The organism is Yoonia sediminilitoris, from assembly GCF_003058085.1.
GTDB lineage: Bacteria > Pseudomonadota > Alphaproteobacteria > Rhodobacterales > Rhodobacteraceae > Yoonia > Yoonia sediminilitoris.
The window spans coordinates 283,910-397,212 of sequence record NZ_QBUD01000001.1 but is presented as its reverse complement, the minus strand read 5'-3'; the positions used below and the strand labels follow the sequence as shown (position 1 = coordinate 397,212).

Here is a 113,303-nt window from a genome sequence, read left to right as displayed (position 1 = left end):
GTGCCTGCAAGGCGAATGAACGGGTCGCGTTCCTTCATCAGGCGCAGCAGGGACCGCACAACGATAATGGTGTAAAGCGCGATAATCAGCAGAACACAGATCAGGCCGTACTCCTCTGCCGCAACCGCAATGATGAAATCAGTGTGCGCATCAGGCAGCGACCATTTCACCTGCCCTTCGCCCACGCCAACACCAAAGAACCCGCCTTCCCGGATGGCGTTAGTAGCATATCCAAGCTGGGTATTGGGGTCCAGATCGGGCGACAGAAAACCATCAATCCGGCGCGCGAAATGCTCTGAATTGGAATAGGCGAACGTGCCGCCGACAATGACGAGCCCGGCCAGAACAATCAGCAACAACATCGGCGCACCAGCCACGAAATACATGACGCCCCACGCAAACAAAATTAGGGCTGCCTGCCCGAAATCGGGCTGCATGGCCAGCATCAGCACAATCACTGTGGCCAAAACAAAGGAATAACTTTTGCCGGGCGGGCCACCAATTTGCTGGCTGGCCGCCAACAGCCAGGCGACCATGACAACAAATCCGGGCTTGAGGAATTCAGAAGGCTGCACCGACGCAAAGCCCAGCGAATACCAGCGCGTCGCCCCCTTGCCAAAATCCGTTCCCAAAACCGGCAGGAAAGCCAGCGCAACAAACGCGGCCAGAAACCCGAGCACCGCAAGCCTGCGGACCAGCGTGGGCGACATCATCGACACCACGAACATGACAACCATCGCCATACCGCCAAAGACCGCCTGCCGGGTCACATAATGAAACGGCTCCAGCCCGTTCTTGGCGGCCAGCGGTGGCGAAGAGGCCAACCCCAGCAACAGCCCGATGCCGAACAGGACCAGAATGCAGGACAATGTCCATTTGTCGATTGTACGCCACCACCGTGGCAAAACCGGATCACCGGAATGTACCGGTGCCGCGCCATAGACCATTTCCGTCATGGATCACCGCCAAACTGCCTCAAACGCCCGGTTTTCCGGGTCTGGAATTACCATAGATGGCATTGGACGCTGATTCTACTAAAAATCGGCTCGCTTGTTCTTTTGGCCAGAAATATCCCCGCCGGAGGCACCTGCGCCCACAAAAGCTTGCACCGCGCGCAATTCCGCGCCACATCAGCGAGATGAACGTGAATACACTGATTATCGGGGCGGGCGCTGCGGGCATGATGTGCGCAGCCCACGCGGGGCCGGGCACGCTGGTTGTCGACCACGCCAAGGCGGCAGGGGAAAAGATACGGATTTCCGGCGGCGGGCGCTGCAACTTCACCAACCTGCACGCCAGTCCTGCCAATTTCATCAGCCAGAACCCGCATTTCTGCAAATCCGCGCTCAAGCGCTACAGCCAATGGGATTTCATGGCGCTCGTCGATCAGCACAACATCCCATGGCATGAAAAAACGCTGGGGCAGCTGTTCTGCGACACCTCTGCCAAGGATATCATTGCCATGTTGCGGGCGGAAATGGACAAGGTCGGCGCGCAGTTGTGGCTGCAATCAGACGTTGGCAAGATCGACCACGATGGCAGCAGCTTTCAGGTCCAGCTGACCAGGGACGGGCGCGAAACCGATATTCAAGCCCGAAATCTGGTGGTGGCCTGCGGCGGCAAATCCATTCCCAAGATGGGTGCGACCGGTCTGGGCTATCAGATCGCGGCCCGGTTTGATTTGCCGGTTGTTGCACCTCGTGCCGGTCTGGTGCCGCTGACCTTTGGGGATGATCGGTTCAAACCCTTGGCGGGCACCGCGACACCGGCACGGGTCAGTGCGGGGACCGCCAGCTTTGACGAAGCCATCCTCTTTACCCACCGGGGGCTGTCCGGGCCTGCGGTGCTACAAGCCTCTTCATATTGGCAAGAGGGTGACAGCATCACCCTGAACCTGACTCCACAAGGATCGCTTCTGTCGTTCCTGCAGGACCAGCGCCGCAGTCAGGGCCGCAAGGCGCTGACAACCGTGCTGGGGAATGTTCTGCCCGGTCGGCTGGTGGATTTCCTGCGCACCGATCTGGCGCTGACAGGGAATATCGCGGACCAAAGCGACGCACAGCTTGGCACGCTTTGCGAAAGCCTGCAAAATTGGACCCTGACACCGGGCGGATCAGAAGGCTACCGCACCGCAGAGGTCACTCTGGGCGGTGTGGATACGGATGCGCTTTCGTCAAAAACAATGGGGGCGAAATCCGTTGATGGCCTTTATTTCATTGGTGAATGCGTCGATGTGACGGGTTGGCTGGGCGGATATAATTTTCAGTGGGCATGGTCATCAGGCTGGGCCGCCGGAAGGGATATCGCACAACGGACCAGATAGGCCTTGCCGCCCTGAATGGCCCCGAAAATGACGAAACCCGCGACCTGAGACTGACCCTATAGCAGTTTTGCCTGCCGGTCCGCCAAGACAGGCAAGCGGCCATCGGAAAATTCAATCTCCAGCGTTGCCGCTTTGCTGGCGGCTGCCTTGCCGGTCACAACCGCGCCATCACCCCGCACCACAGCATAGCCGCGTTTCAACGTCTCGACATAACCAAGCGTTTCGCGCAACCGATCAAGGGCGTCGAGGCGGGCAATCCGCTCGGCCTGTTGCCGCGCAGCACGTTCCGACAACCGCCGCAAGAACACATCCAGACGTTCCGCCTGACGGTCAATACGATCCTGCAAAAGCTCTGGGCGCAACCCGCGCCCCGCCTGTTCAAGCGAGACAGTCCAATCACGTGACCTGCGTTTTAACGCAGGCCCCAAGCGACCAGACAAGGCCTCCAGCCGCCTGCGGTCTTCGCCAACACGGCGGGCCAAAATGCCCGGACGCAAGGCGGCCTCTGACAGTTGAAGCCGCTTCTTGGCAGCAGCCCCGGTCAGCGCCGCAGGCAGACGTTCGCCCAGATAATCCAGCCTCTGGCGCGGGCCATCGACCAATGTCTCCACCTGTGGCAGCGCACGCCCCAGATCGCGCAGGCGCTGCTGGCGTTGCTGGACGCCTGTGGTCAATGCACGACTCAACCGCGCGCCTTGCTGGTCGACCCATGCAAACAGCTCCATGCGCACAGGCACGGCCAGTTCCGCCGCCGCTGTCGGGGTCGGTGCGCGCTTGTCGGACACGAAATCAATCAATGTCGTATCCGTTTCATGTCCAACTGCAGAAATCAGCGGAATGTCCGACGCCGCCGCCGCGCGGGCGACGATTTCTTCGTTAAAACCCCACAAATCCTCCAGCGAGCCGCCGCCCCGGGCCACAATCAAAAGGTCCGGACGCGGCAAGGCACCGCCGGGGGTCAGGCGGTTGAAACCGGCGATCGCTGCGGCGACTTCGGGCGCGCATTTCTGGCCCTGGACAGCCACCGGCCACACCAGCACCTTGCGCGGGAACCGGTCACGCAACCGGTGCAAAATGTCACGGATCACTGCACCGGACGGCGAGGTGATGACACCAATCACATCTGGCAGGTAGGGCAAGGGGCGTTTGCGCTCCGAGGCAAACAAGCCTTCGCCCTGCAACAGGGCCTTGCGCTTTTCAAGCATCGCCATCAGGGCGCCCACACCGGCAGGTGCGATATCTTCGATGATGATCTGATATTTGGACTGGCCGGGGAATGTGGTCAGCTTGCCGGTGGCCACAACCTCCATGCCCTCTTCCGGGCGATGCGCCAACCCTTGGACACGGCCTTTCCAGATCACGCCAGCCAAGACGGCACGGTCATCCTTGAGATCCAGGTAAATGTGACCGGACGCAGGGCGCGACACCCGCCCCACTTCCCCCCGCACACGAACGTGGGAAAAGCCACCCTCGATCGCCTTCTTTACTGCTCCAGAAAGCTCTGTGACCGTAAATTCGGGGGTATTGTCGGCAGGGGCATCGTCAAAAAGATCGTTCATTCAGTCTCCGGGTGCAGGTTTTGCAATGGAAGTGATGAAAACTTCCAACGCAGGAACATGCTTCCCGTAATAACAAACGCCCCGAAAGCCGCAAATATAATCGACCCGATCAGCAAAGCGAGCGCAAAAGCGGTCAACCCGACAGACCACATCAGAAATGATGACAGGTTCACCGCACCCACGTCCGGGTCGGGCCAATATTGCACTTGCGCGCGTCCAAACTCGCGCGCGTAAAACTCCAGCGTGCGCTCATAGGCCGGGTCTTCTCCGATTGGCAGCGGATCAGCAGCGTAATGGATGGTGCGGCCAATCACGCGCGGGCAGAAATCCTGAAAATAGGCCTTTTCATCGCTGATATGCAGCCGCCAGACCAAGGCGACAATAGGCGACGGCGCAAGCGTTTCGCCCGTGCAGCCGACCAAATACATAAATCTGCGATATTCCTCGACCAATGTGTAACACACATCAATCGAATGGCCCGACTCTTCGTGAAGCCGATCAATCAAAGACCGCGTCAATGGGCGTTCGTGAAAGCTGTATCCTTCAAGCCGATGCCAAAGACGCCGGTCTCTTTTTTCCCGTCTCATAGCGGAGTACCCTCGTACAACGCCCCCAACGCAGAAGTTATTACGATTTTTTCGGGCAGGCCAAGCAAAAGCTGACGGGTCTTTGCAAAAATCAGGAGAGTGTGACTATCAAGCCTAAACCTTGACGTGCGCGGAGCTCGGGCGGGGTTCTCTATCTGGGTCCCTGCACGGTTGTTCACCCGCACAGGATCGTTTATCCGCACGGCAACATATTTTTGCAGGTCATCGAGGGCAGCCCATATGAATATATTGATTCTTGGCAGTGGAGGCCGCGAACATGCATTGGCATGGGCGATCCAGCAGAACCCGAAATGTGACCGTTTGATCGTCGCCCCCGGAAATGCAGGCATCGCGGCAATTGCCGATTGCGCAGATATCGACATTCTGGACGGCGGGGCGGTCGCCACGTTCGCAGAAGAAAATGCCGTTGATTTCATCGTTGTCGGGCCGGAAGCACCACTCGCCGCCGGGGTTGCAGACCGTCTGCGTGCGGCGGGCATGCTTGTCTTTGGCCCCAGTCAGGCGGCAGCCCAACTGGAGGCTTCCAAGTCCTTTACAAAGGCCATCTGCGACGCGTCCGGCGCGCCCACGGCCGCATATGCGCATTTCGACGATGCAGACGCCGCGCGGGCGTACATCCGCGCGCAAGGCGCACCGATCGTAGTAAAGGCCGATGGTCTGGCGGCTGGCAAAGGCGTCATCGTCGCGATGACAGAGGACGAGGCACTGGCAGCGATCGACGATATGTTTGATGGCAGTTTCGGCGACGCCGGGGCCGAAGTTGTGATCGAAGAATTCATGGACGGCGAAGAGGCGTCATTCTTTGTCCTGTCCGACGGAAAAACGATCCTGCCAGTTGGCACGGCACAGGATCACAAGCGGGCATTTGACGGCGACACCGGACCCAACACCGGCGGCATGGGTGCTTATGCTCCAGCCCCCGTCATGACCGACGCGATTACGCAAAAGGCGCTGGATGAAATCATTCAGCCCACCATCGACGAAATGGCAAAGCGCGGCACACCGTTTCAGGGGGTACTGTTTTGCGGGTTGATGATCCAGAACGGGCAGCCACGACTGGTGGAATATAATGTGCGCTTCGGCGATCCTGAATGCCAATGCCTGATGATGCGTTTGGGCGGGCAAATCCTTGATTTGCTACTCGCCTGCGCCGAGGAACGTCTGGACAGTATAAAGGCCGCCTGGGCTGATGACCACGCTTTGACAATTGTGATGGCAGCCAATGGCTATCCCGGTGCCTATCAAAAAGGAAGCGTGATCAAAGGGCTGGAGCGTCAACCCGAAGACAGTTTTCACATGGTGTTTCACGCGGGCACAAGCGCCAGTCAGGGGCAGATCACAGCCAACGGCGGACGGGTATTGAATATCACCGCCCGCGGGGCCAGTCTGGCCGAAGCCCATGAAAGGGCCTATGCCATGGCGCAAAGCATTGATTGGCCTGACGGTTTCTATCGGTCTGATATTGGCTGGCGGGCGCTATAGATTCGCACCACCATCCGGCAATGAAAAAGCCGCACCAGAAAGTACGGCTCTTTGTTTTGGTAAAGTCTGTCGCGAAACGATGTCGCTGCGTAATTAGGCAGCGCGGCTGACCAACACAGAGTCGATCTCGGCTGCGGCGGCATTTTCGTCGTTGCCCGCAACAGCGGCGATTTCGCGCGTCAGCCGCTCCAGCGCGGCCTCGTAAAGCTGGCGTTCCGAATAGCTTTGCTCGCGCTGGTCATCCTGACGATGCAGGTCGCGCACGACTTCCGCGATCGCGATCAGGTCGCCAGAGTTGATCTTTTGCTCATACTCTTGCGCGCGGCGCGACCACATCGCCTTTTTGACTTTCGCCTTGCCCCGCAAGGTTTTCATCGCATGGCTAACCACGTCTGGCGTCGCAAGCGCGCGCATCCCGACTTCCGTTGCCTTGTGGGTGGGTACCCGCAACGTCATCTTGTCTTTCTCAAAAGCAATCACAAAAAGTTCCAGTTCAAAGCCCGCAACTTCCTGTGTTTCCACCTTGATGATTTTCCCCACCCCATGTGCCGGATAAACGACAAACTGCTCTGGGCTGAATTCACTTTTCTTCTTGCTCATGGTCTTCCTTTCACCGCGATCCACCGGTACGCGCGACAAAAAACCGGCGGCAACATCACGTCACCGTCGGGCATCTCGCGCATAACTCTGGATCACTTTTTCCGCATCATTGACGATACTATATCACAAAAATGCACTTTTCGGAAGCGCCGCAAACCCTTAAAAACATGGTTTTTTAGGGAAAACCAGAAAGCGAATCAGCCGCCCTCGCCTGCGGCTTCGGAAAACAGGTCCATCTTGCCCTCTTTCCCGTCCATTTCATCAGCGGTCGGAAGCGGGTCTTTTTTGGTGATGATGACAGGCCACATCTCGGAATATTTACGATTGAACTCGACCCATTTTTCCATGTCCGGCTCTGTGTCAGGCCTGATCGCATCAGCCGGGCACTCTGGCTCGCAGACGCCGCAGTCGATGCACTCGTCAGGGTGGATGACAAGCATGTTCTCGCCTTCATAAAAGCAATCCACAGGGCAGACTTCGACGCAGTCCGTGTATTTGCAGGCGATACAATTGTCGTTGACGATGTAGGTCATTAAGGCATCCGAATAGCTATCTGTGCCTTGCTAGAATAGACAGCGGTGTCATTCAAGATGCATTGCCCGGCATAGATCATCATTTTGGGTTCACGAAACCGCTATCCGCAAAAAGCGCTTCAGCCAATACTGAAGCGCCTCATAGGTGCCGTTTGTTTCCGACAAGTCGGCGGTATTTATTGCGCCAGATAGGTCAAATCGATCGCCACAGTCATTGCACCGATGACTTCTGATGTGTCCGGGTCGACCATCGGGATCGAGACCTGCGATTGAACCGCTTGCGTTGACTGGTCCAATTCGACGTCGCCCAAATGGACGGCATCCGGGCCCATCGGGTAGGTTTGCGTGAATTTCGCCTCGTCACCTTGCCAGTAGTCGGATGTAACGGCGGATGCCGCAACATTCATGCCATGGGAATCCATGATGAATACCTCAGTAATGGCCCCAGCAGATGCAACGACCTGTTCTCGCAAGAAATTTGCCGCAGGATTGATGAGCACTTCTTCGATGTTTTCCGCACCTTCGATGTCGACCTGCGCGCGCCACAAAAGGTCCGCCTGATCAATCATGGCCTGATCGAAGTCAGCTGTTCTGACGTTCTGTTCGTTGATAGCCTCAACGAGGACGGGATTGGATGCCCATGCCCGAATATTTGTTTCAAGAAAGTTTTGCAGCGCGCCATGGTATTCATCGGCATGGGCCAAAGAACCGGAGCCCGCAAGGAATAGAAGCCCGAGAGTAGCTAGTCGCATTTTTGTCGCCTTTTGTTTGAACTGAAAATCATGGGCCACACGGTAGCCCCGTTTCGTTTCTGAAAGGTGAATAGGCGCACGATAAAAAGGCTGCCCTAGATGACGGCCATCTGACCGGAAAAGCGCGTTTGCGGCGGTCGCCGGGGTCAGGACCCTAGTCCAACCTCATATCACGTCGGTCTTTCTTGGTTGGCCGACCGCCGCCCTCATAGCGTGGGTTCGGCCCGCGCGCCTGCACCGGGCGGGGCTTGGTGGCAGGGGTCAGATCTTCATAAAGCGCTTGGGCTTCGGGGGCTGGTCCGCGCCGCTCTCCGCAGGCGAGGACTTTCACGACCCGTGCTGTGTCAGCCTGCACAAAGGTCAGCACATCTCCCGCCCCGACCGCACGCGCAGGTTTGCTGACGGGGGTACCATCAACGCGGACCTTGCCACCTGAAACAACCCCGGCGGCAAGGCTGCGCGATTTGAAGAACCGCGCATGCCATAACCACTTATCCAGCCGGATCGTTTGCCGGGGCGCGTTGGTCAATTTTTCTTGAACCCTGCCAAGGCTGCGGCAAAAGGATTGTCGGGATCAATCTGCTTTTCCTTCTTGGGTTTGGCCTGAAACCTTTGCGGCTTGTTGTTGCCACCAGCTCCCGGTTTGCCCTTGCCCTTGGGTTTGCCCTTGCCACGTGGTTTGTCGCCTTGCGGGCGTGCATTCTGACGGGCGCTGCGACCGCCCCACGTGAAGGTATAAAACACTTCGGTTTCCGGGCTGGCGACAGCAGCATCAGCCGCCACACCCACCGGTGTCTCATTCGCAGCCGTCTCGGGCACCGGCGCGCTGGCGGGCTGTTCGGCGGGCTCGGCAATGACAGGCGCTTCACCCTGATCGGGGATCTGGTCAACGGGCACATCTTGTGGCGTATCCACCGCATCAACAGCCGCCCCCTCATTGGGGGCATCGCGATCCATCACGGGTGTGCTGTCGGACACATCCTGCGCCGCACCGGGCACAACGGCAGTGACAGGCTTGACCTTTTCACGCTCGGCTTTTTCGGCCTTGTAACCCAAGCCTGTCATCAAGTCGGCAAACTGATCAAGTGTCATGCCCGTAATCGACAACATATCGGGGTTGGCCTCGAATCCGCCGCGGCTGTCCTGGGCGCGCAGCATGTCAGCCAGACGTTCCAGCATATCGATACGGATCGCACGTTCGCCAGCGGCGCGGTATCCGGCCATGGCGTAATAGCCCGGGACAGCGTCCTTGGCGGCCGGAACTGTAACAAGGCCCGGCGGCGGGCTTTCGGGGAATTCCGACAGGCCCTTGGTCAGGGACCAAAGGACCAGTCGCAAGCGCGTCGGGGCAGGTTTCAGCAACAGTGGCTGAAAGATCGTAAACTGGCCAAAACGCACACCATGCTTGCGCAGCGCGCCTCTGGCGTCCTGGTCAAGCGCCTTGACCTCATCGGCCACCTCGCCCCGCGGAATAATGCCGAACCCTTCGGCCATCCGGTAGGCAAAGCCTTTGGCCGCACCTTCAAGGGTGTCGTCGTTCTTGAGCGCCAGCAGGCCCTCGAACCCGGCCGCAATCTTGCGGTCGATGAAGTGCTGCAAACGGCGCTGGACCTTGGCGGCGACATCAGGGCCTGCCTCATCATCGACAAACTCCTCAACGCCTGGCTTGAAGGGATCGGCGCCGGCAACCAGCTTGCCCACGGCCTGATCACCCCACATCAGCCCACCCTGTTCGGTGAAATCAATTTCGGGATCAGGGGAATTGTAAAACCTGTCAGCCAGCAAATGAAATTGTGGCACAAGCGCCTGAACCGATGCAGCGCGCAGTGTCTTGGCCTCGTCCGGGCTGCCCGCCTTGTCCATGCGAAAGCGAAACCCTTCCAACCGTCCGACAAATTCGCCTTCTACGGTTACTTCACCCTTTTCGTTCACGTCAGCCAAAAGGCTCTCCTTCTGTTTGAGCCGGCGAAGCAGAATACTGGTCCGCCGGTCCACAAATCTTTGTGTCAATGCGCCATGCAGCGCGTCTGATAATCGGTCTTCTACAGCGCGAGTCTCTTCACGCCAATGTGATTCTTCCTTTAGCCAGCCATTGCGTTGGGCCACATAAGTCCAGGTGCGAATATAGGCCAGCCGCTTTGACAGCGTATCAATATCGCCATCCGTGCGGTCAATCCGGCGCACCTGCAACCCGAACCAATTGGCGGACACATGCCCAAGTTGGTGCAAATCGTTATATATATGGGTCAGGAGGCTAGCATGTTCTCCCGCAGAAATCCCGCGAAAATCGGGAATTCTGCAAACATCCCACAAAAGCCTGACGGATGGGCCGTCAGACGCGCGGGCGGCGACCTCCGGATCTGCAGCCAGCGCCTTGAGCGCACGCAGGTCATCGCTTTCACGGACACGGCTGAGCCAGATATCATCGGTGCGGGTCTCCAGATTGGCAATCAGACGCTTTATTGATCCGAATTGCAGATCGCCATTGCGCCATTGCAGCTTCTTGACCGGTTGAAAACGATGGTCGCAGATGGCTCCGGCCACGCCTTCATCCAAGGCCGGGGCCTCGCCTGTGACGCCAAATGTCCCGTTGTCGACATGACGACCGGCACGGCCTGCAATCTGGGCCAGCTCCTCTGGCATCAGATGGCGCATCCGGCGGCCATCGAATTTGGTAAGGGCAGAAAAGGCCACGTGACTGATATCAAGGTTCAGGCCCATCCCGATCGCATCAGTCGCGACCAGATAATCGACATCGCCGTTCTGGTACATCTCGACCTGCGCGTTGCGGGTGCGCGGGCTGAGCGCGCCCATGACCACCGCAGCGCCGCCCTTGGTCCGGCGCAGCAATTCTGCGATTGCATAGACGTTTTCAACCGAAAATCCGACGATCGCAGACCGCGCCGGCATGCGGCTGATCTTCTTTGAGCCTGTGTAACTGAGCTGCGACATGCGTTCGCGGCGCATGAACTGGGCATCGGGCACCATGGCTGCAATCGCCCCGCGCATCGTTTCGGCCCCCAGAAACAGTGTTTCATGCAGGCCGCGGGCGTGCAGCAACCGGTCGGTAAAGACATGGCCGCGTTCGGGATCGGCGCAAAGCTGGATTTCATCGACCGCCAGAAAATCGCATCCCATACCCTCGGGCATCGCCTCGACCGTGCAGACCCAGTATGCCGCGCGGGGTGGCACGATCCTTTCTTCCCCTGTGACCAGCGCCACAACAGAGGGGCCGCGCACTGCAACGATGCGGTCATAGACCTCGCGGGCCAACAGGCGCAGCGGCAGACCTATCACCCCGGTGCGATAGGACAGCATGCGCTCGATCGCATAGTGGGTCTTGCCCGTGTTGGTCGGGCCTAAAACAGCCGTGATCCGAGAGGAAATCATACGTGTTCCTGTCCACGGGAAGCGCGATTAGAGTGCGCGTCCCTCAAGCTCGACTTGCAGGGTATCGACAGCCTGTCTGGCCTCGGGCGATTGCGGGTTCAACTCCAGGATCAGGGCGTAGAGTTCAAGCGCATCATCAACCCGCTCCAGTTCGCGCATAATGTTTGCCAAACCGCGCATCGCCTCGAAATGACGCGGGTTGAGCCGCAGCGTGGTTTCGATATCGGACAATGCAGGGCCAATCAAACCCATCGCGTAATAGGATGTCGCCCGCCCGAAATACCCTTCCGAGAATTCCGGCGCATGATCAACGACCGCGCTGAAATGCTGAACGGCGACATCGGGATTGCCTTCTTGCAGCGCCTCTTGTCCGCGCCGCAGCAACAGGTCCATCGCCGGCGAGCCGCTTTTTTCCCACTGGGCAATGATCTGGCGTTCGATACGCGCGTAGCTATCTTCGTCGGCACCCAAAAGCTCTTGATAAAGCTGGTCCAACGGGGTCTGCTCGTCCTGCGCCGACACGGGAAGCGGTAAGGAAAACCCTACTCCCAGAAAAAGTGCCGCAACGATACATTTGAAGCGATGTGTTTGCGTGATCATAAGTCCAATGTAGCGCACCCAGCGGTCAACACCAGAGGGCGCGGGTAACAACATCAACATAGAGGACGAAAAAACATGAGCGACGTTGTAACAGAGGCGGTAGCCGCACTGACTGCGAAAATGGACGGTGCCGGCTTTGAAGGGTCCGCGAAGTTCGTTATCGAAGACGAAGGGGCAATCGTGATTGACGATGACGGGGTGCGCGCCGATGATGCGGAAACCGAGGTAACGCTGACCGCTGACACCGATACATTCAAAGCCATTCTGGATGGTGAATTAAACCCGACGACCGCTTTCATGACACAAAAGCTGTCAATTGACGGTGATATGGGCGTCGCCCTGAAGTTGGCTGGCGTCCTTGCTTGATTTCATGGACTGCGCCCCCTTTTTTGATGATATTGCTCACGGGCCGGACGGGGGCGCGGCACATTGGTTACATACCGCTGATGGGCTGCGCATTCGCGTGGCCCACTGGCCCAAGACAGATGCCAAAGGGACGGTGCTGATCTTTCCCGGACGCACCGAGTACGTTGAAAAATATGGACGGAGCGCGCAGGCACTGGCCGATCGGGGCTATGCCAGTCTGGCCGTTGACTGGCGCGGGCAAGGGATCGCTGACAGGATGATGGACAACAGGGCCATTGGCCATGTCGGACGCTTCTTTGATTACCAGAAAGACGTGGATGCGCTTGTCGCGCACGCAAAGACGCTTGATCTGCCCCGCCCGTTCTTTTTGATCGGGCATTCGATGGGGGGCTGCATTGGGCTGCGCGCCCTGATGAGAGGGCTGGATGTAAAGGCCGCGATGTTTTCCGCGCCGATGTGGGGGATACAAATGTCGCTGGCGCTGCGGCCCGTCGCATGGGGTCTGTCAACGATGAGCAAACCCCTGGGATTTGACGACGCGCTGGCGCCCGGCCAATTTGAACAGCCTTATATATTGCGTGCCGATTTTGCAGAAAACACGCTCACGGCAGATCGGGAGATGTTCAACACATTGCGGGATCAAGTGCGGGCACACGCCGATCTGGGGCTGGGGGGTCCGTCTTTGCGCTGGCTGAATAAGTCTCTGCGGGAAATGCACCGGCTAAGCCTGCGCCCGGCACCAGATGTACCCTGCATTACATTCCTCGGCAGCGAAGAGGCGATTGTTGATCCCGAACGCATACGCCGTCGGATGCATGATTGGCCCGGTGGTGCGTTGCATGTGATCGCGCGCGGGCGGCACGAAATGCTGATGGATGCCCCCAGACTGCGCGAGACGATGCTTGATCAGACGGCCGCACTTTTTGATGCGCACAGGTGAGATGGGTTAAAACCCATCTTACGGTCCTTCAACGTCGGCCAGACAATGCAGTGTAAGATGGATCTTGATCCGTCGCCCTCGTATAAACGCGCACTACATAGCGTTGCATGACAGACGTACTTACCTTTACCGACAGGGGCATCTACTGTCCCGCAGGCGACTTCTATATCGACCCATGGCAGCCGGTCGAAAAAGCGCTGATCACCCACGCGCATAGTGACCATGCGCGATCCGGCATGGGGCATTATCTCGCGACAGAACAGACCGCTCCCGTCATGCGCCACCGGCTGGGCCCCATCCGTCTGGAAACCCTCCCTTTCGGACAGGAACGCCAGATCGGCGCGGCCCACGTGTCCTTTCATCCGGCGGGCCATGTGCCGGGGTCCGCGCAAATCAGGGTTGCCGTCAAGGGTGAGGTCTGGGTCGCCTCGGGCGACTACAAGACGGTCGCAGACGGGCTGTCCGAACCTTTCGAGCCAGTGCCCTGCCATGCTTTCATCACAGAATGCACCTTTGGCTTGCCAATCTTTCAATGGACCCCGCAGGATATCCTTGCCCGGCAGATCAACGATTGGTGGGCTACAAATGCTGCAGCAGGCAAAGCATCGATTCTCGGGGCCTATGCCTTGGGCAAGGCGCAACGGCTGCTCAGCACTGTCAACCACGATATTGGCCCGATCCTGACGCACGGCGCTATCGAGAATACAAACGAAGTCCTGCGCAATCAGGGCGTAGTGCTGCCCAAAACCACCCGAATCACACCAGACCTGAACCCCAAAGACCACCCCGGCGCGTTGATCCTTGCCACGCCCAGCGCACTTGGCACCACATGGGCGCGCCGCTTTGGGCCTGCCTCGACCGCGTTTGCCAGCGGCTGGATGGCCCTGCGCGGGGTGCGTCGTCGCCGCGCCGCAGACCGGGGGTTCATCGTGTCAGACCACGCCGATTGGGAAGGGCTCAATGCCGCCGTCAAGGCGACGGGTGCTACCCGGATCTTTACCACCCACGGCTACACCTCTGCCTTTCAGCGTTGGCTGTCAGAGCAGGGCTATGACGCGCATATCGTCAGCACGGACTACCAGGGCGAGTCCCTCGATCAAACCGAGGAGGCCGAAGCATGAAGGACTTTGCCGCCCTCTTCACGCGCGTCGACGAAACCACAAAGACCACGGTCAAGACCGCCGCCCTTGCCGACTATTTCCGCACAGCATCACCACAAGACCGGCTATGGACAATTGCGCTATTTACCGGACGGCGGCCCAAACGGGTCATCACCGCTACAAAATTGCGTGAATGGGCAGCGCAGGTCGCAGGCCTGCCCGATTGGCTGTTTGAGGAAAGCTACGGCATCGCAGGCGATCTGGCCGAAACCATCGCGCTGGTCCTGCCAGAAGCAAAGCAGACAAACGACGCCTCCTTGTCCGACTGGATCGACTATATCAAATCGCTGGCCACACGCGACGATGATGCACGCAAAGCGGGGATTTTACAGGCATGGGATAGCCTTGAGCCCACGCAAAGGTTCCTTTTCACCAAACTGCTCACCGGGGGCTTTCGTATCGGTGTCAGCGCGAAATTGATCACCCGCGCATTGGCGCAGGCGACCGGCCAGCCAGAGGCCGAACTGACCCACAAACTGATGGGCAACTGGACCCCCGACAGCGTGACATGGGACACATTGATCGAGGCAGACGACCCAACGGCAGACCTGTCCCGCCCCTACCCGTTCTATCTGGCCTATCAGCTTGATGACCTTGGCGCACTTGGTCCGCCATCAAATTGGCACGCGGAACGCAAATGGGACGGGATCAGGGGGCAGTTGATCATCCGCGGGGGCACACACTACCTGTGGTCGCGGGGCGAGGATTTGATGACGGACCGCTTTCCCGAACTGGCCCAGTTGCAGGACTTTCTGCCTGATGGCACCGTGATTGACGGTGAAGTGCTGGCCTTTGCCGACGATAAGCCGCTGTCGTTCAATGCGCTGCAAAAACGGATCGGGCGCAAGACCGTGCCAAGAAAGCTTTTGACCGAGGCCCCGGTTATCATCATGGCCTATGACCTGCTGGAACACCAAGGGCAGGACGTGCGCAAACACCCCCTGCAAGCCCGGCGTGAACTGTTGGAAAGCACTATCGCAGAGTTGCCACAGGCTGCTCCGCTCAGGCTTTCCAAAGGGCTGGAATTTCAGAACTGGGATGATCTGGCGGCGGCACGCGACCAATCGCGGGCTGTCGGGGCCGAGGGACTGATGCTGAAACACCGCGACAGCCCCTATCTGTCAGGGCGCAAAAAAGGTGACTGGTGGAAATGGAAGATTGATCCGCTGACAATTGATGCGATCATGATCTACGCGCAGGCAGGCCATGGACGACGGGCGAACCTGTTCACCGATTACACCTTTGCCGTCCGTAATGGCGCTGATCTGGTCCCATTTACCAAGGCCTATTCCGGGCTGACCGACAAAGAATTTCGCGCAATCACGGCTTGGGTCCGCAAAAACACGCTTCAGCGTTTTGGACCGGTGCGGCAGGTGCCCCCAACCCATGTTTTCGAGATTGCTTTTGAAGGTATTCAAGCCAGCCCGCGGCACAAATCAGGCGTCGCCCTGCGGTTTCCGCGCATGCTGCGCTGGCGGCAGGACAAGCCGGTCGCCGAAGCCAATACATTGGACGACCTGAAAGAAATGCTCGACACGTACGGCTGAACAGCTTTTAACCTCGCGCGACAGAGACTATTTATCGTGAACACAGCCAAAATGAGGCGACAATGAGTTTTCAAACACCCGCAGATTTTCCCAAACCCTTATTTGATGCCAATGCCAGCGGCGGCGACGCCTTTGGCGATCTTCCCGAATGGGACCTGAGCGATCTTTACTCAGGCACCGACAGCCCCGAACTCGCCCGCGATCTGGACTGGCTGGAAGATGAGTGCGCTGATTTTGCCAAGTCATACGAGGGCAAGCTAGCAGGTCTTGATGCGGCCGGGCTTTTGAAGGCCGTGCAGCGCTATGAGCAGATCGACGTGATTGCCGGGCGCATCATGTCATTCGCCGGGCTGCGCTATTATCAAATCACCACCGACAGCGATCGGGCCAAATTCATGGCCGACTGTCAGGACAAGATCACCAATTTCACAACACCACTGGTCTTTTACGGTCTGGAATTCAACCGGCTTGACGATGCGCACCTGACCAGTCTGCTGGACGCAAACGCCGACCTTGCCCGTTACAAGCCGGTATTTGACCGGATGCGTGCAATGAAACCGCATCAACTGTCCGATGAGCTTGAGAAATTCCTGCACGATCAATCGACCGTCGGGGCCGCCGCATGGAACCGTCTGTTTGACGAAACGATGGCAGGTCTGGAATTTGAAGTAGATGGTGAAACGCTCAGCCTTGAGGCCACGCTTAACCTGCTGACAGAACAGGACAGGTCAAAGCGCGAAGCCGCGACACGCGCACTGACCGTCGTTTTCCGTGAAAACATCAAGATCTTTGCGCGCGTGCACAACACGCTGGCCAAGGAAAAAGAGATTGAAGATCGCTGGCGCAAGATGCCCACCCCGCAAACCGGACGACACCTCGCGAACCATGTGGAACCGGAAGTCGTACAGGCCCTGCGCGACGCGGTCGTGGCCGCCTACCCCCGCCTGTCGCACCGTTATTACGCGCTCAAGGCCAAATGGCTGGGGCTGGAGCGGATGCAGGTCTGGGACCGCAATGCCCCCTTGCCGATGGAGGACACCAAGGTCGTCAACTGGGACGAGGCGCGCGAAACGGTCCTGACCGCCTATGCAGAGTTCGACCCAAAGATGGCTGACATCGCCAAGCCCTTCTTTACCAAAGGTTGGATCGATGCCGGTGTAAAGCCGGGCAAGGCCCCGGGGGCCTTTGCCCACCCGACGGTGACACCGGTGCATCCTTATGTGATGCTGAATTATCTGGGTAAACCGCGCGATGTGATGACCCTTGCCCACGAGTTGGGACATGGGGTGCATCAGGTTCTGGCTGCCGAACAGGGCGAATTGCTGTCCTCAACCCCGCTGACACTGGCCGAAACCGCCTCTGTCTTCGGTGAAATGCTGACCTTTCGCAAATTGCTGGATGGGGCCAGAACCAAGCAAGAGCGCAAAATCCTTTTGGCTGGCAAAGTCGAGGATATGATCAACACCGTTGTCCGCCAGATCGCGTTCTACGACTTTGAATGCAAACTCCATGCTGCCCGCGCCAAGGGCGAATTGACCCCGGACGACATCAACGCGCTCTGGATGTCGGTACAGGCAGAAAGCCTTGGCCCGGTGTTTGACTTTGTGGACGGCTATGAAACCTTCTGGTCCTACATCCCGCATTTCGTACATTCACCGTTCTATGTCTATGCGTACGCATTTGGCGACGGTTTGGTGAACGCGCTCTACGCGGTCTATGAGGAGGGCGACCCCGACTTCCGCAACAAGTATTTCGACATGCTGCGCGCTGGCGGATCAAAGCACCACAAGGAACTATTGGCACCTTTCGGGCTGGATGCGTCTGACCCGAAATTCTGGGACAAAGGACTGTCAATGATCAGTGGCATGATTGATGAACTGGAAGCGATGGAAGACTGATCGCAGAGCCCGGTCCCGTTGGGGCCGGGCATGCGTTTGGTGGGGCGCTGGCGCCGACCGCGGTCAGTCCAGTTCAGTCCACGGCCACGGCTTCACTTCGCTGGCAGCAGTCTGGTAACGGGCGGCCTTGGCCATCCAGACCCCCATCGTGGTGCCCATTTCGGCCAGTTGTTCATTGGGTTCGCGGTTGCTGAGCAGCATGATCAGGAATTGCGCCACCATCATCAGCCCCAACAACGTGCTCGCCATGCTCATCAGCACTGCGATGATCACCATGTTCACAAGGCGAAGCCAGATATTCTCGAAATCCGCGTCGTGGTCTGGTGCGTCTTGATCCTTGGCCATAGTAGACCTCCTATTTTGCAGGCCCGCCTGCGGCGACAACCATCTCTATCATCTTTTGTGTTCCACGGGAAAATTCAAGAGGGCACGGGTACGCCGCACCACTCTGTGCGGATCTGCAAAAACTCTCGACCTGTAGAACATACTGGTTCACGCCGGGCCAACGCTCTGTCGTGACCCTATCGCCCTGCTCCAACACAAGCTGTGCCATATCATGCACGTTGGCATTGAACGGGCAGGTCAGTGTCAATACCCCACTATCACCGTGAAAGGTGATTTCCTGCCGTTTGGCCATGCGCATCGACACGATCGCACTGTAGGTGAAATCAGGAAAATTGGCTGCAACCTGTGCAAACACATCCACGTCGTTTTCATAGCGCAACTTGGCATAGGGCACTGCGGCGGGTTCCAGCCCTGTCACAAAACGGGCAGCGCCAAAGGTATAGACACCGATGTCGCGCAGACCACCACCGCCGGTTTCGGGGCGGTTGCGGATGTTATCGGTCGCCTCTGCGTTGTTGTAGCTAAAGACTGTATCCACATGCACCAGATTGCCAATGGCCCCTGCGGCAACCAGTTCACGGGCGCGCAGGAACTGCGGGTGATGCACGATCATATAGGCCTCTGCCGCCAGTTTGCCTGATGTATCGCGGGCCGCAATCAGCGCGTCAAATTCAGCGTCCTCCATGACCATCGGCTTTTCGCACAAGACATGCTTGCCCGCTTCCAGCGCCTTGAGCGTCCATGCCACGTGCAGGTGATTAGGCAGAGGGATGTAGACGGCATCAATATCAGGGGCCGCCAGCAACGCATCGTAGCTGTCGTAAATCTGGATATCAGGGGCAAAGGCCTGAAACCCCTCCGCCTTCTGCGGGTCGGACGTGGCCAATGCCGAAAACTGTGCGCCACGCGCGGCATGAATGGCCGGTGCCATGAAATTAAGGGCAAACTCAGCGGCGCCTAAAACGCCCCAACGGATGGGTTGCATGGGATTCTCCTTGTCTTGCGCGCGATGTTAGCGCCAACGCAAGGTCAAGGGAATGTCCCAACAGTTTTTTGCAGCCCTCAATGGGCAGAGGCCATTTGCCCCCCAAAGACCGCATCAGCCTGCCACAAGTGGCGCCGTGAAGGTGTACTGCCGGGATCGATGTCGACGGTGACGGCGCATCGGTTTTCAATCTGCTGGCGGGAGTCACGGATCAGTCCGACCAATTCGGTCAACCGCTCTTTTCTTGATGTTGTCACGCGCGGGTCTCACTTCATTACGCAATCAGCCACCACCCGCGATCTATCTGCGCATCGAAATGGACCTGCGATTGTCCAAAGGCTGGCAAGATTACGACCTTATCAAGGTGACAAAACTCAATTGTCTTGGCGTCGGGTTCAGAACGGCAATCGCGCGTTAAAAATGACCAACCTCGCAAATTATGGTGGTCCGCTGTGCGGGACGAAGTTGCGGTTGGCATTTCGCAGAACTCTGTCCATTTGGTACAACCGCCCGGCGCAGTCCGGGCATCGCCCGACCACCCCCCTGTGTCAGAATGGGCTCAAAACAGACAACAAGCGTTCACGCACATCAACAAAAAAAAAACGCGGCAGTTCCCCTGCCGCGCCCTGCAAAGTCTGTCTGTGCGTGGCTAGGCCGTCGCCAGCATGCCCTTTTCGCGGGCAAGGTCCTGCATCTTTTTCTGTAACTTTTCAAACGCGCGGACTTCGATTTGACGAATCCGCTCGCGGCTGACGTCATATTGCCCGCTAAGGTCTTCCAACGTGACCGTCGTCTCTGACAGGCGGCGCTGCACCAGAATGTCCTTTTCACGGTCGTTCAATACCTGCATGGCTTCGGCCAGCAATTCGCGGCGCGCGTCCAGTTCGTCGTGCGCTTCATAATCGGCGGCAGTGTTGGCGCTTTCGTCCTCAAGCCAGTCCTGCCACTGCATCGAACCTTCACCGTCAGAGCCAACCTGCGCATTCAGCGACGCATCACCACCCGACAAACGGCGGTTCATCGAGATGACCTCATCCTCGGTCACGCCCAGATCAGTCGCGATCCGTTTCACATTTTCAGGGCGCATGTCGCCATCTTCCAGCGCGCCAATTCGTGATTTGGCCTTGCGCAGATTGAAAAACAGCTTCTTTTGCGCCGACGTCGTGCCCAGTTTGACCAGCGACCATGACCGCAGAATATATTCCTGAATAGAAGCCCTGATCCACCACATGGCATATGTGGCCAAGCGGAACCCCTTTTCAGGGTCAAACCGTTTGACAGCCTGCATCAGGCCAACGTTGGCCTCTGAAATGACCTCGGCTTGTGGCAGACCGTAGCCGCGATAGCCCATGGCGATCTTGGCAGCCAGACGCAGGTGCGATGTCACCAACTGGTGCGCGGCGTCAGTGTCTTCATGATCAACCCAGCGCTTGGCAAGCATATATTCCTGCTCTGGCTCGAGCATGGGGAACTTGCGAATCTCTTGCATATAGCGGTTCAGCCCGCCTTCCGGTGTCGGTGCCGGTAAGTTTTTATAGTTACTCATCTGTCCTGCCCTCCCTTATGTATAAAGGCTTAACATTGATTTGGGGACACTAGCTCACCTTTTCAAGAGGTGGTTATGTGAATTTGGTAAACACAATATGAACTGATTGGTTCAGTTTCGTAAGGGGGATTTTCGTGCGCTCACGCACATGGGATGGAATGTTTCAGCCCTTAGGGTCAGGCCCCAAGCGCGCGCATCAAATCGCTCATATCTGCGGGTAAATCAGCGGAAAACTGCATCTGTTCGCCAGAAACCGGGTGGACAAACCCCAAAGTGGCGGCATGCAGCGCCTGCCGGGAAAAGGCGGCAGCCGCAGCGACGCCCGCTTCGCCCAATGCCTTGGGGGACAGTTTGCGCCTGCCGCCATAGACCGGATCACCCAGCAAAGCATGGCCGCAGTGGGCAAGATGTACGCGAATCTGGTGGGTGCGCCCGGTTTCAAGCCAGCATTCGATCAGGGCCGCGCTGACCGGACTGCCGTAGGTTTCGACAATACGGGCGCGGGTCACGGCATGCCGACCGGTCGTGAATGAAACGGCCTGCCGCTGGCGGTCCGTCTTGTGGCGGCCAAGGAAGGTCTGCACCTTCAGGATATTGCCCGGCTCGAACGATGTGCCCTTGATGCCGCGCAGGCGCGGGTCGTTGGCGTCCGGTGCACCGTAACAAATCGCCAGATAGCGGCGTTCGACTGTGTGGGCGGCAAACTGGTCGGCCAGATGCTGATGGGCACGGTCGGATTTCGCCGCGACCAGCAGACCGGTCGTGTCCTTGTCGATCCGGTGCACGATACCGGGGCGCTTCATGCCGCCAACACCCGACAGGCTGTCGCCGCAATGATATATCAACGCATTGACCAATGTACCGCCAGGTGTGCCGGGTGCAGGATGCACGACCATGCCCGCCGGCTTGTTGACGACAATCAGGTCATCATCTTCAAACACAACATCCAGCGGAATATTTTCGGGGCCGATATGGCTTTCTTCGGCGGCGGCCACCGACACAGCAACCCGCGCCCCTTCGGTAATGCGAAACCGCGGGTCGGTGATGACAACGCCACCAACCTGCACGGCACCGTCAGCGATCAGCTTGGCCAACCGGGACCGGCTGAGGGATGCATCATCGGGCACATCACGGCCAAGCGCCTTATCCAGCCGTGGCGGCGGATTTGGCCCGATTTCAAATTCAATGACAGTCACGCCCACGGGCCTACTCCAACGGATCATGGGAGGGAGGTGGTACCGCCTCCCCGGCTTGAACGGGGGACCCCTGGTTCCACAAACCAGTGCTCTAACCAACTGAGCTAAGGCGGCAACAATCGTCGTTTAGCTTTAGCGCGGCGCGATTGCAAGACCTTCAAAGGGTAATCTGCCACGTCTCTTCCACCAAATCACATCCAAAGGAATGTACGGGTTTGGCGGCGACGCGTTCAAAACCATTGCGCCGGTAGATGCGACCCGCGGCAACGTGGCTTTCGTGTGTCCACAAGGTCAACTGCGCATAACCGACCGAGCGGGCAAACCGCAGGCATTGATCCAGCAAGGCTTGGGCAACGCCCATCCCCCGTGCCTGATCCACCACGTAGAACAGGCGCAGCTTGCCGGTTTGCGCGTTGATCCGCACACAAAACATACTGCCCAACCGCACACCATCCGCCTGCGCGATCCAGCCCGCCTCTGTCCTTGGGTCAGCATCGGACAGGAAATCCTGAATGATCCCGGCCACAAGGGGGCCAAAACTGTCGTCAAACCCCTCGACCTGCGCGTAGTGATCCGCGTGCTGGGCCACCAGCCAATCGGCATCCGCTGCGGTAAAGGGGCGAAGGGTGAACTGCATGATGCGCAGATTTGCAGACCGGCCCTTGCCAATCAAGGGGGCAAAGCTGTAGTCACAATGCGCAGATGAGGGGAACCAGGATGGGTATCAATAGCGAACGCGATCTTGAAGCGAATATTCAAATCGGACCGACGGATGTCGGTATGGTTCGTATCTTTGTCGAGGCTGGCAGCACCGAGATTCCAATGGATTTCGACCCGGATGAAGCTGACGAAATTGCCGAAGAACTCAAAGCTGCAGCGATGGCTGCACGGGCGGTCAAAAAGCGGTAAGACTCTGCGATCTACGGTCTGTCGGCATTCATATCGCGATCTTCACCCAAAACCTTCCGCAAAACCCGGATCGCGGGCCGCCTGCGCACGCACCGCAGCATGGCGTGCGAACTTTTGCACCATGAGCTTGCGGCGGGCGGGTGCGAGTTTACTTTCAGGGCCCATGCGAATGATTTCAGCGTCATACCCGTCTGCCAAAATCAGGCCAGTATCATCAGGCAGCAGTTCTGCCGGGAAATCGCCATCGACCGCCCAGAAAAACCGGTCGCACCATTCCAGATAGCCCTGCCACTTCTGATCCGACTGGAAATCCACCCGGCTTGATTTGCATTCGATCACCCAGACTTCACCCTTGGGTCCAAGCGCCATCACATCGACGCGCAACCCGACGGTCGGCACCAGTTCTTCGACACTGACAAAATCATGACTGCGCAGATGCCGCCCAACGCCACGGGCCAGCAATTGGCCGGGCATGAGCGGTTTTATGACGTGATCTTCGGGCATGGGGCAAACATGAACAATAGGTGAACAAAAATCAATTCCAAATTTGTGACGGCGCTGACCGGACCCGCAACAGTGGTCAGTTGTCATAAAGCAGGCCGCGTTTGCACGAAGCGCCCGTTGGGCAATATTTGCCTCAGGCCGCGCGGTCATGGCATTTCTGCGAATCTGTTTTGGCCGCGCACCCAGAAAATGTCACGCGCCTTGGATCGGAAAAATCAGGGTTTTCCCCTTAAAACTGACCAGTTCACCACCTGCGACATTGTTTTTTGTTTTATTTCAATACATAAGCGGAAATCCGCCCATAAAATGCTTGCATAAGCAAGCGCGCAATATGGCGCGAATGGGGCAAGTGACTATGGGTCAAGCCTTTCTTTACCTTGCGTCCGTCACGTTTTAGTCAGGTTTGAGAGTCAAACATGTCGATAAGCAAAGTAAGGAGTTTACCAATGACATTGTTTACCGACATCACCTTTTTCGAAGTTTGTATGGCTCTTTTGACCGTTGGTCTGGCCGAACGTGCTTTGCTTGCCTACGCTCCCATTGAAATGGTTGGTCCAAACGGGTGGCTGATCAAAGGGAAAGTCGAAGAATAAAGGACACGCGGCGGCTTGTTCTTTCGCTCCCCCAGCCCTACCTTCTCTGATGGCGGGCTTCTGCTCTTCTCGTTGTAACGGGGTTACATTCCAGTGGCCTTAAGCAAATCCGAGGGAGCTGGCTCTGTCTGAGCCCTGGTTCAGTTATCTGGCGCCCACCTGTAAATACAGGTCCTCGGGAATAAATCCCATACGGTCGCTGCGGTTCCCGCCACCTGTCATCCAGCGCAAACAGATCACGATCTCGGCGGATGCTTCATGGCTGCAACGGCTTTGCGCTATCAGCCTTGACCCTCACAGGGGTCATGTGACCGCGGCGTGGTCCATTGTCCCCCTTGTCGATGTTCAGCATGATCGACACACCGAACTGCACACTGCCAAAAATGGTACCATGGAAGAACCAAAGCAAGAACACAGCCAGCCAGCCAATATCGGAGCCCATGATCAATGACCGCAGACCCGCGACGTCAAGCCAGAGCAGCAGGCCCACAAACAGGGCAGACAGGGCAAACCCGATAATGCAATGGCCGATATAGAAGCGCAAAAGATTTGGTTCTTTGGGCTGAGACATGGTATTTCCCCCGGTTCTTTCCAAAATAAGTGGGTTCGTGCCATCGTTCAAGACGTCGCGCACAGCCAAATGCTGGATATGCGACGGCTTCACCCTAACTCGTCGTAGATGAAGAAGTTATTTACAGTGTTCTTTGCGATCTGCCTGTCCGGGTCAGCCGCAGCGCAGGACATTATCGTGTCCTACCGGGATGGTGCACCCGCAGACACCTTTGTGATCGAAAACCAGTCCTGCGCACTGTTCAATGCGCAATTCGTCATTGATTTGCACACAAGTGTGGCTGGTGTCTTGATCGATACGGCCTACGGCGGGCCGGGATCATGGGACCCGTTGCCCGCAATCCTGACCGAAGGCGACGCCACGCTGGCACCCGTCAGTGACGGGGACCGCAGGTTGGAAATTCAGGTCAATGCGCTGCAACCCGACGGGCGCGTCGCCGTCACGCTGGACACAGACGACAGCGTCAGCGCGACCGAGGGTCAGCGGGTACATGTTTCCGGCAGCGAAATCGCGGGGGCAACGGTGCAAATGGTCGTGGGCGGGATCGGAACGCAAGCGGTTTTTGACACGCTCGGCGATGCGACATTGGTCAACCCGACCTGTCTTGCACCTAGCTCGTGAATTTATCGGGCTGGACTTCGCGGGCCATATAATCCAGCACCGCGTTGACGAACTTGGGTTCTTTTCCATCATGTGAAAAGGCATCAGCGATGTGCATAAATTCAACAATGACCACTTTGGGCGGGGTCTGCTTGCCGATCAGTTCTGCCCCGGCCGCCCGAAACAGGGCGCGCCATGTGGGGTCAATGCGCGCGATCGGCCATTTTGCGACCAGCGCACGATCTGTCATCTGGTCAAGTGCTGCCTGATTATCGACCGCCTTTTCCATCAATCCGCGAAACGTATCGATGTCACCCTCGGTCATCTCGCCCTCGTCATAGGTGGCACCAAAGCGGTGGTCCTCGAATTCACGCATCACCGCATCCACGGTCTGCCCAGAGGCTTCCATCTGGAACAATGCCTGCACGGCATAAAGCCGGGCGGCAGATTTCATCTTGCGGCGCTGATTGTTTGAAATGGTCATGTCGTTGATGTGCCGGGGTCGCCCGCCAGCAAGATTTCCCTTGTGAACCCGACCCCCTTGGAGGTCTCGCCCCACTTACGGGCGAGGGCGATCAGGTGCAAGGCCGCAGCCGCTGCACCGCCACCTTTGTTCATTTGTGCCGGATCAGCGCGCACCATGGCCTGATCATAATTCTCAACGGTCAAGATACCGTTGCCAATGCACACCCCCTGCAACCCAAGCAATTGCAAGGCGCGGCTGCTGTCGTTGCAGACGGTGTCATAGTGGGTCGTCTCACCGCGGATCACACAGCCCAGCGCGACATATCCGTCGAAATTGCTCATCCGTTCAGCGATGCCGATCGCCGTGGGGATTTCCAGCGCGCCGGGGACTTCGACGATGTCCCAACTGCCACCGGCCTTTTCAATCTCGGCCTTGGCGCCAGCAATCTGGTTGTCGGATATGTCCTTGTAATAAGGCGATGCGACGATCAGAATCTTCACCGGCTTGTCAAAAGCGGGCAGCGGCATGATGTAATGGGACGGTCCGGCCATCAGCCAATCTCCGAGATTTTGCGGGTACCGGTGATACGCAAGCCGTAGGCATCGAGCCCTACAACCTTGGGCTTGGGGGAATTGGTCAGCAGTTCAATGTCGTGCAGCCCCAAAGAGCTGAGAATCTGCGCGCCCAACCCATATTGGCGCAGCGTCTGCGGCGAGGATTCTTCGTCCATCTCCAGTTTCATATGCACATCGCGCAACAAGACAAGGACACCACGGCCCTCTTTTGCGATCAATTCCATCGCATCGCCAAATTCATTGCGGCGCCCGACAGGACCCGCGCCAACCACATCCAGCAATGGATCCATCGCATGCATGCGCACCAGAACCGGTTCGGGCGCGTCAAGATCGCCTTTGATCAAGGCGATATGTTCGGCACCCTGGGTTTCATCGCTGTAGATGCGCAGCTCCCATTCACCGCCGAATTCAGAATCTATCTTGCTGGTGTCGCGGACACGAACCAGATTATCATGGCGGCGACGATAGGCGATCAAATCGCTGATGGTGCCGATCTTCAGGCCATGCAGCTGGGCAAAGGCGATCAGGTCCGGCAGACGCGCCATTTCGCCGTCTTCTTTCATGATCTCGCAAATTACGCCGGATGGGTTCAGACCGGCAAGGCGGCTGATATCTGTTGCAGCTTCCGTATGCCCCGCCCGGACCAGCACACCGCCGTCACGGGCACGCAGGGGAAAGACATGGCCGGGGGTTGCGATGTCAGCCGCACCCTTGGACGCATCGATTGCCGTGGCAACGGTGAGGGCACGATCATGGGCAGAAATGCCTGTGCTGACCCCCTCGCGGGCTTCGATGCTGACGGTAAAGGCGGTTTCATGGCGCGATGAATTGTGTGAGGCCATGAGTGGCAGTCCCAACGCATCAATCCGCTCACCGGGGAGCGTCAGGCAAATCAGGCCACGACCATGCTTGGCCATGAAATTGATTGCGTCCGGGGTGGCCATCTGGGCGGGGATGACAAGGTCGCCCTCATTCTCGCGATCTTCATGATCGACAAGTACAAACATGCGGCCATTGCGGGCATCCTCGATGATGTCCTCGATGCGGCTGATGGCGTCGGACCAGTCCTGTTCGACGGGGCCGGGTGTTTCGAAATTCTGGTTCATGCGCGTCCTCGCTGGCCTACCCCGCCGCAGATAGCCCAGCGCATTTGATTTGGAAAGGGTGATGGATCAAGATCCATCTTACGACGCAACGCCTGACGTTCCACAAAAAGTGCCACAGCCAATGCAGCGTAAGATGGGTTTTAACCCATCCCCGGTGCAAAATACTCATCTGCCACCAGATAACCTGCCATAGCAGCCGCCTCACTCCACTCGCGTTCAAATGCGGTATCACCGACCACAACAAAACGATCAGCCGGGGCAGGAAGCTGGGATCTTATCGTTTCACGCATCGCAGACCAACTGTCCGTGAAACGCGGGGCAATGATGGCATCGTCAATTCCGGACATCAGCGCCAGTTGGGCAGGACGCAAAGGGGACTGCGCAGCCCCGACCCGGCGGACATCGCGCAGCATATGCATCTTGTCGGCGCGATCCTGCGGCATCTTCTGCCCTGCGCGCAGCACCCGCAGCGCATTGCTTGAAAACAAAAAGCCAATCAGATCATGACCGTTGCTTGCCCTGATCCCGGCATAGGTCCGATATGGCAAACCCAACTCTGCCGCGCGTTTGACCCGCCGCCGTACAATTTCAATCGGCAGCGTCGGCAACAGGTCCTTGCGGGCCTTGGTCCAGACATGCTTGCGCCAGCTTTGTCCCGGTTCATCCACCCGGCCAGAGTTATGTCCTATCCCTGCCATTGCGTTCCTAGCCCAGCTTTTCCACCTGCAGCATTGCGTGCCTGATCGGCGCTGTCAAATGGCGCTGCGGATCTTATCTGTACTCCTGCAAGCGCGCCACATAGCGCGCCATCGTATCGATCTCGAGGTTGATCCGGTCGCCGATAGCGACATTGCCCCATGTTGTTTCAGATTTGGTGTGCGGAATGAAGTTGATGCCGAAATCACGCCCGTTCACCTCGTTGACCGTCAATGATGTGCCGTTCAGCGCGACCGACCCTTTGGGCGCGATAAAACGTGCCAGCGCGTCAGGCGCACGGAATGTAACCCGCGTGCTGTCGCCCTCATCGGCCATGCCGACAACTTCAGCCAGCCCATCCACATGACCCGACACAATATGACCGCCCAATTCATCACCCACCTTCAGGGCCCGCTCCAGATTGACGATATGGCCGACCATCCAGTCGCCCAGATTGGTCGCCCCGACGGTTTCAGCGGAAATTTCCACGTCAAACCAATTCTGAGGCTCCGCACCCAATGCGACCACAGTCAAACACACCCCGTCACAAGCGATCGAGGCGCCAATGTCGATGCCCGCGATGTCATAGCCGGTCCCGATCCGCGCCCGCAGATCGCCGCGCTGCTCAAGCTCCAGCACCTTGCCCTGATCTGTGATGATCCCTGTAAACATACCACGCCTCTGCTATTTTGCTGCACCAGACCTAGCCCTTTGCATTGGGGCGGACAAGCCGCTCTGGGCAATGTAAAGCGCAGCAGGCAATCTGGCCTCTGTATCTGACCCGCTTGTGCTGTCATAATGTTGGGGAAATTATCACCGAGTCCCATTCCGCCGTGCCAGATCCGACCTCACGCCACTTCCTTTTTCTGCAAGGGCCGCATGGACCTTTTTTCTATCTATTGGGCAAGGCCATCATGCAGTCGGGCGCACAGGTCACGCGCATGGGTTTCAACGCGGGCGATCAGGCGTTCTGGTTTCGGGCGCATAACTTCATTCCATATGAAGGTAAGACCGAAGACTGGCCCGCAACCTTTGCCAACCTGATTGCGGCAAAAAACATCACCGACATCGTTCTTTATGGCGACATTCGGCCTGCCCATGCCCGCGCCATCAAGGTTGCCAAGACCGCCGGTATCCGCATCCATACTTTCGAAGAAGGATATATGCGCCCCTATTGGGTGACATATGAACGCGATGGCAGTAACGGCCATTCACGCCTGATGGACCTGAGCATTGATGAGATGTCGGTCGCCCTTGCCATTAATGATCACGATATGCACCCGCCGCCCGCCGTTTGGGGTGATATGCGACAGCACGTATTCTACGGAGCGCTCTATCATTGGTTTGTCCTTTTTGCGAACCGGCGATACCGGCAATTCAAACGGCACCGGCACCTGTCAGTCGGGCAAGAGGCGTGGCTTTATACCAAGCGGTTGTTCACCATGCCGATCATCGCTGCCCGCAGGTCCTTGTCGACCCGGCGCATCCGGCAGGCGGGCTATCCCTATCATCTGGTATTGTTGCAACTTGAACATGATGCCAGTTTCCAGGCCCACGCGCCCTTTACCCGGATGGAACAGTTCTTGCAGCTTGTCATTGACGGGTTCGCGAAAGGGGCACCCGTGCATCACCATCTGGTTTTCAAGGCACACCCGCTGGAGATCGGCCGTCTGCCATTCGCGAAAATCATTTCCGCAATGGCACGGGCGCACGGGATCAGCGACCGGGTTCACTTTGTGCCCGGCGGCAAACTGGCGCGGCTTCTTGATCAGGCGCGGTCGGCGGTGACTGTGAATTCAACGGCCGCCCAGCAAGCGCTTTGGCGGGGCATTCCGGTGAAGCTTTTTGGTGCGGCGGTCTATGACAAGCCGCAGTGTGTGTCAGCGCAACCTTTGCCCGACTTCTTTGCAGCCCCGCAACGGCCCGATGCGCAGGCGTACCGTACCTACAGGCGGTTTCTGCTGGCAACCAGTCAGGTGCCCGGCGGGTTCTATTCCGCGCGCGGTCGGCGGCAGTTGATCCGCGAAGTGACGGATATGTTGCTGGCAGAACAGGACCCCTATCAGATGTTGCTGGATGGTCCTGCGTCGGTGCGGCCAAACCTCAGAAGCCTGGGCTGATGCATGCCCCTAGCCCTGAAAAACGGATGCGGCTTTACGTCTATAACGGCGGTTTTCTGACGCAGACCCGCGTGCGCCGGATCATGGCCCTTGCGGGATATGACATTCGGGTCGGCGCCCCGGGGGATGGCGATGCGGTGGGCGTGTGGGGGCACAGCCCGACAGCGCCACGCGGTGAAGCCGTTGCCGCCAAGCAGGATGCGCCTGTGGTGCGGGTCGAAGATGCCTTTTTGCGCTCTGTTGGTCTGGGGCGTGATGGCGATGTGCCCATCGGTTTGCATATTGACCGCAGGGGCGTGCATTTTGACCCTGCAACGCTGTCTGAGCTTGAACTGATCCTGCAGGATGACCCGCTGGATGATACAGCCTTGCTGGACCGTGCCCGCGCAGGGATTGCGGCGATGAAAGCGGGCCATCTTTCCAAATACAACGCCTTTGACCCGGCTCTGCCGCCCCCTGCCCCGGGTTACGTGCTGGTGATTGACCAGACCCGCAAGGATGCGTCGGTCAAGGCCAGTGGCGCTGACAGCAACAGCTTTCGCGAGATGCTGTTTTATGCCCAGACCGAGCACCCGGGCGCGCGGATCATCATCAAGACCCATCCCGAAACGCTGGCAGGCCACCGCGAAGGGTATTTTTCCGCAAAGGATGCCACCGGCCAAATCAGCCTGTGTGACCAGCCTTTGTCGCCATGGGCGCTGCTGGAGGGGGCCATCGCCGTCTACACGGTTAGTTCGCAGCTAGGGTTCGAAGCAATATTGGCAGGCCATCGCCCAACAGTGTTCGGGCAACCGTTCTATGCAGGCTGGGGGCTGTCAGATGACCGCAAGCCGGTGCAACGCCGCCAGCGCAAGCTGACCCGCGCGCAATTGTTTGCAGCGGCGATGATCCTTTATCCGACATGGTATGATCCTTTTCATGATCGCCTGTGTTCCTTTGAGGAAGCGGCGGCGACGATGCAGGCACTCGCCGATGCGGCACGCGATGATTATCGCGGCTGGGTGGCCGCAGATATGCGGCTGTGGAAACGTGCGTCACTGCAAAGGATTTTCGGCAAGCCCCGCCCGGTGATCTTTGCCAGCGCAAAGGCTGCCGTCGCTAAAGCAACGGCCACGGACAGGCGTCTGATGCGATGGGCATCAACCGGCGCGCGGGATGCGGTGTTGGTCGAGGACGGGTTCTTGCGCTCGCGCGGTCTGGGCGCTGATCTGATCCCGCCGCTGAGCCTGGTGCTTGATGATCTGGGCATCTATTATGATGCAACCCGCCCCAGCAGGCTTGAACATTTGATCAACGCAGCCACTGACCTGCCGCAGGGTGCGCGAGACAGGGCAGCCGCCTTGATTGACCGGATCAACGATGCGCGCCTGTCAAAATACAATCCGGACGCCGCCGCCCCCCTGCCCGACATTCCCAAGGGCCGCCGCATTCTGGTGCCCGGTCAGGTCGAGGATGATGCATCAATCACATTGGGCAGCCCTGATGTGAAGACCAACCGCGCGTTGCTGGAAGCTGTCCGCACGGCCAACCCTGCCGCCGTTCTGATCTATAAACCGCACCCTGACGTGGCGGCAGACCTGCGCCCCGGCAAGGTCACAGGTGCAGACCAGATTGCCGATGTGATCCTGCCCGCCTGCGATCCGATTGCGGCCATTGATGCCGCCGATGAAATCTGGACCATGACATCGCTGCTTGGGTTCGAGGCCCTGTTGCGCAACAAGCAGGTCATCTGTCTTGGCACGCCCTTCTATGCTGGCTGGGGCCTGACCGATGATCGGGCCATGCCGGTCACAAGGCGCACCGCGCGCGTTGATTTGCCCGGTCTGGTCCATGCCGCATTGATTGCCTACCCCCGCTATTTCGATCCCGTGACTGGTATGGCCTGCCCGGTCGAGGTGATCGTCGACAGGCTGGAAAACAACGACATTCCCGTCCCCGGCAAATTGAACCGGATGACAGCCAAGTTACAGGGGCTTTTTGCCGGCTATGCCCACCTCTGGCGCTGATGCCCGCCTGACCCAGCGGTGTTGAATATCCGCCCCGATCCGGCGCACATCCTTCAGCGCAAAACCCGGCGCCGCGGCGAGACGGTCAACCCCCATGGGCCCTAGGGCGGGTGTGCCCTCTGCCCCGATGGCCAGACCGGCGGTAAAGACGACCAGTTCATCAACCAGATCAGCCGCAAGCAATGATGCCGCCAGCATTCCCCCGCCTTCGCAAAAGACCCGGGTGATCCCTTGATCCGCAAGCGCCCCCATCATGGAGACCGGATCAATCTCGCCGCTGCGCACCGCACATTCCAGCCCGCGTGCGCCCTGCGCTTCCCATGCGCTAATGTCCGCACCCGGCCCGTGGCAAAGCCAGACGGGCACGTCATTGGCACTTGCCGCCATCTGACCTGTGGCCGGTATCTGTGCCGTGCGCGATGCGACCACCCGCACAGGGTGCCGGGTGATCCCCAGCCCGCGCACGGTCAGTGACGGATCATCGGCCCGCACGGTGCCTGCCCCCACCAAAACCGCGTCATGGCGCGCGCGCATCATATGGACAGCACGCCGCGCCTCCGGCCCCGTGATCCACTGGCTTTCGCCGCTGGCTGTTGCGATCCGCCCGTCCAGCGTGCCCGCCAGTTTGAGTGTCAGAAACGGGCAGTTCCGGGTCACGCGCAGAAAAAAGCCTGCATGGTCTTGTTGCGCCTGCGTCTCCAGCACCCCGGTTTCGACCGTGATCCCTGCCTGCCTGAGCATGGCAATACCGCGACCGGCAACCCGCGGATCAGGGTCGGTTGTGGCGATGACCACGCGCGACACCTGTGCGGCGATCAGTGCATCGGCGCAAGGCGGGGTCTCGCCGTGATGGGCGCAGGGTTCCAACGTGACATAGACGTCCGCACCTCTTGCAGATGCGCCCGCCTGCGCCAGCGCGATCGGCTCGGCATGTGGCCTGCCGCCATCCGCCGTATATCCGCGCCCGACGATCGTCCCGTCTTTGACAATCACGCATCCGACAGCCGGGTTCGGCCAGACACGCCCCATGCCGCGCCGGCCCAAACCAAGCGCAAGCGCCATGAAGCGCGCATCAGTCGCCTGCGTCACCTATCTTCCGGAACGTCCGGGCGCAACTCACTGACAAACTTGTCGAAATCATCTGCGGCCTGAAAATTCTTGTAGACGCTGGCAAAGCGCACATAGGCAACCGTATCAATCCGGGCGAGGCTTTCCATCACGATCTCACCAATCGTGCCAGACGGAATATCGGTCTCTCCCATGCTTTCCAGACGGCGCACAATCCCGCTTATCATCTGGTCCATACGTTCGGGCTCAACCGGGCGCTTTTGCAGGGCGATCCGAATGGAGCGTTCCAGCTTGGGCCGGTCAAAATCCTCGCGGCGCCCGTTTGACTTGATCACCACAAGGTCGCGCAACTGGACCCGCTCATAGGTGGTAAAACGCCCGCCACAGGCAGGGCAAAAGCGACGGCGGCGGATCGCTACATGATCCTCGGCGGGTCGGCTGTCTTTTACTTGGGTATCAACATTTCCGCAAAAGGGGCAACGCATGTCTTGTCCTTGTCCTACCTGTCCCACGGCTAAGGGTTGTGTCCGGTCCGGGGTTATCCACAGGCACTATAGGAAGCCATGCAGGTTTTGGGTAGGGGGCAAATCAAGCCGCAAGATAGACCTTTTGCTGAGCGTTGCCAAAGTGACTCGGTCAGCCGTCAAACCCGTCCGGGTAGAAGCGAGCCAAATGCCGTTTGAGGGGATCAAGATGGGCATCATACCTGCGCCAGCGGTCAACCGACGTGCTGTAGACCGGCTGCCGGACCTGCCGGGCAGACAAGGTGCGGCTTTGCTGGCCTGCACTGTGATAATCAAGGCAGGCCGGGTCCCACGCCAAATTAAGGAAATCCACCATCCGCCGCGCCTGCCCTTCAAGATCGGCGATAACATCCTCATAGGCGACTTCAAGAACAGGGTTCGGCAGGACCTTGCGCCAATGGTCCATCAACTGCCGATAATGCACATAAGAATGGCCAAGCGTATCAAGATTTTGGGTATAGCGATGCCATGCCGACAGCGGCTGCATATAACAGGAGACACAGGTGTCCATCGGGTCGCGGGTCACATGAATGATCCGGGCCTTGGGCAACATGGCCCCAAACAGCCCGAGCAGTTCGAAATTATGCAGGTTCTTGTCAATGACACGGGGGGCGCCCTGCCCGTCAATGCCGGTCAGATAGCGCTGCGCCAGTTCCTGCAGCGCCTTGGCGGGCAATTGCTTGATCGCGCGAACCATTTCCGGGCCGTTGTGGCGCCGCAGTCTGGCCATTTGGGCGATTTCCGACAGGGCGGGGCTTTCGCCCAGACTGGCGACCTGAGCATGGCTTGCCAGAACCTGCTCGACAAGGGTGGAGCCACTGCGCGGCATCCCCACAATCAGCACCGGCCTGTCATCAGCCGTACCTTTGCCAAAGTAATCCGCCCGCGAGATATTCTGGCACAATTGCTGAACATAATTGCGATAGCCCGCTGCGTCATAGGTCATGGGTGCCATTGTCTTGGCTTTTGCAAAGGCATCAAAGGCCGCGTCATAGTCCCCTATATCATTGTACCCCTTGCCCAGCAGCTTGAGCAGATGCGACAGCGGCTTGCCACCAATGGTTTCATAGCGCGGCAAAAGATCATCGCGCATGGAGGCAAAGACGGGATCATCCTGCGTGATCCGCGCGGCATCCATGTAAAGCCCCAGCAGGTTGATATCATCGGGCCTGTCAGTCAGTAGCGCACACGCATGTGCGGCGGCTGCGGCGGCATCGCCGCCGCCCAACAAGGCCCAGCCTTTCTGCACCAGCAGCGGCCGGTGATCCGGGTCATGCGCCAACCCTTCATTGATATGGGTTAACGCGGCTTCAAAGTCGTTGCCCTGCAATGCAGCAAAGGACGCGGCATAGTGCACGTCGGGGTCCTGCGGCGCGACCTCCACTGCCTTGGCCGCGTGTTCCTTTGCTTTGGGCAGATTTCCCAGATGAGCAAAAGTTTCGGCCGCCAGCGCATGGCTTTGCGCATCGTCGGGGCGGGCCTTGAGCAGGGCCTGAACCGGCGGCAAGGCCTTTCGGAAATTGTGCGTATGGCGATTATGAAACAGAATTGCTGCCCGCAAAACCGGCGCTTTCACCCGCTTGTCAGCGAGCAATTTGTCATAAATCGCTTCTGCTTCGCGAAAACGGCCCGTCTTCGCAAGATCTTTTGCCTGTTTCAGCATGCGCCCATCCCATTTGCCTCGTTGGCGCAATTAACGGGAGCAACTGCAGGAAGTCAAAAGCAGATTACTGCAATAACCCGGTCACCTGCCGCTGATGTGGCCGATCACGGTGTTCGAACAGATAGATGCCCTGCCATGTGCCCAGCGCCATGCGCCCATCAATCACCGGGATCGACAGTGATGTGGGTAGCATCGGTGCCTTGATATGCGCGGGCATGTCGTCGGGCCCCTCATAGGTGTGGGTCAGATAAGACATGGACGGGTCGGTCGTGGGCGGGACAAGTCTTACAAAGAAATTTTGCAGGTCGGTCTGCACCTCGGGGTCGGCGTTTTCCTGTATCAACAGGCTGGCAGAGGTATGGCGGACGAACAAAGTAAGAAGACCGGTGCCGCGCACCCAACCGCTCACTTGGGTTGTGAACTCATAAAGACCGGGTCCGCCTGTCGCGATATCAAAGTTGGTATGCATAGCGACTTCTACCGCCATTCCTAGCCCGATGCACAGGCCAAAACCGGAGCCGTTTTCTGGCCATCCGCTGGCGGCAAGGCAAGCAGCGCGGCCAGTGTCTGTGGCAGGCGCGGCACGCAAACCCCGGTCAACGTCACAGTATGCGTCGCAGTGACCTTGGCATCTGTCACTGCATACGCGGGCTCTGTGCTGTATGCGTTTGCGGGAAGTGCGAAAGAAACAATCGTGAGTGTAGCCATTGATCGCAGAGTGAGGCGGGGCATGATGATTATCCTTTTTCTTTAAGACAAATGCGCCCATTACGCCGCCTGTTCAATCGGCTGACATGCGCAATCACGTGATCGTAAATGCACAGGAGTGGGGCGTGAGCCAAAAAAAGCACCTCAATGCAGCCATAGCACCCGCGCTACAAAACAAAACGGCAGGCCGGCGATGCCGGGCGAGACATCACTTCCAGTGAACAATGAATGATCGGCGGGATCTCGCGATCAACATTAAAGGTAATATTGCCGCGTTCGCTTTGGTGTGTAGACCAATAAAACCAGCCAACAAAAAAGCGCCCCGCGGGACGCTTTCTTTGGTATCTACTGGTCCAAGAAACTTCTCAGTTTCCGGCTCCGGCTGGGGTGCTTGAGCTTCCGCAGCGCCTTCGCCTCGATCTGACGAATACGCTCGCGGGTCACACTGAATTGCTGGCCCACTTCTTCGAGCGTGTGATCGGTGTTCATGCCGATGCCAAAGCGCATCCGCAGCACACGTTCTTCACGCGGCGTCAGCGATGCAAGCACACGTGTCGTGGTTTCCTTCAGGTTCTCCTGAATGGCAGAATCCAGCGGCAGAATCGCATTCTTGTCCTCGATGAAGTCGCCAAGCTGGCTGTCTTCCTCGTCGCCAATTGGCGTTTCCAGCGAAATCGGTTCCTTGGCGATCTTCATCACCTTACGGACCTTTTCCAAAGGCATTTGCAGCTTTTCTGCCAATTCCTCTGGCGTGGGTTCACGGCCGATTTCATGCAGCATCTGGCGGCCGGTACGGACCAGTTTGTTGATCGTCTCGATCATATGCACAGGAATACGGATCGTGCGCGCCTGATCGGCAATGGACCGGGTGATCGCCTGTCTGATCCACCATGTGGCGTAGGTCGAAAATTTATAGCCGCGCCGGTATTCGAATTTATCCACGGCCTTCATCAGGCCGATGTTCCCTTCCTGAATAAGATCAAGGAATTGCAGACCACGGTTCGTGTATTTCTTGGCGATGGAAATCACCAGACGCAGGTTGGCTTCGACCATTTCCTTCTTGGCCTGACGAGCTTCTTTTTCGCCCTTCTGGACCTGCTGCACGATACGACGGAATTCGGTAATATCGACACCGACATACTGGCCGACCTGCGCCATATCGTTGCGCAATTCTTCGATCTTGCCGGTCGATTTCTCGATCATCATCTGCCAGCCGCGTCCAGAGCGTTCTGACATTTCCTCAAGCCAGTTGGGGTCCAGTTCGCGGCCACGGTATGCGTCGATGAATTCGCGGCGGTTGATGCGGGCCTGATCGGCGAGTTTCACCATCGCACTGTCGATTGACATGATGCGGCGGTTGATCCCGTAAAGCTGGTCGATCAGCGCCTCGATCCGGTTGTTATGCAGGTGAAGTGAATTCACCAGTTCCACGATTTCAGAGCGCAACTGCTGGTACTTGCCTTCCTGCTTGTCCGAAAATGAGGAGTCCTCATTCAGGGTTGCAGACATCCGCGCGTCCTGCATATCGGACAGATCGGCAAAATCGCGGGCAATAATTTCAAGCGTTTCAAGCACGCGCGGCTTGAGCGCGGCTTCCATCGCAGCAAGCGACATATTGGCCTGATCTTCCTCATCATCGTCGTCTTCCTTGACGATGGGGTTGCCGTCGGCGTCAAGCTCCTGCGCGGCTTCTGCCTTTTCCGGTTTGTCGGCAGCAGGCCCGGCGCCGTTCGCCACGGGGGCGACAACTGTTTCTTCGCCGTCTTCATCAAGCTGATTGCCGAACGTGGTTTCAAGATCAATCACATCGCGCAGCAGAATGTCTTCTGACAGAAGTTCGTCGCGCCAGATCGTGATCGCCTGGAATGTCAGAGGGCTTTCGCACAGCCCAAGGATCATCGTGTTGCGGCCAGCCTCGATCCGTTTGGCGATGGCGATTTCGCCTTCGCGGGACAGCAATTCAACACTGCCCATTTCGCGCAGATACATGCGCACCGGATCATCCGTGCGGTCCAGCTTTTCCGCCTCTGCCCCGCCAAGCGTAACCTCGCGCGAGCCGGCGACAGTCGCAACGGCGGTGGTACCCTGATTTTCTTCGGTCTCTTCTGACTCTTCTTCTTCGGTGACCTGAATGCCCATTTCGGACAACATCGACATTACATCTTCGATCTGGTCTGACGATACCTGCTCTGGCGGCAGCACGGCGTTCAGCTGGTCATAAGTGATGTAGCCACGTTCACGCGCATCGGCGATCATCTTTTTGACTGCGGCCTGGCTCATATCAAGGCTGATATCGCCATCCTGGTCGTTGTCCTTGCGATCGTCGTTGTCTTTGGCAGCCATCAAATGGACCTTTCGCGCAAAATCTTCATCGTCGTCGAAGTGATTCGACTGATTCGTTTAAGTCGAATCAATCCTGCATTTGATTGATTCGCAAGTCGGGCACGCCGTGTTTCTAAAGGCTGTTGCTTTGACATTCACTTAGAACGTGCCGACCCTTTTTCAAAAGCGATTTGGTTCAAAAGCGAATCAAATGCGCTCCGCTCGTCTTTGTTCATCAGGGCCCCGTTTTCGCCGGTCTCGTATTCGGCCTTGTCTTCGTTGTCCCCCCGCCCGGCTTTATCCAGCGCGGCAGATGCCTGCGCCAAGCGCCACGTCACCCCTTCATCTGCTGTGCCGCTAAGATCTTCGACAGCATCTTCAATTTCGCGGGCGTGACCCTGACGGGCGGCCAGCTTGGCAAACTCTTCGGCAAGGCACAGCCGTGCTGTTTCCATATTTCCCGCCTTGCGCACTGCGGGGCTAATGGCGACATGGCTTTGGCCCAGCAGATTTTCAAGAGGTGCAGCCCCGATTTCGGCGATGATGGCTGACTTTAGGTCATCTGCGCCAAGGTGTCGCAGGATGCAGGCCTGCATCGCCTGATGTGTCTGGTCACGGCATTCCACCCGTTCCAACGCACTTTCAAAGTCAGGCGATACCGACGGATTGCAGATCAGCGTGGCAAGGATCACCGCCTCGCGCAGGTGGTCCTCGCTGGCGCCACCGGCCCCGAGGATAGAGTTCTTGCTGGTCGCCACCGGACTGATCTCGCGCCGCCACGGGTCTTTGTTGGCCATCCATGCCCGCTGAGCGCCATGTCTGGGAGCGGATTTGCGGGCAGAAAACAGTGCCCAGCGCAAATCCTTGATCGCCTGACCATAGTGCGACCTGATCGAAGGGTCCTGAATCAAAAGGACCTTTTCACGCAGGGCCTTGTCCAGCGCGGCCCGGCGTTCGGGACTGTCGAAGTTCCGGCCTTCGGTTTCGCGCTGCCACAAAAGCTGGACCATCGGAATGGCCGCATCAATCAGCTTTTGCATCGCACTCGCGCCTTGCTGCTTGATCAGATCGTCGGGGTCCAGCCCATCCGGCATCAGCGCAAAGCGCAGCGACTGGCCTGCTTGCAGCAACGGCAGTGCAATATCGATCACCCGCATGGCGGCACGCAATCCCGCTTTGTCACCATCCAGCGCGATGATCGGTTCGGCCGCGATCCGCCACAGCAGGCGCAACTGGTCCTCGGTAATTGCGGTCCCCAATGGGGCAACAGTTGCTGTAAAACCGGCCTCTGACAGGGCGATCACATCCATGTAGCCTTCGGCCACGATCAAAGGCTTGCCCTTGCCGGCGGCCTCGCGGGCGGGTCCGTGATTGAACAGGCTGCGGCCCTTGTCGAACAAGGCTGTTTCAGGGGAGTTATAGTATTTGGCGGGATGGTTCGGGTCCATGGCCCGCCCGCCAAAGCCGATGGCGCGCCCGCGCGCATCGCGGATCGGAAACATGATCCGGCCCCTGAACCGGTCATAGGGGGCACCGCCACGGTCACTTTCCGCTGCAAGCCCGGCCTCGATCACCAGCTTGGGATCAACGCCCTTGCCGGTCAGATGCGCCATAACGCCCCCATGCGCAGGGGCAAAGCCTATTTCCCAACGGGTCTGCGCGTCCGGCGACAGCCCGCGCCCGGCCAGATAATCACGCGCGGCGGCGGCCTGCCCGGTCTGCAATTGCAGGCGATGGTATTGCACCGCCTGCTCCATGATATCAATCAGTTGGGTGCGCTTGTCGGCCTTTTGCTGCGCGAGGGGATCTTGCTGCGGGATGGGCAGCCCGGCCTCGTCCGCAAGGATCTTGATCGCCTCCATAAAGCCCACATTTTCGGTGTCCTGTACAAACGAAATCGCGTCACCTTTGGCATGGCAGCCAAAACAGTAATAAAACCCTTTGCGGTCATCGACGTGAAAGCTGGCAGACTTTTCCTGATGAAACGGGCAAGATGCCCACAGATCACCCTTGCCCTGATTGGACTTGCGGCTGTCCCACATCACTTTGCGCCCGACAACTTGACCAAGGGACAAACGGGACCGCAATTCATCCAGGAAACCGGGTGGTAGACTCATATGCGCACTATCGGTGTTGTTCCGTCCAAAGTCGAGAAGCACAAAGCCGCGATCGGGGCAAATCTTAAAACGGTGGCAGGGATCGCGATGCCCACTGGCTGCGACAGAAGCCCGGAAACGTGAACTAGCGGCACGCTGCGACTATTCTATTTCGCGCCCCAAACCTCGGCCTGAATGGCGGCTTCGATCCCCGTTGCCAGCGGTTCATGCGATTCGGCGTCAAGATGGGCATCGGCGGAATATTGTTGATTGCCGTCGGCGGAATATTGCCGAAAAATGCATATTTCCCCAATAGTTATGCAAAACTGGCGGCAATGCCGCCCTGCACTTGTTTCCCGACGTTCGACAGTAAACCATTGTTTGACCTATTGACGCTATTCGTGTGGGGGTGTGCCGCAGAGGGTAACTTCGTTGCCCAATTAATGACACAGCCAAGTGATAAACTTTGCTTGGGCAAGTGCGCGTGCCAGACTGTAGGCACTGCGCGGGCGATCTGTAACGCTGCCGGAGATGAAATCGATGCTGAAGCGAAATTCCGCCGCAACCGGTGTGCGGAGCGAATTTAACGACAGACGCGCCGCTTTGCTGCGCCAGTTCGGTCGTGAAGAAGACGGCAGCATCATTGTCATGACGATCCTTCTGCTGGTCATCGGCGGTATGGCCGTTGACTTCATGCGCTTTGAATCGCGCCGCGCATTCCTCCAGAGTGTGGCAGACCGCGCGGTGCTCGCCGCCGCGGACCTTGACCAGCCCTTGGATCAAAAGGCGGTTGTCACCGTATATTTCCAGAAAGCAGGCTTTGACGGGGCAATTCAGGGTCAGCCAATTATCGATGACAATAACGGCAATGTCCTTGTGCCGGTGAACTCATCATTGGACATCGACACCTTCTATTTGCGGTTCATCGGGATTGACCAGTTGACCGCGCCCGCATCCTCGGAAGCGCGCGAAGGTGTTGGTCAGGTCGCAGTGTCGCTTGTGCTTGATATCTCCGGGTCAATGGACCAGATCGTCAGCGACGCAACGCTGCCCACGCCAAGCGCGCGCAGCTGTCCCGCGCCCGTGGGAAGCGGGTATCACAATGCAACCAACCTTGCGCGCGTGAGCCGGATCAAACTGCTCCGCGAAGCGGCATGTGGGTTCGTCTATGACCCGATCCCCTCCGAAACGGCCGGACAGGTGACATTGTTATTGGTCGCCTATACTTCGCAGGTCGCGCTAAGCGGCGAATTTTGTGACGCTTTAAGAACAACGGACCCATTGGTCGGCATCGGTGGCACCGCCGCAGAAATTCCCGAGACCGAGGAAGAAATCACAGTAGCATTGTCAGCCGCCACACTTTGGCGCAACCCGTCGCGGTGCGTCGAATTTGAAGATTCGGACTACGAAGGCGGGCGCGCGCCAAGAACTAAAGGCCAAACCGACGACGAAGAAGAATTCGGCACAACCTTGTACGCAACCAAGACATATACCCAAACCAGGTCGTTTCAGTACAACGTAGGCGGTTTGTAGGATCGTGGTGGCGTGGAAGACAACACAAGCGGTACAACGCGCTCAACCAAAGTCGATGGTCAGATGTGCCCGACCAAAGAATTTGAAGGTGTGTTGCCCATCAGCGAAGATGAAGACGAACTGCGGCTCCGGATTTCCCTGCTTGAGCCACGCGGCGGTACGGCGATCTTTACTGGTGCGAAATGGGGTATTTCATTGCTGGACCCAAGCATTCGACCAGTCATCCAGAATGTTGACACAGTCGCGGCAATCCATCGGGAGACCCGCCCACTCGACTATCCGGACGCGACGGCCGAAGCCGAAGCAAAGGCACCTTCCTATACGTTTATGGTGCTTATGACCGACAGCCAGAAAAGCAATGTCGCTGGAAACAGCCCCCGTTACGACGAGGGATCAGAGATGCGTCGATTGTTCGACAGCGACCCGACACAACATCTCACCTGGATACGGAATCGGTCCGATGACCGCCTGACCTCGTCACAACGTCAGTTCAAATATTATCTCAGAGAACTCGCCCCCCACGGCCCAAGTAATGCGGACCCCTTCTCCGGCGGTGGCGCCTTCTTCAATGTGATCAACACCAATGTTCAGGATGAGACAGAGGCTGACCGCCTGTCGAAGGGGATGTGCCGCACGGCAAAAGCACGCGACATCGTGGTCTACGGGATTGCCGCCGGTGCCACCTCAAACGGCGAAACGCTCATGAATTGCTGCGCTTCCGAACTTAAAGGCATCTATTACAAACAAACAAGCGGTGCTGATCTGGACAACATCCATGCTGCTGTTGCAGAACAGCTTATAGACTTGAGGTTGACCCATTAATGACCAATATCACGCAGAAAGTGCGGTACTGGGCCGCGAAGTTCGTCAAGGACGAAGCAGGTGCGACGTCGATTGAGTTTGTGATCGTGTTTCCGGTTTTCATGCTTTTCTTCGGCATGATCTACGAAAGCGGCATGGTTTCGGCGCGGCATGTGATGCTTGAACGCGGCGTTGATATCGCCGTGCGTGATGTCCGCATCGGCGTCATTACCGACCCGACACCCGACCGTCTGCGCGCCCGGATTTGCGAAGTCGCCTTGTTGATCCCCAACTGTGACACGCAGCTCAAGCTGGATATGGTCACGCGCAGCCTGCGCGACTGGACCCCGATTCCAACTGACGTTTTGTGCGCGAACCGGGGTGATCCCGCCGCACCAAAGGTCCGCTATACCAATGGTGGTAACAATGAATTGGTCTATCTTCGCGTGTGCGCCCGGTTTGACCCGGTGATGCCCACCACCGGACTGGGGAAAGCGATTGTGGAAAACAACTCTGATTCAGCTGCCGGCGGGTCATTTGCGTTGATCGCCTCCTCTGCTTTTGTTGTCGAACCCTTCAGAAGAGAGGAAGAGTGATATGAGGCACCTCGGTGCAATCTTTTCCGAATTCCGCGACGATGAAAGCGGCAATGCCGCAATCGAACTGTTACTTTGTCTGCCCATTCTGGTCTGGGCGCTCTTGTCCACCATCGTTTACTTCGACGCCTACCATGACGAAGCGATCAGCACACGCGCCGGTCTGACCATCGCCGATATGTTCAGCCGCGAAGACGCACCGGTCGACAGCGACTATATGAATGGCGCGCATGCCTTGCTGACCTCGCTCACCGGCGTGACCGACAGGACGTCGACAGAGGATACCTACGAAGGGTCCAAGCTGCGCGTGACCGTCTATGAATATGTGCAGGCAAATGACGTCTTCCGTGTAATCTGGTCCGAGAATATCGGCTTTGGTGTCAATTACACTGACGCGAACCTTGCCAATCTGCGCAGCGCCCTGCCCGACATCGCCGACGGCGACACGGCAATTCTGGTCGAAACGACGACTACTTATAATGCACCCTTTGCGGTTTCGATTTCGCCGTTCATTGTGCCCAATCTTGATGGTGTGGAGTTCAAGACCTTTACCGTCATCAGCCCGCGCTTTGCAGAAAGTATCTGCTGGGATCGCGCTGGCGATGATGATTTGTGTCGTTTGTCCAATGTGACGCCAGCGACCTGATCAGCTCTCGGACGCGATCCGCAGGCTGATCTGTTCTGCCATGAATTTCGCTTCTCCGGCAGAGGTCACACCACCAACCCCCACGCGGCGACCAAGCCGCCACCAAAGCCCCGGCGCCCATGCCCGGGGCTTTTTGCTTTTCAGGATCAGGGTGAACCCGTTCGACGGCTTATGCGAAAACGCGCCGCGATCAACCGATGCGATCTCGTCCAGACGCGCAAGGACCCGTCCAGTGCTTTCACGCAGCTCAGTCTCGGTCAGTTCCAACGCAACGCGGGTGCCTGCACGCATCCGTTCCGCCAGCCAGAAAACCAGCGCGCCAAGACCCACCATGAAAATTGTCCACAAGACCGATGATGGTTGTGACAGCGGCAGATAGACCAGTAATGCCCCCAGAAACAGCAGAACACTGTACCCCAAAAGCCGCCGTGTGGTCGACGCCGCGACCCTTGCAAAGACGCCATGTTCATCAGCTTCAAACATTATTTCTCCTTTGCGGCTCCTAGGGTCAGGCGCCGCCTGTCGGTGCTATGCCATGACGGCTTTGCGCACCAGATCCCAATAGATGGCTTCTATTTTGTCCATGCCCAACCGTCCGTCTTCGCGGTACCAATGGCTTAGTCCGGTCAGCATGGCAATCAGGGCCATTGTCGAAACCCGTGTATCGGCAACGGAAAAGACGCCCTCCGCCTCACCATCACGCAATATCTGCTCGAGGATATTCTCGTAATCACGGCGCATCGCCTCGACAGCCGTGAAATTATCCGGCGAGAGATTGCGCAATTCCATGTAGGACACGAAAACATTGTCGGACCGCGGCAAGTGATAGCGAATATGAAAACAGGTAAAGGCCCGCAGCCGGGTCACGGGATCGCCGCTCATGTCTGTTGCGGCCACCGCGTCCAACAAGTCGCGCATGTGGCTATGCATCAGATCATAAAGCAGACTCTGTTTGTCTGACGTGTAGTTATAAAGCGCACCGACCTGCACCCCGACCTCTGCCGCGATCTGGCGCATCGAAACAGCCGCATACCCATGTTGCGCGATCAGCCGCAGTGCGGCCTGATGCACCTTGGGGCCGGTGATATCGGAATGTGAACCTTGTTTGCGCGCCATGGGTAGCATGTAACTGAACAACTGTTCATTTGAAAAGCCCCTCTGACGGCTCTTGCACCGCGCAGGGCCCGCCGGATATAGGCCGACTATGCGCTTCGCCATCATCATCCTGCTTGGCCTGACCGGCTGCACGACCTTTCCGGCGCTGGAAGGGACAATCTCGGATGATGCGCGCGACGCCCCCTACCCTGTCCTGACCGCCCGGCCGACGGCCGGGGATAGCACGACGACGCCAGATACCGACGCGGACCTTCAGGCGCGCATCGAAGCACTTGAACGGCGTGCAGAGGTCCTGCGCGAGACCGAAATCGGTGCGTTGCAGTAGCGGGCCCTATTGGATAGTACCGCTACAACGACTCGAGCATACGGATACACCAGATGAGCAAACCACTGCGTCTTGGCATTGCAGGACTTGGCACTGTTGGTGTCGGAGTTGTCAAAATCGTTCAAAAGCATGGGACGTTGCTGGCAGCCCGCGCAGGTCGACCCATTGTCATCAGTGCGGTGTCGGCGCGGTCGCGGGACAAGGACCGCGGCGTCGACCTGTCCGATTACGCATGGGAGGACGATCCCGTTGCCTTGGCCCAGCGTGATGACGTCGATCTCTTTATCGAAGTGATGGGTGGGTCCGAGGGCGCGGCAAAGGACGCAACCGAGGCGGCAATCAAGGCGGGCAAGGATGTGGTCAGCGCGAACAAGGCGCTCTTGGCCATTCACGGACAGCCCCTTGCAGCCATGGCCGAAGACGCCGGTCAGGTCATCCGTTTCGAGGCGGCCGTCGCAGGCGGAATTCCGGTTGTCAAATCGCTGACGGAAGGGCTTGCGGGCAATGAGATTACCCGTGTGATGGGCGTGATGAACGGCAGCTGCAATTATATCCTGACCCGCATGGAAGATGCAGGGCTGACCTACGAAGCCGTTTTCGAAGAAGCCAACCAGCTTGGCTATCTCGAAGCGGACCCTGAACTGGACGTGGGCGGCATTGATGCGGGTCACAAGCTTGCCCTGCTGGCCGCCATTGCCTTTGGCACGCAGGTCGATTTTGAGGCGGTCGAGCTCGAGGGGATCGGATCGGTCACGATCGAAGATATCCGGCAGGCCGCCGATATGGGTTATAAAATCAAGCTGCTTGGTGTCGCGCAACTGACCGGGCGCGGTCTTGAACAGCGCATGTCGCCATGTCTGGTGCCGGATACGTCACCGTTGGGGCAACTTCAGGGCGGGACCAATATGGTCGTGCTGGAAGGTGATGCAGTCAGCCAGATCGTTCTGCGCGGCCCCGGTGCCGGCGAGGGCCCGACCGCCAGTGCTGTCATGGGTGATGTGATGGATATTGCACGCGGCCTGCGGATTTCGACCTTCGGGCAGCCTGCAAACAGCCTGCGCAAGGCCAGGGCCGCGCGCGCCGCTGTGTCTGCCCCTTACTATCTACGCCTGCAACTGCTTGATAAACCCGGTGCCTTGGCCAAGATTGCCCGCGCCTTGGGCGAAGCGGGGATTTCGATCGACCGCATGCGCCAGTACCAGCATACGCAAACCACAGCCCCCGTATTGATCGTCACCCACAAGACAACCCGCACCGCTTTGGAAGAAGCCGTGGCCGCATTCGCAACAACGGGTGTCCTGCAAGGCGACCCCGTGACGATCAGGATCGAAGCCGTCTGAGCCCCCGTGATGCACGGGCCTTTAGCGCAAACAGTCTTGTTCCCGGTGGCCAGACAGGCTTTAGGTAGATCAATGGAAAAAAGGACCTGACCAGATGCCCCAAGCCGCTGATTTCAACGACCGTATGCTTTCACTCGGCCTTGCCCGCGTTTCAGAAGCCGCAGCTATTGCCTGTACGCCGCTGATTGGCCGCGGCGACGAAAAGGCCGCCGATCAGGCGGCGGTGGATGCCATGCGCACCCAATTGAACCGGCTTGATATTGCAGGCGTCGTCGTAATTGGCGAAGGTGAGCGTGACGAAGCGCCGATGCTGTTCATCGGCGAGGAAGTCGGCACCGGCAAGGGGCCGGGCGTGGATATCGCGCTGGACCCGCTGGAAGGCACCACATTGACCGCCAAGGACATGCCCAACGCGCTGGCCGTGATCGCGATGGGTCCGCGCGGGTCGATGCTGCATGCGCCCGACGTCTATATGGACAAGCTGGCGATTGGTCCGGGGTTTCGTCCCGGTGTTGTAACGCTTGATATGTCCCCGTCCGAACGCGTTTCGTCTCTGGCCGCAGCCAAAGGCTGTTCAACCAACGACATCACCGTTTGTGTGTTGGAGCGCCCCCGCCATGAAGAGATGATCGCCGAAATTCGCAGCACCGGCGCGGCGATCCGCCTGATTACCGACGGCGATGTTGCGGGGGTCATGCATACCGCCGAACCGATAAAGACCGGGATTGATATGTATATGGGTTCAGGCGGGGCACCCGAGGGCGTTCTGGCGGCCGCCGCGCTCAAATGCATGGGCGGTCAAATCTTTGGCAGACTGACCTTCCGCAATGACGATGAACGCGGGCGTGCCAAAAAGGCCGGCATATCCAACTTCGACCGCGTCTATACCCGCGATGATATGGTCACAGGTGACGTGATTTTTGCGGCCACTGGCGTGACAGATGGATCCCTTGTGCCGGGGATCAAACGTGAAGTGGGCTTTGTGACCGCTGAAACCATTCTGATGCGCTCCAAGACCGGTTCTGTCCGCCGGATGGTTTATCGTAACCCTGTCGACTGATCCATCACTGCAGGCGATTATGTTTTTGCATTCTGTTTCGACTTGCTGCGCAAGCCGACAGGCCGGGGGCTTTGCCCCCGGACCCCCAAGGATATTTTTGGCCATAAGAAAGAGGGTGTTGCGTCGTTGGATGGCAGGGCGGTGAAGCAGATTGGGCGCCCCCTACCGCAGGATTGACCCGTGTGCTGCTGCTTGTGCAGCCATGTGAGACTGGCCATTATTTCCATCAAACGAAAACATTGCGTGGTCAAGCGCGCGGCCCCGTCATATAGATTTTTCCCATGACAATGCCCCTAGAAAAACCCGCATTTCTGAATGTCACCGCCTCTGCAACCGGTCGCCGCTGGATTGGTCCGACCCAGGAAGAGGACCGCCTGTCGGAAGCGATGGCACAGGTCGTCGACTTGCCCGCCCCGTTGTGCCGCACGCTTGTCAAGCGTGGTATCAGTGCAGAACAAGCTGCGGATTTTCTGACCCCGACGTTGCGCGATCTGATGCCGGACCCGCGCAGCCTGCGTGATATGGCGGCCGCAGCCACCCGATTTCTGCAAGCGGTGTCCCAAAAGCAGCGGATCGCCATCTTTGCCGATTATGATGTGGATGGCGGATCATCTGCCGCCCTGCTGCTGACATGGCTACGCGAGATGGGACGCAGCGCGACCTTGTACGTGCCCGACCGGATCGACGAAGGGTATGGCCCCAATGATGAAGCCATGGCCGCCCTTGCCCGCGATCATGATCTGATCATCTGCGTCGATTGCGGCACCTTGTCCCACAGCCCGATTGCAGCCGCTGCTGCTGCCGATGTGATCGTGCTGGATCACCATTTGGGCGGTGAAACGCTGCCACCTGCATTGGCCGTGGTCAATCCCAACCGTCAGGACGAAAGCGGCGATCTGGCGCATCTTTGTGCAGCGGCCGTTGTATTCTTGATGCTGGTCGAGACGAACCGCCAAATGCGGAATACCGGTCACAAGGGCCCCGATCTGATGGCAATGCTTGATCTTGTGGCGCTTGCCACAGTCGCCGATGTTGCCCCGCTGACCGGACTCAATCGTGCCTTTGTCCGGCAGGGACTGACCGTGATGGCCCGCCGCCAGCGCATCGGCTTGACGGCGCTGGCAGATGTGGCCGGACTTGATCAGGCACCGACAGGCTATCATTTGGGGTTCCTGCTTGGGCCCCGCGTCAATGCCGGTGGTCGCATTGGCAAGGCAGATCTGGGTGCGCGACTGCTTGCCACTGCCGACAGGCATGAAGCCGAAGGATTGGCCGCACGGCTTGATGCGCTGAATACCGAACGGCGCGAGGTGGAACAGCAGGTCCGCGAACAGGCAATGGAACAGGCCGAAGCGCGCGGATTGGATGGACCACTTGTCTGGGCCGCTGGCGAAGGCTGGCACCCCGGTGTGGTCGGTATTGTGGCGGCGCGCCTGAAAGAGGCGACCAACCGCCCCGCCATTGTCATCGGGCTGGACGGCAACGAAGGGAAAGGGTCTGGCCGGTCAGTCACCGGTATTGATCTGGGTGCCGTCATCCAGCGTGCTGCGACAGAGGGGTTTCTGATCAAGGGCGGCGGTCATAAGATGGCCGCCGGACTGACTGTCGCACGCGACCAGTTGGAAGCGGCGATGGACCATCTTGGCGCGCTGCTGGAAAAGCAGGGCGCGGCGCATATCGGCCCTGCGGACCTGCGACTGGACGGCGTCCTGATGCCCGCTGCCGCAACGGTTGATCTGGTGCAGCAGATTGAAGCGGCAGGGCCATTTGGTGCCGGTGCCCCTGCCCCCCGCTTCGTGTTCCCCGATTGTCAGATCAAATTTGCAAAACAGGTGGGCGCGAACCATCTGAAAGTCAGTTTCAGCGACGGGATCGGGCCGCGAATCGATGCCATCTGTTTTGGCGGCATGGACGGTCCGATTGGGCCGATGCTGGTGGGTCACAATGGTGCCCGCTTTCATCTGGCCGGCCGGTTGGAGATCAATACATGGCAAGGGCGGCAGTCCGTACAACTCCGTCTTGAGGATGCAGCACCCGCACATTGAATTACTTCAAAAAAGCTGAAAAAACCTCTTGCGCGTCGCGCGTGCTTTTCCTAAAAGCGGCCCACCAACAGCGGTCCCTTCGTCTATCGGTTAGGACGCCAGGTTTTCAACCTGGAAAGAGGGGTTCGATTCCCCTAGGGACTGCCATTGGTGAAATTTCCCCTATACCCCAAACCGTTGCACGCGAAATATGTGCCGCCAGTTGCCTTACAAATGGTAGCGCATCTTTTGCAGTGAAACTGCGTTTCGTGAACCGTCATGGTGCATTTTTTAGTTGGGGCGGCTCCGCTTAGATGGGGCAAGCGACGCTTTTCTGCGCGCCGCCACGGCCCACGACCTCCGCAAACTGGCGAGGATTTTCCCCGCACCGCAGCAGATGCGCAAAGCCCGAACAAAAACGCGACTACAGGCTCAATCAGATGTTAGTTTCTGTGCAGGCATCAGGCTGTTTTTCCACAGGCACCGCAGGGAGCAGCCATTCACTGCAACGCGGCAAAAACTTTGTGAGCAGTCAAAAAAGCGGACATCGGGCCAGGCCGGACAAGGTGCGCGGCCACTGGTGTTTTTTCTGGGGGCGCGGGGGCGACGCAGGTGGCAGCGCCACGCCGGCGCAACACGGGCAGGCTGAACATTGTGCAGGCCGCTGATCTTTTTGCCCGGCAGGCGCCCGTGGTCATCACGCGATTATGCACCCGCTCGTGCCACACGCCAGGCTGATCATCGTCGAACATGCCGAACCTCGAACAACCCCAAATGACAACCAAAGCCCTGCCCCGATGGAAGTGACCTTTCCACCGTACCGCTTGCGTTAATGAAAAAACGACACGCCAACGGTCTGCAATGCCATCGAGGAGGCCCAAGGCAAGCGCGGCTTGACGAATGCGACGTCACCGGGTTTGATAACGCTCTTCCTGCAAGACGATCACTACCCCACAGGAGAGGCGGCTCTGGCCGCAAGCGCTGATGCGATAAAGGCCGAATGGGAGACAATCGTTGCTGCCGGACGCGACATCCGGCTTGATTGCCGCGACGACGGCATGCCAACTTGCGCCAGCACACCAGTTTTTCACATTGTGACCAACAACAGGAATTGAAACTAAATCCGGTCCGGGCGCGTATAGTAAGGTATGACCTATTCAATCGCCTCTCTTTTTGCCCGTTTGCCCCAACGGCGCACATTGCTGAAATGCGGGCATGTGTTGATGATCCCGTTGCTGATCTGGTTCATCCTTGTGACGCCGGAAGATGTGCTGCCATTCGGACCGGCAGCGTTCCAGTTTCATTCAATACTCGCGCTGGTCTTTGTGACCATTTCGCTGATCTGGATGGCGGATTATGCGCGGCGCGGGTTGGCAGGACGGCCGGGGCCGAAACTGGGGCCACGGGCCCGACGCATCCACAGGCTGCTGAACACAGCCATCGTCTGGGGGCTGTGGGGGGTCGCGATTACGGGTTTCCTGTTGGGGCTGACATCAACCAGACTGCTCAAAGCGGGGGGCTTTCTGCCGATTGCACCGCCCATGGGTCTGCCCCGCGCGAACGACATCATCGGCACATTCCACATCTATGAATTCTATCTGCTGGGCGGGTTGGTCGCTTTGCACGCTGGCTTCCACATCTGGCGGCACCTTTGGCTGCGCGACAATGCCTTGCGGATCATGACCCCCAAACGGCTACATAAATATCTGTAACCCCGGCTGCGGGGTTGTTATCAGGGGCCATGACACAACGCCGCCTGACAATCTTTTTGCATTGGTCGGTCCTGCTTTTGGTCCTCGTCATGGTCAAAGGCGGCACCGCCAGCCCCTACGTGCGGTGGGCCTTTGTGGTCGCGGGCGGCCTCTGGCTGGCGATGGCCGTCACACGCGGGATGCTGTGCAAGCCGGGGCCAAAGTTGCGCGGGACCCTGCGCACGGCCCATTCGTGGGTTCACCGGGGCATGTACGGCGTTCTTGCGCTGACGGTTGGCGCAAATGCCGCTGCCCTGCTGGGGCTGGCACCGCATGACACAGGCTGGATCCCGCTGCTGGTCTTGCTCGGCGCGGGGGCGCTGCACGGGCTCTTTCATTTCTGGCGGCATAATGTTTTGTATGACGGGGCACTGCGCAACATGTCACCCCGGATACTGCATAAGGTCCTGTGATGACCGAACAGGAACACCACTTTCCATGCACGGCCTGCGGATCGGACCTGCGATTTGATCCCGGCGATGACCGGCTGATCTGCGATCATTGCGGCCATGTGGAAGCGATCGAAGTGACACGCACCGCAAGGGGGGGCATCAAGGAGCTTGATTTCCGCACCGCCATCGACAATCGGTTGAGCGCGGAAGAGATCGAAGAAACCCGTGTGATCACCTGCCCCAATTGCGGGGCCACGACCGAACATGACGCGGACACGCACGCTGCCGAATGCCCGTTTTGCGCGACCCCAGTCGTCACCGGCACCGGGACACACCGGCACATCAAGCCACGGGGCCTGCTGCCGTTTGATCTGGATGAAGGCCGCGCGCGCGATGCGCTGATCAATTGGCTAGGAAGCCTGTGGTTCGCCCCGAACGGGCTGACTGACTATGCCCGCAAGGGTCGCAAGATGAATGGCATTTATGTCCCCTACTGGACATTCGATGCGGACACCAAAAGCAGTTACCGCGGCCAGCGCGGCACGCATTATTATGAAACAAAGACAGTCGTCAGGGATGGCAAGCGCAAACAGGTCCGGGTGCGCAAGACACGCTGGCGCCCGGCCTCCGGCAGGGTCGCGCGGTTCTTTGACGATGTGCTGGTCCTTGCGTCAAGATCGCTGCCCAAAAGATACACCGACGGGCTGGAACCCTGGGACCTATCCGCGTTGGAGCCTTACAAGCCCGAATATCTGGCCGGGTTCCGGGCGGAAGGGTATCAGGTCGAACTGGCCGACGGGTTCACCGAAGCGCGTCAGTATATGGACCGGATGATCCTGCGGGATGTGAAATATGATATAGGCGGCGACGAACAACGGGTGTCAGACGTGGACACGCACGTCAGCGATGTGACCTTTAAACATATCCTGCTGCCGGTCTGGCTGGCCGCCTACAAATATCGCGGCAAATCCTATCGCTTTGTCGTCAACGGGCGCACAGGTCGGGTGCAGGGCGAACGCCCCTATTCTGCCTGGAAAATCACTTTTGCAGTGCTGTTTGGGTTGATCGTCGCACTGATCGTCGGATACGTCATCGCAATGAACCAATAGACCGGGAAAAGAACCAATGATCCTATGTTGCGGCGAAGCCCTGATTGACATGTTGCCCCGGCAAACAAGCAACGGTGAAAAAGCCTTTGCGCCCCATGCTGGCGGCGCAGTCTTTAACACAGCCATCGCACTGGGACGTCAGGATGTGCCGGTGCAGTTCTTTTCAGGGCTGTCGTCGGACCTGTTCGGGGACATGCTGCGCGCGGGCCTCGCGGCGTCACAAGTCGACAGCAGCCTTGCGGCCACCAGTGACAGGCCGACGACGCTGGCCTTTGTGACGCTGACCGATGGGCAGGCCTCTTATGCGTTTTATGATGAGAACACAGCAGGGCGCATGTTGTCTGTGGACGACCTGCCGGAAGTCACTGCGCAGGCCGTGTTTTTCGGTGGCATATCGTTGGCCGTTGAGCCCTGTGCAATGACCTATCAGACCCTGCTGGACCGTGTTGCCGGCGACAAGGTGACGATGATTGACCCCAACATCAGGCCATCTTTCATCAAGGATGAAGCGACCTACCGGGCACGAATCACTGCGATGATGGCGCAAAGTGACATCATCAAGATGTCAGACGAGGACCTGGACTGGTTCGTCCCCGACGGCACGATCGCAGACAAGGCGCACAGCCTGTTGGATCGGGGGGCAAAACTGGTCTGCGTCACCGAAGGCGCCAAGGGGGTAACAGGCTACACCGCCGATCATGCGCTGTTTGTGCCCGCGCAAAAGGCCACGGTCGTTGACACCGTTGGTGCCGGTGACACATTCAACGCAGGGCTCCTCGCCGGTCTGCATGCGGCGGATGCGCTGAGCAAAGAAAAAATTGCGCAACTCGACGCGGACACGATCCGCGCGGCTTTGGCGCGCGGCGCCAAATCGGCAGCCATCACGGTCAGCCGCGCCGGGGCGAACCCGCCATGGACGGCCGACCTGTGAGAGCACTGGTCCAAAGGGTAAGCCGCTCCTCCGTTTGCGTGGATGGCGCAACGATCGGTGAAATCGGGCATGGCGTGCTGATCCTGATTTGCGCCATGGACGGCGATACATCAGCGCAGTCAAGCGCCATGGCGGCAAAGATCGGCAAGCTGCGGATTTTCAAGGATGACGCGGGCAAGATGAACCGGTCTTTGATCGACACCGGGGGCGCGGCGCTGATCGTAAGCCAATTCACTTTGGCCGCTGATACGTCGCGGGGCAACCGGCCCGGATTTTCTGCTGCCGCAAAACCTGATATCGGCCGGGCGCTTTACGAACAATTCATTCGCGACATGGGTTCGCTCGGGATCAAAACCGCACAAGGGGCGTTTGGGGCGGATATGGCCGTCAGCCTTGTCAATGACGGACCAGTTACAATCTGGATCGACCTCTGAGATGGATCAAGATCCATCATACGCTACATTGTGGATTGACATTGAAGAACCGTAAGATGGGTTTGAACCCATCGCGCCTGAAAATCAGCAGCTCTTGCCGACCACCAGCACCCAATATGGTCCTTTGGGACCTTGCGTGATACCGATCCCGAATTCCTGAATGCGCGGATGCAGCATATTGCGGCGATGCCCCGGCGAATTCATCCATCCACTGACAATCTGCGCCGCACGGGGATATCCCCACGCCAGATTCTCGGCCACAATGCAATCATTATATCCGGCCTTTTGCACGCGTACCTGCGAGCTTGATCCGTCAGACCCGCGGTGATCGAAAAAGCTGTTCACCTGCATATCGCAGGCATGCGCCATCGCGGCCCGGCCCAGTCGCGCATTGAACTGCAAGGGCGATTGCCCGTTGGCGCGCCGACTGGCATTCACACCGGCTGCAATTTCGGTCGCAAGCGCCGTCGCGTTTGCCGGTGCGGAACAATCGGACGCAATTGCCTTGCCACCGACCATCATCGTTGCAAATGCTATTGCAAATATCCCAAATCGCGTCATCGCGTCAGCCTCTTCGGTCATCTAGCCTACAATCAATAGATGAACAAAAAACGAGGCAATGCTGAGGCGCGCTTAGGTCCGGGTCGTGGCGATTAAATGCCAATCCTGCGCAATTGTTCGCCGATTGTGGACAATAAAAAGGTTAACGCCGCACTACATATGATTGTGGGACCAACCGGCGTGTCAAACACCAGCGCAATCCGCAACCCGGCGATCGCGCATAGCGCGCCTATGGCGACAGCCAGCAGCGCCATACGCTCTGGCGTCTGCGCATATTTGCGGGCTGTGGCGGCGGGAATGATCAGCAGTGCCGTAATCAGCAAGGCACCGACAACCTTCATCGCCACCGCGACAACCGCTGCCATCAACAAGGTCAGGATCAACGATTGCCGGCGCGGATCAATCCCCGCCGCATAGGCCAGATCAGCGCTGAGGGTCGCGGTCAGCATGGCCGACCAGTGCCGCCAAAGCACCAGCGCCACAATCGCCGTTGCCGACCAGATAATGGCCAGATCCGGCCGGGTCACCGTCAGGACATCCCCAAACAGATAGCCATCCAGATCGATCCGCTGCCCGGGAACCAGGGTGACAGCCACCAGACCGAGGGCCAAGGCAGAATGCGCCAGCACGCCCAGCCTCGTATCCACAGCCTCGTCCCTGCCGCTCATGCCATAGATGCACAGCGCCATACCCAGTGCAACAACGCCGACGCCCGCGAATACCGACACATCGAACAGCAACGCCAGCGCCACCCCGAGGATCGCGGCATGTGCTGTTGCGTCCCCGAAATAGGCCATCCGCCGCCAGACAACGAAACAGCCCAGCAACCCTGCTGCAACGGCGACACCAACACCGGCCAACGCAGCCCGGACCAGAAAATCATCCAACATCTATTCGGCCGCCTCGTGATGATGATGGCCATGATCATGTTCGTGTCGATACAAGGCCAGCGCGCCACCAGTGCCTGTGCCGAAAAGCTCTCGATAGGCGGGTGCCGCCGACACGACCTCAGGGGTGCCTTCGCAACAGACATGCCCGTTCAGACAGATCACGCGGTCCGAGGCGCTCATTACCACGTGCAATTCGTGGCTGACCATCAAGACAGCACAGCCCAGATCGCGCCGCACCGCTTCGATCTGTTGGTAGAACGCGGCCGATCCTGGCTGGTCCAGCCCCTGCGTTGCCTCGTCCAGCATCAACAAATCCGGGCGACCAAGAATAGCACGCGCCAGCATCACCCGCTGGAATTGCCCCCCCGACAGGTCCGACATTTGCCTGTCAGCCACATGGGGAACCCCGGCTGTCTGCAATGCGGTCACTTCTGCCACAGCGGATACGCGTGCTGGCAGGTTCAGAAACCGCGATACCGTCATCGGCAGTGTCGCATCAATCTGCAACTTCTGGGGCACATAACCAATCCGCAGATTGGCCCGCCGATCCACGCGCCCCTTTTGCGGGCGCAGCGCCCCGACCAGAACCCGCAGCAATGTCGATTTGCCAGACCCGTTGGGCCCGACAATTGTCACAATTTCGCCCGGCTCAATGGTCATATCGACACCTTGCAGCACCCTCTGGCCACCATAGCGCAGTTCGAGTCCAGTCGCCGTAATCAGGCTCATGACTGGCATCCGGGGCACAGACCCTCGGCCTCGATCACCGTCTGCTCGACCTGAAATCCGCTGTCTGCGGCCTCCGGCCCCAATGGCTGCCGGGCAAGAGCTTCGGCCACCTTTCCGCAGCCGCGGCAAATCATGAAGGCGGGGTCATGCGCAGCACCGGGATGGGCGCAGGCGATAAAGGCGTTAAGCCGCTCAATGCGATGCACGAATCCCTGCGCGACCAGAAACGCCAACGCACGGTAAGCAACCGGCGGCTTTGACCCCAACCCTTCGGCATCCAGCCGTGACAACACATCATAGGCGCCCATGGCCGCATGCGACTCCAGTAGGATTTCAAGAACGCGGCGGCGGACCGGCGTCAGATGCACATTACGCTGAGCACATGCCGCATCGGCAGCCCGCAGCGCAGAGGCGACGCAGGTACTATGATCATGTTTGGCAAAACCGACGGTATCGGGCATTTCGCCCCCTTGTGATGTTATAACATACACTCTATAGACACTGCCGCAGTATTAGACAAGGACCCTCAAATGCATAGATTTGCTTTCCTGCTGGCCTTCTGGCCTGCGCCATTGTTGGCGGATGCGCCCAGAGTGATCACCGACATCGCCCCCATTCACAGCCTTGCCGCGCTGGTGATGGGTGATCTGGGCACAGCAGACCTGCTGTTGCCGCCGGGTGCAGACGCCCATGATTTTGCGCTGCGGCCCAGCGATGCAGAGAGGCTCGGTGACGCAGACCTTGTGATCTGGGTGGGGCCGGAACTGACCCCGTGGCTGGCGGACCCGATTGCAACACTGGCCCCGCAAGCGACACAACTGCCGCTCACAGCAAGCGCGAACTGGACCCCGCTGACAACGCATGACGGCGAAATTGACCCACACGGCTGGCTTGACCCGATGATCGCCAGCGGCTGGGTCAGTGATATTGCCACAGCACTGGCCGCAGCTGACTCCGAAAACAAAGCCGTCTATATGGCAAACGCGGACAAGACTGTTACCATGCTGACCGCGCTCAATGACGATATCCAAAGCCGGTTGCGCGGACTGGATCAGTCGGGTTTCATCGTCCCACATGATGCCTACAGCTATTTCGAGTCGATGAACGATCTGGAACATACAGCCAGCATCGCGGACGCACACGCACATGCCCCCGGCCCCGGCCACCTTTCCGAAATGCGTGATCTGGTGGTCTCAAATGATATCGTCTGCGTGTTCAGCGACGCCGAAATCGGGGCGCGCTGGGTCGATGTGGTGATCGAAGGGACGGACGCGCGCACAAGCGTGTTGAATGGGACCGGCGCGGGGTTTGACGCAGGGCCAGACCTATATGAGGCAATGCTGCGGCAGATGGCCGATGCGTTCGCTCAGTGTCTGGGCGATTAACACTGTGTCCTTTTGGGCCAGAACAATGGGGGTTCGCAGGGAAATGACGTAATGGGCACGTCATGCAATAGCCAACGTTCTGCCCTGACTGCCGCGTCCGCTCGCAGGGCGCAGCAGTCAGCGTGAAGTTCAACAAGAGGCGCCTTTTCTGACCCACGTGACGTCGGCGCGTGCTGACCTACTTCGCAGCTGCTTCCAATGCAGCAATGCGCGCTGAGAGTGCTTCGTTTTCTTCGCGGGCTTTCTGGGCCATGGCGCGCACGGCGTCGAATTCTTCGCGGGTGACAAAATCACGGTCGGCCAACCAGCGGTCCATCATCGATGACATGGCGGTCTGTGCCTCGTCCTTGGCACCTTGGGCGACGCCCATCGCATTTGTCATCAGCTGGCTGAGATCATCAAAAATCTTGTTCTTGTTCTGCATCAGGGTCTCCTTTGCGCTTGGACCACATATGGGCGCTCTGCGGCCGGGACACAAGCGGGTGCAACTGGTTGACTTCGTCGCAGCGGCGCGAAAGGAATACGGCCATGAATGCAGCGCTCCCCTTTCCGGCGATATCGCCCGATATCTTTTCGTTCACCATCGCGGGGTTCACCATCGCGCTCAAGTGGTACGCCATGGCCTATATCGTGGGCATCGCCATTGGCTGGGTGGTCATCAAAATGGCGCTCAAACGGCCTGCCCTGTGGCGCGGTGATCCACCCATGGCACCAAGCAAGCTTGAGGATTTGCTGACCTACATCGTGGTTGGCGTCATCGGCGGCGGCCGGTTGGGATACGTGCTGCTGTACAAGCCCGCCGATTTTCTGGCCGCGCCGCTGGATATCATCAAGATCTGGGAGGGCGGGCTGTCGTTTCATGGCGGCTTTATCGGGGTTGTGGTTGCGGTCTATCTGTTCAGCAGGCGGCATCAGGTACCCCTGCCCGATCTGGCCGACATCATCGCCGTTGCGGCCACCCCGGCTATTCTGCTGGTGCGCTGCGCCAATTTCATCAATGCCGAACTCTGGGGGCGGCCCACGGACCTGCCGTGGGGGGTAATCTTTCCGGGTGCGGACGCCCAGTCTTGCGCGACCGCCACAGCCCCTTGCGTGCGCCACCCCTCTCAACTCTACGAAGCGGGGCTTGAAGGGCTGTTGCTGGGCACTGTCCTGATGCTGATGGCCTTCCGCTTTGGCGCGCTCAGGACACCGTGGTTGCTGACCGGCACCTTCTTCACAGGCTACGGCATTTCGCGGTTTCTGGTCGAATTCGTGCGCCAGCCCGATGCGCATTTCCAAACCGCTAATAACCCGCTGGGCCTGCGGTTCCATATTGATGGCATCGGGCTGACGATGGGACAATCGCTGTCATTGCCGATGATTCTGGTGGGGATCACAGTCATTCTTCTGGCACGGCGGCGACAGTGAGCAGCCTGCGCGAACTCCTGATCGACCGGATTGCCCGCACAGGGCCGATCAGTCTGGCCGATTATATGACGGACTGCCTGATGCACCCGACACTGGGTTATTACAGCAAACGCGACCCGCTGGGGACTGCAGGCGATTTCATCACCAGCCCCGAGATCAGCCAGATGTTCGGCGAACTGGTCGGGCTGGCACTGGCGCAGACATGGATGAATCAAGGCAGCCCCTCCCCGTTCGCCCTTGCAGAGCTTGGGCCGGGACGCGGCACGCTGATGGCTGATGTGATCCGCGCTACCAAAGCCGTGCCCGGCTTTCACGCGGCGATGTCGGTGCACCTGGTCGAAACCTCGCCCGCATTACGCGCAGTTCAGGCGACCAACGTGCCGATTGCCACATGGCACGATCACGTGGACAGCCTGCCGGACCTGCCACTTTTCGTGATCGCCAATGAATTCTTTGACGCCCTGCCGATCCGGCAATTTGTCCGGCAAGGCGACGCGTGGCGCGAACGCATGATCGGGGAGGACAGCGGCACCCTTGTCATGGGGCTGTCGGATGCGGCACCACTGACGATTCTGACGCACCGTCTTGCGGACACAAAAGACGGGGACCTGATCGAACATTGTCCTGCGCTTGCGGGCATTTGCGCCACGTTAGGTGCACGGATTGACCGACATGGCGGTGCCGCGCTGATCATCGACTATGGCGACTGGCAGTCGCTCGGCGATACGCTGCAAGCCGTCGCGGGGCATGCCAAGGCCGATCCGCTTGCCACGCCCGGTGATGCCGACCTGACCGCGCATGTCGATTTTGCGGCCATCGCCCAAAACGCAGCCCCCGCGAAATTCAGCCGATTGACTACACAAGGCATCTTTCTTGAACGGTTGGGCATTACCGAACGTGCGCAAAAACTGGCGCAGCAATTGGCCGGTGACGCGCTTGAAACGCATATCAAGGCACATCGGCGCTTGACCCACCCCACCCAGATGGGAGACCTTTTCAAGGTAATCGCTCTGTATCCTGCAAATGCACCGCCGCCACCCGGATTGGAACCATGACGCTGGACTTCATCACCCACCCGTCGCTGGACGGGACGCCACACGGGTTCTTTACCCGTGCGGGCGGGGCGTCGTCTGGTGTGTTTGCCGGATTGAACTGTGGTTATGGCAGCTCGGACCAGCATGACATCGTGAGCATCAACCGTGGACGGGTTGCCACAGCGATGGGGGGCAGCCTTGGTCAATTGGCGGGGGTGCATCAGGTGCATTCGGCCAAGGCGGTACCCGTCAGCGGCCCATTGACCGAGCCGGTACAGGCCGACGGGCTGGTGACAGACACCCCTGACGTGATCTTGACCGTCCTGACCGCCGACTGCCAGCCGGTCCTGTTTGCCGACGCAAAGGCCCGCGTCATCGGCGCGGCCCACGCAGGCTGGAAAGGCGCACTTGACGGCATCCTCGACGCCACTGTCAACGCGATGGAGGCATTGGGTGCCAAGCGCACACGGATCGCAGCCGTCATCGGGCCGTCGATCAGCCAGCGCAACTATGAAGTCGGGCCAGAATTCCGCGACCGTTTCGTGCAGACCGATCCCGCCTATGACCGGTTCTTTTTGCAGGGGCACGGTGACCACTTTCAATTCGACCTGCCCGGATTCGGGCTGTTTCGGCTGCACCAGATCGGGGTCGACACGGCAAGCTGGACCCGGCACTGCACCTATGCCGATCCGCAGCGGTTCTATAGCTACCGGCGATCCATGCATCTGAAAGAGGCAGATTATGGCAGACTGATCGCAGCAATCAGACTGTAATCAAGGCCGCAATAGGGCAAGCGGTAATCCTCCGATGCGCCAAGACCTTCAAAATCGACGTAAATCCCCGCGACTTCTATTTTTTATCATTATTTTCAAAATCTTAATTCATCAACAGTTCGTTTCCAAACAAGGGTGCGCTTGTCATGTCCTTGCCAAACTGTCGCCTGTTTGACCCTGCATCTTGTTGTCTCAAGGCGTGGGGACGCAAGACAAGACAAAGGCAGAACCATGAACGATCGTTGGCACAAATCACTTCAAGCAGCTGTTGCAGCCTATGACACGCCCATGCCGTGGGACCGGGGCACACAAAGCAAAGAGTTGATTGCGCGGCGCAAAAGCGAAAAAAAGATCGAGATCAGACGGCATGTCATACGGACAGAAAACCGCGTGTCCTCGCGCGGCAAGTGACGTGCACACCGCATCAGAGAAAGACTTGCACAGCCACCGCGAAAGACATGGTTGGCGCAAATATGACATCAGCTATCTGGACGGGCACGGTAAAATCGCAGAGATCAGCCGCCGCGCCCCGGCGCTTCCCGCGTTCGAGGATTGTTTCGGCGCGCTTGGGCACGGGGCCATCATACAGACGGCAACTGGCCCGATGGCGGCCGAAGATCTATTGCCCGGCGATCAGGTCAAAACGGCCGACGGCATGCTGGAAACGCTTTTGTGGCGCGGGTCAATCACCATCATGCCGGACCCTGACGGCGCCGCTGGGGCAAACAGCACGCTGGTCCGGGTAACAAGCGACGCGCTGGGTCCGCAACGGCCCGCGGCAGATCTTGTGCTTGGCCCCGCGGCGCGACTGCATCATCGCTCCGCCGGTGCGCGCACATTGACAGGCAGCCAATCCGCCTTTGTTCCGGCCCGCGATTTCGTTGACGGCAGCCACTTTGTCGATCTGCGCCCGGTAGCACCCGTGCGAGTGTATCAGTTGGGCTTTGCCAGACATGAAAAGATCACCGTCAACGGCGTGGCAGTCGAAAGCCTGCATCCGGGCACCTTTTTCACGCTGGGTCTGAAGGGCGACCTGCTGACACAGTTTCTGTCGCTCTTTCCGCACAAGGAAGACCTGTCTGACTTTGGCACGCTCAGGCATCCGCGCTTGCGGATGCGCGATCTGGATCTGGTCGCGATGCGCTAGGCCGCTCGCGGTGCGATACACACAGACCGGCCCCAGAAGCGCCATAGCAGCAAGATCGCTGCTGCCAGAAGCCCTATCACCAGCCCAAGCCACAAACCAACCGCGCCGTAGCCCAGCGTGAACCCAAGCACATAGCTGACCGGCAATCCAATGATCCAATAGCTGACGGTCGCCATCACCATGGGCACAGTCGTATCCTGCACCCCGCGCAACAGCCCCAGCGCAATCACCTGCGCCCCGTCAACAAGCTGGAACAGGGCCGCAACCATGACCAGGCTCGCCCCCACACGCAACAGGGTGGCGCGCTCAGGCTCTGCGGGGTCAATGAACAAGGATACAAGCGTTTCTGGAAAAGCCAGAAAAATGACCGAGGTAATCATCGCAAAAAACGCAGACATGCCAATCGCCGCAATCCCCCCTGTGCGCAGACCGGTTTCATCCATCCGCCCCAAGGCGCGGCCCGCACGCACAGTTGCGGCCTGACTGAAACCGATATGCACCATGAACGTCAGGCTCGCCAACTGGATCGCAATGCCATGCGCGGCAAGTTCAATCGCGCCGATCCAGCCCATCATCACAGCGGAGGCGCTGAACAACCCCCCTTCGGCCAGAGAGGTCAGCCCGATCGGCCATCCAAGCCTGAAGACACGCGCCATGATTTCGGTATCGCTGCGCCAGAAATTCCGGAACAGCTGGTATTGCGGCAAGGTGCGCAGCGTATAGATCACCAGTACCGCCACAGTGACCAGCGTCACCGCAAGTGACGCAATCGCAGCCCCCCTGATGCCCAGTTCAGGCGCGCCCCAATTGCCGAAAATCAACGCGTAATTGACAAAGATATTCATGATTGCCGTGCCAATGGTGCCCCAAAGAATGATACTGGTATGCTCAAGCGCTGCCAGAAACGACTTCATCGCCATCACGATCAACGCAGGGATCATCTGCCAGATCACAATCTGAAGATAGATATGCGCCATGGCAGACACATCCGGGTCTTGGCCAATGGCGATCAGGATATCCTCGGCCCAGAAAAACGGGATCGTCACCGCCAATCCGTAAAAAATCGACAGCCACAGCCCCATGCGGGTGACGCGCCTGACCTGTACCTCGTCACCGGCTTCCGATGCGGCGGCGACCATCGGCGTCAGCGCCTGCGCAAACCCCGCACCCACGAGAAAGGTGACGAAAAACATGGTGCCGGCTAGTGTAGAGGCCGCCAAGGCCGTCACATCATACCACCCCAGCATGACCGTATCGGTAATATGGATCGCAAATTGCGCCAGATTGCTCAGAATCAACGGCATACCCAGCGCCCAGACGGCACGCGCGTGCTCAGGATATGTGGTGGCGACTTTCTGCATGGCGCCAGCCTTATGTCGGATTATCGCTTCCGTCCAGTGACATCGGCGCGCCCGATTATCCGGCGTCGATCTCCCCTGCCCGAGCCAGCTGCCTGCGGTGGCGCACAATCAGCACCTACACTCGCGATCATGTGCCAGCGACGGGGCTCCCAACCGCTGATCGGTGACCGCGATCGACCAAACGGGGCAGATCATTCCCTGGTTCAAATCAAGCCATTCAGAACATGCCATAGCCGCCAATGACCACGACCTTCATGGCAGAAACCGGGGCTGAAACGCAAGGTCAGGCAGCGCGCAGGTCGCGGGACGAGGCGCAAAAGCACGGCCACATGCCCTACTCCGCCAACCGCTTGCCCCAACGCGATCATTTCATCGGCATCGCGGCAAACGCGCCCTTTCGTGATAAACAGCCAGCTTTCGGGATCAACGGGATCAAGCCCGTGTGCGCGCATCAATGCGGCACCTGCCTGCCCCTGAATGGGGGCAATCCTGATTTGGCCGCTGCGGTCCAGCCGTTGGATCATCCGCGCGCCCCAACTGCACAGCGCACAGGTGGCATCCATCACGGCGACGGGCGGCTACATTTCAGACACCCGTGGCCTGAAATTTCTGCATCAGATAAGGGCCCGAGCACACAGGCGCATAAGTGTCAGACCCATCCAGCGGCGTGATTTCAGCATCCCAGTCAGGCTGGTGGAAAAAGGCAAGCGACTGGCGCGGCGGCTGACCCGGATGTGCCACAACACGGTGCATCGTGCTGACCCAGCGATCCGCGGTCCAGCGCGCCATCAGATCGCCGATGTTGATGACAAAAGTGCCTTCATGTGCGGGCACATCAATCCAGCTGTCATCGCGCATGACTTGCAGCCCCTTTCGGCCCGGTTGCGGCAAAAGGATTGTCAGTGACCCATAATCGGTATGGGCCCCCGCCCGCTGTTGTCTGTCCAAAGGTGCGGTATCCGTGGCCGGATAATGCAAAGCCCGCAGGGCAGAAATGGGATGCGCGATAAAGGGCGCGAAATAGCCGTCCGGCAACTGCAACGCGGCGGCAAAGGCGCGCATGACGCGGGCCGCCAATGCCTCCATCGCGCTATAATAAGCCTCCCACGCAGGACGAAAGCCGGGCAAATCCGGCCAAAGGGTTGGCTGATAACAAAAGGCCCGCGCATCATCGCCTGCATCCTGCGGTACTGCCAGCGGGCCACCGTTGAAACTCTCTTTCAGGTCAGGCGGCGTCTCTTCGCCCTTTGAGCGGGCAAGCGCTTCGGTCTCGGGCCCCAGATACCCGTAAGGATAGCCCTGATAAGGGGGGCTGACCTTCCGCTTGTCCGTGGCATCCTGGGCAAAGAACGCAGTGGCGGCGGCCCACATATCATCAATGGTGGACTGCGCGACACCGTGCCCTTCCAACAGCAAAAATCCGGTGTCACGACAGATACGGTCAAGATCGGTTGCAAGGACGTGGCGTGCATCTTGATGCGCGGTCTCGAAAGCGGCCAGATTGAAAGTTGAAAAAGACATTACAGCACATCACGCCATGAATGCTGCGGCGCAAAGCCGACCATGCGCTTGGCCTTGTCATTGGCATAAAATGTTTCGTCCGGGCGCATGTCACGCTTTACCGGAACATCGGGGTAGAACTGCGCGATGACCGCGTCCGATGTGATCCCCACCGACATATCGTCGTTAGACACATTAAAAACCTCATAACCCAGACCATCGGTTTTCAGGCAGCAATCCACCATATGACCCAGATCGCGGGCATCAATATAGGCGAATATATTGCGGCGGCGCAGGCCGGGGTCCTTCATGAAGGCGGGGAAATTTTCGGCGTACTCGTGCGGCTCAATCACATTGTTGATGCGTAACCCATAGATATCCGCCCCCGAGCGCGCCTGAAACGACCGGCCCGTGGCCTCGTTGCAAACCTTGGACATGGCATAGCTGTCGTGCGGCACCGTCGGGTGCTCTTCATCCACAGGCACATAGTCGGGCTTGACCTCGCCATCTGCAAAACAAACGCCATAGGTCGTCTCGGAGCTTGCAAAGATGATCTTGGGCACGCCCAGCTTTACGGCCGCCTCGACCACATTATAGGTCGACAGTGTATTCTGACGGAAACATTCACCATCGGTGCCAATCATCACACGGGGGACGGCTGCGAAATGCACCACAGCGTCATATTTGGGCACACCTGTGCCGGGCTCAAGCTCGTGAAAATCGGCATATTGCGACATTGCGCCGATCACCTGCCCCGCATCACACAGATCAACCAGCAGTTCTGAGCAATCGAGCCCTGACGGCTGTTTGTCGATATTCACCACGACATGCCCCTGCGCCTGCAAATGCCGGATCGCCCATTTGCCTGCCTTGCCACTGCCACCAGTAAAGAAAATCCGCATGTCACCCTCCGTTTGCCGCCACCCTAGCCCGTCAACAGGGAAGTTCAACGCTGTTCATCCGGTTCCGGCACCGCTAGCCTGAACACCGAACGCGAACGCCATGCAGGAGCCGACAGATGCGCGCACTTCCCACAGCCCTTGGTCTTTTGGCCGCGACAGCCGCCAGCGCCGAAAACCGGATCGACATCGTGCGCCCCGATGCACCGGAACTTGCGCACTACGGCGACCACAAAATCGGCGTCACGACCCTGCAATTCACCAACCGCGATCAGATTGACGTGGTCAACACCGAAGCAGAAGGCGACATCGCCCGTTATGACCGGACCCTGACCGTCGAAGTCTGGTATCCGGCCAAAGACTCAATCACACCCGGCGGCACCATGACAGCTATCGTGCGCGACGGGGTAACAAAGGCGACCCTGACAGGGCAAGCCGCCCGCGACGCAGACCCGGACACCAGCCGGACGTTCCCGCTGGTGATTATATCTCACGGCTATCCGGGCAACCGTTTCCTGATGTCGCCGCTAGGTGAAAACCTTGCCTCCAAGGGCTACGTCGTGGCCTCTATTGACCACCGCGACAGCACCTATGATGACCAGACCGCCTTTGGGTCCACGCTTGTGAACAGGCCATGGGACCAGCGTTTTGTCATTGATCGGATGGGCGCACTTGAGGGTGATCTGGGGCAAATTATCCAATCCGACAACATCGCCATCATCGGCTATTCCATGGGCGGCTACGGGGCGCTGATCTATGCCGGTGCGGGCGTCACGCAAGCCAGCACGGAATATTCATGGGGCGCACCGCAGGGGCTGCTGGAACGCAACATGATGGGCACTGACAGCCACGCGCAACTGCAAGACCCGCGCGTCAAAGCCTTCGTGGCCTTCGGGCCATGGGGCAACAACACCGGTTTTTGGGACGCGGACAGCTGGTCGGGGATCGAAAAGCCGCTGATGCTGATCGCGGGCAGTGTCGATGATGTGTCGATCTATGACGCAATCCGCGGCATCTTTGACGACACCAAAAACACAAGGCGGCACCTGCTGACCTTTGAAAACGCCAACCACAACGCAGGCGCCCCAATGCCCGCCCCGGTTGAAACCTATGACCTGCCCGCCGCTGACGGCTGGTTCCCCTTTGGGCACTATGCAGACGCGGTCTGGGATACGACCAGAATGAACAACGTCAGCCAGCATTTCGTCACCGGCTATCTTGACCTGCACCTCAAAGGCGATGAAGGCAAGGCCGCCTATTTTGACCTTGTGCCTGACGGAAACGCTGCCGTCTGGTCGCACGATGACGCAGGCAACCCCACAGACGACCATACATATTGGAAAGGCTTTCGGCCGCGCAGTGCCTTTGGGCTCAGGTTTGAAACGAAATCAGCAGGCGAATGAAAACTGGCCCCCAGCCGGAGCACGCCCCTCACAGCCCATGATGCAAGACGCAATGCATGTCCGCCGCGCGCCCGGTGTGGCCGCTTTCTTTGATGTGTCAAATGGCGGCTATCGCAGGCCACATCCTCTGTGCGGTACTGAAATTAGATTTCTCTGGACTTGATAAAACTGAATGTCATGGTCTTGGCATGTTAATTTGGAAAGGTGACGCGATGATTGATGTGCAAGCCGTGGCCAAGATGGCGGCAGATTATACAGCAGCTTGGAACTCTAAATCCGCAGAGGCGGTAGCCTCTTTCTTTGCAGAAGATGGGGAAATCATAATTAATAATGGCGACCCATGGAGCGGTCGGTCGCGCGTTCAGGACATGGCCGCAGGCTTTTATGCGGACGTCCCGGACTTGACGCTTTCCTGTGATGATGTGCGTTGTGCAGGAAATCATGTTATTTTCATTTGGACATTCACTGGCCACGATGCAAACAGTGGAAATCCATTGAACATTCGGGGCTGGGAAGAGTGGGAGGTTGGTGACGATCTCAAGGTCAAAGCGTCTCGTGGGTGGTTTGATGCCGAGGATTACGGGCGGCAGGCCGAAGGCAAGTAGCCACGCGAGGGTCAGACTTGTTTTTGCGTCTTTTTGAGATGGCAAACGCATTGTATGGTGACTGTTCTGAAAGCTGCCATTCAGCCGCGTTGTCTGAATGGCGCTTTGTCCCGCAAAGCTGACAAATCGGCACACAGATCTTTACTGACGACTGACCAAATGTCTCTTCGGGACCGATGCGACGGCCGCCCTGTTCGCTGCATGCGTGTCCCAATGTGACAGACTTTCGTCTTGGTGGCGTTTTGCATCGTCCTGCGGCACTGTTTCCCCTGACAAAAGGGGAGGAAGCACTGTGCTTGACACAACGACGAACGACCAGGTGACACAATTTCTGAATGAATTTGGCGCGGCACTCACCACGCACGACATTGACGCCGCCACAGCAATGTTTGTTGATGATTGCTACTGGCGCGATCTGGTCAGCTTTACATGGAATATCCGCACGATGGAGGGGCCCGATCAGGTCCGCGATATGCTGACCGCGCAATTGTCCCACACCAAACCCGGTGCCTGGGCATTGGCCGAAGGCGAGACCGCCACGGAAGAAGGCGGCATCACAACCGCATGGATCACCTTTGAAACCGACGTAGCGCGCGGTTACGGCCTGCTTCGCCTGCGCGACGGCAAGATCTGGACCTTACTGACATCCATGACCGAACTCAAAGGTCACGAGGAACCTATGGGCTACGACCGCCCGTTGGGGGCCAAACATGGTGCGGGCAAGGGCCGCATGTCTTGGGCGGAAGAGCGTGAAAAGGAACAGGCCGAACTGGGCTACACCACACAGCCCTACACCGTCATCATCGGCGGCGGTCAGGGTGGCATAGCGCTTGGCGCGCGGCTGCGGCAGTTGGGTGTGCCCACGATCATCGTGGAAAAAAACGACCGCCCCGGCGACAGTTGGCGCAACCGCTACAAATCGCTGTGCCTGCATGACCCGGTCTGGTACGACCACCTGCCTTATCTGCCGTTCCCGCCGAACTGGCCGGTCTTTGCCCCCAAGGACAAGCTGGGCGATTGGCTGGAAATGTATACCAAGGTGATGGAACTGAATTACTGGACCAGATCCACCGTCCAGAAGGCCAGCTTTGACGAGGACAAGAAAGAATGGACCGTCACCGTTGATCGTGACGGCGAACAGGTGACGTTGCACCCCAAGCAACTTGTCTTTGCCACCGGCATGTCCGCCAAACCGAACATGCCCGACTTTCCCGGCATGGATAAATTCAAAGGCGACCAGCAACACTCCAGCCAGCACCCCGGCCCCGATGCCTACAAGGGCAAAAAGGCCGTTGTCATTGGCTCGAACAACTCGGCCCACGATATCTGCGCCGCCCTGTGGGAAGGCGACGTTGATGTGACCATGGTGCAGCGATCATCGACCCACATCGTGCGGTCAGAACCGCTGATGGAAATCGGCCTCGGCGATCTTTATTCCGAACGGGCGGTTGCTGCGGGCGTCACGACGCAAAAGGCCGACATGATCTTTGCCTCCCTGCCCTACGCGATTTTGCATGAGTTCCAGATCCCTGTGTATGACAAGATCAAGGAAGTTGACGCGGACTTCTACGCAGGACTTGAAAAGGCAGGGTTCCAGCTTGACTGGGGCGCTGACGGGTCGGGCCTGTTCATGAAATACCTGCGGCGCGGGTCGGGCTATTACATCGACGTGGGCGCCAGCCAGTTAATCATCGACGGCAAGATCAAGCTCAAGGCCGGTCAAGTGACCGAGGTGGTCGAGGACGGCGTCATTCTTGACGACGGCACCAAGCTGGAGGCCGACCTGATCGTATATGCCACCGGATACGGGTCGATGAACGGCTGGGTCGCGGATCTGGTCGATCAGGAAACCGCCGACAAGGTGGGCAAGGTCTGGGGGCTCGGCTCTGACACACCCAAGGACCCCGGTCCTTGGGAGGGCGAGCAGCGCAACATGTGGAAACCGACCCAGCAAGAGGCACTCTGGTTCCACGGCGGCAACCTGCACCAGTCACGGCACTACTCGCAATTCCTGTCGCTGCAACTCAAGGCGCGCATGGAAGGGATCGACACGCCCGTCTACGGACTGCAGGAGGTGCACCATCTGGGGCGGTAGAACAACGCCAGCCTCACCCTTCGTGCATTAAACAAAGGGCAGCCCCCGATCCTGGGTGGGGGTGAAGCCCCCTCCCGTCATGCCGAAGGCATGCCGTATTCAATTGGCGTGCCTCTGGTGCGACGGGAGGGTCGGGGGCTGCGTTCGCCAGGGCGCGGCGCACCAGACTATCCCCTGTCCCATATATCCTGCGCCTCAATCAGCCATTAACCCCAATCCACGATTGCCCCCACCCCACCTGCCTGCCATTATGGCCCAAACCATAACAATGAGCAGTAGACTATGGCCGATGATCTCCTCTCCGGGGCGTCCTCCCCCAACGAATACAACGCCGCCTCGATCGAGGTTCTTGAAGATATGGAGCACGTGCGCCTACGTCCCGGCATGTATATCGGCGGCAAGGACGAACGCGCCCTGCACCACATGGTCGCCGAGATCATCGACAACTCCATGGACGAAGCGGTCGCGGGCCACGCCACATGGATCGAGGTTGAACTGCACGAAAACGGGCACGTCACAGTCCGCGACAACGGGCGCGGCATCCCGATTGACCCGCACCCCAAACAGCCCGACAAATCCGCACTCGAAATCATCTTTTGCACGCTGAACGCAGGCGGCAAATTCTCTGGCGACAGCTACCAGACGTCGGGGGGGCTACACGGAGTCGGATCGTCGGTGGTGAACGCGCTGTCCGATCATCTGCGGGTCGAAGTCGCCAAGAACAAAGAACTTTACATGATGGAATTCTCGCGGGGCATCCCGCAGGCGCCGCTGGCCAAAATCGGGGCCGCCCCCAACCGGCGCGGCACCGCCGTGACCTTCCATCCCGACGCGGAAATCTTTGGCGGGCTGACCCTCAAACCGCGCACGCTCTTCAAGATGGCGCGGTCCAAGGCCTACCTCTTTTCCGGCGTCGAAATCCGCTGGAAAACCGGCATCAACGACGGGGAAACACCGCTTGAAGCCACCTTCAAATTCCCCGGCGGACTGGCCGATTACCTCAGCGAAACGCTGGGCAGCGCCACCACCTACGCCGACAAACCCTTTGCAGGCACGGTCAGCTTTCAGGACAAATTCAACGTGCCGGGCAAGGTCGAATGGGCGATCAACTGGACCCCGGCCCGCGACGGTTTCATCCAGTCCTACTGCAACACCGTGCCCACGCCGGAAGGGGGCACACACGAAGCCGGCTTCTGGGCCGCCATCCTCAAGGGGATCAAGGCCTACGGCGAATTGGTGTCGAACAAAAAGGCGGGCACCATCACCCGCGAAGACCTGACCACAGGGGCCGGCGCGCTGGTGTCCTGCTTTATCCGCGAACCGGAATTCGTGGGCCAAACCAAAGACCGTCTGGCCACCACCGAGGCCCAGCGCATGGTCGAAAACGCCGTGCGCGACCACTTCGACAACTGGCTGGCGGCCGATACGAAATCCGCAGGGGCGATCCTTGATTTCCTTGTACTGCGGGCCGAAGAACGCCTGCGCCGCCGTCAGGAAAAGGAAACCGCCCGCAAATCCGCCACCAAGAAACTGCGGTTGCCCGGCAAATTGACTGATTGCACGTCCAAGGACCGTGTGGGCACCGAACTCTTCATCGTCGAGGGCGACTCGGCCGGCGGGTCCGGCAAGGGCGCGCGCGACCGCAAGACGCAGGCGCTGCTGCCGCTCAAGGGTAAAATCCTCAACGTGTTAGGGGCGGCGTCGAACAAACTGTCGTCGAACGCGGAAATCAACGATCTGTGCGAAGCCTTGGGCGTTGGCATGGGCACCAAGTTCAATGTCGATGACCTGCGCTATGACAAGATCATCATCATGACCGATGCGGACGTGGACGGCGCGCATATCGCGTCGCTGCTGATGACATTCTTCTTCACGCAAATGCGTCCGCTGATCGACCAAGGGCACCTCTACCTTGCCTGCCCGCCGCTTTACCGGCTGACGCAGGGGGCGCGGCGGGTCTATGTGGCCGATGACGCTGAAAAAGACGCGGTGATGGCCAAGGGTCTGGGCGGCAAGGGCAAAATCGACGTGCAGCGGTTCAAGGGTCTGGGCGAAATGGACGCAAAGGATTTGAAAGAAACCACCATGGACCCCACCACCCGCAAACTGATCCGCGTCACGGTGACAGATGACGAACCCGGCGACACGGCGGACCTTGTCGAGCGCCTGATGGGCAAAAAGCCCGAACTGCGGTTTCAGTACATTCAGGAAAACGCGCGGTTCGTGGAGGAGTTGGATGTTTAGATTGGCCTGCCATTTGCAACCCACTCGTGCATCGCATCGAGAACTTCACTGGTTGGATATTCTCGAATGTCATCTTCAGAGGCACCCGCAGCACGCATCTTTTCCCAATACCATTCCTGAAAATCGGTGTAGTTTCGAAAAATTGCTGTAGGTCCGACTCCATCGGCCCCTGCGACATTGACTAACCAGTTTCTGACTTTCTTCACTGCTAACTGATAGTCTCCTTTATGTGCTTGAATATCGCTTCCAGAAATATCAGAAAGAGCAGCCTGATAACGATAGCGTTGTTCTTCTAAAATCAAGAAGCGCTTTGCTTCTCGTCCGTCTCCAAAATATTGACGGCAACCATAGTCTATACCGAGCTCAAACGGCATATTAAGCCTAAAATGCTCGCCTACCTTTCGTGCCTGACATCGACTAAGATCATGGATGGAAAATTTTGAAGCCTCGATTAATTCTCGAATCTTCACAAGACGGACATCACCAGAATCTTGATTTTCACTTGCCAGACGCGGAGTAAATCCCAAGTCGACAATACAAAATAAGATTGCCTGCAGGAGAGGCTCGTATTCTTCGTCAAAAGGGCAATTTACAAATACACATTTCTCAAAATTATAATCCGGCAACAATTAGCCTTTCGACTTTCTTGGGTCGTTGCCATATGAGTCTCTTTCTCGAATACGCCCATCACGACCGTGGATATATAACTCTGTGCCTTGGTTCTTTGCAATCTTTCTAGCTTCAGAAATTGCTTCGCCTTGTGTTGAATATACCCCTGATGCACGAGATGAACCTGCTTTTCGCACGCTCCACTTGCCGCCGTTCGGTACTACGTGTTGACCCTTAGCGCCCATGGTTTGCCTCATATTGGTCCTCAAACATACTGTCATAATATCAGTTGTCCGACAGAATTATACAAGTGGTTTGCGCCTCATATCTTACCGAAAGCAAACCATAGGCTGTGCGTTGGCTGCGTACCGCTGTACCGCCTACCACAACGGTGCGCATAAATGCGCACCCTCCATCACCACCTATCCCCATACAGGGCAGCGCCTGACCGTGGGTGGGTGCAAAACGCCCTCCAGGGGGGAGGGTTTGAACCGTCTCGGAAATGGTCCGGTGGACCATTTCAGGTTCAAACGGGCGGAGCCCCGGACCGGGCGCTGCCCGGCGATGCCGGGCGGGACTTTGGCATCAAGGCGCGTGCAGTAAACATCTAACCAAGCAAGAATTTAGCTTTTCTTCTCCATAGGGGAGGGTTGAGAGCGTCTTGCAAACGATCCAGTGGATCGTTTGAGCGATCAACGGGCGAAGCCCCGGTCCGGGCGCTGCCCGGCGATGCCGGGCGGGGCATCGGCATCAAGGGCCGCACGATCACTCAAACCGTGAAAACCCCGCCCCAAACCATCAAACCCATCAACACAAACCGTATGTACGTTGTATTGACACCATACGTACGCCGTCTTGACGCACCATTGCGGGCTTCTCCCCGCTGCGGTATCCGCGCATACTCCCGCGCATCCCCACCGACATCGGACCCCAGATGAACCCGCTCTACCGCAACGACACCAAAGGCCAGTACCCGCCAAGCTGGTACGCCGCCTCGACCGATATTCCCCCTGCCCGCCCCGCATTGCGCGGCGATGCGCAAGCCGATGTCTGTGTCATCGGCGCAGGCTTCACCGGTCTTTCTGCCGCGCTGCATCTGGCCCGTGCGGGGCTGGATGTGGTCGTGCTGGATGCGCACCGCGTGGGCTTTGGCGCGTCGGGGCGCAATGGCGGACAGGTCGGCTCTGGCTACAACATGTCCCAGCGCGATCTGGAAAAACGCTGCGGCACGGGCAACGCCCGCCTGCTATGGGAACTGGCCGAAGAGGCCAAGGCCGACATCCGCGAAAACTGCCAGACGCTCGCACCCGACGCGCGCTTTACCCCCGGGGTCGCGCACGGTTTTTACACCCGCAGTGAGGCTGACAGCCACGCCCGCGACGCGGCCCATCTGGCCGACACCTACGGCTATGACCAGATCGAGACGCTCAGTCCTGACGCCATGCGTGCCATCGTAAAAACCCCGCTTTATCAAGGGGGTGAGCTTGATATGGGCGCAGGTCACATCCACCCGCTGCGCTATGTCTTTGGCCTTGCGCGCGCGGCAGAGGCAGCCGGTGCCCGCATCTTTGAGGGCAGCGAGGTCCACCACATCGCCCACGGCGACCCTGCCCACGTGCGCACCGGCGCGGGCCAGGTCAGGGCCAACCATGTAGTGATCGCAGGCAACGGATATTTGCCGAATATCGAACGCAAAATTGCAGCCAGAGTGATGCCGATCAACAGTTTCATCTGTGCGACCGAACCCTTGGGCGACCGCGCAGCAGAGGTGCTGGCCCGCGATATCGCCGTCGCTGACAGCAAGTTTGTGGTCAACTATTACCGCATGTCCGAAGACAAACGATTCCTCTTCGGGGGGCGCGAAAGCTATTCCATCGGCTACCCCGGTGACATTCAAACCGCCCTTGTTCACCGGATGGTGACACTTTTCCCGCAACTTGCGGGCGTGAAGATAGACCATGTCTGGGGCGGCACGTTGGGAATTACGATGCCGCGCCTGCCTGCCGTGCAGCGGATCGCACCGAACGTCATCTCGGCCGGTGGCTTTTCGGGGCACGGCGTCGCACTGTCCGGTCTGGCCGGTAAGGTGATGGCCGAAGCCGTGCGCGGACAGGCAGACAGGTTTGACACGCTTGGCACACTGAAAGTGCCCAACTTCCCCGGCGGTGCCGCATTCCGCGCGCCCCTGCTGACCTTGGCAATGACCTGGTACGCGCTGCGCGATCGTATCGGTCTGTAACCCCTGAAACGGCCAGATAGCGCCGCACTCTGGACACAATGGACGAATATTTGCACGATTGAAGCGGAAACCGACAGGAAAGCCTGCATGACGTCCATCTCCCTTGCCCGCAGTGGAACCCGCGCCAGCTACTTCCACAAAGCAGAGCTGACCTTCATGGCAATTATTCTGATTGCGGTTAGTGTGAATGTCTTGGTCGATGCCACCGGCCCGCAAAAGATCGGTTGGGGCTCTTTCGGATTGGGTCTGTCGGGGGCGGTCGGGTTGATTGCGCTCGCCGGTTATTACCGCCGGGCCTACCCCTATGCAGCCTGGATCGGCAAGGCCATGCTGACGGTGTCACTGGCGTCTTTGCTGGGGATTATGTTGGGCATCTTGTTTCACCAGCAAATGCCGCGCCCGACACCTGTGTTGACCGAAGCCCTTTTGGCCATGGATCATTGGTTTGGTTATGACTGGCCAACAGCTGTTAACTGGGTGGCCAACGTCCCCTACCTGGGGACATTCCTGCGTTACGTCTATCTGTCGTCATTTATCCAGATCATGATGCTGATCTGCCTGCTGGCCTATATGGGCCGCAATCGGCAACTGGATATGATGATGTATACCAACGGGCTGTCGTTGGTGCTGGTCTATGTGATGTGGCAAGCCTACCCCAATATCAGCCAGTCAACCTACCTGCCGATCCCGGTCGATGTCGCGATGGCCGCTGATCTTGTCACCAACAGCGCCTATGGCGCGATCCTTCTGGACATGGCCCAGAATGGCTTGCCCGTGGTTGAGATGGATAAGATCAAGGGCGCTGTCGCGTTTCCATCCTATCATATGGTGATGTGCGCGCTTGCTGTCTGTTTTGCGCGTGGCACAAAGCTGTTCTGGCCATTTCTGATCATCAATATCATCATGATCCCCGCAATTCTGGTCCATGGCGCGCACCATATAGCAGACCTGATAGGCGGCGTTTTGGTGATGGCTGTCGCAATGATCCCTTCAGCGATCATTCTGAAGCGCTGCTACTGACGCGTTTCAAGAACACACCAATGATCAGCCCATCGCGCGCTGCACGACCCCGGTCAGACAACCCACTGCCCCCGCGGCCTTGCGTAACTCAAAGGTGGGTGTCTCGATGACTTCAATACCAAGGTCTTGATACCATGCGCTGATCAGATCATTGCCCGCTGGCATCAGGATCTTGCCAGGACTTAATGTGACAAAATTCATGGCTCGGTTGGCTTGGGCTTCGTCCTCATCAGGCAGGAAAACAACATCATAGCCCCGATCACGCAACGCCGTCACAGCTGCATGCGGGGTCCGACGTGGCCAAGCGATCGCAAGGTCCCGGCTGGCAATGCGTAACATCCCCATCAGATGCATAGTGCCAAACGGCATATCGACTGCTGTGACCTCAATCCCCAAATCGAGGCACAAATCATTGATCTGGCTGATCGCAGCCTGATTGGTGCGCAAGCCACGGCCGATCAGGGCAGATCGCGTGTCTAACCAAATCAGATCGGCCCCTTCAAACGCAGCTTTTCCTGTCAATGTGCGCAAGATCGGGACATTGGCCATAGCGAGCGCCTGAGCCACCGCGATTTCTTCGCCCGCGCGCACAGTCGAGGCAGGCCGCCCGAGGATCGCCCCTTGCGGCGTCATGACAAACAGATCAGCACAAAACATGCGGTTGGGCGCCGGATCGGGCACATCGGGGACAGTCAGCACAGTGACCCCGGCATTCGTATATGCCGCAACCATCTGATCATGTTCGGCCTGCGCACGACCCAAATCCAATGGGGCCAGCTGTTGCGCGGCGTCGTGATCCGACACGATGATTTCGGGGCCGGGTCTACGCACCAGTACGGACTTGAGGCTTCGCCACTCGCTATCTATGCCGCCCTGCCAAAGCGGACCCATCTCTTGCGCATGATCATCGGTGCGTGGCGACCAACCTTGACCACCATAGGCGGCGCTGTCGAACGAGGACTCCGCCATCAGGATCTATTTGCCCATCTTCGATAGTTTCTCCTGCAATGCGGCAAGCTGTTCCTTGATGTCGCCAAGGTCGTCGGCCTCTTTTTCAGGCGCGCTCGTTCCCGGCATGATGCCTCCGGTCATAGCCTTGAAGAAAGCTTCTTGCTGCGCGCGCATCGCCTCAAAGCCGGGCATAGCCGACATCGGGTTGGCTTTGCCCAGATTGCCCATCGCTTTGGATTGCCCCTCGCGCAGCATCTCGAAACTTGCCTGCAGGAACTGCGGCACAATCGAGACCGCCTGGGTCGAGTAACTCCGCACCAGATCCGTCAAGACATCAACAGGCAATACATTTTCACCTTTGCTTTCGTGCTCTGCGATTATCTGCAACAGGTATTGCCGTGTCAGATCGTCGCCGGACTTGAGGTCGACAATCTGGACTTCGCGCCCTTCGCGGATGAATGTGGCGATGTCCTCAAGCGTGACATAGTCACTTGTTTCAGTGTTATAGAGCCGTCTGCTCGCATATCTCTTGATCAGAAGCGGCTTATTCGTTTCAGGCACGCGCGGTCCCTCCCAAGGCATGTTGCAATGCAGCAAAGCCTAGGCTGCGCCCGCACAAAAAGAAAGGGATTTGACGCACCCGCGCAGTAAAACGGATAATTTGCAGGCGCGCGCCGCGCCCATGCCATGCCCTTTATTGCGTCCTTGCCGCCAGCGTCAGGACATTTTTGCCAGTGTAGCCAATTTTCTTAAAACTCTGCGATCATGGGCACCAGGGCCCAAGTGCAATCTTCATATCCTCGGGCCGCAAGAGAGATATCAATGACTTCACAGCCTTATAAGCCTTTACCCTTGCTGACAGGGCGCGGGCCGACGGGACTTTCGATGCCAAAGTAGGGTGGGTTGGTTGCCCGCCTCGCCTGTGTTCCGGGCTTGGCCATGGGCAGATAAGGAACTGGGGTTTCTTTACTTCAAATTAATGGCCACGGCGCAATAACACACACGCCCGCCGCTCGCTGCGGTCCCGATTGCAATGGATGGAATGCAGAACATTATGACAAGCGAATGTGCGACATACGATTTACCCGAAGTGATGAAACTTGAAGACTGTCAGGAGCTTCATTCCTTTTTGATCAAGCAGCAAGGCACACCGGTGGCGCTCAATTGCACTGCCGTGACCCGGATTTCAGGGCTTGCCGCTCAGATGATTCACTTTGCCGCTGGTGAGTGGGCGGGAGAAGACGTTGACTTTTCTTTGCGTGACCTCAGCCCCGGCTGCATCACAAGTCTGACCACCCTGGGTCTGGGCGGCTTGGTCGCCAATGAAGGAGCAGCAGGATGAGCGCACATATCTTAGCGATTGATGATTCAAAAACGATCCGAACTCTGCTGACCAATTGTCTTGAAGGTGCGGGCTTCAGCGTGACGACCGCTGTAGACGGTGTTGATGGCGTGAGTAAGTTTCAGGAGGCTCATGCTGACCTCGTGATTACGGACGTCAATATGCCGAACAAGGACGGTTTTGGCGTAATTGAGGATATCCGCGGTGGCGATGTAAATCGCGGTGTGCCCGTCCTGGTGCTGACAACGGAAAGTGGCGCCGCTCTGAAAGAGAAGGCGCGTAAAGCAGGGGCTACGGGCTGGATCGTGAAGCCATTCGACGATGATTCTCTCGTGTCCGTCATTCGCCGCCTGACAGGAGCGTAACATGCCAGCTGACTCATCAATTCTTGATACTTTCTTTGAGGAGTGTGAGGATCTTATCGTTGCCTTGACCGAAGGATTGGTTGAGATGCGCGATGGTGATGCTGACGACGAGACGGTAAACGCCGTTTTCCGCGCAGTTCACTCCATCAAAGGTGCGGCAGGTGCCTTTGCTTTGGATGAACTTGTCGGCTTTGCTCATAAGTTCGAAACCGTCCTCGACGAGGTGCGTTCGCACCGGCTCGAGACAGATGAGAAATTGCTGCGTACCTTGCAGCGGGCAGGCGATATTCTGGCCGATCTGGTTGATGATGCACGTGACGGGACCCCAGCCAACAGGGATGTTGTTGATCCAGTCCTTGCAGATCTACAGAGCTTCCTTGGCGAGGAAACGCTCGAGCCCGAAGAGGAGTTTGTTTTTGAGGCAATGAGCCTGGGATTTGCTGACGAAGATGCGGCAAATCCAGGGTACAAGGTATCTTTCACACCCGGGCAGGAATTCTATGCAACCGGTAATGATCCTGTCCTGGTCATTGCGGCGCTCAAAGAGCTTGGCCCTGCGACGGTCACTGTCGACGACAGTGCACTTCCAGACGGCATCGAAGATTATGTCTGGGACAAGGGTTATCTGACTTGGCATATTGAAATCGGAGACATCGCGACCGACTTGCCGATTTATGACGTGTTCCAGTTCATGGATGATATTTGTGAACTCCGTGTCACCCCATTGGATACCGGTGCAGAGGCCCCCGTCGTCGGGCTGGATGAACCCCTCGCTAATGTCGCATCCGAAGCTGAACCCGTTGTCGCGATTGAAGAAGCACCTGCCAAATCAACACGGGCGGAAGTGACTGACAGTACACCCAATGTGCCAAGCCCCCCCAAGGGTGGCGAGTCTGGCGACCGCCCCGCAAAAAAAACCGCCACGACATTACGAGTAGACCCCGAAAGAGTTGACAGATTGATCAATGCGGTTGGCGAACTCATCATCAACCAATCCGTCATTTCTCAGCGTATCGAAGAAGCGGCACTCCCTAATTCGTCAGAGCTTTTCGGCGATTTGGACGATTACAAGTTGCTTGCCCGCGAGATTCAGGAAGGTGTGATGGCAATCCGGGCGCAGCCTGTCAAACCTCTGTTCCAACGCATGCTGAGGATTGCGCGGGAAGCTGCAGATGCAACAGGCAAGGATGTTGAACTTGTCACCGAGGGCGAAGCAACAGAAGTAGACAAGACCGTGGTCGAACGCCTTGCTGATCCGCTCACCCATATGATCCGCAATGCGATTGACCATGGGATCGAAGCGCCTGACAAGCGCAAAGCTGCGGGCAAAGTCCAAACGGGAACATTGCGCCTATCCGCCAACCAACGATCGGGAAGCATCGTGATCGAAATTGCCGACGATGGTGCAGGTCTCAACCGGCCCCGGATTCGGGCAATTGCGATTGAAAAGGGCCTAGTATCTTCTGACGCAGTCCTGACCGACCCGGAAATCGATATGCTGCTCTTCGCACCCGGCTTCTCCACGGCTGCGGAAGTCACCAATCTATCCGGCCGCGGTGTTGGCATGGACGTGGTCAAGACCGCGATTACAGCGCTTGGTGGCCGCATCGCCATTAGCACCGTCCCAGGAGAAGGCACAACCTTCTCAATCACCTTGCCACTGACCCTCGCGGTTATGGATGGGATGATTATCACAATAGGCGGGCAGACAATGGTTGTTCCAATTTCAAGCATACTGGAAACGATCCGCCCGGCAGAAAGTGACATTTCAAAACTCGGTTTGAAGAGTGAGTTGCTGAAGATCCGCGGTGAATACGTGCCAATTGTCGATCTGGGAGAACAACTCGGACATCCACCGACAGACAAGAAAATATCAGACAGAATACTCCTGCTGATACAAACGGAATCAATCGCACAATGCGCGCTAGCCGTAGACGATATATTCGACCAACGACAAGTCGTCGTGAAAAGCATGCAAGGCAACTACGGTTCGATCGTCGGCGTATCCGGAGCGACAATATTGGGCGACGGCAAAATTGCGCTCATTATCGACCCCGATGCAATAGCATCAGGACCTGGAATGTCATCTCATATCAATGCGTCATTAGAGGGAGACCGCAGCCATGCAAGAGCCAGCTGACCCAACCCAAATAAAGAAACTAGAGTTCGTCACGCTTGTGGCTGGGGGACAGAATTTCTGTATTGAAATTACGCAAATACGAGAGATTCGCCGATGGTCACCGGTCACAATACTTCCTCACTCTGCATCACATGTACTTGGTGTGATCAACCTGCGCGGCGCAGTGATTCCAATTATTGATCTTGCCGCCAAACTGGGCTTCGAGAAAATTGAACCAACGGAGCGTCACGTGATTATCATCACTGCCATTGATGAGCGCATTGTCGGCTTGTTGGTCGAGTCTGTCTCGGAAATTCTTGGGGTCAACTCTGACATGGTTCGCGAAACACCCCGTGGCCCTGAAGATGCAACAACGCGTGCTATTCTCGGGGTGATCCCAGTCGGCGACGACATGACAAAAGTCATCAATCTAACCACACTTATGCCCAATTCCAGTCAGGCGGCAGCATGAGCATCGCTACAAAAAGCTCGGAGACACGTGACGAGTACACCTTTACGGACGAGGATTTTCGGGTCATCGCACAGCTCGTCAAAAATAAATATGGCTTGTTCCTCCAGGAGTCCAAGCGGGCGCTTGTCTATTCGCGTCTTGCAAAGCGGATTCGCGCCCTCGGTTTCAACAATTTTCGTGAATACTGCAAATTGCTCGGTAGCCCGGCGGGCGAGGCTGAGCAATCTCATCTTCTCACAGCGCTGACAACAAATGTGACACATTTCTTTCGCGAGAAACATCACTTCGACCAATTGCAGAATGAGATCTTGCCCACACTCTCCCAAGCAGCGCGCTCTGGTGAAACGGTGCGCATTTGGTCAGCAGCCTGTTCCGCAGGTCAGGAGGCCTATTGCCTCGCCGCTACTGTATTAGAGGTTTTCCCGGAAGCTCCTCGCTTCGATTTCAAGATTCTCGCAACTGATGTAGATCCTGTGGTTCTTAAAAAAGCAAAAAAGGGCCAATACCCGCGAGAGGAGAGAGACGCGATTCCAGCTGATCGGATCGCTAGGATGGTTGATCCTCAGAGTGTCAATGACGGCGTCTTCGCCATGCATCACAGCTTGCGTGAGCTGATCTCTTTTGGCCAGCTGAATCTCATGGAACCGTGGCCGATGCGAAAGCGATTTGATGTCATAATGTGCCGCAATGCGGCAATCTATTTTGACAAATCGACACAAATGCGGCTGTGGTCACGGTTCGGTGAGATATTGAAGCCGGGAGGCTACCTCATGATCGGTCATTCAGAGCGCCTTTCCGGACCAGCAGCGGCAAAGTTCGAAAGTGCTGGAATTACCTCCTATAGAAAGACCCACGCAAATTAGCGCGGCATCACGCTGTGCAAGAAGGGAAACCTAAGAAATGAGCCTTAAAGATACTTTGCGCGTCATGGTCGTCGACGACATGGGCGTCAGCCGTGGATTGCTAATTCAGGCGATTGAAGAAATGGGTATTTGGAAGAACCAAGCTGAAAATGATGGACAAGCGGCATTGGCAAAGCTTGTCGCAGATCCCGTCCATTTAGTATTATCCGATTATAATATGCCAGGTATGGATGGATTGGAGCTTCTAAAAGCACTCCGGCAAAACAAGACAACCGCTCGAATTGGCTTTATTCTTGTAACGGGCAACCCGACACCTCAAATTGTGGCTCAAGGCAAGGCACTTGGCCTGAACAATATCATTAAGAAGCCATTTTCGACCGCGAGCATGAAGCAATGTATCGAAAGCGTCGTTGGGCGCCTATGACAGCCTTGTCAAAATGCGAAGCCTATCTTGGGACTGATATGTTCATGGATCGCATAACCGTTGCCTGTCGCCAGATTGGACTAATGGTCGCTGAAATCGAAAACTCTGTAATCGATGCAAACCAAGTTGTTGATCGTTCAGAAATACCTCGCCAAACTCTGCAAAAAATTGATCTTGTTATTCAGTCTATAGAAGAATTGGCTTGCATTTTTGAACGCGCTCGCTCGGGCGAAGTGTCTTTTCGTGAAGTCGACCTTGACGCAGTCATTTCTCCTGGACGACTGGAATGGCTGCGTACTCTCGTATCTGAAGGCGTCATTGTGGATTCTATTGCACGGGGCAACGACGACATCTCATTATTTTGAAAGACATCATGTGGACCTGTCGCATCGTTGTGCCGCTAGCCATGCTTGTTTTTGCCGCCTGACCTACCGAAAAGGTGCCCAACCGCGCGTTTAGAGGTGCAAACTATGATCTGAATTTTAACGCGTTCGTAAACTTCTAAGATCAAAAGGACGGAGGCTGCGAATGTTTGCAGAAATGACAACGGTCATTCATTTATTCTACAAAGAAAGGCGGAGTCTTTGAGCGAAATCCTGATTGCACATTCTTCGCCTACAACTGCCGGGCGTATGCGACGCATTATTGAGCTTGACGGCGAATTTCATGTTGCGAAGATTACTTCTGACTTAACCCAAACCTATGATTTCGCAGAACATCAAAAGCCTGATGCCGTTATTCTAAGCCATGCGCTATCAGATTGCCCCGAATTTGAGCTTCTCGCATCATTATTCCGGATCATGGGCATTGGCTGCATCGTCGTTGGTACGCATGAGACCCCTTTGCCTGCGGAAAGTGGGCCGAGCATTGCAAGAATTGCGACGGACGCCCCCGACCAAGCCTTGCTCAGCATAATCCGGCAGGTTTGCTCCAGGGCCACGCGCACCGGAGCCCCGTCTCCTCCCCGACCTCAGAGTCAGACATTTGATCCCACGCGCTTGATCCTCATCGGATCATCAGCTGGTGGTGTGGAAGCATTGCTCAACGTGTTGAAGCACTTCACCAATACATGCCCGCCGACTTTGATCGTTCAGCACACCGGTGGTCAATTCGCAGCAAGTCTCGCCAGACTGCTCGACAGTGGAACTGCGGCAAACGTGTTGCCCGCGGCGTCCGGCATGTGCCCGGAAGCGGGCCACATCTACCTTGCGCCCGACGATACGGCACATCTCCGGCTTGCCAGAAGCCGCAGAAAAAGAATAGAAATATGGCCCGGTGATCCGGTCATGGGGCACAGACCATCAGTTGATGTGATGTTTCAATCAGCAATCCCCTTCGGTCAGGATATCATTGCCGCTATTCTGACGGGTATGGGGCGCGATGGTGCAAATGGGCTTGCGGCCCTACGTCGTGCCGGGGCACGGACGATCGGGCAAGACGAAGCATCCAGCGTGATTTATGGCATGCCAAGGGTTGCACATGAACTAGGCGGTGTCGAAAAACAGCTCCCTATCCATGAAATCGGGCCAGCACTTTTGAGTGCGGCGAAGTTAAGGACGATCGCATGAGTTTTGGCGCCCCTTCGACCAACCCACAAAAGACAGTGACTGTTGTTCAAGGCGAATATTCAGTGTCGGCAGACCCCGCCGTCGTCATGTCCACTGTCCTCGGATCATGCATATCAGTTTGTCTCTATGACGATGTCGCGTCGGTCGGGGGCATGAACCATTTTTTGCTTGCCGGAGAGAAGGGAAGCAGCAGCAGTGACCTGAAATATGGCGTCAACGCGATGGAGCTTCTGATCAACAAGGTCCTGCGGGCGGGCGGGAACCGGGACAACCTGAAGGCAAAGCTTTTTGGCGGTGCACGTATGACAACCCATGCCCGTGACATCGGTCAGTCCAATGGTATCTTCGCCAAAGAGTTCCTGGAGCGCGAGGGAATCCCGTGCATATCGCAAAGCATCGGTGGCGATATGGCGCGTCGCGTGCAATTTGTGCCCACAACAGGTGCGGCCAGACAATTACAGGTTAGCGGACAAGCACCGGACGAAGTTGTCAAACCGCAACCGAAGCCAGTTGATGACATCACACTGTTTTAGGCTCTATGCCGCAGGCCCTGTCGCTGGGGCCTGCAAGAAACCGCGATTGTCGTGGATCCCTCATCAACAACAGGCCCTGTCGCCATTGCCGACCGCTGAGGGGGCCTATCAACCCATCGCTTGCAGACGTTTCAGCAGCGAAGAGGTATCCCAGCGCCCGCCACCCAATTTCTGAACATCCTTATAGAATTGATCGACCAAGGCGGTCACTGGAAGGCTTGCGCCGTTTTCATCTGCTGTATCAAGGCAGATACCAAGGTCTTTGCGCATCCAGTCAACGGCAAATCCATGTTCAAAATGATCGTCCAACATCGTTTCATAGCGGTTGGACATCTGCCAGCTGCCAGCCGCACCCTGACTGATCACTTCCACAACTGCTTTGCCGTCCAACTCGGCCTTCTGGGCGAAATGGAGTGCCTCGGACAAGCCCTGAACCAGCCCAGCGATCGCGATCTGATTGCACATCTTCGTCAGTTGGCCAGCACCGCTTTCACCCATTCTGCGACAAATGCGGGCATAGGCCTGCATAATGGCTTCGGCGGAATCATAGCTTGCCTGATCACCCCCGCACATGATTGACAGCGCACCGTTTTCTGCGCCTGCTTGCCCGCCGGAAATAGGCGCATCAATGAAAGCAATGCTTTTGTCGGCCGCCACGCTGTACAACTCGCGCGTCACAGCCGCCGAGACTGTGGTATGATCCACAAAGATCGTATGCGCCCCCATACTGGCAAAGGCACCGTTCTCGCCAACACACACGGCACGCAGATCATCATCGTTCCCAACGCATGACATGACATATTCCGCGCCCTCGGCTGCGGCCGCAGGTGTGGTCGCCATCGCCCCGCCGTGCTGTGCCACCCATGCCTCTGCCTTGCTGGCGGTCCGGTTGTATACCGTTACGTCATGCCCGGCCGCCTTAAGGTGTCCAGCCATAGGATACCCCATGACCCCAAGGCCTAAGAATGCTACTTTTGCCATGATTTTGGTCCTTTTCCTGTCTCTTGGTGCGCCCTAGTCCACGGTTTCCCATGGCACCGTGAATGCGCCCAACGCGTTTTTGATGTCATCGTCAGATACAGACCCTGATTTTGAAATATGTGCAACCAGCCCACGCTTTTTATCCTCCGTGACAGCGGTGACGGTGGCATCGATATCCGCCAATGCTGCGTTGAAAACACGGGTGATTGCTGATTTGCGCAAGTCAGGTTTAAAGATTTTTCCCACTGCCGTCTTGGGTAATTCGGGCATGATCTCCAAATGTTTCGGGTGTGCCGCGCGTTCGTGAATGCGCTCTTTGGCATATGCGATCAGCTCTTCGTCTGTCACATTGGCACCTGCAACCAGTTCGACAAAAGCGCAAGGCACCTCGCCCGCGTGCGCGTCGGGTTGGCCGATGGCACCGGCAAAGGCAACGGCCTCGTGACCGGCGAGCGCCTCTTCGATTTCGGCGGGGTCGATGTTGTGGCCGCCACGGATGATCAGGTCTTTGGCCCGCCCCGTGATCCAGACATATCCATCCGCATCGATCCGCCCCAGATCACCCGTGCGCAAATATTGCTTTTCAGATCGGGTGCCGGGGTAGTAAAGATCTGCATTCTTGTCCGCCTCGGTATAGGTTTCGCCCATGGAAACGCCGGGATTTGACACGCAAATCTCTCCGATTTCATCAACGCCGACCTCTTCGCCAGTCGCGGTCGATATGATCTTGACGTCGGTGTAGGGAAAGGCATTGCCGATTGAACCCACACGTTTTTCACCGTCCGGCGGGTTGATAGAAACAAGACATGTTGCCTCGGTCAGCCCATAGCCTTCGCAAATTGTGACACCTGCGGCGGCTTCAAACCGCTTGTACAATTCCAGCGGCAGCGGCGCTGATCCGCAAAATGCCAGCCGCAGCGTGGAAATATCGGCATCGACCTTGCGCTGCATCAACGCGGACATCGCCGTTGGCACAGTAATCATGAAGGAGACTTTATGTTTCTCGACCAGCTTCCAGAAGTTGTCGAAAACACCTTCGCCACGGTAACCTTGCGGCGTCGGAAAGACGATCTCGGCACCCGACCCAAGCGACGCCCCCATACAGACGACAGTGGCAAAAACATGGAACAGCGGGAGTGGGCAAATTTGCACATCCGTTGACTTGAAAAGCAGCCTGTGACCCAGCCAGGCGTTATAGATTATCCCCGAATAGCGGTGCTGCACGACCTTGGGCATCCCCGTGGTCCCGCCCGTGTGGAAATAGGCCGCGACGCGGTCGCCTTCACTGTCCGCGAAAGTCAATTCTTTGGGTTGCTTGGCCATCTCAGTGTTGAAATCCAGCACCTGCGCCTTGTGTGCAACGGGGTTCTTGGGCCGGATCAGCGGCACGATGAGCCGCTTGAGACCCGTCAGGTATCGGTGCAGATCAACTTCAAGCACGGTCTGCACATTGGGCGCCAATCGCACGGCTTCCGCGGTTTTCTGTGCCACGTCGGTTTTGGGAAAAGCTTTCAGCGTCACAACAACTTTGGCGTTGGTTTCGCGCAGGATCGCCGCAATCTGTTCGGCATCCAGCAGCGGGTTGATCGGGTTCACGATACCCGCAACCTGTGCCCCCAGATAGGTCAGCACCGTTTCGGTTGCGTTCGGCAAGATAAAGGCGACAACGTCGTTTTCACCGACGCCGAGACTGCGAAAAAGATTGGCCGTCTGCGCGGTCTTTTCGCGCAACTCCGTCCAGCTGAGCGTCTCGGACCTGCTGCTGGGGTCTGACAACAACCTGTAGGTGACAGCATTGCGCGCGCCGTGAGCCGCTGCCGTCTGGCTGAGCATTTCAAAAGTTGTCTTAGGCAGATCGCGGGCATCCCACGACATCTCATTCTCAATCGCCGTACGGTCCGCAATCGTTGCGTAGCCCATTCAAACTCCTCCCAAAGTGACGGTTTTAGTCAGCGTGGGGAAAGTCTGCTAAAATCGCAAGTCTGACGCTGCGAAAAAACGGATTATTCCGCCGCGATATCTGCCGTGAATTGCAGGCGCGCCAGCCGTGCATACAGCCCACCCTGCGCAACAAGGCTGTCATGGGTGCCCTGGGCCACGATTTTGCCCCCGTCGAAAACGACAATCCGGTCGGCTTTTTTGACGGTCGCCAGTCGGTGCGCCACGATCAATGTCGTTCGGTTGCGGGCCAATGCTTCGACAGCCTGCTGCACCGCCTGCTCGCTCTCTGCATCCAGCGCGCTGGTCGCTTCATCCAAAAGCAGGATCGGTGCATCGCGCAATATCGCACGCGCGATGGCGATCCGCTGCTTTTGACCACCTGACAGCATGACGCCCCGCTCGCCCACATAACTGTTATACCCTTCGGGCAACGCAGTCAGAAAATCATGGGCGGCCGCAGCCTTTGCGGCGGCTTCGACCTCTGCGTCGCTGGCACCGGGCTTGCCAAAGCGGATGTTTTCGCGCGCCGTGTCCGCAAAGATCACAGGATCTTGCGGGACAAGCGCAATCTGTTCGCGGAATTCAGAACGGGCAAAGTCACGCACGTCAATCCCGTCCAGACGGATCGCGCCGTGCTGGGGGTCGTAAAACCGCTGGACAAGTTGAATGATGGTCGTCTTGCCCGCACCGGACGGGCCAACAAGGGCAACAGTTTCGCCCGGGGCAATCTGTAGGTCGATGTGATCGAGTGCAGACATATTCGGGCGTGACGGATAGCTGAACTGCACATCTTCAAAGCTAATTTCCCCCTTCAGGGCGGGCACTGGCCTTGGCGCGGCCGGATCAATGACAGTGTCATCGGCTGTTAGCAATTCGACCAGTCGTTCCGTAGCCCCTGCCGCACGCTGCAATTCGCCCCAGATTTCGGTCAAAGCGGCCAAGGCACCGGCCACCATGATTGTGTAGATCATGAACTGCACCAATTCGCCTTCAGTGATCACCCCGGTTTGTACGTCGTTTGCCCCCATCCACAGGAACCCGACGATGGCAGAAAACGCGATAAAGATGACAATCGCCGTCAGGATTGCGCGGGTGGCTATGCGCTTGCGGGCCGCGACAAAGCTTGCCTCGGTCACGTTGCCGAATTTCAGGCGGCTCCGCGCCTCGTGTGAAAAGGCCTGAACCGTCTGCGCCGACAGAAGCTGTTCAGACGCATCGCCACTGGATTTGGCAATCAGGTCCTGGTTCTCTTTCGACAGGTTGCGCACGCGCCGCCCCAACAGGATAATCGGCAGCACGATGACCGGGATCGGCCATAGCACCAGCATCGACATTTTCACCGAAGTGAACAGCATCAGCGCAATGCCCCCGACAAAAATCAGCATGTTGCGCAGGGCTATCGAGACCGAGCTACCAAGAACCGACAGAATCAATGTCGTATCGGTGGTGATCCGGCTGAGTACCTCGCCCGTCATGATCTTTTCGTAAAATGCGGGGCTCATCCCGATCATACGATCAAAAACAGCCTTGCGAATGTCGGCAACAACACGCTCGCCCAACCGCGTGACAAGGTAGTACCGAAGCGCCGTCCCCACGGCGAGCAACGCGGAAATCCCGAGGGCTGCAATGAAATAGCTTTGCAGAATTGCGCCTTCGCCAACATCGAAGTTGTCAATGACACGGCGGACAGCCAAGGGCAGGACCAGTGAAACACACGCCGTCAGCACCAGTGCACCGATTGCCGCAACCATAATTGCCTGGTAAGGCCGCACAAAGGGCCACAGGGCCTTCAGCGCGCTGATCTTTTTCGAAGATTCGCGTTCTTCCTGCGCGGATTTTGGTGCTCTGGCCATCGACTACTCACGTTTGCTCTGTGAGGACATAAAACCGCTGTCATGGATACACAAGCCAAGCGCGCGCCTAACAGATATAAAAATCTGAATATATGGGGCCGGGAATGGAGCGGGCGACGCGCCTCCAGACCCGGCTGATCAAGATTGTTGCGTGGATTGTCCGCTATGCCCGTGCCATCACGTTCCAACTGGCCGAGGTGGCTGTCAGCGGTGATCTGTTCACCCGCATCCTCACGGCCATCCATCGGCCGCGTGTGCCGCCGGCTCCCGGATGAGGACCAAAGCGGCAGAACTGCAGGGCAAGCGGCTCGGCCGGTCTGTTCAAACGAGTATCGATCAGACCAAATTCCGGAGCAACCCCACCGTCGTGACCAGAAATCGCACTCAGTTCACGCGTCAGGTGCCCGAACCGCGGGACGTCTCGATCCGGAGGCTTGATCGAGGCGTTGAACTGCAACATCATGTAGGACAAGGCGTTCTACTTGGGGAATGTCGGTCTAGGGATGTTGCTCAAGCCGCTGATAAAGGAACATGTCATGATAACAGTGGCGGGAGACTATAGATGACGCCGAATGACGCGAGCGAGCCGGTGTCGTTGCCCAGGGCAAAAGGACCGAAACTATGACCTACCTAGCAGAATCTGAACGACTGTTCTTACGACCCGCGTCGCCGACCGACTGGCCGGTATTCCGCAACTATGCGCTGTCTGAGCGCGCGGAGCTATCGATGGGCGTCGATACCGAGACTGCTGCGTGGCAAGGTTTCGCACATCTGATCGGGCATTACGTCATCCGCGGATTCGCGCCCCTCGCCATCGTCCTGCGGGAAGGAGGCGACCGCGCCATCGGAATGGCCGGACCGTATTTCCCGGCGGGTTGGCCGGAGCCGGAGCTCGGCTGGCAGATCTGGGACGGCCAGTTCGAGGGCAAGGGATATGCCTATGAGGCGGTCTTGACGGCACGTCGTTGGTCGGCGGAGGCCTTCGGATGGAAGTGCATGGTATCCTACATCAAGGAGGGGAATGAGCGCTCGGTCCTCCTCGCGGAGAGGCTGGGCTGCATCCGGGACGAGGCCGCCGAGCGCCGTGCGGACGACTCTCCCGTCTGGCGCCATCCAGAATAGCGCTTCTTGTGCGTGAAACCGAGAGGTGCACGAAGTTCAACTGAGCCTGCAAGTATTCTCACGTTCCACGTCCCTTTCGGGCTCGTCTGGATCATCTGAGGGTTTCGCTTCAAACTTGGTTGTGACTTGTCTTATACGGGTAAGCTCAAGATATTGCAGATTATTAAATTATCACAATATGCGTTGACGGGCAAAAAAGTTACGACAACGCCTGTGCGACTTTATGGTGGGTTGCTGGGTGCGCCTATATATTACTCATCAAAAAATGCAGTATTATCAGGGTTCTATTCAACATATTGGAGCGGGCGACGGGAATCGAACCCGTATCATCAGCTTGGAAGGCTGAGGTCTTACCATTACACAACGCCCGCGTAAGACACCGATTAGGCCAAGTGGGCGATATGGTCAAGGAAACCATGTCTTCTTTTGGCGAAAAATATCCCCGCCGGAGGCATCGACAGAGATCGCGCGCGCCACGGTCAACCCATGGCGCGCGCGCATTAATCACTTCACCGTAATACGGCCGTCCGTGTAAGGCGTGAACGGGCTGCTGGCTGCGATGAATTCCGCAGTCACATCAGCAAGATCGGGGCCGTAATCATAGGCATTTGCCGCATCCTTGAACATGGCATAACCGTCGCCGCCGTTGCGCACATAGTTGTTGGACACAACGCCGTAGGTGGCAGCGAGATCAATATCTGCGCCACCGATCTTGACATCGGATATCCGCGAACCCGCCTCTGCCGAAGGATCAACCGTAAAGGTCATGCCTGCAACCTGCGGGAAACGACCGGCCCCTTCTTCCATCTGGCTCACACCATTTTCAAGGGCCGCGACAATGGTTTCGCCTGTGACTTCAAAAGTGGACAGCGTGTTCTGGAACGGCAGAACCGTCAACACTTCGCCCATTGTGACTTCACCCGCGTCGATAGATGACCGGATGCCACCGCCATTCTGGATCGCGACCTGAATACCCTGGCCTTTGACACGCTCAAGCATGGCATCGGCAATCAGATTGCCCATCGGACATTCAACAGACCGGCATTCGTCGCGCGCGCCCACAATTTCCGTTGCGGTTTCAGCGACGACCTTGTTGCGGATTTCCTCCAGCGGACCAGCCAGTTCAGCGATGCGCGCCACGGCGCCTGCATCTTCGGCGACTGCCCCGTCAATCAGGATCGGCGCGCCAGCCGCTTCGGTCACAACGCCCGCATCGTCAAATGTGACGTTCAATTCGCCAAGGAATTTGCCATAAGCATAAGCCTGCACAATGGCCGTATCGCCCACCATCGTAGGATATGGGCCAGCCGCACGGTCGCTGTCGCCCAACAAGGTGTTTGAGTGCCCGCCAACAATCACGTCAACGCCCGTTGTGTTCTCGGCAACCGCCTGATCCACGCCATACCCAGAGTGCGAGAGTACGATAATCTTGTTCACGCCTTCGGCAGTCAGCTTGTCCACTTCCGCCTGCACCGCCGCAGCGGGGTCGCTAAAGGTGATGTTGTCGCCGGGTGACGCCAATTCGTCCGTGTCTTCGGGTGTCAAACCAATCAGGCCAATCTTTTCGCCACCACGTTCAATAACGGTCGAGGGCATCAATACGTCTGCCAGCAGGGTTTCGGCGGACACATCCGCATTCGACATGACAATCGGGAAATCAACCGAGTCCATAAAGCCGCGCAGCACTTCGGGCCCATCGTCGAATTCATGGTTGCCGACAGTCATCGCATCATAGCCAAGTTGGTTCATAAACTCGGCAGCCATGGCCCCCTTGTAGTAGGTATAAAACAGCGTGCCCTGAAACTGGTCGCCGCCATCCACAAGAATGCTGTTGTTGGACCGCGCACGGGCTTCATCCACGGCGGTGATCAGACGCGCCGTACCACCAAAGCATTCGCCAGCCGTGTTATCTTCGGCAGAGCATGGACCATCATATTTGGAGATCGGCTCGAACCGTGCGTGAAAGTCGTTGGTGTGCAGGATTGTCAGCGAATAGTCGGCAGACGCCGCCCCTGCGGTCAGTGCCAAAGCACATGTTGTTGTCAAAATACGTGAAATCATTTTTGGATTTCTCCCTGTTCAGATGGCATCAGAGTGGCCTTGCCATAGCGCAGAGTCAAATAAGTTAACTGCTCAAATTAGTGGCCGTTACGTCAACTTTAGGGCAACCCGTGATCTTGACCTTTGCACCTGTGCGGGCCATCACCCCCGACATGCTGATATACAAGATTTTCAGGGCCGATGAGTGGTCCCAAATGCAGGCTGATGGCGATACCACCGGAGCCCCGATTGACGTGGCTGACGGGTATATCCATTTCTCGGGCGCTGATACCCTGGCCAAGACTGCGGCGCTCTACTTCGCGGATGAAACCGACCTGACCCTGCTTGCGGTCGAGGCTGAAGGGCTTGACGGATTGAAATGGGAAGAATCCCGCGGTGGTGCGCTGTTCCCGCATCTGTTCCGCAAGTTGCGAATGGATGATGTGGTTTGGGCAAAACCACTGCCTGTTACGGGTGGCGTTCATCAATTCCCTGCCGACCTATGAAGCTGCTTGAGCAGATTGGCCTGACGGCCTTGCGCCGGATTGACCCGGAAAAGGCGCACGGTCTGGCGCTGGACGCGCTCAACTTGGGACTTGGCCCGCGTGGCGGTGCTTACACGACGGCGCGACTGCAAACGACCGTTGCCGGACTTGATCTGCCAAACCCGATTGGCCTTGCAGCCGGTTTTGACAAGAACGCCACGGCTCTTGATGCGCTCGCAAAGTCGGGTTTCGGGTTCATCGAGGTAGGTGCCGCCACCCCGCGCCCGCAGCCGGGCAACCCCAAGCCACGCCTGTTTCGCCTGACGCAGGACAAGGCTGCGATCAACCGCTTTGGTTTTAACAATGACGGCATGGATGAAATCGCTGATCGCCTGTCCCGCCGTCCGCAGGGGCCTATTGTTGGCCTGAACCTTGGGGCCAACAAGGACAGCGCGGACAAAGCAGTGGATTTTGCAACTGTGCTGACCCGCTGCGGCGCCTTTGTTGATTTCGCCACCGTCAATGTGTCGTCGCCCAACACCGAAAAACTACGCGACTTGCAGGGCAGAGCCGCCTTGTCCGCCCTGCTTGCAGGCGTGATGGAAGCGCGGGCAGCTCTGGCGCAGCCGATTCCCATTTTCCTCAAGATTGCGCCTGACCTGACGGGGGACGAACTGGCAGAGGTCGCAGAGGTTGCAAATGCATCGGGCATCGCCGCGATCATCGCGACCAATACAACCCTTGACCGAGACGGCCTGCATGGGCCGCACAAATCCGAGTCCGGGGGGCTGTCAGGTCAGCCGCTGTTCGAAAAATCAACCCGGGTGCTGGCACAGCTTTCCACCCTGACCGATCTGCCGATCATCGGAGTTGGTGGTGTTGGCAGTGCCGAACAGGCCTATCAGAAAATTCGCGCAGGGGGGTCAGCGGTACAGCTTTATACGGCGCTTGTGTATGGCGGCATTTCAATGGTCGATGACATCGCGCGCGGACTTGATGAATTGCTGGCCCGCGACGGTTTCGCCAATGTGGCCGATGCGGTCGGGTCAGGCCGCTCTGACTGGCTCTGACGCTGACGCCTCAAGCCCCGGGTACTTCCAGCCCAATGTCGCGCCACGCACGACAAAGCTGAGCAACAACCCCAGCCATAAACCGTGATTACCCCAAATCGCCATCAACGGGATCACGGCCACGAAATAGATGATCGCAGACAGGATCATCATGTTGCGCATGTCTGTCGTGCGGGTCGCCCCGATGAATATGCCATCCAACATCCACGCCGCCACCCCGACAATGGGGGCCGCGACCATATAGGGCAGGAAAACCCCGGCGGCCTCTTGCACCGGCACGTTCTTTGCCATGATCGCCACAAGACCCGGGCCAAAGACCACAAACGACAGGGCCAGCACGCCCCCGGTGACAGCCCCCCAAAAACTGGTCAGAAGGGCGCTGCGCCGGAGCGACGCGGTGGAACGCGCGCCCAGCGCATTGCCCACCAGCGCCTCTGCCGCGACGGCAAAGCCGTCCATCGCATAGGCCGTGACTTCGAGAAATTGCAGCAGTATGTGATTTGCCGCCAGTTGCACGTCACCAAAGCGCGCCCCGAAAAACAGGAAGCTGACAAATATGGCCTGCAACAGGACAGAGCGGATCAGGATATCAGTGTTCACCACCGCCATATTGACCAGACGTTCCCGGTCAAACACACGCGGCCAGTCGCACCATGCAGGCACCCGGAACGCATCGCGACACAGCCAAAGGCCCAGCAGGACACCGGACCATTCCGCAATGAACGTGGCCCATGCGACACCCGGCACGCCCCACCCCATGTGCAGGACAAAGACGAGATCCAGCACGATATTGGTCCCGTTCATCAGCAGTTGGATCATGAACACAGCGCGGGTGCGTTCCTGCCCGATCAACCAGCCCGTGACGCCGTAAAGTGCAATAATCGCAGGCGCGGACCAAACCCGGATCGCCATATATTGGCGGGCAAGCCCTTCGACTTCCGCGCTGGCGGGTGACAACGCAAAGGCCCCGGCAAACAGCAGGGCTTGCGATGCAATGATGATCACCCCTGCCCCAACCCCGATAATCAGGGACCGGGTCAACAGGGCTGCGACCTCGCCCGAGCGGCCTGCGCCAGTGGCCTGTGCAGTCAGCCCAGAAGTGCCCATCCGCAGAAACCCGAAAATCCAGTAGATTGCGGTCAGAATGATGGCACCGATGCCCACGGCACCAATCGGCGCGGCCTCGCCCATTTGCCCGATCACGCCGGTATCGACCACTCCAAGAATGGGCACTGTGGCGTTCGACAATACGATTGGCAGCGCGATGGTCAGAACACGCCGATGCGTGATCGTGTCAGCCATCACGTTTGGGCATCAGAAAATGCCCGGTGGCTTGCGCAAAAAGACGGCTGCGATTGTCTTGCCACGCCTCGACCTGCACAGATGCATAACGGCGGCCCGACCGGTTCACGGTTGCGCGCGCATAAGCGTCGCGCGGCAGGCCGGTGCGCAGGTAATCCACGGTGAAGTCGATGGTCTTGGGCAGGTGAATTTCCGGTGCAGCCTCTGCCGTCTTGCCGCCCTCCATGTCTTCCCAGACCATGGCCCAGCTCAGTTCCATGATGGCGGTCATTTCCAGAAAGGCAGCGGTCACGCCACCGTGCAGGGCGGGCAGCATCGGGTTGCCGATCAGGGCCTCGTCAAAGGCCAGAACGCCGGTCAGCTCATCGCCGCGCCGGTCAATCGTGATCCCCAGAAATTGCATGTAGGGCACACGCGCGACAAGCGATTGCAAAGCCGCATCACGGCGCTGCTTGACGACCTGCACAGGCTCTGGACGGCGGCTCATGATTTTGGCCTTTCAACGGTGAATGTGCCTGTGGCCGTTGCCACCGGACGGGACGCATCAGAATCGACTGCCGTCGCCCGCACAAAAGCGACTGATCGCGTCACGTGATAGCATTCGGCGGTTGCCGTGATCCGCTGGCCCGGTGTGGCGGCCCGCATATAGTCAATCCGCAAGCTGATCGTCGCCGTGCCCAGCGGCGCATCGGGGTGCACCATGACAGCCGCCCCGCCGCATGTGTCCATCAGGGCGGACACCGCGCCACCGTGCAATACACCGGTTTCCGGATCACCAATAAACCGTTCGTCGTAATCCATGCCAATAACAGCCCGGCCCGCGCCAATTTCGCCGAGCGTCATGCCAAGCGCACGGGAATGCGGGATCGCCTCTATGAACTGCCGCGCGATCTTTTCGCGGCTGCTAGCGCTTTCATCTGACATGGCAGGCTTTCTGTTGTCCGAGCTTTGAAGCACAACTTGTCATGCGCGGCGCGGACCGCAACCCCCATTTTGCAGCCCCGATTGCCAAAGCACCTCATACCGACGGATTATGATCATTCCCGCCGTTGCCCAGCCTAAAGCTTCTCGCTAGAATACACCCAAGGGAGCAGCGGATGACAGAAACACGCCTTTCATTCAAAGAAATGTGCGCCGAATTCGACGTCACGCCGCGCACGCTGCGCTACTATGAGTACATCGAATTGCTGCACCCCGAAAAGCAAGGGCGGTCCCGCTTTTATGGCCCAAAGGAGATGGCGCGCATGACGTTGATCCTGCGCGGGCGTCGGTTCGGCTTTGCATTGGAAGACATCAGGCAGTGGCTTCTGATCTACGAACAACAGGGCACCGAAGCCCAGATGCGCGAATGGATCACCCTTGCCGATCGCCAGATGATTGAACTGCAGGAACAGAAAAAACAGCTGGAAGATACGCTCGCAGAGCTGAAATCCTTGCGCAATGAGACCGCGCAAACCCTCAGATAGGTCAGCAAATCGCAGTCCCAAAATGCATTTTGCTGTGATTGGCACAGCCAATAGCCGCCAGCCAACCGTTATCGAAGTCATGCTCTGAGGGGCAAATGCCCTGCCGCGTCCCACTTACAAAATTACGCATGACCCAGCGTCAGTTTTGCTGACCTTTCGTCAACGCCTTTGTGACGCCACGTTACGTTTACGTTAACGTCAGCTTTGCTTGTAAGATGGCAGCACAAATTACAGGTGCGAGTCATTCCAACACGCATAAGGTCAAAGCCAATGACAAATGAAACAATGAATATTCGAGAAATGTGTGACACCTTCGGCGTCACTCCACGCACTTTGCGGTTCTATGAAACCAAGGAGCTTCTGTTCCCGATCCGTGAAGGACAAAAGCGCCTGTTCACCCGTCGCGACCGGGCCCGGCTCAAGCTGATCCTGCGCGGCAAGCGGTTTGGCTTCAGCCTTGAGGATATTCGCCAGCTATTGGACCTGTATCATATGAACGACGGACAAGAAGCCCAGCTTTCACGCAGTTACGAACTGGCAAAGAGCCATCTTGCCGACATGGAAGCGCAAAAGGCCGAATTGGAAGACGCCATCGCCGAAATGAAAGAACAAATGGCATGGGGCGAAAATCGCCTTGCCGAACTTGCCAGGAAAAAAGGTGCTGCGGCCTAAGCCGCCGCCGCCACATCGACCGAAACGGAGAGACCCCCACATGCCGATTTATAATGCGCCGACCAAAGATCTTCAGTTTGTCCTGCATGATCTGCTGAACGTCAGCGAACAGGATATCCCCGGTTTCGATGACCTAGACCGCGATTTCACAGGCGCGGTGATCGAAGAGGCTGGCCGGATCGCAGCCGAGGTCCTGCACCCGCTGAATGTGGTCGGCGACACCGAAGGTTGCACGCTGGAAAACGGCGTCGTTCGTACGCCGACAGGCTTCAAAGCAGCCTTTGAGCAAATGAAAGAGGGCGGCTGGACCGCGATGGATTGCGACCCGGAATATGGCGGTCAGGGCCTGCCCTATGTGATGCATTCCGCAGCGCAAGAGCCGTTTGTGTCCGCCAATATGGCGTTCAACATGTATCAGGGCCTGACCCACGGGGCCTATTCGGCGATCCACGCCCACGGTTCGGACGCGCAAAAACAGACATACCTGCCCAAGATGGTCACATGTGAATGGACCGGCACCATGAACCTGACAGAACCGCACTGCGGCACGGACCTGGGCCTGATGCGCACCAAAGCCGTCCCGCAGGCAGATGGCTCTTACAAGATCACCGGCCAGAAGATTTTCATCTCGGCGGGTGAGCATGACATGGCCGAAAACATCATCCACCTCGTGCTTGCCAAGATCGAAGGCGGGCCAGAGGGTATCAAAGGTGTATCGCTTTTCATCGTGCCCAAGTTCCTCGTGAACGAAGACGGGTCCCTTGGTGCCCGCAACGGCGTAGCCGTCGGCAGCATCGAAGAGAAAATGGGCATCCACGGCAATTCGACCTGTGTGATGAATTATGACGACGCGACCGGTTATCTGGTTGGAGAAGAACACAAAGGCATGCGTGCGATGTTCACAATGATGAACGAAGCCCGGCTCGGCGTTGGCCTGCAAGGCTATGCGCAGGCCGAAAGTGCCTATCAGAACGCTGTCGCCTATGCCAACGACCGCCTGCAAGGGCGCGACGTGACAGGGCCAAAGAACCCTGATGGCCCTGCAGACCCGTTGATCGTGCATCCCGATATTCGTCGCAACTTGATGGACCAGAAAAGCTTTGTTGAAGGCGCGCGTGCCTTTACGCTCTGGGGTGCCTATCTGATTGACCGCGCGCACCGGAACAGCGACAAGGATGCAGACGGACTGATTTCCCTGATGACGCCTGTGTTGAAAGGTTTCCTGACCGACAAGGGCTTTGAATATGCTATCGCCGCGCAGCAGATTTACGGCGGGCATGGCTATATCGAAGAATGGGGCATGTCCCAATATGCCCGCGACGCGCGCATCGCGATGATCTACGAAGGGGCGAACGGCGTGCAGGCACTTGATCTTGTGGGCCGCAAGCTGGCACAGGACGGCGGCAAACATGTGATGGGATTCTTTGAGATGGTCAAAACTTTCCTCAAGGAAAACGAAGGCAATGAAGCCCTGAAAAAAGACTTCCTTGACCCGCTCAAGGCCGCGTCAAAGGATTTGCAGGCGGCTGGCATGTACTTCATGCAGAATGCGACAAAGCCGAACAATGCATTGTCGGGGTCATATGATTTCATGCACATGATGGGGCATGTCTGCCTTGGTTTGATGTGGGCGCGGATGGCGAAAGCGGCACAAGAGGCGCTGGATGCCGGGGCCTCGGACAAAGCGTTTTACGAGACCAAGATCGCAACCGGTCGCTACTACATGGCGCGCCAGTTGCCATCGACAGCGATGCATCTGGCCCGGATCAATTCGGGTGGCGATACTGTGATGGCGCTCGACGCGGCAAACTTCTAAGCTCACCGAAAGGGCGCGCCGCATTGGTGCACCCGCCGTAGGTTGGGAGGCCTTGTTCATGTCTATGAAATTACACTGTTTTGGTGAAAGCGGGAACGCATACAAGGCTGCCCTGACCCTGACCCTCGCCGATCAGGCTTGGGAACCTGTCTATGTGGATTTCTTCAATGGTGCGACGCGCACGCCGGAATTCCTTGCGCTGAATATCATGGGCGAAGTTCCTGTTCTGGAAGATGGTGACGTCATTCTGACCCAATCGGGGGTCATTCAGGATTACATCAGTTCCAAATCCGGCAAACTGGGCGGCAAATCTGCCGCTGAACGCCGCGAGGTGCTGCGCTGGATGTTCTTTGACAACCACAAGGTGTCGGGTGTGGCGGGTGGATTGCGCTTTAACATGAACTTCCTGCCCGAAGCCAAGCGCAGCGCCGATGTCATCGGCTTCATGGCCATGCGCCTGAAATCCGCGCTCAAGGTAATGGAAACACAGTTGGATGGCCGCGACTGGCTGGCCAGTGATGAAATCACAATCGCCGATATCGCCTGCGCCGGGTACCTGTTCTATCCCGAAGAATTCACATTCGACCGCAAGGCGTTCCCCCATATCGACCGCTGGCTTGACGCAATCGCAGCCCAGCCCGGTTGGAAACACCCATACGACTTGATGCCCGGCTCACCTGCTGACCGGGCCTAACGGAGGACATAATGACCGAAGCCTATATCTATGACACTGTGCGCACCCCGCGCGGCAAGGGGCGTAAGGACGGCAGCCTGCACGAGGTCACATCGGCCCGCCTGTCGGCTGGCGTGCTGAACGCGCTGAAAGAGCGGAACAACCTTGAAGGGCACGCCGTCGAAGATGTGATCTGGGGCAACGTCACACAAGTGGGCGAACAGGGCGGCTGTCTGGCGCGAACCGCCGTGCTGGCGTCCGATCTGGATGAAAGCATTCCCGGTCTGGCGATCAACCGCTTTTGTGCGTCGGGCATGGAAGCCGTGAATCTGGCCGCCAATCAGGTTAAGGGCGGTGCCGGTCAGGCATACATTGCAGGCGGCGTCGAAATGATGGGCCGCGTTGCCATGGGCTCTGACGGGGCAGCGATTGCGGTTGATCCGTCCATCGCGATGGAAACCTATTTTGTCCCACAGGGGATTTCTGCCGATATCATCGCCACCGAATATGGGTTCAGCCGCGATGAGGCCGATGCGCTGGCTGTCAAAAGCCAGCAACGCGCCGCCAAAGCATGGGAAGACAAGCGGTTCGCAAAATCCATTGTGCCCGTCAAAGATCTAAACGGTCTGCTGATCCTTGATCAGGACGAATATATGCGCCCCGGCACCGACATGCAGTCGCTGGGTGCCCTGAACCCCGCGTTTCAGGCGATGGGCGAAGCCATGCCCGGCTTTGATAAGGTCGCCTTGATGAAATACCCGCATCTTGAGCGGATCAACCACATCCACCATGCGGGCAATTCGTCCGGCATCGTGGACGGGGCCGCAGGTGTGCTGATCGCGAACAAGGAATGGGGCGAAGCGCACGGGATCAAGCCCCGCGCCCGGATCAAGGCCACAGCCAAGATCGGGACAGACCCGACCATCATGCTGACCGGTCCGGTCCCCGTCACAGAAAAAATCCTGGCCGACAATGGCATGTCGATCAGTGACATCGACCTGTTCGAAGTGAACGAGGCCTTTGCATCCGTGGTCATGCGTTTCATGCAGGCCTTTGACGTGGACGACAGTCTGGTGAACGTCAACGGCGGCTCCATCGCGATGGGCCACCCGCTGGGGGCCACAGGTGCCATCATCATCGGCACACTGCTGGACGAGTTGGAGCGGACGGGCAAAGGCACCGGACTGGCAACGCTGTGCATCGCGTCCGGGATGGGGGCTGCAACTATCATTGAACGGGTCTGATACTGTGGGACGAAGCGATCAAACGGCAAAGGTGATCTATCAAGGCCTGCTTGACCGTCTGACCGACGCCTATAATGCGGGCGATTTCTTGGCGTTCCAACAGCATATCCGGCTACCGCACGAGATCACGACGCCCGATGAAAGTTTCGTCATTCAAACAGTGGATGAGATGAAAAAGGTGTTTCAGCGCCATTTGGATTACTCCAAGCAGATAGGGATGAATATCTATCATCGGCGCTGCCTCGAAGCGCAGTTTCTCGAGGGTTGTTGCATCAAGGGAACGCATGTTTCGCGTCTGATGCGGGACGCTGTCCAGTTGACGCCACCTTTCGAGGTCGAATGCATGATGCACCGGATTGAAGGACAGTGGCTTCTGTCCTCTGCGTTCAATCGCGCAAAGCGTAATTCAAGCGTGCGCCATGCCCTCAGGGCGGTGCAGCAACAGGGCAGCGAACAGCCCGACAAAGGAACAAACAGCCCAACGGCCAAGGAGACCTAGAGTGACCGACTTTACAATGACCAAAGACGCCGACGGCGTGGCAACGATCGTCTGGGACACGGTCGGCAAATCCATGAACGTGATGAGCCGCGAGTCAATGGCCCAGCTTTCGGAGCTCGCAGAACAGGCATTGGCCGATGATGCGGTAAAAGGCATTATCATCACCTCTGGCAAAGACACATTTGCAGGCGGCATGGACCTGAATGTGCTAGCCAGTATCCGCGAAGAAAGCGGCGACAATCCGGAGCAAGGGTTGTTTGACTTCACCATGAACGGCCACAAGATGCTGCGCCGTCTGGAACGCGCGGGCATGGACCCCAAGACCAACAAGGGCGGCAAGCCAATTGCAGCCGCCCTGCCCGGCACGGCCCTTGGGATCGGTCTGGAACTGCCGCTGGCGTGTCACCGCATCTTTGCTGCCGACAACCCCAAGGCCAAGATCGGCCTGCCCGAGATTATGGTCGGCATCTTCCCCGGTGCCGGTGGCACGACACGTCTGGTGCGCAAGATGGGCGCGATGGCCGCGTCACCCCTGCTGCTTGAGGGCAAGCTGAACGACCCCCAAAAAGCCAAGGCCGCAGGTGTCATCGACGAAGTTGTCCCCGCTGAGGAATTGCTGGCCAAAGCCAAAGAGTGGATTCTGTCTGAGCCCAAGATCGTCAAACCTTGGGACGAAAAAGGCTACAAAATGCCCGGCGGCACGCCCTATCACCCCGCGGGCTTCATGACCTTTGTCGGGGCATCCGCGATGGTCAACGGCAAAACCCAAGGCGCGTTCCCCGCTGCCAAGGCGCTCTTGTCTGCCGTCTACGAAGGGGCGCTGGTGCCATTCGATACCGCGTTGAAAATCGAGGCGCGCTATTTCACCAACATCCTGATGAACCCCAGTTCATCCGCGATGATCCGCAGCTTGTTCATCAACAAGGAGGCGCTGGAAAAAGGCGCCAACCGCCCGGCCGCCCCTGACCAGAAAGTCAAACAGGTCGGCGTCATCGGCGCGGGCATGATGGGCGCGGGCATCGCGCTGGTCTCTGCGCTCGCAGGGATCAAAGTGGTCCTGATCGACAGCACACAAGAGGCCGCCGACAAGGGCAAATCCTACACAACCACCTATATGGACAAAGGGATTTCGCGCAAGAAAGCGACCCCAGAAAAGAAAGAGGCCGTGCTTGGCCTGATCAACGCCACCACAGATTACGACGCGTTGAAAGACTGCGACCTGATCGTGGAAGCCGTGTTCGAGGACCCCGGCGTCAAGGCCGACGTCACCGCCAAAGTGCAGGCTGTCACCGGCCCCGATTGCATCTTTGCGACAAACACATCGACCCTGCCGATCACTGAATTGGCCAAAGCGTCAAACGATCCTGAAAAGTTCATCGGCATCCACTTCTTCAGCCCTGTAGACAAGATGCTGCTGGTGGAAATCATCAAGGGCAAGGCCACAGGTGATGTGGCCGTGGCAAAAGCGCTCGATTACGTGCGCCAGATCCGCAAGACGCCGATTGTGGTGAACGACGAACGGTACTTCTATGCCAACCGCTGCATCATTCCTTACATCAACGAAGGGATGCGGATGGTCCAAGAAGGGGTGGCACCGGCCCTGATCGAAAACGCGGCCCGCCAATTGGGTATGCCTTTGGGGCCGCTGCAACTGGTCGATGAAACCTCGATTGATCTGGGTGCCAAGATTGCCAAGGCGACCAAGGCCGCGATGGGCGACGCCTACCCCGACAATGACGTCGACGAGATCATTTTCTGGATGTTCGACGAGGGGCGGCTGGGCCGCAAATCGAATGCGGGTTTTTACGAGTACGACGAAAAAGGAAAGCGCCAGGGACTTTGGCAAGGGCTGGCAGAGAAATATCCACACGCCGAAGATCAGCCTGATCTGATCACAGTGCAGCATCGTCTGATGTTCGCGCAGGTGCTTGAGGCCGTGCGCGCGCTTGAGGAAAATGTGCTGGAAGACATCCGCGAAGGCGACGTAGGCGCGATCCTTGGCTGGGGCTTTGCGCCATGGACAGGCGGGCCGTTCAGCTGGCTGGACATGCTGGGCAGCGCCTATGCCGCCGAACGCTGCGATCATCTTGCAGCCCGATTTGGCCCACGCTTTTCTACACCGGCTTTGCTGCGTGAAATGGCGGACAAGGGGCAAAGCTTTTACAAACGCTTCGCCGGAGAGGCGAAAGCCGCCTGATCCGGCGCCATGTCCCTGACGCGTCAAGGGACCTCTTGCAAAATGCTGCAAACTCCCCCTCTAATGCGAATAAGAGGGGGAGAACGATATGGATGAAACAGGTCTTCAGAAGCGGTCCGCGAACTATGTGCCCCTAACGCCATTGTCGCACCTGCAACGCGCCGCCAAGGTCTTCACAGACCGCGAAGCGCTGGTTTATGGCCAGATCAGAAGGACTTACGCCGAATATTTTGGGCGGGTCACAAAGTTAGCCTCTGCGCTAAGTAAAGCGGGCGTTGGCAAGGGCGATGTTGTCGCAACGATCCTGCCCAATATCCCCGCACAATCCGAAGCGGGCTTTGCCGTGCCTGCCTGCGGCGCCGTTCTGAACACGATCAACACGCGGTTGGATATCGACACGGTCGCCTATATCCTCGACCATGGCGAAGCCAGGGTCGCGCTTGTGGACAGCCAGTTTTTGCCCATGGCGATGCAGGCTGTCGGGCAGATGCAAGGGACACCCCCCCTGATCATCGAAGTCCCCGACCCTGTGGCTGGCATCAAGGGCATTGGCGAACAACAGGATTACGAAGCGTTCCTTGCCACCGGTGACACCGATTTCAAATGGGTGATGCCAGAGGACGAATGGGACAGTCTTGCGCTGAATTACACGTCCGGCACGACGGGTCGGCCCAAAGGGGTCGTGTACCATCATCGCGGGGCCTATCTGATGACAATGGGCACGCCGATTTCATGGCAATTGCCGCTGTTCCCCCGGTACCTGCAAATCGTGCCCCTGTTTCACTGTAACGGCTGGAACCACACATGGATGATGCCCGCCCTTGGCGGCACAGCCATCTGCTGCCGCGATATTACCGCCGCTGCGATCTATAATGCGATTGGCGACGAAGGGGTGACGCACTTTGGCGGGGCGCCGATTGTCCTGAACCTGATTGTGAACGCCAAACCGGACGAACGACGGGACTTTGACCATACGGTCGAAGTCTTTACCGCCGGCGCCCCACCTGCACCTGCAACGCTGGCGGCGATCGGTAAACTGGGTTTCAATGTCACCCAAGTATATGGGCTGACGGAAACCTATGGCCATGTGACTGAATGTATCTGGGACAGCGCATGGGACGCGCTGCCCGCCGATGAACAAGCCGCAATCAAGGCCCGACAGGGGGTCGCGTTTCCAATGATGGAAGACGTGACCGTCGTGGACGATCAGATGCAGCAAGTGACCATGGACGGGGCCACCCAGGGCGAGATCGTCATGCGGGGGAACGCCGTCATGAAGGGCTATCTGAAGAACCCCCAAGCAACGGAAAAGGCATTCGCAGGTGGATACTTTCATTCCGAAGATCTGGCGATCCAGCATCCGAACGGGGCAATGCAAATTGCCGACCGGGCCAAGGACATCATCATTTCCGGCGGCGAAAACATCAGTTCGGTCGAAGTCGAAGCTACCTTGATGAACCATCCTGCGGTCAACCTATGTGCAGTCGTCGCAAAGCCAGATGACAAATGGGGGGAAGTGCCTTGCGCCTTCATCGAACTGAAAGAGGGCGCCAGTGTCGAGGAAGCTGACATCATCTCCTTCACGCGGCAACGTCTGGCGGGTTTCAAGACCCCCAAACGGGTCGTTTTTCAGGAACTTCCCAAAACGTCGACAGGCAAGATCCAGAAGTTCGAATTGCGGGTGATCGCCAAGACGCTCTGATGTCGGCGACATATTGCAGATTGCGGATGCCTCCGGCGGAAGTTTGAGCGGACGAAGAAAGAGGATTGTGGTGCGCGCTGACGAGTTGTTCGTTTCGGATCAGACCGGTTTAGGGTCCTCGGCAGCGCGACTTTCCACGTCACGGTCATCAGCGCTTCCGCCTGTACCGCTTGTCCAAATTGAGGCACGTTGGTTAATGAATAGTGAAGTTTGACTTTCTTCGTCCGCTCAAACTTCCGCCGGAGGCATCCGCCATTGGCAAGGCAGTCATCGCGCCTACATGACGTGGCACAGTCGCAAAGCGTCGTAAATGGCCGCGTGCGTGTTGCGCGATGCGACAGCATCACCAATCCGAAACAGCTGGAATTTTCCGTCGGATTGGCGACGGATGTTTTGCGGCCGGTGTCTGATGAATGCAGTCTGGTCTAATTCACCGCGGTTGACTGACACCTCGCGCAGATCAAAATAAAGCTCATCCAGCGGAATAATGCCATAATTCAACACAACCTGGTCGTACTGCCTGCCTTCCACCAGACGACTGTAATCCGTGCCAATTGACGCGGTCAGCATGTTGCCGTCTTTTTGCACCCCCAAAAGCCTGCGTGCCACGGTAAAACTGACATCCTTGTCTTGCAGGCTGCGCATGTATGGCACCAGATTCATTGCCATGATTTCCGGGGCAAATGTCCGATCCGGTGTCATCACCTCCACCCGCGCCCCGGCCTCTGCGGCGATTTCTGCGGCCTGTAATGCGGGATGGTCGCCTGCCTCATCGTAGATAAGAATGTTGCCCGCAGGTTTGACATCACCGGCAATCAGGTCCCATGCGCTGATCACATTGTCTGCATCATGATCCGTTTCCAGCAGTGACAGATTGGGCAGCCCGCCTGTCGCGATGATGACCACATCAGGGTCCAATGCAGTCACATCACCCAGCTCTGCATAATTGTTAAAGCGGAAATCCACACCCCGCGCTGTGCATTGTGCCATCCGCCAGTCGATGATCCCCATCATTTCGCGCCGTCGCGGCGACAGGGCGGTCAGGCGCACCTGCCCGCCCGGTTGATCCGCTGCCTCGAAAACGGTCACATCATGCCTGCGTTCTGCGCATACGCGCGCCGCCTCCAGCCCCGCAGGCCCTGCACCAACGATCACGACTTTCTTGCGGACAGGTGCAGGCCCGATGACTTGCGGGATTTCAAGTTCCCGACCGGTCGCCGCATTATGCAGGCACAGCGCCTCGCCTCCCTGATAAATCCTGTCAAGACAGTAGGTTGCACCGACGCAAGGCCGGATATCATCCTCGCGGCCTGCTATGATTTTGCGCACCAGATGCGGGTCCGCAATATGCGCCCGGGTCATGCCAACCATGTCAAGCAGCCCCGCGCGCACCGCATGGCGCGCGGTGGCAACATCGGGAATCCGTGACGCATGAAACGTCGGCAGCCCCGTTGTGCCCCGCACGCGGCCTGCAAAATCCAGATGCGGCGCATAGGCCATGCCCTGCACCGGGATCACATCGGTCATATCGGGGTCGGTCGAGACCCGCCCGCGAATGATATTCAGGAAATCCACGCCCCAATCCGCAAACATCTGCCCCATCCGCAACCCGGTTGGCGCATCGATCCCGCCTATGACCGTTTCATCGGCCGTATAGCGCACCCCGACCAGAAAATCCGGTCCCACACGCTGGCGGATCGCGTCATAGACAGCCTTGCCAAAAGCCATCCGTGTTTCAAGCGTGGCGGACCCGTAGGGACCGTCAAGCTGGTTGGTCAATGGCGACTGGAACTGGTCAATCAGGTGACCGTAAGCCTCGATCTCGATCCCGTCCATCCCGCCTGCTTTCATCCGCTCGGCCGTGTCGGCGAAATCAGCAACCACACGGGCAATGTCCCAGTCTTCCATGACTTTGGGAAAGGCACGATGCGCAGGCTCCCGGTGCGGTCCGGAAGAAATCGACGGCAACCAATCGCCTTTGTTCCATGTGGTTCGCCGCCCGAGGTGCGTCAGTTGGATCATCGCGGCACAGCCATGTTCGTGGCAGGCATCCGTCAACCGCTTGATCCAGGGCACAACCTCATCGCGATAGGCCAGTATGTTGTTGAAAGCGGGCGGGCTGTCGCGCGACACGGCCGCAGACCCTGCTGTCATGGTCAGGGCAACACCTGCTTTGGCCCGTTCTGCGTGATAGGCAACATAGCGATCCTTGGGCATCCCATCCACCGCATAAGCAGGTTCGTGGCTACTGATCATGATCCGGTTGCGCAGCGTCAAATGGCCCAGTTCGAAGGGGTCAAGTAAAGGATCAATGGACATAGGCGCCTCCGGTGGTTACGCCCCTATCTGGCCTGCGATACCCTGTTCCGGTCAAGTCTGTTTCCGACATGACATTGGCCGTTCGACACAGTAGCATGGCCGAAAAAGGTAGTTGGGGCATGACGGCGCTTAATCAATATGTGCGGCTTGAAAGTGGTGGCCTGTGGCGGCCCGAGCCTGATGCCCAGCGCAGGGATGTCGTTGTGTCATTTGGTGACGCAACATTGGTGATCTCGGATCAGGCGGGCAGACCGCTGGCCCATTGGTCCCTGCCCGCCGTTATCCGCCAAAACCCCAGCGAACAGCCCGCGATCTACAGCCCTGATGAAGAGGGCAGCGAGGCGTTGGAAATCGCCGATGAGACGATGATCGACGCGATCGAGCAGGTGCGCAAATCACTGGACAAGGACAGGCCCCATCCGGGCAAGTTACGCCACCGGATCACTGCAGGGGCGGTGGCGGTCGCGATCTTGCTGGCTATCTTTTGGCTGCCCGGCGCACTGACCCGGCAGACGCTTGCGGTGGTGCCGTTGCCCAAACGTATGGAAATCGGTGCTGCGATCCTTGGCCATATGCAAAAACAAACCGGCCCCACCTGCCGCGAGGCGCGCGGTGCCTTGGCTGCTGACCGTCTTGCCCAGCGCCTTTTTGGCGCTGAAACAAAGACGCGCATTGTCGTTGTACCACGGTTGGCGCAGGGCGCCGTTGCCCTGCCCGGTAGGGTGATAGTCTTGGATCAGAATATCCTCAAGGGTGCCGATGACCCTGCGGTTGCCGCAGGGTATGTGCTGGCTGCTCATGCGGATAGAAACCGGACGGACCCGTTGGAAACGGTTCTGCGGACGGCGGGACTCGGCGTGACGTTTCGCTTGCTGACCAGCGGCGAAATCCCGTCAACGGTGCTGATGGCAACGGCCTATGCCCATGTCATGGCCCCGTGGCCCGAGCAGGACGCGACCTTGCTGCGCCCTGCTTTTGCGACCGCGAATGTACCCATGGCCCCCTATGCCGCCTTGGTCGGGATCGCGCCGGGCGATACCGCGCCGTCCGATTTTCCATTAATCCTGTCTGATACAGACTGGATCAGCCTACAGAACATCTGCAGCGAATAGCGTCTTACCTATTTGGTGCCGAACATCCGGTCGCCCGCATCACCAAGGCCCGGTACGATATAGCCATGTTCGTTCAGGTGACTGTCAATTGCGGCGGTTACGATTTGCACATCCGGATGCGCTTCTTTCATGCGCGCAATCCCTTCGGGTGACGCCAGCAGGCACAAAAAGCGGATGTTTGTTGCACCTGATTTCTTGAGCAGGTCAACGGCGGCCACGGATGAGTTGCCCGTCGCCAACATGGGATCAACCGCGATCACCAGCCGGTCGGCCAATTCTGTCGGGACTTTGTAATAATACTGCACGGGTTGAAGCGTTTCTTCGTCACGGTAGAGGCCCACAAAGCCCACCCGCGCGGACGGGATCAATTCCAGCACACCGTCGAGCAGCCCGTTTCCCGCCCGCAGAATCGACACAAGCGCAAGCTTTTTGCCCGCCAGCACAGGCGCATCCATCGCTTCGAGCGGTGTTTCAATCCGCTTTGTCGTCATCGGCAGGTCGCGTGTCACTTCGTAAGCCAGCAACTGGCTGATTTCGCGCAGCAATTGCCGGAATACAGCGGTCGACGTATCCTTCTGCCGCATCAGCGTCAGCTTATGTTGCACCAGCGGGTGCTGAACGTGGTTGACGTGCTCGGTCATGCGGTCTCCAGTTTTTTTGCGATCTTTTCGCGGGTAGTGTCATCACAAAAGGCGGCTTTCAAAGCTGTGGCATTGATGGCAGCAAAGTCATCTTCGGCCCAACCAAAGGTCTTGTGCAACATATCATATTCTTCGGTCATCGTTGTGTGAAAAAACGGCGGGTCGTCGGTCGAGACGGTGACCGGGACACCAGCGTCGCGTAGTTTCACAATCGGGTGGGCAGCCCAGCCAGACACGGCCTCGAGGTTCACGTTCGAGCCGGGACAGACCTCTAGCACGATTTCTTCCTCGGCGAGCTTTTCCACCAGCGCGGGGTCGGATGCAGCACCAATCCCGTGGCCAATGCGGGACACCTTCAGATGTGTCAGTGTCTCGGCGACCATAGACGCCCCGCCCCATTCGCCTGCATGGCAGGTCAGCGGCAGCCCGGCTTCGCGGGCCATGTCAAAGCTATAGGCATAGTCAGCGGGCCGTCCGACCATTTCACCGCCCGCCATGCCGTATCCGACGATGAATTCACCCATGGTTTCCGCCGCACATCTGGCGGCGGGCTTGCAGGCGTCCGGACCGAAATGCCGGATACCGGTGACGATGCCGCGCAGGGTAATCCCCAACTTGGCTTCTGCCTCATCTGCAGCCTCTTTCATGGCTGCCAGATACTCATGCCATGCATCCAGATCACCGCCGCCGCAAAAGTCGGGCGATACGAATGTTTCCATATAGACAACGCCATGAGCGGCGGTTTCATCCAGCACGGCGCTCACGAGCCGCCGGAAATCATCGGGCGATTGCAGGGTGGTGCAGGCTGCCTCGTAGACTTGCAGGAAATGGTCAAAATTGCGGAATGCATAGCCACCGTCAGCTGTGAAAATCTTGCTGATGTCGATCTTCTTTTCAGCCGCCAACCCCTTGATGAAGGCAGGTGGTGCGCAGCCTTCCAGATGGGTGTGCAATTCAACCTTGGGGGTGGATTTGAACGTCATAGAAAGCTTTTCCCTTCGCCCTGATAGGGGATTTTCAGATGTGCCGCGACAGAGGCACCCACATCACTGAAATCCAACAACCCCAAAGGGCGCGCACCGGCCCCATGTACCAGAACCGGCACCCTTTCGCGGGTGTGGTCAGTGCCCGGCCATGTCGGGTCATTGCCATGATCAGCCGTGACGATCAAGAGATCATTGGTGCGCAATTTCGGCAGCAGTTCCGCCAATGCCGCATCAAACCATTGCAGGTGGGCAGCATAGCCTGCAGGGTCACGCCGGTGCCCGTATTCGCTGTCAAACTCGACCAGATTGGCAAAGATAAAAGATCCGTCATCCGCCTCGGACACCAGATCATCGAGATGGCCCATCAGCTCCGCGTCACGCCCTTTGCGCAGGTCACTGATCCCGCTCATTGAGAAAATATCCCCTATCTTTCCAACCGCATAGACCTTGCGGCCTGCCTGTGCGACGTAGTTGCAGATGGTTGGCGCCGGGGTCGCAATCGCGAAATCCTTGCGATTGGCTGTGCGGGTGTAATTGCCTGACGATCCCACAAAAGGCCGCGCAATGACCCGCCCGACTTTCATGCCGTGCAGGGTGGGTGCGATGGCGGCGCACAGGTCATAGAGACGCTGCAAGCCAAAGTGGTCTTCGTGGGCGGCGATCTGCAGGACAGAATCCACGGACGTGTAGCAAATCGGCCAGCCTGACTGCACATGCGCGTCGCCAAGTTCTTCGATGATCACCGTGCCTGAGGCATGGCAGTTGCCCAATATGCCATCGGTGCCCGCCGCCGCACAAATCTCTGCGGTCAGGTCGTCAGGGAAGGCCGGTTGCGTATCAGGAAACGTATGCCATTCCCACGGTACCGGCACCCCGGCGAGTTCCCAATGGCCTGACGGGGTGTCTTTGCCACGCGATTTTTCCGTCGCCGCACCCCATGCACCGGTTGGAGTGGTGTCCAACCCCTTTGCGGTCTCTGCGCTGGCCAATTGCACCGCAGCCCCAAGCCCCATGGCATCCAGCGTTGGCACACAAAGGCCCGCGGTTTGGGCAATATGCGCAACCGTATTGGCCCCCGTATCAGGCAAGGTGCCGTTGAAATATTGGTCTGCATCCGGCGCACCGCCAATGCCGACACTGTCAATCACGATCACAAAGGCGCGGGGCATCAGGTGATCCTTTCCACGATCATCGGTCCGGGCGTTGCCGGTTCGCCAATTGTTATGGCAGCGCGAATGGCCTGCGCAGCCTGCTCTGCGCCTTCTTCGCTGCTTGCGTGCAAGGTGCACAGCGCGTCACCTTTTGCGACCGCCTGACCAAGGCGCACCACATCCGTCAGCCCGACGCTGGGATCAATCCGGTCGGTTTCCACCTGACGGCCTCCGCCAAGCCCGACGACAGCAAGGCCCAGCGCCTGCCCGTCGATTGCGCTGACATGGCCTGCAACGGGAGCGGTCACATCACCCACCACGGGCGCGCGTGGCAAATGGGTATGCCAGTCCTCTGCCATGTCAGGCGGGCCGCCGAGGGCCGCAATCATGGCGGCAAATCGCTGCATCGCCTCGCCCGACGTAATGGCCTGTGTCAAGCGTTTGCGGGCGGCTTCAACCGGTTCGCCTTGTGCTGCCAGAAGCGTGGCCCCCAAATCGATCGTCAGATCATGCAGCCGGGGCGCTGCCGCGCGATTGCCGGACAATACCTCCATGCAGATCGCGACTTCAATTGCGTTGCCCAACGCAGGCGCCAAAGGTTCATTCATGTCAGTGATCAAGGCCGCGGTCTGGCAACCTGCTCCATTCGCCACATCCACCAAAGCGCGCGCCAAAGTGCGGGCATCCTCGGCAGTCTTCATGAATGCGCCGCTGCCAACTTTGACATCCAGCACAAGCCCTTCCAGCCCCGCTGCAAGCTTTTTGGACAGGATCGAGGCGGTGATCAAATCCACACTCTCGACCGTCGCAGTCACATCGCGGATGGCGTATAGACGCTTGTCCGCCGGGGCGATCCTGCCCGTCGCGCTGACGATTGCGCAACCGATCTGACCCACAATCTGGTGCAAGCGGTCCTCGCTCACATCCACAGACAGGCCGGGAATCGCTTCGAGCTTGTCCAAAGTGCCCCCGGTATGCCCCAACCCGCGGCCAGAGATCATCGGCACATAAACGCCACAGGCGGCCAACGCGGGCGCAAGGATAAGCGATACACAATCGCCGACGCCGCCAGTGG

General features: G+C 58.0%; 114 protein-coding genes, 3 tRNA genes and 1 pseudogene (2 of these 118 running past the window's edge). 61 read left to right on the top strand and 57 right to left on the bottom strand.

Annotated elements, in window-relative coordinates; genetic code table 11:
• On the bottom strand, positions 1-956 hold the 5' portion of the coding sequence (gene ftsW, locus C8N45_RS02030) for a putative lipid II flippase FtsW (protein ID WP_108384534.1). Its footprint begins 214 nt before the window's first position; only the first 956 of its 1,170 coding nucleotides appear in the window; its start codon is at positions 954-956; the stop codon falls past the left edge of the window.
• A 182-nt stretch (positions 957-1,138) separates the two neighbouring features.
• On the opposite strand from ftsW, the gene C8N45_RS02025 reads away from it, so the two are divergent.
• The gene (locus tag C8N45_RS02025; protein WP_108384533.1) at positions 1,139-2,323 is read left to right on the top strand and encodes a BaiN/RdsA family NAD(P)/FAD-dependent oxidoreductase; all 1,185 of its coding nucleotides are present in this window, start codon (positions 1,139-1,141) and stop codon (positions 2,321-2,323) included.
• Positions 2,324-2,379: 56 nt separating this feature from the next.
• On the opposite strand, the gene xseA is transcribed toward C8N45_RS02025, so the two are convergent.
• The gene (xseA, locus tag C8N45_RS02020; protein WP_108384532.1) at positions 2,380-3,882 is read right to left on the bottom strand and encodes an exodeoxyribonuclease VII large subunit; all 1,503 of its coding nucleotides are present in this window, start codon (positions 3,880-3,882) and stop codon (positions 2,380-2,382) included.
• Positions 3,879-4,469, bottom strand: a complete 591-nt coding sequence (locus tag C8N45_RS02015; RefSeq protein WP_108384531.1) for a hypothetical protein — start codon at positions 4,467-4,469, stop codon at positions 3,879-3,881. The genes xseA and C8N45_RS02015 overlap by 4 nt, the downstream gene beginning before the upstream one ends.
• 240 nt (positions 4,470-4,709) lie before the next feature.
• On the opposite strand from C8N45_RS02015, the gene purD reads away from it, so the two are divergent.
• Entirely contained in the window at positions 4,710-5,972 is a 1,263-nt protein-coding gene (gene purD / locus C8N45_RS02010; protein WP_108384530.1) for a phosphoribosylamine--glycine ligase, read from the top strand.
• A gap of 93 nt (positions 5,973-6,065) precedes the next feature.
• Here the strand turns inward: purD and C8N45_RS02005 are convergent, their stop codons facing one another.
• The 6 genes from C8N45_RS02005 to C8N45_RS01980 form a co-directional block, all read right to left on the bottom strand.
• Positions 6,066-6,572: a CarD family transcriptional regulator gene (locus C8N45_RS02005; RefSeq protein ID WP_108384529.1), complete on the bottom strand. Its 507-nt coding sequence runs from the start codon at positions 6,570-6,572 to the stop codon at positions 6,066-6,068.
• Between the two features lie 197 nt (positions 6,573-6,769).
• On the bottom strand, positions 6,770-7,105 hold the full coding sequence (gene fdxA, locus C8N45_RS02000; RefSeq protein WP_108384528.1) for a ferredoxin FdxA: 336 nt from the start codon (positions 7,103-7,105) through the stop codon (positions 6,770-6,772).
• 176 nt (positions 7,106-7,281) lie between these two features.
• Positions 7,282-7,857, bottom strand: a complete 576-nt coding sequence (locus C8N45_RS01995) for a hypothetical protein (RefSeq protein ID WP_108385107.1) — start codon at positions 7,855-7,857, stop codon at positions 7,282-7,284.
• Positions 7,858-8,011: 154 nt separating this feature from the next.
• A complete protein-coding gene (locus C8N45_RS01990) occupies positions 8,012-8,386 on the bottom strand; it encodes an Hsp15 family ribosome-associated heat shock protein (protein ID WP_108384527.1) in 375 nt (124 codons plus the stop codon).
• The gene (locus C8N45_RS01985) at positions 8,383-11,247 is read right to left on the bottom strand and encodes a helicase-related protein (protein WP_108384526.1); all 2,865 of its coding nucleotides are present in this window, start codon (positions 11,245-11,247) and stop codon (positions 8,383-8,385) included. The genes C8N45_RS01990 and C8N45_RS01985 overlap by 4 nt, the downstream gene beginning before the upstream one ends.
• 27 nt (positions 11,248-11,274) lie before the next feature.
• Positions 11,275-11,865, bottom strand: a complete 591-nt coding sequence (locus C8N45_RS01980; protein ID WP_309498401.1) for a tetratricopeptide repeat protein — start codon at positions 11,863-11,865, stop codon at positions 11,275-11,277.
• Between the two features lie 57 nt (positions 11,866-11,922).
• On the opposite strand from C8N45_RS01980, the gene C8N45_RS01975 reads away from it, so the two are divergent.
• The 5 genes from C8N45_RS01975 to C8N45_RS01955 all read left to right on the top strand — a co-directional run bounded on the left by C8N45_RS01975 (position 11,923) and on the right by C8N45_RS01955 (position 17,758).
• Complete coding sequence (locus tag C8N45_RS01975; RefSeq protein WP_108384525.1) at positions 11,923-12,213, top strand: SCP2 sterol-binding domain-containing protein; 291 nt, start codon at positions 11,923-11,925, stop codon at positions 12,211-12,213.
• Entirely contained in the window at positions 12,206-13,153 is a 948-nt protein-coding gene (locus C8N45_RS01970) for an alpha/beta hydrolase (protein WP_309498398.1), read from the top strand. Before C8N45_RS01975 ends, C8N45_RS01970 begins: the two co-directional genes overlap by 8 nt.
• Positions 13,154-13,260: 107 nt before the next feature.
• The gene (locus tag C8N45_RS01965) at positions 13,261-14,274 is read left to right on the top strand and encodes a ligase-associated DNA damage response exonuclease (protein WP_108384524.1); all 1,014 of its coding nucleotides are present in this window, start codon (positions 13,261-13,263) and stop codon (positions 14,272-14,274) included.
• Positions 14,271-15,860, top strand: a complete 1,590-nt coding sequence (locus C8N45_RS01960; RefSeq protein ID WP_108384523.1) for an ATP-dependent DNA ligase — start codon at positions 14,271-14,273, stop codon at positions 15,858-15,860. Before C8N45_RS01965 ends, C8N45_RS01960 begins: the two co-directional genes overlap by 4 nt.
• A gap of 62 nt (positions 15,861-15,922) precedes the next feature.
• Positions 15,923-17,758, top strand: coding sequence for a M3 family oligoendopeptidase (locus tag C8N45_RS01955; RefSeq protein ID WP_108384522.1), 1,836 nt, complete (start codon positions 15,923-15,925; stop codon positions 17,756-17,758).
• A gap of 63 nt (positions 17,759-17,821) precedes the next feature.
• Here C8N45_RS01955 and C8N45_RS01950 read toward each other — a convergent pair whose 3' ends face one another.
• The 6 genes from C8N45_RS01950 to C8N45_RS01920 all read right to left on the bottom strand — a co-directional run bounded on the left by C8N45_RS01950 (position 17,822) and on the right by C8N45_RS01920 (position 22,467).
• Positions 17,822-18,103, bottom strand: a complete 282-nt coding sequence (locus tag C8N45_RS01950) for a DUF4389 domain-containing protein (protein WP_108384521.1) — start codon at positions 18,101-18,103, stop codon at positions 17,822-17,824.
• Between the two features lie 10 nt (positions 18,104-18,113).
• Complete coding sequence (locus C8N45_RS01945; RefSeq protein ID WP_108384520.1) at positions 18,114-19,088, bottom strand: Gfo/Idh/MocA family protein; 975 nt, start codon at positions 19,086-19,088, stop codon at positions 18,114-18,116.
• A 649-nt stretch (positions 19,089-19,737) separates the two neighbouring features.
• Positions 19,738-20,634: an RNA polymerase sigma factor RpoH gene (rpoH, locus tag C8N45_RS01935; RefSeq protein ID WP_108384518.1), complete on the bottom strand. Its 897-nt coding sequence runs from the start codon at positions 20,632-20,634 to the stop codon at positions 19,738-19,740.
• A gap of 176 nt (positions 20,635-20,810) precedes the next feature.
• The gene (locus tag C8N45_RS01930) at positions 20,811-21,857 is read right to left on the bottom strand and encodes an RluA family pseudouridine synthase (RefSeq protein WP_108384517.1); all 1,047 of its coding nucleotides are present in this window, start codon (positions 21,855-21,857) and stop codon (positions 20,811-20,813) included.
• Positions 21,858-21,867: 10 nt separating this feature from the next.
• Positions 21,868-21,944: transfer RNA gene (locus C8N45_RS01925), tRNA-His, on the bottom strand.
• 43 nt (positions 21,945-21,987) lie between these two features.
• Complete coding sequence (locus C8N45_RS01920; RefSeq protein ID WP_108385104.1) at positions 21,988-22,467, bottom strand: GNAT family N-acetyltransferase; 480 nt, start codon at positions 22,465-22,467, stop codon at positions 21,988-21,990.
• Between the two features lie 80 nt (positions 22,468-22,547).
• Here C8N45_RS01920 and C8N45_RS01915 point away from each other — a divergent pair, with 80 nt between their 5' ends.
• Entirely contained in the window at positions 22,548-22,739 is a 192-nt protein-coding gene (locus C8N45_RS01915; RefSeq protein ID WP_108384516.1) for a DUF6324 family protein, read from the top strand.
• 42 nt (positions 22,740-22,781) lie between these two features.
• Here the strand turns inward: C8N45_RS01915 and C8N45_RS01910 are convergent, their stop codons facing one another.
• Positions 22,782-23,243 carry an MmcB family DNA repair protein gene (locus tag C8N45_RS01910; protein ID WP_108385103.1) on the bottom strand — a complete coding sequence of 154 codons (462 nt, stop codon included), beginning with the start codon at positions 23,241-23,243 and terminating at the stop codon, positions 22,782-22,784.
• A gap of 446 nt (positions 23,244-23,689) precedes the next feature.
• On the opposite strand from C8N45_RS01910, the gene C8N45_RS23105 reads away from it, so the two are divergent.
• Positions 23,690-23,836: a hypothetical protein gene (locus C8N45_RS23105; RefSeq protein ID WP_168769378.1), complete on the top strand. Its 147-nt coding sequence runs from the start codon at positions 23,690-23,692 to the stop codon at positions 23,834-23,836.
• Positions 23,837-24,092: 256 nt separating this feature from the next.
• Here C8N45_RS23105 and C8N45_RS01905 read toward each other — a convergent pair whose 3' ends face one another.
• Positions 24,093-24,407 carry a hypothetical protein gene (locus C8N45_RS01905; RefSeq protein WP_108385102.1) on the bottom strand — a complete coding sequence of 105 codons (315 nt, stop codon included), beginning with the start codon at positions 24,405-24,407 and terminating at the stop codon, positions 24,093-24,095.
• Between the two features lie 108 nt (positions 24,408-24,515).
• Between C8N45_RS01905 and C8N45_RS01900 the strand changes: the two genes are divergently transcribed.
• Entirely contained in the window at positions 24,516-25,028 is a 513-nt protein-coding gene (locus C8N45_RS01900; RefSeq protein ID WP_108384515.1) for a hypothetical protein, read from the top strand.
• On the opposite strand, the gene nusB is transcribed toward C8N45_RS01900, so the two are convergent.
• From nusB to C8N45_RS01875, 5 genes are all read right to left on the bottom strand, one after another.
• A complete protein-coding gene (gene nusB, locus C8N45_RS01895) occupies positions 25,018-25,491 on the bottom strand; it encodes a transcription antitermination factor NusB (protein ID WP_108384514.1) in 474 nt (157 codons plus the stop codon). The two genes, C8N45_RS01900 and nusB, sit on opposite strands and share 11 nt — an antisense overlap.
• Complete coding sequence (locus C8N45_RS01890) at positions 25,488-26,024, bottom strand: 6,7-dimethyl-8-ribityllumazine synthase (protein WP_108384513.1); 537 nt, start codon at positions 26,022-26,024, stop codon at positions 25,488-25,490. Before C8N45_RS01890 ends, nusB begins: the two co-directional genes overlap by 4 nt.
• Entirely contained in the window at positions 26,024-27,154 is a 1,131-nt protein-coding gene (gene ribB, locus C8N45_RS01885; RefSeq protein WP_108384512.1) for a 3,4-dihydroxy-2-butanone-4-phosphate synthase, read from the bottom strand. The genes C8N45_RS01890 and ribB overlap by 1 nt, the downstream gene beginning before the upstream one ends.
• A 140-nt stretch (positions 27,155-27,294) precedes the next feature.
• Complete coding sequence (locus C8N45_RS01880; protein ID WP_108384511.1) at positions 27,295-27,852, bottom strand: hypothetical protein; 558 nt, start codon at positions 27,850-27,852, stop codon at positions 27,295-27,297.
• Positions 27,853-27,925: 73 nt separating this feature from the next.
• Complete coding sequence (locus C8N45_RS01875; RefSeq protein ID WP_108384510.1) at positions 27,926-28,522, bottom strand: riboflavin synthase; 597 nt, start codon at positions 28,520-28,522, stop codon at positions 27,926-27,928.
• A 269-nt stretch (positions 28,523-28,791) separates the two neighbouring features.
• Here C8N45_RS01875 and C8N45_RS01870 point away from each other — a divergent pair, with 269 nt between their 5' ends.
• On the top strand, positions 28,792-29,970 hold the full coding sequence (locus C8N45_RS01870) for a capsule polysaccharide biogenesis protein (RefSeq protein WP_245882520.1): 1,179 nt from the start codon (positions 28,792-28,794) through the stop codon (positions 29,968-29,970).
• Complete coding sequence (locus C8N45_RS01865; RefSeq protein ID WP_108384509.1) at positions 29,970-31,976, top strand: capsule polysaccharide biogenesis protein; 2,007 nt, start codon at positions 29,970-29,972, stop codon at positions 31,974-31,976. The genes C8N45_RS01870 and C8N45_RS01865 overlap by 1 nt, the downstream gene beginning before the upstream one ends.
• On the opposite strand, the gene ribD is transcribed toward C8N45_RS01865, so the two are convergent.
• The 7 genes from ribD to dnaG all read right to left on the bottom strand — a co-directional run bounded on the left by ribD (position 31,935) and on the right by dnaG (position 40,378).
• Entirely contained in the window at positions 31,935-33,065 is a 1,131-nt protein-coding gene (gene ribD, locus C8N45_RS01860) for a bifunctional diaminohydroxyphosphoribosylaminopyrimidine deaminase/5-amino-6-(5-phosphoribosylamino)uracil reductase RibD (protein WP_375342456.1), read from the bottom strand. The two genes, C8N45_RS01865 and ribD, sit on opposite strands and share 42 nt — an antisense overlap.
• Positions 33,062-33,529 carry a transcriptional regulator NrdR gene (gene nrdR / locus C8N45_RS01855; protein ID WP_108384508.1) on the bottom strand — a complete coding sequence of 156 codons (468 nt, stop codon included), beginning with the start codon at positions 33,527-33,529 and terminating at the stop codon, positions 33,062-33,064. Before nrdR ends, ribD begins: the two co-directional genes overlap by 4 nt.
• Positions 33,530-33,680: 151 nt before the next feature.
• The gene (locus C8N45_RS01850) at positions 33,681-35,231 is read right to left on the bottom strand and encodes a tetratricopeptide repeat-containing sulfotransferase family protein (RefSeq protein WP_108384507.1); all 1,551 of its coding nucleotides are present in this window, start codon (positions 35,229-35,231) and stop codon (positions 33,681-33,683) included.
• 64 nt (positions 35,232-35,295) lie between these two features.
• The gene (locus tag C8N45_RS01845) at positions 35,296-35,700 is read right to left on the bottom strand and encodes a secondary thiamine-phosphate synthase enzyme YjbQ (protein WP_108385099.1); all 405 of its coding nucleotides are present in this window, start codon (positions 35,698-35,700) and stop codon (positions 35,296-35,298) included.
• A gap of 20 nt (positions 35,701-35,720) precedes the next feature.
• Entirely contained in the window at positions 35,721-35,963 is a 243-nt protein-coding gene (locus C8N45_RS01840) for a hypothetical protein (RefSeq protein WP_133175918.1), read from the bottom strand.
• 321 nt (positions 35,964-36,284) lie between these two features.
• Entirely contained in the window at positions 36,285-38,282 is a 1,998-nt protein-coding gene (rpoD, locus tag C8N45_RS01835; RefSeq protein WP_108384505.1) for an RNA polymerase sigma factor RpoD, read from the bottom strand.
• A gap of 134 nt (positions 38,283-38,416) precedes the next feature.
• Positions 38,417-40,378 carry a DNA primase gene (gene dnaG / locus C8N45_RS01830; RefSeq protein ID WP_108384504.1) on the bottom strand — a complete coding sequence of 654 codons (1,962 nt, stop codon included), beginning with the start codon at positions 40,376-40,378 and terminating at the stop codon, positions 38,417-38,419.
• 519 nt (positions 40,379-40,897) lie between these two features.
• Between dnaG and C8N45_RS01825 the strand changes: the two genes are divergently transcribed.
• From C8N45_RS01825 to C8N45_RS01810, 4 genes are read left to right on the top strand one after another with little or no spacing between them, the layout of a single operon-like run.
• Complete coding sequence (locus tag C8N45_RS01825) at positions 40,898-41,890, top strand: TadE/TadG family type IV pilus assembly protein (protein ID WP_108385098.1); 993 nt, start codon at positions 40,898-40,900, stop codon at positions 41,888-41,890.
• A 12-nt stretch (positions 41,891-41,902) separates the two neighbouring features.
• Complete coding sequence (locus tag C8N45_RS01820) at positions 41,903-42,712, top strand: hypothetical protein (protein WP_108384503.1); 810 nt, start codon at positions 41,903-41,905, stop codon at positions 42,710-42,712.
• The gene (locus C8N45_RS01815; RefSeq protein ID WP_108384502.1) at positions 42,712-43,287 is read left to right on the top strand and encodes a TadE/TadG family type IV pilus assembly protein; all 576 of its coding nucleotides are present in this window, start codon (positions 42,712-42,714) and stop codon (positions 43,285-43,287) included. Before C8N45_RS01820 ends, C8N45_RS01815 begins: the two co-directional genes overlap by 1 nt.
• A gap of 1 nt (position 43,288) precedes the next feature.
• Positions 43,289-43,933: a TadE/TadG family type IV pilus assembly protein gene (locus C8N45_RS01810; RefSeq protein WP_108384501.1), complete on the top strand. Its 645-nt coding sequence runs from the start codon at positions 43,289-43,291 to the stop codon at positions 43,931-43,933.
• Here the strand turns inward: C8N45_RS01810 and C8N45_RS01805 are convergent, their stop codons facing one another.
• Together C8N45_RS01805 and C8N45_RS01800 are read right to left on the bottom strand one after the other, a co-directional pair.
• Positions 43,934-44,416, bottom strand: a complete 483-nt coding sequence (locus C8N45_RS01805; RefSeq protein WP_108384500.1) for a hypothetical protein — start codon at positions 44,414-44,416, stop codon at positions 43,934-43,936.
• A gap of 45 nt (positions 44,417-44,461) precedes the next feature.
• A complete protein-coding gene (locus C8N45_RS01800; RefSeq protein ID WP_108384499.1) occupies positions 44,462-45,049 on the bottom strand; it encodes a TetR/AcrR family transcriptional regulator in 588 nt (195 codons plus the stop codon).
• A gap of 88 nt (positions 45,050-45,137) precedes the next feature.
• On the opposite strand from C8N45_RS01800, the gene C8N45_RS01795 reads away from it, so the two are divergent.
• From C8N45_RS01795 to dtd, 11 genes are all read left to right on the top strand, one after another.
• Positions 45,138-45,374, top strand: a complete 237-nt coding sequence (locus C8N45_RS01795; protein ID WP_108384498.1) for a hypothetical protein — start codon at positions 45,138-45,140, stop codon at positions 45,372-45,374.
• Between the two features lie 53 nt (positions 45,375-45,427).
• Positions 45,428-46,714: a homoserine dehydrogenase gene (locus tag C8N45_RS01790; RefSeq protein WP_108384497.1), complete on the top strand. Its 1,287-nt coding sequence runs from the start codon at positions 45,428-45,430 to the stop codon at positions 46,712-46,714.
• 94 nt (positions 46,715-46,808) lie between these two features.
• Positions 46,809-47,774: a class II fructose-bisphosphatase gene (gene glpX, locus C8N45_RS01785; RefSeq protein WP_108384496.1), complete on the top strand. Its 966-nt coding sequence runs from the start codon at positions 46,809-46,811 to the stop codon at positions 47,772-47,774.
• Positions 47,775-48,055: 281 nt separating this feature from the next.
• The gene (recJ, locus tag C8N45_RS01780) at positions 48,056-49,819 is read left to right on the top strand and encodes a single-stranded-DNA-specific exonuclease RecJ (RefSeq protein WP_108384495.1); all 1,764 of its coding nucleotides are present in this window, start codon (positions 48,056-48,058) and stop codon (positions 49,817-49,819) included.
• Between the two features lie 72 nt (positions 49,820-49,891).
• Positions 49,892-49,966, top strand: a tRNA-Glu gene (locus C8N45_RS01775).
• 725 nt (positions 49,967-50,691) lie between these two features.
• A complete protein-coding gene (locus C8N45_RS01765; RefSeq protein ID WP_108384493.1) occupies positions 50,692-50,913 on the top strand; it encodes a hypothetical protein in 222 nt (73 codons plus the stop codon).
• 33 nt (positions 50,914-50,946) lie between these two features.
• Positions 50,947-51,510, top strand: a complete 564-nt coding sequence (locus C8N45_RS01760; protein WP_108384492.1) for a cytochrome b/b6 domain-containing protein — start codon at positions 50,947-50,949, stop codon at positions 51,508-51,510.
• A gap of 29 nt (positions 51,511-51,539) precedes the next feature.
• On the top strand, positions 51,540-51,962 hold the full coding sequence (locus C8N45_RS01755; protein ID WP_108384491.1) for a hypothetical protein: 423 nt from the start codon (positions 51,540-51,542) through the stop codon (positions 51,960-51,962).
• Positions 51,962-53,050: a TFIIB-type zinc ribbon-containing protein gene (locus C8N45_RS01750; protein WP_108384490.1), complete on the top strand. Its 1,089-nt coding sequence runs from the start codon at positions 51,962-51,964 to the stop codon at positions 53,048-53,050. Before C8N45_RS01755 ends, C8N45_RS01750 begins: the two co-directional genes overlap by 1 nt.
• 16 nt (positions 53,051-53,066) lie before the next feature.
• Positions 53,067-53,981: a carbohydrate kinase family protein gene (locus C8N45_RS01745; protein ID WP_108384489.1), complete on the top strand. Its 915-nt coding sequence runs from the start codon at positions 53,067-53,069 to the stop codon at positions 53,979-53,981.
• A complete protein-coding gene (gene dtd, locus C8N45_RS01740) occupies positions 53,978-54,415 on the top strand; it encodes a D-aminoacyl-tRNA deacylase (RefSeq protein ID WP_108385097.1) in 438 nt (145 codons plus the stop codon). Before C8N45_RS01745 ends, dtd begins: the two co-directional genes overlap by 4 nt.
• A gap of 84 nt (positions 54,416-54,499) precedes the next feature.
• On the opposite strand, the gene C8N45_RS01735 is transcribed toward dtd, so the two are convergent.
• The 4 genes from C8N45_RS01735 to C8N45_RS01720 form a co-directional block, all read right to left on the bottom strand.
• The gene (locus C8N45_RS01735) at positions 54,500-54,997 is read right to left on the bottom strand and encodes a CAP domain-containing protein (protein ID WP_245882519.1); all 498 of its coding nucleotides are present in this window, start codon (positions 54,995-54,997) and stop codon (positions 54,500-54,502) included.
• Between the two features lie 71 nt (positions 54,998-55,068).
• On the bottom strand, positions 55,069-55,866 hold the full coding sequence (locus tag C8N45_RS01730; protein WP_108384488.1) for a metal ABC transporter permease: 798 nt from the start codon (positions 55,864-55,866) through the stop codon (positions 55,069-55,071).
• Positions 55,867-56,595, bottom strand: a complete 729-nt coding sequence (locus tag C8N45_RS01725; RefSeq protein WP_108384487.1) for an ATP-binding cassette domain-containing protein — start codon at positions 56,593-56,595, stop codon at positions 55,867-55,869. It lies immediately after the preceding gene.
• Positions 56,592-57,056, bottom strand: a complete 465-nt coding sequence (locus tag C8N45_RS01720; RefSeq protein WP_108384486.1) for a transcriptional repressor — start codon at positions 57,054-57,056, stop codon at positions 56,592-56,594. The genes C8N45_RS01725 and C8N45_RS01720 overlap by 4 nt, the downstream gene beginning before the upstream one ends.
• Before the next feature lie 69 nt (positions 57,057-57,125).
• Here C8N45_RS01720 and C8N45_RS01715 point away from each other — a divergent pair, with 69 nt between their 5' ends.
• Positions 57,126-57,980 carry a zinc ABC transporter substrate-binding protein gene (locus tag C8N45_RS01715; RefSeq protein WP_108384485.1) on the top strand — a complete coding sequence of 285 codons (855 nt, stop codon included), beginning with the start codon at positions 57,126-57,128 and terminating at the stop codon, positions 57,978-57,980.
• A gap of 178 nt (positions 57,981-58,158) precedes the next feature.
• On the opposite strand, the gene C8N45_RS01710 is transcribed toward C8N45_RS01715, so the two are convergent.
• Positions 58,159-58,404, bottom strand: a complete 246-nt coding sequence (locus C8N45_RS01710) for an accessory factor UbiK family protein (RefSeq protein ID WP_108384484.1) — start codon at positions 58,402-58,404, stop codon at positions 58,159-58,161.
• Between the two features lie 104 nt (positions 58,405-58,508).
• Here C8N45_RS01710 and lgt point away from each other — a divergent pair, with 104 nt between their 5' ends.
• The 5 genes from lgt (at position 58,509) to C8N45_RS01685 (ending at position 62,344) form a co-directional block, all read left to right on the top strand.
• Complete coding sequence (gene lgt, locus C8N45_RS01705; protein WP_108384483.1) at positions 58,509-59,390, top strand: prolipoprotein diacylglyceryl transferase; 882 nt, start codon at positions 58,509-58,511, stop codon at positions 59,388-59,390.
• Positions 59,387-60,445 (top strand): class I SAM-dependent methyltransferase, encoded by a 1,059-nt coding sequence (locus C8N45_RS01700; RefSeq protein ID WP_108384482.1) that lies wholly within the window; start codon positions 59,387-59,389, stop codon positions 60,443-60,445. The genes lgt and C8N45_RS01700 overlap by 4 nt, the downstream gene beginning before the upstream one ends.
• On the top strand, positions 60,442-61,197 hold the full coding sequence (gene pgeF / locus C8N45_RS01695) for a peptidoglycan editing factor PgeF (protein ID WP_108384481.1): 756 nt from the start codon (positions 60,442-60,444) through the stop codon (positions 61,195-61,197). Before C8N45_RS01700 ends, pgeF begins: the two co-directional genes overlap by 4 nt.
• A gap of 231 nt (positions 61,198-61,428) precedes the next feature.
• A complete protein-coding gene (locus C8N45_RS23100) occupies positions 61,429-61,608 on the top strand; it encodes a hypothetical protein (RefSeq protein ID WP_114427801.1) in 180 nt (59 codons plus the stop codon).
• Position 61,609: 1 nt separating this feature from the next.
• Positions 61,610-62,344, top strand: a complete 735-nt coding sequence (locus C8N45_RS01685; RefSeq protein ID WP_168769377.1) for a Hint domain-containing protein — start codon at positions 61,610-61,612, stop codon at positions 62,342-62,344.
• Here the strand turns inward: C8N45_RS01685 and C8N45_RS01680 are convergent.
• From C8N45_RS01680 to C8N45_RS01665, 4 genes are all read right to left on the bottom strand, one after another.
• A complete protein-coding gene (locus tag C8N45_RS01680) occupies positions 62,341-63,705 on the bottom strand; it encodes an MATE family efflux transporter (RefSeq protein ID WP_108384478.1) in 1,365 nt (454 codons plus the stop codon). The genes C8N45_RS01685 and C8N45_RS01680 overlap by 4 nt on opposite strands.
• A 203-nt stretch (positions 63,706-63,908) precedes the next feature.
• Positions 63,909-64,268 carry a thiol-disulfide oxidoreductase DCC family protein gene (locus C8N45_RS01675; RefSeq protein ID WP_375342459.1) on the bottom strand — a complete coding sequence of 120 codons (360 nt, stop codon included), beginning with the start codon at positions 64,266-64,268 and terminating at the stop codon, positions 63,909-63,911.
• A gap of 22 nt (positions 64,269-64,290) precedes the next feature.
• Positions 64,291-65,226, bottom strand: a complete 936-nt coding sequence (locus C8N45_RS01670; protein WP_108384477.1) for an isopenicillin N synthase family dioxygenase — start codon at positions 65,224-65,226, stop codon at positions 64,291-64,293.
• A complete protein-coding gene (locus C8N45_RS01665; RefSeq protein ID WP_108384476.1) occupies positions 65,226-66,107 on the bottom strand; it encodes an NAD-dependent epimerase/dehydratase family protein in 882 nt (293 codons plus the stop codon). Before C8N45_RS01665 ends, C8N45_RS01670 begins: the two co-directional genes overlap by 1 nt.
• A gap of 116 nt (positions 66,108-66,223) precedes the next feature.
• Between C8N45_RS01665 and C8N45_RS01660 the strand changes: the two genes are divergently transcribed.
• The 4 genes from C8N45_RS01660 to parE all read left to right on the top strand — a co-directional run bounded on the left by C8N45_RS01660 (position 66,224) and on the right by parE (position 72,451).
• Positions 66,224-67,507, top strand: coding sequence for an alpha/beta hydrolase family protein (locus C8N45_RS01660; protein WP_108384475.1), 1,284 nt, complete (start codon positions 66,224-66,226; stop codon positions 67,505-67,507).
• Positions 67,508-67,563: 56 nt separating this feature from the next.
• Entirely contained in the window at positions 67,564-68,112 is a 549-nt protein-coding gene (locus C8N45_RS01655) for a nuclear transport factor 2 family protein (protein ID WP_245882515.1), read from the top strand.
• A gap of 292 nt (positions 68,113-68,404) precedes the next feature.
• Entirely contained in the window at positions 68,405-70,207 is a 1,803-nt protein-coding gene (locus C8N45_RS01650; protein ID WP_108384474.1) for an NAD(P)/FAD-dependent oxidoreductase, read from the top strand.
• 282 nt (positions 70,208-70,489) lie between these two features.
• Positions 70,490-72,451 carry a DNA topoisomerase IV subunit B gene (parE, locus tag C8N45_RS01645; RefSeq protein ID WP_108384473.1) on the top strand — a complete coding sequence of 654 codons (1,962 nt, stop codon included), beginning with the start codon at positions 70,490-70,492 and terminating at the stop codon, positions 72,449-72,451.
• Here the strand turns inward: parE and C8N45_RS23095 are convergent.
• Both C8N45_RS23095 and C8N45_RS01635 read right to left on the bottom strand, forming a co-directional pair.
• Positions 72,448-73,077 (bottom strand): hypothetical protein, encoded by a 630-nt coding sequence (locus tag C8N45_RS23095; protein ID WP_168769376.1) that lies wholly within the window; start codon positions 73,075-73,077, stop codon positions 72,448-72,450. The two genes, parE and C8N45_RS23095, sit on opposite strands and share 4 nt — an antisense overlap.
• 3 nt (positions 73,078-73,080) lie before the next feature.
• Positions 73,081-73,305 carry a DUF2188 domain-containing protein gene (locus tag C8N45_RS01635; protein WP_108385093.1) on the bottom strand — a complete coding sequence of 75 codons (225 nt, stop codon included), beginning with the start codon at positions 73,303-73,305 and terminating at the stop codon, positions 73,081-73,083.
• A gap of 689 nt (positions 73,306-73,994) precedes the next feature.
• Here C8N45_RS01635 and C8N45_RS01630 point away from each other — a divergent pair.
• Both C8N45_RS01630 and C8N45_RS01625 read left to right on the top strand, forming a co-directional pair.
• Positions 73,995-75,299 carry an NAD(P)/FAD-dependent oxidoreductase gene (locus tag C8N45_RS01630; RefSeq protein ID WP_108384472.1) on the top strand — a complete coding sequence of 435 codons (1,305 nt, stop codon included), beginning with the start codon at positions 73,995-73,997 and terminating at the stop codon, positions 75,297-75,299.
• Positions 75,300-75,386: 87 nt separating this feature from the next.
• The gene (locus tag C8N45_RS01625) at positions 75,387-76,319 is read left to right on the top strand and encodes a phosphatase PAP2 family protein (protein WP_108384471.1); all 933 of its coding nucleotides are present in this window, start codon (positions 75,387-75,389) and stop codon (positions 76,317-76,319) included.
• 24 nt (positions 76,320-76,343) lie between these two features.
• Here C8N45_RS01625 and C8N45_RS01620 read toward each other — a convergent pair whose 3' ends face one another.
• Positions 76,344-77,288: a dimethylarginine dimethylaminohydrolase family protein gene (locus tag C8N45_RS01620; RefSeq protein WP_108384470.1), complete on the bottom strand. Its 945-nt coding sequence runs from the start codon at positions 77,286-77,288 to the stop codon at positions 76,344-76,346.
• A 6-nt stretch (positions 77,289-77,294) separates the two neighbouring features.
• The gene (gene phaR, locus C8N45_RS01615; protein ID WP_108385092.1) at positions 77,295-77,831 is read right to left on the bottom strand and encodes a polyhydroxyalkanoate synthesis repressor PhaR; all 537 of its coding nucleotides are present in this window, start codon (positions 77,829-77,831) and stop codon (positions 77,295-77,297) included.
• A 472-nt stretch (positions 77,832-78,303) separates the two neighbouring features.
• Between phaR and C8N45_RS01610 the strand changes: the two genes are divergently transcribed.
• The 9 genes from C8N45_RS01610 (at position 78,304) to C8N45_RS01570 (ending at position 84,956) form a co-directional block, all read left to right on the top strand.
• Positions 78,304-78,612 (top strand): STAS domain-containing protein, encoded by a 309-nt coding sequence (locus C8N45_RS01610; protein WP_108384469.1) that lies wholly within the window; start codon positions 78,304-78,306, stop codon positions 78,610-78,612.
• Positions 78,609-78,977 (top strand): response regulator, encoded by a 369-nt coding sequence (locus tag C8N45_RS01605; RefSeq protein WP_108384468.1) that lies wholly within the window; start codon positions 78,609-78,611, stop codon positions 78,975-78,977. Before C8N45_RS01610 ends, C8N45_RS01605 begins: the two co-directional genes overlap by 4 nt.
• A 1-nt stretch (position 78,978) precedes the next feature.
• A complete protein-coding gene (locus tag C8N45_RS01600) occupies positions 78,979-81,117 on the top strand; it encodes a chemotaxis protein CheA (protein ID WP_108384467.1) in 2,139 nt (712 codons plus the stop codon).
• On the top strand, positions 81,101-81,568 hold the full coding sequence (locus C8N45_RS01595; protein ID WP_108384466.1) for a chemotaxis protein CheW: 468 nt from the start codon (positions 81,101-81,103) through the stop codon (positions 81,566-81,568). Before C8N45_RS01600 ends, C8N45_RS01595 begins: the two co-directional genes overlap by 17 nt.
• Positions 81,565-82,431 (top strand): CheR family methyltransferase, encoded by an 867-nt coding sequence (locus C8N45_RS01590; RefSeq protein ID WP_108384465.1) that lies wholly within the window; start codon positions 81,565-81,567, stop codon positions 82,429-82,431. Before C8N45_RS01595 ends, C8N45_RS01590 begins: the two co-directional genes overlap by 4 nt.
• Before the next feature lie 37 nt (positions 82,432-82,468).
• Entirely contained in the window at positions 82,469-82,855 is a 387-nt protein-coding gene (locus tag C8N45_RS01585) for a response regulator (protein WP_108384464.1), read from the top strand.
• Positions 82,852-83,220, top strand: coding sequence for a hypothetical protein (locus C8N45_RS01580; protein WP_108384463.1), 369 nt, complete (start codon positions 82,852-82,854; stop codon positions 83,218-83,220). The genes C8N45_RS01585 and C8N45_RS01580 overlap by 4 nt, the downstream gene beginning before the upstream one ends.
• A gap of 267 nt (positions 83,221-83,487) precedes the next feature.
• Positions 83,488-84,423, top strand: coding sequence for a CheB methylesterase domain-containing protein (locus tag C8N45_RS23510; protein ID WP_108384462.1), 936 nt, complete (start codon positions 83,488-83,490; stop codon positions 84,421-84,423).
• Positions 84,420-84,956 carry a chemotaxis protein CheD gene (locus C8N45_RS01570; protein ID WP_108384461.1) on the top strand — a complete coding sequence of 179 codons (537 nt, stop codon included), beginning with the start codon at positions 84,420-84,422 and terminating at the stop codon, positions 84,954-84,956. The genes C8N45_RS23510 and C8N45_RS01570 overlap by 4 nt, the downstream gene beginning before the upstream one ends.
• A 108-nt stretch (positions 84,957-85,064) precedes the next feature.
• On the opposite strand, the gene C8N45_RS01565 is transcribed toward C8N45_RS01570, so the two are convergent.
• From C8N45_RS01565 to C8N45_RS01555, 3 genes are all read right to left on the bottom strand, one after another.
• Positions 85,065-85,937 (bottom strand): NAD(P)-dependent oxidoreductase, encoded by an 873-nt coding sequence (locus C8N45_RS01565; protein WP_108384460.1) that lies wholly within the window; start codon positions 85,935-85,937, stop codon positions 85,065-85,067.
• 33 nt (positions 85,938-85,970) lie between these two features.
• Positions 85,971-87,857: an acyl-CoA synthetase gene (locus C8N45_RS01560; RefSeq protein ID WP_108384459.1), complete on the bottom strand. Its 1,887-nt coding sequence runs from the start codon at positions 87,855-87,857 to the stop codon at positions 85,971-85,973.
• Between the two features lie 83 nt (positions 87,858-87,940).
• Positions 87,941-89,731, bottom strand: coding sequence for an ABC transporter transmembrane domain-containing protein (locus C8N45_RS01555; RefSeq protein ID WP_108384458.1), 1,791 nt, complete (start codon positions 89,729-89,731; stop codon positions 87,941-87,943).
• Positions 89,732-89,847: 116 nt separating this feature from the next.
• Between C8N45_RS01555 and C8N45_RS01550 the strand changes: the two are divergent.
• A pseudogene (locus C8N45_RS01550) lies at positions 89,848-90,006 on the top strand (IS1380 family transposase); the annotation flags it as partial.
• 346 nt (positions 90,007-90,352) lie between these two features.
• Positions 90,353-90,853: a GNAT family N-acetyltransferase gene (locus C8N45_RS01545; RefSeq protein ID WP_108384457.1), complete on the top strand. Its 501-nt coding sequence runs from the start codon at positions 90,353-90,355 to the stop codon at positions 90,851-90,853.
• 297 nt (positions 90,854-91,150) lie between these two features.
• On the opposite strand, the gene C8N45_RS01540 is transcribed toward C8N45_RS01545, so the two are convergent.
• Positions 91,151-91,224 (bottom strand) — tRNA-Gly (locus tag C8N45_RS01540).
• Between the two features lie 133 nt (positions 91,225-91,357).
• On the bottom strand, positions 91,358-92,914 hold the full coding sequence (locus C8N45_RS01535; protein ID WP_108384456.1) for a bifunctional metallophosphatase/5'-nucleotidase: 1,557 nt from the start codon (positions 92,912-92,914) through the stop codon (positions 91,358-91,360).
• A gap of 152 nt (positions 92,915-93,066) precedes the next feature.
• Here C8N45_RS01535 and C8N45_RS01530 point away from each other — a divergent pair, with 152 nt between their 5' ends.
• Together C8N45_RS01530 and C8N45_RS01525 are read left to right on the top strand one after the other, a co-directional pair.
• A complete protein-coding gene (locus tag C8N45_RS01530) occupies positions 93,067-93,399 on the top strand; it encodes a DUF952 domain-containing protein (RefSeq protein WP_108385091.1) in 333 nt (110 codons plus the stop codon).
• Entirely contained in the window at positions 93,396-94,448 is a 1,053-nt protein-coding gene (locus C8N45_RS01525; RefSeq protein WP_108384455.1) for a quinone-dependent dihydroorotate dehydrogenase, read from the top strand. The genes C8N45_RS01530 and C8N45_RS01525 overlap by 4 nt, the downstream gene beginning before the upstream one ends.
• Here C8N45_RS01525 and C8N45_RS01520 read toward each other — a convergent pair.
• From C8N45_RS01520 to C8N45_RS01510, 3 genes are read right to left on the bottom strand one after another with little or no spacing between them, the layout of a single operon-like run.
• Positions 94,425-95,750: an MATE family efflux transporter gene (locus tag C8N45_RS01520; RefSeq protein ID WP_108384454.1), complete on the bottom strand. Its 1,326-nt coding sequence runs from the start codon at positions 95,748-95,750 to the stop codon at positions 94,425-94,427. The two genes, C8N45_RS01525 and C8N45_RS01520, sit on opposite strands and share 24 nt — an antisense overlap.
• Positions 95,743-96,237, bottom strand: coding sequence for a PaaI family thioesterase (locus tag C8N45_RS01515; RefSeq protein ID WP_108384453.1), 495 nt, complete (start codon positions 96,235-96,237; stop codon positions 95,743-95,745). The genes C8N45_RS01520 and C8N45_RS01515 overlap by 8 nt, the downstream gene beginning before the upstream one ends.
• Positions 96,234-96,674 (bottom strand): PaaI family thioesterase, encoded by a 441-nt coding sequence (locus C8N45_RS01510; protein ID WP_108384452.1) that lies wholly within the window; start codon positions 96,672-96,674, stop codon positions 96,234-96,236. Before C8N45_RS01510 ends, C8N45_RS01515 begins: the two co-directional genes overlap by 4 nt.
• A 173-nt stretch (positions 96,675-96,847) precedes the next feature.
• Between C8N45_RS01510 and C8N45_RS01505 the strand changes: the two genes are divergently transcribed.
• The 8 genes from C8N45_RS01505 to C8N45_RS01470 all read left to right on the top strand — a co-directional run bounded on the left by C8N45_RS01505 (position 96,848) and on the right by C8N45_RS01470 (position 106,019).
• Complete coding sequence (locus C8N45_RS01505; protein ID WP_108384451.1) at positions 96,848-97,216, top strand: MerR family transcriptional regulator; 369 nt, start codon at positions 96,848-96,850, stop codon at positions 97,214-97,216.
• A 270-nt stretch (positions 97,217-97,486) separates the two neighbouring features.
• Complete coding sequence (locus tag C8N45_RS01500) at positions 97,487-97,888, top strand: MerR family transcriptional regulator (RefSeq protein ID WP_108384450.1); 402 nt, start codon at positions 97,487-97,489, stop codon at positions 97,886-97,888.
• Between the two features lie 40 nt (positions 97,889-97,928).
• A complete protein-coding gene (locus C8N45_RS01495; RefSeq protein WP_108384449.1) occupies positions 97,929-99,704 on the top strand; it encodes an acyl-CoA dehydrogenase C-terminal domain-containing protein in 1,776 nt (591 codons plus the stop codon).
• Between the two features lie 58 nt (positions 99,705-99,762).
• Positions 99,763-100,398, top strand: coding sequence for a glutathione S-transferase family protein (locus C8N45_RS01490; protein WP_168769375.1), 636 nt, complete (start codon positions 99,763-99,765; stop codon positions 100,396-100,398).
• An 11-nt stretch (positions 100,399-100,409) separates the two neighbouring features.
• Positions 100,410-101,621: an acetyl-CoA C-acetyltransferase gene (locus tag C8N45_RS01485; protein ID WP_108384447.1), complete on the top strand. Its 1,212-nt coding sequence runs from the start codon at positions 100,410-100,412 to the stop codon at positions 101,619-101,621.
• A gap of 4 nt (positions 101,622-101,625) precedes the next feature.
• On the top strand, positions 101,626-102,120 hold the full coding sequence (locus C8N45_RS01480) for a hypothetical protein (protein WP_133175917.1): 495 nt from the start codon (positions 101,626-101,628) through the stop codon (positions 102,118-102,120).
• Position 102,121: 1 nt separating this feature from the next.
• Positions 102,122-104,317, top strand: coding sequence for a 3-hydroxyacyl-CoA dehydrogenase NAD-binding domain-containing protein (locus C8N45_RS01475; protein ID WP_108384445.1), 2,196 nt, complete (start codon positions 102,122-102,124; stop codon positions 104,315-104,317).
• A gap of 88 nt (positions 104,318-104,405) precedes the next feature.
• Entirely contained in the window at positions 104,406-106,019 is a 1,614-nt protein-coding gene (locus tag C8N45_RS01470) for an AMP-binding protein (protein WP_108384444.1), read from the top strand.
• A gap of 276 nt (positions 106,020-106,295) precedes the next feature.
• On the opposite strand, the gene C8N45_RS01465 is transcribed toward C8N45_RS01470, so the two are convergent.
• Positions 106,296-108,338 (bottom strand): NADH:flavin oxidoreductase, encoded by a 2,043-nt coding sequence (locus C8N45_RS01465; protein WP_108384443.1) that lies wholly within the window; start codon positions 108,336-108,338, stop codon positions 106,296-106,298.
• A 119-nt stretch (positions 108,339-108,457) separates the two neighbouring features.
• Between C8N45_RS01465 and C8N45_RS01460 the strand changes: the two genes are divergently transcribed.
• On the top strand, positions 108,458-109,450 hold the full coding sequence (locus C8N45_RS01460) for a hypothetical protein (RefSeq protein ID WP_108385090.1): 993 nt from the start codon (positions 108,458-108,460) through the stop codon (positions 109,448-109,450).
• An 8-nt stretch (positions 109,451-109,458) separates the two neighbouring features.
• Here the strand turns inward: C8N45_RS01460 and upp are convergent, their stop codons facing one another.
• The 4 genes in view from upp to C8N45_RS01440 are tightly spaced (each overlapping or abutting the next) and all read right to left on the bottom strand, a layout consistent with a single transcriptional unit that may run on beyond the window.
• The gene (gene upp / locus C8N45_RS01455; protein ID WP_108384442.1) at positions 109,459-110,091 is read right to left on the bottom strand and encodes a uracil phosphoribosyltransferase; all 633 of its coding nucleotides are present in this window, start codon (positions 110,089-110,091) and stop codon (positions 109,459-109,461) included.
• Positions 110,088-111,074, bottom strand: coding sequence for an adenosine deaminase (locus tag C8N45_RS01450; protein WP_108384441.1), 987 nt, complete (start codon positions 111,072-111,074; stop codon positions 110,088-110,090). The genes upp and C8N45_RS01450 overlap by 4 nt, the downstream gene beginning before the upstream one ends.
• Positions 111,071-112,246: a phosphopentomutase gene (locus tag C8N45_RS01445; RefSeq protein WP_108384440.1), complete on the bottom strand. Its 1,176-nt coding sequence runs from the start codon at positions 112,244-112,246 to the stop codon at positions 111,071-111,073. Before C8N45_RS01445 ends, C8N45_RS01450 begins: the two co-directional genes overlap by 4 nt.
• Positions 112,246-113,303 carry the 3' portion of a thymidine phosphorylase gene (locus tag C8N45_RS01440; protein ID WP_108384439.1) on the bottom strand. It continues 244 nt past the right edge of the window, so only the last 1,058 of its 1,302 coding nucleotides appear in the window; its start codon lies beyond the right edge, outside the window; it ends in the stop codon at positions 112,246-112,248. Before C8N45_RS01440 ends, C8N45_RS01445 begins: the two co-directional genes overlap by 1 nt.

Bases quoted from the DNA above. Each gene is read 5' to 3' on its own strand.
- C8N45_RS01665 (WP_108384476.1), bottom strand. From the start codon at position 66,107: ATGCGGATTTTCTTTACTGGTGGCAGTGGCAAGGCAGGCAAATGGGCG.
- C8N45_RS01625 (WP_108384471.1), top strand. From the start codon at position 75,387: ATGACGTCCATCTCCCTTGCCCGCAGTGGAACCCGCGCCAGCTACTTC.
- C8N45_RS02025 (WP_108384533.1), top strand. From the start codon at position 1,139: ATGAACGTGAATACACTGATTATCGGGGCGGGCGCTGCGGGCATGATG.
- C8N45_RS02005 (WP_108384529.1), bottom strand. From the start codon at position 6,572: ATGAGCAAGAAGAAAAGTGAATTCAGCCCAGAGCAGTTTGTCGTTTAT.
- C8N45_RS01910 (WP_108385103.1), bottom strand. From the start codon at position 23,243: ATGCCCGAAGATCACGTCATAAAACCGCTCATGCCCGGCCAATTGCTG.
- C8N45_RS01655 (WP_245882515.1), top strand. From the start codon at position 67,564: ATGTCCGCCGCGCGCCCGGTGTGGCCGCTTTCTTTGATGTGTCAAATG.
- C8N45_RS01515 (WP_108384453.1), bottom strand. From the start codon at position 96,237: ATGAGCCGCCGTCCAGAGCCTGTGCAGGTCGTCAAGCAGCGCCGTGAT.
- C8N45_RS01485 (WP_108384447.1), top strand. From the start codon at position 100,410: ATGACCGAAGCCTATATCTATGACACTGTGCGCACCCCGCGCGGCAAG.
- recJ (WP_108384495.1), top strand. From the start codon at position 48,056: ATGACAATGCCCCTAGAAAAACCCGCATTTCTGAATGTCACCGCCTCT.
- C8N45_RS01745 (WP_108384489.1), top strand. From the start codon at position 53,067: ATGATCCTATGTTGCGGCGAAGCCCTGATTGACATGTTGCCCCGGCAA.
- C8N45_RS01580 (WP_108384463.1), top strand. From the start codon at position 82,852: ATGACAGCCTTGTCAAAATGCGAAGCCTATCTTGGGACTGATATGTTC.
- C8N45_RS01890 (WP_108384513.1), bottom strand. From the start codon at position 26,024: ATGGCCGGACCGTCCCATTACATCATGCCGCTGCCCGCTTTTGACAAG.
- C8N45_RS01930 (WP_108384517.1), bottom strand. From the start codon at position 21,857: ATGATCCGTTGGAGTAGGCCCGTGGGCGTGACTGTCATTGAATTTGAA.
- xseA (WP_108384532.1), bottom strand. From the start codon at position 3,882: ATGAACGATCTTTTTGACGATGCCCCTGCCGACAATACCCCCGAATTT.
- C8N45_RS01600 (WP_108384467.1), top strand. From the start codon at position 78,979: ATGCCAGCTGACTCATCAATTCTTGATACTTTCTTTGAGGAGTGTGAG.
- glpX (WP_108384496.1), top strand. From the start codon at position 46,809: ATGCCCCAAGCCGCTGATTTCAACGACCGTATGCTTTCACTCGGCCTT.
- C8N45_RS01995 (WP_108385107.1), bottom strand. From the start codon at position 7,857: ATGCGACTAGCTACTCTCGGGCTTCTATTCCTTGCGGGCTCCGGTTCT.
- C8N45_RS01630 (WP_108384472.1), top strand. From the start codon at position 73,995: ATGAACCCGCTCTACCGCAACGACACCAAAGGCCAGTACCCGCCAAGC.
- C8N45_RS01470 (WP_108384444.1), top strand. From the start codon at position 104,406: ATGGATGAAACAGGTCTTCAGAAGCGGTCCGCGAACTATGTGCCCCTA.
- dnaG (WP_108384504.1), bottom strand. From the start codon at position 40,378: ATGAGTCTACCACCCGGTTTCCTGGATGAATTGCGGTCCCGTTTGTCC.
- purD (WP_108384530.1), top strand. From the start codon at position 4,710: ATGAATATATTGATTCTTGGCAGTGGAGGCCGCGAACATGCATTGGCA.
- C8N45_RS01530 (WP_108385091.1), top strand. From the start codon at position 93,067: ATGCTGATATACAAGATTTTCAGGGCCGATGAGTGGTCCCAAATGCAG.
- C8N45_RS01900 (WP_108384515.1), top strand. From the start codon at position 24,516: ATGAAGAAGTTATTTACAGTGTTCTTTGCGATCTGCCTGTCCGGGTCA.
- C8N45_RS01845 (WP_108385099.1), bottom strand. From the start codon at position 35,700: ATGCATACCAACTTTGATATCGCGACAGGCGGACCCGGTCTTTATGAG.
- rpoD (WP_108384505.1), bottom strand. From the start codon at position 38,282: ATGGCTGCCAAAGACAACGACGATCGCAAGGACAACGACCAGGATGGC.
- C8N45_RS01945 (WP_108384520.1), bottom strand. From the start codon at position 19,088: ATGCAACCCATCCGTTGGGGCGTTTTAGGCGCCGCTGAGTTTGCCCTT.
- C8N45_RS01495 (WP_108384449.1), top strand. From the start codon at position 97,929: ATGCCGATTTATAATGCGCCGACCAAAGATCTTCAGTTTGTCCTGCAT.
- C8N45_RS01790 (WP_108384497.1), top strand. From the start codon at position 45,428: ATGAGCAAACCACTGCGTCTTGGCATTGCAGGACTTGGCACTGTTGGT.
- C8N45_RS01955 (WP_108384522.1), top strand. From the start codon at position 15,923: ATGAGTTTTCAAACACCCGCAGATTTTCCCAAACCCTTATTTGATGCC.
- C8N45_RS01905 (WP_108385102.1), bottom strand. From the start codon at position 24,407: ATGTCTCAGCCCAAAGAACCAAATCTTTTGCGCTTCTATATCGGCCAT.
- C8N45_RS01800 (WP_108384499.1), bottom strand. From the start codon at position 45,049: ATGGCGCGCAAACAAGGTTCACATTCCGATATCACCGGCCCCAAGGTG.
- C8N45_RS01920 (WP_108385104.1), bottom strand. From the start codon at position 22,467: ATGCAGTTCACCCTTCGCCCCTTTACCGCAGCGGATGCCGATTGGCTG.
- lgt (WP_108384483.1), top strand. From the start codon at position 58,509: ATGAATGCAGCGCTCCCCTTTCCGGCGATATCGCCCGATATCTTTTCG.
- C8N45_RS01675 (WP_375342459.1), bottom strand. From the start codon at position 64,268: ATGGATGCCACCTGTGCGCTGTGCAGTTGGGGCGCGCGGATGATCCAA.
- C8N45_RS01465 (WP_108384443.1), bottom strand. From the start codon at position 108,338: ATGTCCATTGATCCTTTACTTGACCCCTTCGAACTGGGCCATTTGACG.
- C8N45_RS01795 (WP_108384498.1), top strand. From the start codon at position 45,138: ATGCGCTTCGCCATCATCATCCTGCTTGGCCTGACCGGCTGCACGACC.
- C8N45_RS01510 (WP_108384452.1), bottom strand. From the start codon at position 96,674: ATGTCAGATGAAAGCGCTAGCAGCCGCGAAAAGATCGCGCGGCAGTTC.
- C8N45_RS01680 (WP_108384478.1), bottom strand. From the start codon at position 63,705: ATGCAGAAAGTCGCCACCACATATCCTGAGCACGCGCGTGCCGTCTGG.
- C8N45_RS01815 (WP_108384502.1), top strand. From the start codon at position 42,712: ATGACCAATATCACGCAGAAAGTGCGGTACTGGGCCGCGAAGTTCGTC.
- fdxA (WP_108384528.1), bottom strand. From the start codon at position 7,105: ATGACCTACATCGTCAACGACAATTGTATCGCCTGCAAATACACGGAC.
- C8N45_RS01825 (WP_108385098.1), top strand. From the start codon at position 40,898: ATGCTGAAGCGAAATTCCGCCGCAACCGGTGTGCGGAGCGAATTTAAC.
- C8N45_RS01960 (WP_108384523.1), top strand. From the start codon at position 14,271: ATGAAGGACTTTGCCGCCCTCTTCACGCGCGTCGACGAAACCACAAAG.
- C8N45_RS01915 (WP_108384516.1), top strand. From the start codon at position 22,548: ATGGGTATCAATAGCGAACGCGATCTTGAAGCGAATATTCAAATCGGA.
- C8N45_RS01565 (WP_108384460.1), bottom strand. From the start codon at position 85,937: ATGGCAAAAGTAGCATTCTTAGGCCTTGGGGTCATGGGGTATCCTATG.
- C8N45_RS01735 (WP_245882519.1), bottom strand. From the start codon at position 54,997: ATGACCGAAGAGGCTGACGCGATGACGCGATTTGGGATATTTGCAATA.
- C8N45_RS01865 (WP_108384509.1), top strand. From the start codon at position 29,970: ATGCATGCCCCTAGCCCTGAAAAACGGATGCGGCTTTACGTCTATAAC.
- C8N45_RS01975 (WP_108384525.1), top strand. From the start codon at position 11,923: ATGAGCGACGTTGTAACAGAGGCGGTAGCCGCACTGACTGCGAAAATG.
- C8N45_RS02015 (WP_108384531.1), bottom strand. From the start codon at position 4,469: ATGAGACGGGAAAAAAGAGACCGGCGTCTTTGGCATCGGCTTGAAGGA.
- rpoH (WP_108384518.1), bottom strand. From the start codon at position 20,634: ATGAGTAACTATAAAAACTTACCGGCACCGACACCGGAAGGCGGGCTG.
- C8N45_RS01720 (WP_108384486.1), bottom strand. From the start codon at position 57,056: ATGCCCGATACCGTCGGTTTTGCCAAACATGATCATAGTACCTGCGTC.
- upp (WP_108384442.1), bottom strand. From the start codon at position 110,091: ATGACCGAGCACGTCAACCACGTTCAGCACCCGCTGGTGCAACATAAG.
- C8N45_RS23100 (WP_114427801.1), top strand. From the start codon at position 61,429: ATGAACGATCGTTGGCACAAATCACTTCAAGCAGCTGTTGCAGCCTAT.
- C8N45_RS01500 (WP_108384450.1), top strand. From the start codon at position 97,487: ATGACAAATGAAACAATGAATATTCGAGAAATGTGTGACACCTTCGGC.
- C8N45_RS01560 (WP_108384459.1), bottom strand. From the start codon at position 87,857: ATGGGCTACGCAACGATTGCGGACCGTACGGCGATTGAGAATGAGATG.
- C8N45_RS01840 (WP_133175918.1), bottom strand. From the start codon at position 35,963: ATGCCCCGCCTCACTCTGCGATCAATGGCTACACTCACGATTGTTTCT.
- C8N45_RS01760 (WP_108384492.1), top strand. From the start codon at position 50,947: ATGACCTATTCAATCGCCTCTCTTTTTGCCCGTTTGCCCCAACGGCGC.
- C8N45_RS01570 (WP_108384461.1), top strand. From the start codon at position 84,420: ATGAGTTTTGGCGCCCCTTCGACCAACCCACAAAAGACAGTGACTGTT.
- C8N45_RS01490 (WP_168769375.1), top strand. From the start codon at position 99,763: ATGTCTATGAAATTACACTGTTTTGGTGAAAGCGGGAACGCATACAAG.
- C8N45_RS01445 (WP_108384440.1), bottom strand. From the start codon at position 112,246: ATGCCCCGCGCCTTTGTGATCGTGATTGACAGTGTCGGCATTGGCGGT.
- C8N45_RS01545 (WP_108384457.1), top strand. From the start codon at position 90,353: ATGACCTACCTAGCAGAATCTGAACGACTGTTCTTACGACCCGCGTCG.
- pgeF (WP_108384481.1), top strand. From the start codon at position 60,442: ATGACGCTGGACTTCATCACCCACCCGTCGCTGGACGGGACGCCACAC.
- C8N45_RS01460 (WP_108385090.1), top strand. From the start codon at position 108,458: ATGACGGCGCTTAATCAATATGTGCGGCTTGAAAGTGGTGGCCTGTGG.
- C8N45_RS01725 (WP_108384487.1), bottom strand. From the start codon at position 56,595: ATGAGCCTGATTACGGCGACTGGACTCGAACTGCGCTATGGTGGCCAG.
- C8N45_RS01670 (WP_108384477.1), bottom strand. From the start codon at position 65,226: ATGTCTTTTTCAACTTTCAATCTGGCCGCTTTCGAGACCGCGCATCAA.
- C8N45_RS23105 (WP_168769378.1), top strand. From the start codon at position 23,690: ATGACATTGTTTACCGACATCACCTTTTTCGAAGTTTGTATGGCTCTT.
- C8N45_RS01555 (WP_108384458.1), bottom strand. From the start codon at position 89,731: ATGGCCAGAGCACCAAAATCCGCGCAGGAAGAACGCGAATCTTCGAAA.
- C8N45_RS01880 (WP_108384511.1), bottom strand. From the start codon at position 27,852: ATGGCAGGGATAGGACATAACTCTGGCCGGGTGGATGAACCGGGACAA.
- C8N45_RS01965 (WP_108384524.1), top strand. From the start codon at position 13,261: ATGACAGACGTACTTACCTTTACCGACAGGGGCATCTACTGTCCCGCA.
- C8N45_RS01950 (WP_108384521.1), bottom strand. From the start codon at position 18,103: ATGGCCAAGGATCAAGACGCACCAGACCACGACGCGGATTTCGAGAAT.
- C8N45_RS01710 (WP_108384484.1), bottom strand. From the start codon at position 58,404: ATGCAGAACAAGAACAAGATTTTTGATGATCTCAGCCAGCTGATGACA.
- C8N45_RS01850 (WP_108384507.1), bottom strand. From the start codon at position 35,231: ATGCTGAAACAGGCAAAAGATCTTGCGAAGACGGGCCGTTTTCGCGAA.
- C8N45_RS01755 (WP_108384491.1), top strand. From the start codon at position 51,540: ATGACACAACGCCGCCTGACAATCTTTTTGCATTGGTCGGTCCTGCTT.
- C8N45_RS01590 (WP_108384465.1), top strand. From the start codon at position 81,565: ATGAGCATCGCTACAAAAAGCTCGGAGACACGTGACGAGTACACCTTT.
- C8N45_RS01730 (WP_108384488.1), bottom strand. From the start codon at position 55,866: ATGTTGGATGATTTTCTGGTCCGGGCTGCGTTGGCCGGTGTTGGTGTC.
- C8N45_RS01520 (WP_108384454.1), bottom strand. From the start codon at position 95,750: ATGGCTGACACGATCACGCATCGGCGTGTTCTGACCATCGCGCTGCCA.
- C8N45_RS01875 (WP_108384510.1), bottom strand. From the start codon at position 28,522: ATGTTTACAGGGATCATCACAGATCAGGGCAAGGTGCTGGAGCTTGAG.
- C8N45_RS01585 (WP_108384464.1), top strand. From the start codon at position 82,469: ATGAGCCTTAAAGATACTTTGCGCGTCATGGTCGTCGACGACATGGGC.
- C8N45_RS01750 (WP_108384490.1), top strand. From the start codon at position 51,962: ATGACCGAACAGGAACACCACTTTCCATGCACGGCCTGCGGATCGGAC.
- C8N45_RS01985 (WP_108384526.1), bottom strand. From the start codon at position 11,247: ATGATTTCCTCTCGGATCACGGCTGTTTTAGGCCCGACCAACACGGGC.
- parE (WP_108384473.1), top strand. From the start codon at position 70,490: ATGGCCGATGATCTCCTCTCCGGGGCGTCCTCCCCCAACGAATACAAC.
- C8N45_RS01610 (WP_108384469.1), top strand. From the start codon at position 78,304: ATGGATGGAATGCAGAACATTATGACAAGCGAATGTGCGACATACGAT.
- C8N45_RS01635 (WP_108385093.1), bottom strand. From the start codon at position 73,305: ATGGGCGCTAAGGGTCAACACGTAGTACCGAACGGCGGCAAGTGGAGC.
- nrdR (WP_108384508.1), bottom strand. From the start codon at position 33,529: ATGCGTTGCCCCTTTTGCGGAAATGTTGATACCCAAGTAAAAGACAGC.
- C8N45_RS01805 (WP_108384500.1), bottom strand. From the start codon at position 44,416: ATGTTTGAAGCTGATGAACATGGCGTCTTTGCAAGGGTCGCGGCGTCG.
- nusB (WP_108384514.1), bottom strand. From the start codon at position 25,491: ATGACCATTTCAAACAATCAGCGCCGCAAGATGAAATCTGCCGCCCGG.
- C8N45_RS01450 (WP_108384441.1), bottom strand. From the start codon at position 111,074: ATGACGTTCAAATCCACCCCCAAGGTTGAATTGCACACCCATCTGGAA.
- ribB (WP_108384512.1), bottom strand. From the start codon at position 27,154: ATGAACCAGAATTTCGAAACACCCGGCCCCGTCGAACAGGACTGGTCC.
- C8N45_RS01810 (WP_108384501.1), top strand. From the start codon at position 43,289: ATGAGGCACCTCGGTGCAATCTTTTCCGAATTCCGCGACGATGAAAGC.
- C8N45_RS01870 (WP_245882520.1), top strand. From the start codon at position 28,792: ATGGGTTTCAACGCGGGCGATCAGGCGTTCTGGTTTCGGGCGCATAAC.
- C8N45_RS23510 (WP_108384462.1), top strand. From the start codon at position 83,488: ATGCGACGCATTATTGAGCTTGACGGCGAATTTCATGTTGCGAAGATT.
- C8N45_RS01605 (WP_108384468.1), top strand. From the start codon at position 78,609: ATGAGCGCACATATCTTAGCGATTGATGATTCAAAAACGATCCGAACT.
- C8N45_RS01660 (WP_108384475.1), top strand. From the start codon at position 66,224: ATGCGCGCACTTCCCACAGCCCTTGGTCTTTTGGCCGCGACAGCCGCC.
- C8N45_RS01535 (WP_108384456.1), bottom strand. From the start codon at position 92,914: ATGATTTCACGTATTTTGACAACAACATGTGCTTTGGCACTGACCGCA.
- C8N45_RS01505 (WP_108384451.1), top strand. From the start codon at position 96,848: ATGACAGAAACACGCCTTTCATTCAAAGAAATGTGCGCCGAATTCGAC.
- C8N45_RS01620 (WP_108384470.1), bottom strand. From the start codon at position 77,288: ATGGCGGAGTCCTCGTTCGACAGCGCCGCCTATGGTGGTCAAGGTTGG.
- C8N45_RS01525 (WP_108384455.1), top strand. From the start codon at position 93,396: ATGAAGCTGCTTGAGCAGATTGGCCTGACGGCCTTGCGCCGGATTGAC.
- C8N45_RS01595 (WP_108384466.1), top strand. From the start codon at position 81,101: ATGCAAGAGCCAGCTGACCCAACCCAAATAAAGAAACTAGAGTTCGTC.
- C8N45_RS01715 (WP_108384485.1), top strand. From the start codon at position 57,126: ATGCATAGATTTGCTTTCCTGCTGGCCTTCTGGCCTGCGCCATTGTTG.